Consider the following 87759-nt stretch of genomic DNA (forward strand, 5'->3'; position numbering starts at 1 on the left):
GACGGAGAAGACCGGGTTCAGCGAGGAGAGCGCGTCCTGGAAGATCATCGCCATCTTGGGGCCGCGCAGCTTGCGCCGCTCGGCCTCCGGGAGCCCTGACCTGCTGCGGTGGGTGTGGGATTTGAACCCACGGAGACATCGCTGCCTCGACGGTTTTCAAGACCGTTCCCTTAGGCCGCTCGGGCAACCCACCCACGCCCCGGCCCACCTGGGACGGAGCGGGATACAGCCTACCGGTTGGGCGCCTCCGGCAGGGAAGTCCGAGCAGAGACCGAAGGAGGGGAGCGCCGGATGTCCGGTCCCCCCTCCTGACGTTCGGGCGTGTCCGTCAGCTGTCGCCGGTGCGTTCACCGAGGACGACGGTGGCCGTGGCGGTCTTGCCGTCACGCTCGTAGGTGATCTTCACCGAGTCGCCCGGCTTGTGGGTCCAGATCTCGCTGATCAGGGTCGGGCCGCTGTCGATCTGGTGGTCGCCGAAGCCCGTGATCACGTCGCCGGCCTTCAGGCCCGCCTTCGCCGCCGGGCCGTCGGGCGTGACCGAGGGGGTGCCGCCGGAGCCCTGGCCGGCGATCGTCGCGCCCTGCCCCTTCTCGTTCATGTTCACGGTCGCGCCGATCACCGGGTACACCGGCTTGCCCGTCTTGATCAGCTGCTGCGCCACGTTCTTCGCCTGGTTGACCGGGATCGCGAAGCCGAGGCCGATCGAGCCCGCCTGGGACTGGCCGAAGCCGCCGCTGGTCGACTGGATGGCCGAGTTGATGCCGATCACCGCGCCGCTCGCGTCGAGCAGCGGGCCGCCGGAGTTGCCCGGGTTGATCGAGGCGTCCGTCTGCAGCGCGCTCATGTACGAGTTGCTGCCGCCGGAGCCGTCGCCCGAGGCGACCGGGCGGTTCTTGGCGCTGACGATGCCCGTCGTCACCGTGTTCGACAGGCCGAAGGGGGCGCCGATCGCGATCGTCGAGTCGCCGACCGCCACCTTGTCGGAGTCCCCGAGCGGCAGCGGCGTCAGCCCCTTCGGGGCGTCCTTCAGCTTGATGACCGCCACGTCGTAGCCCTCGGCCCGCCCGACGACCTCCGCGTCGTACGTCTTGCCGTCCGAGAACGTCACGGACAGCGTGCCGCCGTCAGCCGCCGACGCCACCACGTGGTTGTTGGTGACGATGTGGCCTTCCTTGTCGTAGACGAATCCCGTGCCCGTACCGCCCTCGCTCTCCTGGCCGCCGGACTTCGCCTGGATGGTGACCACGCTCGGCAGGGCCTTCGCGGCGACCGCCGCGACCGTCCCCGGGTCACGCTTGAAGGAGGCCGGGGCCTGACCGGAGGAGACCGTGGTCGAGGTGAAGCCGTTGTCGCCGCGCTCGGCCGCCCAGTAACCGATGCCGCCGCCGATGCCGCCCGCGACGAGCGACGCGACGAGCACGGCCGCCACGAGGCCGCCGGTCCGCCTGCGCGGCGCCGCAGGGGGCACGGGAGGGTGCGGGGTGCCCCAGGCCGGGACGGCCGGCGGGGGCGGCGGCCAACCACCGGCGGGCGCGGCGGGCGCGGGCGCGGGTGCGGGGGGCTGGTGCGGAGCCGCCGGGGCCGCGGCCTGGACCACTGTCGGTTCGTCCCCCTGCGGGGACGGCTGCGGGGCCGGCCGCGGGGAGGACTCCGGGGCGGGCTCCGGCGTCGCCTGCTGGGGCGTGCCGCCCGCCGGCTCGTCCAGCGACGTCGGGGGTACGGGAGGGGCGGAGGGGGCAGCCGGGTCCGCCGGAACCGGCGTGCCCTCGTTCTCGGTGCTCACAGCTCGCTCTCCTCGTTGACTGCGCGGGATGGGGGTACGTGGGTGGCTCCAGGGTGCTGCACCAGCTTTTCCCACAGGACGTCAGGCCGCTGTAAGGCGGAGCTGTGCGTTCGCACCTCATCCTTTATATACGGACAGAACGGACAGCATCCGAGGTGCCCGTGCCACCCCGCCAATGGCACCATGACGCGGTGACTCACGCACGGCAGCACTCGAACCGCGTCCCCCTCCAGGTCGTCGCCCACCGCGGAGCATCCGAGGACGCACCGGAACACACCCTCGCCGCCTATGTGAAGGCCATCGAGGACGGCGCGGACGCCCTGGAGTGCGACGTCCGGCTCACTGCCGACGGCCATCTCGTCTGCGTCCACGACCGACGGGTCGACCGCACCTCGAACGGCCGCGGCGCCGTCTCCGCGCTGGAACTCGCCGATCTCACCGCCCTCGACTTCGGCACCTGGAAGGGGCGGGACGACTCCGGCGAGAGCCCCGACTGGCGGGACCCCGGATACACCTCCGTCCTCACCCTGGAGCGGCTCCTGGAGCTGGTCTCCGACGCCGGGCGCCGGGTCGAGCTGGCCATCGAGACCAAGCACCCCACCCGCTGGCGCGGCCAGGTCGAGGAGAAGCTGCTCCAGCTCCTCAAGCGCTTCGGCCTGGACGCGCCCGCGTCCCCCGCCGAATCCCCCGTACGCGTCATGAGCTTCTCGGCCCGTTCCCTGTACCGGATCGCCGCCGCCGCGCCGACGCTGCCCACCGTCTCGCTCGCCCAGTTCGTTTCGCCCCGGCTGCGCGACGGGCGGCTGCCCGCGGGTGCGCGCATCGCGGGCCCGTCGATCCGGATCGTCCGGCACCATCCCGCCGTGATCCTGCGGCTCCAGAAGGCCGGGCACCAGGTGCACGTCTGGACGGTGGACGAAGCGGAGGACGTCGAGCTCTGCGAGCGCCTGGGCGTGGACGCGATCATCACCAACCGTCCGAAGCAGGTGATCGCCCAGCTGGGGCGTGACTGAGCGCCGCCGGACGGCCTCTCCCGTCACTCGTTTCCCATCCGTCACAGGAGACAACAGCCCTTACGGGGCGTGCCCCGGCGCGTTCCACGCGTACGCGATCGTCACGAGTGCCCCATCCCACACGGATCGGCCGGTTTCCGGTCCAGGCCATTGGGGCATCCACACGGTGGCGTGGGGCAAAGGAGGTCTCGGGGGTGGCGTTGGTGGTGGCACAGGAGGTGCCCACGTCGTCGAGCATGGCCGTACCCCATGGCCCTGCGGGCGTGGGTGAGGCGCGACACCGGATGCGGGACGAGCTGTACCGCAGCGGGGTGCCCGAATCGGTCGTCGATGACGCGGTGCTGATCCTCTCCGAACTGCTCAGCAATGCCTGTCGGTACGGCAGGCCGCTGAACCACGCGGAGCGGGGCGAAGGCGATGTACGGGCGGCTTGGCGGGTCGACCCGGGGGGCGGCCTGCGGGTCGAGGTGACCGACGGGGGTGGTCCGACACGGCCCGTTCCATCGACGCCCTCGGTCACCGCACGGGGCGGCCGCGGGCTGAACATCATCGGGGCGCTGGCCCAGGACTGGGGCGTACGGGACAGCGCGACCGGTGAGGTCACCGTCTGGGTGGTCGTCACCGAGGGACACCGCCGCGAGGACTTCGCCGCGCGCGTCGGCGGCGGCTCGGGCTTCGACTTCCTCGACGCGTACGACGATCTGGACTGAGACGCGCACGGCGGTCCGGGCCGAAACGCGTACGGCGGTCCGGGCCTAGAACCGGCGCCGGGAGGCGGTGGCGGAAGGTGACGCCGGGAAGCGGCGGCGGGCGCGGTCTTCCGGCGGCGGCCGCCCGGGCCGTCGTGCCGCCCCGCCTGAACGGCCCCGGGGCCCGGTGCGGCTAGGCTCGCGCCCGATACAGCACCGCACACAGCACAGCCGCGATCGGGAGAAAGCCACACCATGGCCAAGAAGCGCCCCCAGACGAAGGCCGGCAAGACCGGCCAGGCACAGGTCACGAGCGGAGAGATCCCGGTCGTCGGCGCCCGCGAGCCGTGCCCGTGCGGTTCGGGCCGCCGCTACAAGGCGTGTCACGGCCGGGCCGCCGCGCACGCCGTGACCGAGCTCGTCCAGCGCCCCTTCGAGGGCCTGCCCGGCGAGTGCGACTGGGTCGCGCTGCGCGAGCTGGTGCCGGCCGCCACCGTGCCGCTCACCCTGAAGGGCGGCCTGCCGGAGGGCGTGCCGTCGGTGACGCTCGCGACCGTGCTGCCGATGGCGTGGCCGGCGCTCCGTCGCGACGACGGCTCCGTCCTGCTCGCCCTGCAGAACGACTCCACCTCCGGCGACCTGGCCCGCGACCTCGCCGACACCCTCCAGCGCGCCCTGGAGGCGGAGCCGGGCACCCCGGTCCCCGCACGCCGGGTGCCGGCCGAGGGCCCGCGCCTGCAGGAGCTGCTCGACGCGGACGCCCCGTTCGTCCCGGAGGTCCACTCGGGCTTCGAGTTCTGGATCCCGCAGTCCGCGGACGGCGCGGACCCGGAGGTCGCGGCCTCCCTGGAGCGGGCCAACGCGGCGGCGATCCCGACCGTGAAGCTGGCGAGCGTCGACTCCGCGTACTGGTGCGAGGTTCCGGACAAGAACCACCTCCGCTGGGTCATGCCGCACCCGGAGGAGAAGCTCCTCGACGCGCTCGCCCGCCTCCAGGCCGGCGAGGGCACCTCGCTCGGCGCGGACACCCGGCTCGTCGGCTCCTTCCGGGCCCACGGTCTGATGGTGCCGGTGTGGGACCTGCCGTCCTCGATGACCGCCGAGGACTGCGAGAAGCCGGCGGCCGAGTTCGCCGAGCGGCTGGCCGCGGCGCTCGCCTCGGACGCCCCGCTGACGGCGGAGGAGCGCCGGGCGCGCGGCGGCCTCACGAACCGTCAGGTCACTCTCAGCTGATACCCCAGGCGGTATCGGTGACAGGCAGACCGACCGGTCGGTGACTTCCACCACAAGACGGGTCCTCGGACGGATAATTCCCTGTCCGAATAACCGAGATCGAATTTGCGAACAGCAGATCTCTTGTTACCGTTCTTGAAGCCCGGTCGCTGGTGCATCCCCCGTCGCCAGCGACCGGGCCTTTCCATGTCCGCTTCCGGCAGGGCCGGGGCGTCCGACGTTCAACTTCCTTCACTGTCCGCCGTGTTGCTTCCCGCGCGGAGCAGCAGCGGAGTGGTGTCCCCCTCGCCCGCTCCCGCGAATTCCGCGACCGCCGTATACACGGTGACCGCGCCGCGAGCGCGCTCCCTCGGCGTTTCGCAGGTCCCCGGTTCGTCCTGTGCCGGAACCGGACAGCTCACTTGCACGGTCCGCCCGCCGGGGCCCATGAGGGTCAGAAACGCGTCGAACTGTCGGCCCGTGGCGTTCCGGTAGTACGTGCGCGCCCAGACCTCGTGTTCCTCGCCCAGGACGCAGGTCTGTGCCTCGGCCCCCTCCGGAGAGGCGAGTTCCGGCCCACAACGCGTGACGCGTGCGGGAGCCGCGGGAGCCGCCGGGACCGCGGGACCGGTTGCGGGGGGAGCGGAGGCCGGTGTATGGGGTCCCAGGCCGAGTCCCTTGAGCAGGTCCCCGGGCTTCGCGTCCCCCTCGGCACTCGCGCCGGCCGGCCGTACGGGGTCCCCCGTCGGCCTCGCCGTCGCGACGAGGGGCAGCAGGACGGCGACCGTGACGGCGGTCCCGAGTCCGACCACGCGGAGGTTCACCGGGCTCATGGGACCCACCTGCTCCTGCTCGGCTGGAGATCCGGAGATCTGGAGATCTTGGACGGTGGGGTGAACATAGCGGCGGGATCCGGGCGCGCGGTCGGCCGCGCGCCCGTTTTCCCTGCAAGTCGGACCAGGACACACCCGTTCGGGTGAACGACCGCGTCCGCCCCGACCCGCCTCCGCACGAAAGCCCCCGAGCGGCCTCCGTACGAAAGTCCCCGACCGGGCTCAGTACGAAAGCCCCCGAGCGGCCCCCGTACGAACGTCCCCGACCGGGCTCAGTACGCCAGCCTGCTCCCGCCGCCCGGCGTGCTCGTGCTCGCCTCGACCAGGGCGTCGACCACCGCCTCCACGTCGGGCAGCCACGGCCGGGCCGAGCCGGCGAGCGGCGCCCGCTCCCAGCGGACCTGCCCGGTCCCCGCGACCGACGGCGGAAGCAGCAGGTAGCCGCCCTCGCCGTGGAACCGCAGCGAGCTGGGCACGCTGTCCTTCGCGTACAGCAGCTCGCCCAGCCGTTCGAGGCCGTACGGGGCGACGAGGATCGACCACCGGGTCGGGGTCGCCACCACCGGGCCGAGCCGCATGCCCGTCGCGTCGAGCGCGGCGAGGGCCCGCGCCCCCGCCACCGCCGGGAGGCTGACCGCGCAGGGCGCGGCGCCGCCGGTGGCGAGGACCACCGGGGCGTCCGGGCGCCGGGTCCACCACCAGCGGACCATGCGCTCGTCCGTGGTGGCCGCGAGCAGCCCGGGGTCGTAGGGGTGCGCGCCGGGCACCACGCAGTCGGGGTCGGGGCAGGAGCAGGCCGCTCCCGTGGCCGTACGGGTCGTCGCTCTCAGGCCCGCGCCCGGCAGGACGGGCCAGTTCCACTCGACCGCGAAGGTGACCGCGGCGTCGAGCCGGGCGGTCCTCTCCTTGCGCCGGAACCGGAGCCTGCGTCGCCTTCCGAGGATCTCGCGCATGAGCGCTCGTTCCTTTCCGTTGAACGCCGAATCCACATCACACCATGTGCAGAACTCTTCACCGTGCGTATCAGCGCGTGCCGGGTCGGCGGGGCGCCGGCCCCCTGGGGAGCGGGGCGGACCGGGCCGGTGCCGGGTGGATCCCGGGGGAACCGGGTGGAGCCAGGTCAGAGCCGGAGCGGGTCAGAACACGTTCCCCGCCACTCGGTGACGGGTTGCGGCCTGCGGCGGGAAAGACGCCGGGGTTCCGCGTCACGTTCCGGGGCGGTGTCAACTGCCCCTGCCTGTCACCGATTACGTACCCAGCACGCTTGGAATGACGCGCTTTCAAACGACGCCAGTCGACCGCAAAAGGTGCACACCGGGGGCAATTTTCGGCCAACTTCCCGCGTACTTCAACCCCCTCGCACGACCTCACGGACACCACAAGTCCCGTGGGGACAATGCTGGACATCGTTCCTCTTGTGCGTGTACATGTGGATGCATCGAGCGGCTCAGATTGACATGGGGGTTTGCGATGCTTTGGCGTCAAACGCACCGGTCGGAAAGCCGACTGCCATGAGCGCCCCACACATGCCGAAAGTGGCCGGAATCAATTCCACGGCTCCCGGGCCCCCGCACACTACGCCGCCCCTCCCCGGGGTGCCCGCGGCGGCGAGCCCCGCCGACGCGGCCCTCCCGCCCGGTGTCCTGATCCAGGACCGGCTGGCCTCCTGGGTCTCCGACCTCACCACCCTCCACGAACTCACCGAGCGCCTCATCAAGACCGCCTCCCTCGACGAGGCCCTCCGCGAGACGCTCGGCGCCGGCGCCGCCCTCGTCGGCGCCCGCCGCGGCATGGCCGTCCTCGAACCGGCCGACGGCCGCGGCCCCACCAGCACCATCGGCCTCGGCCTCGCCCACGCCGACCTCGGCACCATCGAGACCGTCCCCCGCGGCGACACCAGCTACGGCCGCCTCCTCGACGGCCTCCCCGACCCCGGGCACCCCGAGCGCGTCCCCGACCCGATCGCCATCCGCGACGTCCGTGCGGAGGAGGGCCTCGACCCGCGCCACCGCGAGGTCGCCGCCCGCCTCGGCTACGCCGCCAGCTACGCCCTGCCCCTCGCCACCGAGCAGGCCGGCCGACTCGGCGCGGTCGTCTGGCTCTACGACGAGCCCGCCGAACCCACCGACCGGCAGCGCCACCTCATCGGGCTCTACGGCCGCTTCGCCACCGAGCACCTCGCCCGGCTCCTCCAGGTCGAGCGCGCCCGCGTCCAGGTCGCCACCGTCACCGAGGAGCTGCTCCCCAGCCGTCTCCCGCGCGTCCCCGGCGTCCAGCTCGCCGCCCGCCACCGCACCGGCCCGCTGGGCGGCGGCGACTGGTACGACGCGCTGCCGCTGCCCGACGGCGCCCTCGGTCTGGCCGTCGGCTCCGTCTCCGGCACCGGGCCCAGCGCGCTGGCCGCCATGGGCCGGCTGCGCGCCTCCCTCCGGGCGTACGCCGTGATGGAGGGCGAGGACCCTGTCGCCGTCCTCTCCGACCTGGAGCTGCTGCTCCGGATCACCGAACCCGCCCGCTCGGCGACCGCCCTCTTCGCCTACGCCGAGCCCGCGCAGCGCCGGATCGTCCTCGCCGGCGCCGGTCACGCCCCGCCGCTGGTCGTCGGCGACCGCCGCACCGAGTTCGTCGAGACCTCGCTGTCGGCCCCGCTCGGGATGCTCTCCTGCTGGGAGGCGCCGAGCGTGGAGCTGTCCCTCGCGCCCGGAGAAACGGTGCTCCTCTACACGGACGGGCTGCTGCGCCGTACCGGCGACGCCATGGACCGGGCCTTCGCGCGGCTCCACGCGGCCGCCGCGAGCGTGCCGAAGGCGGACCGGGGCGACCCGGGCGCCGTCGCCGACCACGTCCTGCGGGCCCTGCTCCCCGAGGGCCTGGACCCGGCCGTGGACGGCGAGGACGTGGTCCTGCTCGCCGCCCGCTTCGAGTGAGCCGTTCCGACCGATAGGTGTAACCGGAACGCAACTCTCCGGTAATGGGTCTTCCGGCCCTGGGCCCCCTTCCGCACGACCGTACGATGGTGGGGGTTCAGTGTCGTACCAAGAGGAGGCAGACCCGTGGCCGAGGAGCTCACCCCGGAGACCCCGGAAGAGACCGAGACCGAAGAGCAGCCGATCAAGCAGCGCAAGAACGGGCTGTACGGGGGCGTGTCCGACGAGCTCGCCGAGAACATGCGGTCCGGCTGGGCCGACACCGAGCTGCACGACCTCGCGCCGATCGCGCAGGCCGACAAGACCGCCGCGCGCCGCGCCGCGCTCTCCGCCCGCTTCCCGGGCGAGCGCCTGGTGATCCCCGCCGGGAACCTGAAGACCCGGTCGAACGACACCGAGTACGCCTTCCGCGCCTCCACCGAGTACGCGTACCTCACCGGCGACCAGACGCAGGACGGCGTCCTCGTCCTGGAGCCGACCGAGGACGGCCACGAGGCCACGGTCTACCTGCTGCCGCGCTCGAACCGCGAGAACGGCGAGTTCTGGCTCGACGGCCAGGGCGAGCTGTGGGTCGGCCGCCGCCACTCCCTCGCCGAGGCCGAGCAGCTCCTCGGCATCCCGGCGAAGGACGTCCGCGAGCTCGCCGACGCCCTCAGGGAGGCCACCGGCCCCGTCCGCGCCGTCCGCGGCCACGACGCCGGCATCGAGGCCGCGCTGACCGACAAGGTCACCGCCGAGCGCGACGAAGAGCTGCGCGTGTACCTCTCCGAGGCCCGCCTCATCAAGGACTCCTTCGAGATCGCCGAGCTGGAGAAGGCCTGCGCCTCGACCGCCCGCGGCTTCGAGGACGTCGTCAAGGTCCTCGACAAGGCCGAGGCCACCAGCGAGCGCTACATCGAGGGCACGTTCTTCCTGCGCGCCCGCGTCGAGGGCAACGACATCGGCTACGGCTCCATCTGCGCCGCCGGCCCGCACGCCACCACCCTGCACTGGGTCCGCAACGACGGCGACGTCCGCTCCGGCGACCTGCTGCTGCTCGACGCCGGCGTCGAGACGAACGAGCTCTACACCGCCGACATCACCCGCACCCTGCCGATCAACGGCCGGTACACCGAGATCCAGCGCAAGATCTACGACGCCGTGTACGAGGCGCAGGAGGCCGGCATCGCCGCGGTGAAGCCCGGCGCCGCCTACCGCGACTTCCACGACGCCGCCCAGCGCGTCCTCGCCGAGAAGCTCGTCGAGTGGGGCCTCGTCGAGGGCCCGGTCGACCGCGTCCTGGAGCTCGGCCTCCAGCGCCGCTGGACCCTGCACGGCACCGGCCACATGCTCGGCATGGACGTCCACGACTGCGCCGCCGCGCGCACCGAGATGTACGTGGACACCACCCTCGAACCGGGCATGTGCCTGACCGTCGAGCCCGGTCTGTACTTCCAGGCCGACGACCTGACCGTGCCGGAGGAGTACCGCGGCATCGGCGTCCGCATCGAGGACGACATCCTCGTCACGGAGGACGGCAACCGGAACCTCTCGGACGCGCTGCCGCGCCGCGCCGACGAGGTCGAGGCGTGGATGGCCGCGCTGAAGGGCTGAACCCCGCGTACGTTGGAAGGGAAGGGCCCCCGCCGACCGACCGGCGGGGGCCCTTCCCCGTACCTCACGCCCTTACGCCGCACCTTTGCGTCACGCCTTTACGCCGCACCTTGCGTCGCGCCTTCACGTCACGCCATGAGGAGCGACGGGCTGTCCCGCCACTTCAGGATCTTGTCGAAGCTGACCACGGCGCCGCCCCGGCCCGAGCGGTTGCCGAACTGCACGTGATCGGCCAGCTCCTCGATCAGGCGCATCCCCCGGCCGTGCTCGGCCTCGTCCGCCGGGACGGCCGGCGCCCCGGCGCCGGGGAAGCCCGGGCCCGAGTCCGCCACCTCGATGCGGCACGTCTCGCCGTCCAGGTACGCCGTCACCCGGTACGCCCCGCCCGGCTCCCGCGAGCCCGCTCCGCCGCCGTGCTCGACGGCGTTGGCGCACGCCTCGGTCAGCGCGACCGACAACTCGTACGACACGTCGGGATCGACACCCGCCGTCTCCATCGTGCCCAGCAGAAGCCTTCGCGCGAGTGGCACGCTCGCGGCCTCGCGCCGCAGATGGAGTGACCACCAGATGCTCATGCTCCAGCCTCCCGGCAGCGGCTCGACATACCGATACGTATTGCCGGGGCGGGCGCTCCGTAAGCCCCCGGAGGCGTCAAGAGCGCTCGTTCGGCGGATGCACCGGGGGCGTGCGCCGGTGTATGTCACCCGAAGGCGTTCAAGAACGACCTTCCGGACCTGCCGCATGGCGGTGTGGGACGTGGTGCGATGATGGGGCCGCCATGACTGCCCCCGCGCTCGCTCCACGGCTGCTGAGGGCCGCGGTGTTCACCGCGGTCTGCGTCGTGCTGTCCGCGCTGGGACACGCCCTCGCCGCCTGCGCGGGCATCGCCCTGTGGACCCTCGTCGCCGGATTCCTCGGCGTCTTCGGCGTCACCGTCCTCCTCGCCGGCCGCGCGCGCTCCCTCGGCTTCGTCGTCGGCGCCCTCACCGGCGGGCAGCTCGGCCTGCACGTCCTCTTCGGGCTCGGACAGCGGCAGCTCGCCCTGAGCGAGCAGGCCGACGACGCCCTCGTCCGGATGGCCGCCCGGCTGGTCTGCGGGGCGGGCACCGCCTCCCTCAGCCCCGCCGACGCCACCCGGATCATCACCGACGCCGGGCTTGACCCGGCCGACGCGCACGCCCACACGGGACACCTGGCCGCCGAGGCGATCACGCCCGCCGGCGAGCTGCTGCCCGGCCTGCCCATGCTCCTCGGCCACCTCCTGGCCGCCCTGGCCGCGGGCTGGCTGCTGCGCCGCGGCGACCACGCCCTCGGCCGGCTCGTGGAACTCTCCGAGCAGGGCGCGACGGAGCTCGCCGAGTGCGCCCTCGTGCGCTCCCTGCGGGCCGCGCTCCGTCTCGTACGGGCCCTGCTCGCCGGACTGCCGTCGGCGCCGCGCACGGGGCCGCGGCGGACTCTCCGGGCCCCCTTCGACTCCTCGCCGCCGCCGGTGGCCGAGGCCCTCCAGCACACGGTGATCAGGCGCGGCCCCCCGGCCGCCGACTGCGTCCTCGCAGCCTGACACGGACCGCTCGTCGTGAGCGGGCCGTGCCCGTCCGCACGCCCGTGCGGGACTCCGGTCCCCCGGCGCGCTCTCCACATCTTCCGAGACTTTCGAGCTGGAGTGTCTTCCGCCATGAGCGTTTCCCGTACCCGTACCTCCGCCCGCGCCGTCCTCGCCGGCGGCATCGCCCTCTCCTCCGTGGTGCTGCTGTCCGGCACCGCCTTCGCGCACGTCAGCGTGCAGCCGCAGGGCGAGGCGGCCAAGGGCGGCTACGCGACCGTCAACATCAAGGTCCCGAACGAGCGCGACAACGCCTCCACCGTGAAGCTGGAGGTCAACTTCCCGCTCGACCACCCGCTGGCCTCCGTCATGCCGCAGCCCATCCCCGGCTGGAAGGCCGAGGTCACCAAGAGCAAGCTCGACAAGCCGCTGGAGCTGCACGGCAAGAAGATCAACGAGGCCGTCTCCAAGGTCACCTGGACCGCCGACGGCTCGGGGATCGGCCCCGGCCAGTTCCAGCAGTTCCCGCTCTCCCTCGGCCGGCTGCCCGAGGACGCCGACCAGCTGGTCCTCAAGTCGATCCAGACGTACTCCAACAAGGAGGTCGTGCGCTGGATCGAGGAGCAGAAGGAGGGCGCGGAGGAGCCGGAGAACCCGGCCCCCGTCCTGAAGCTCTCCGCCGCCTCCGAGGACCACCACGGCGGCGCCGCTCCGTCCGCCTCCGCCTCCGCCGGGACGGACGAGAAGGCCGGTCACGACGACAAGACGGCCGACCACCAGGAGACCGCCTCCGCGTCCTCCACCGACACCACGGCCCGCGTCCTCGGCGTCGTCGGCATCCTCGTCGGTGTCGCGGGCGTCGCCTTCGGCGTCCTCGCCGGCCGCCGCCGCTCGGCCTGACGGCCGCGTCCCCACCCGATCCGGAAGAAGCACCATGTCTGAAGAGAAGACGCCCGGGACGGCCACGGCCCGTCCCGGGCGGCGCACGCCGCTGGTCATCGCGGCCGTCGCGATCGTCGCCGCGATCGGCCTCACCGCCGCCGTCGGCCTCGGCGACGACGACAAGCCCTCGGGCTCCGGCTCGGCAGTCGCCGAGGTCTCCGGCGTCACCGGGTCCACCAAGGCCGCCACCGTCCTCGACCGGCCGTTCACCAAGCCCGCGCTCGTCCTCACCGACACCAAGGGCGAGAAGTACGACCTGCGGGAGCGGACCAAGGGCAAGCCGACGCTCATCTACTTCGGCTACACGCACTGCCCCGACGTCTGCCCCCTGACGATGAGCAACATCGCCATCGCCAAGAAGAAGCTCCCCAAGGCCGATCAGGACAGGCTCCAGGTCGTCTTCGTCACCACCGACCCCGAGCGGGACACCTCCGCCGAGCTCGCCAAGTGGCTGCCCGCCGCCGGCGACCCCTCCTTCACCGGCCTCACCGGCGACTTCTCCGCCATCCAGGCGGGGGCCCGGCAGATCGGCATCGGCATCGACCCGCCGAAGAAGGAGAAGGACGGCTCGGTCGTCTCCATGCACGGAGCCCAGGTGATCGCCTTCTCGCCCACCACCGACCAGGGCTACGTCCTGTACGGCGAGGACGCGACCGTCGACGACTACGCCAAGGACCTGCCGAAGATCATCAAGGGGGAGAACCCGTGACCCGCCGCACCACCGCCCTGTCCGCCGCCGTGGCGCTCGCCGCCGCGCTCGCGCTGACCGGGTGCTCGTCCTCCGAGAGCAAGCCCGACCTGGAGGTCAGCGGCGCGTTCATGCCCCAGCCCGTGATGGACATGGCCGGCGGCTTCCTCACGATCAAGAACGACGGCGACACGGCGGACAAGCTGACCTCCGTCACCAGCCCGCTCTCGGACGACGTCACCATCCACGAGGCGAAGAACCAGAAGATGCAGGAGGTGAAGTCCTTCGACATCCCCGCGAACGGCGAGCTGAAGCTCGAACGCGGCGGCAACCACATCATGTTCATGGAGCTGAAGTCGAAGCCCAAGCAGGGCGACAAGGTCGGCATCGAGCTGCACTTCGAGAAGTCCGACCCCATCAAGGTCGACCTTCCCGTCGAAGCGCCCAACCACAACCCGCAGCAGCACTGAGCTCGTTGACGGAGTGACACAGAGATGACAACCACCGCCCCGCGCCTCGGCAACGCCCTGGCCCGGCTGCTGATCCTCGCGGCCGCGCTGCTCGGCACGCTGCTCGCCGGCGCCGCCCCCGCCTCCGCGCACGCGGCGCTGACCGGCAGCGACCCGAAGGACGGGGCGGTGGTCGCCACCGCCCCCAAGGAGGTCAACCTGACCTTCTCCGAACAGGTCGCCATGAGCCCCGACTCCATCCGGGTCCTCGACCCGGCGGGCCGGCGGGCCGACACCGGCGAGATACGCGATCTGTGCAGCGGCTCCGTCGTCCGGTACGGGGTGGGGCTCCGCGCCGGACTGCCCGACGGCACGTACACCGTGGCCTGGCAGGCCGTCTCGGCCGACAGCCACCCCGTCGCCGGTGCCTTCACCTTCTCCGTCGGAGCCCCCTCCACGACCTCCGTCGCCCTGTCCGACCAGGCGCCCGGCGGCGGCCTCGTCGGCGCCCTCTACGGCATCGCCCGCTACCTCGCGTACGCCGGATTCGCCGTCCTCGTCGGCGGCGGCGCCTTCGTCCTGGCCTGCTGGCCGCGCGGCGCGAGCGTCCGCCCCGTCCAGCAGACCGTGGTCCGGGGCTGGCTGACCCTCACCGGCGCCACCCTGGCGATGCTGCTCCTGCGCCATCCGTACACCGGCTCCGGGAAGCTCTCCGACGCCTTCGACCTGGTCGGCCTGAGGACCGTCCTGGAGACGAAGACCGGCGCCGCGCTCACCTCCCGGCTGCTGCTGCTCGGCGCGGCCGCGCTGTTCGTGGCCGTCCTCTTCGGCGCCTACGCCCGCCGCACCGACCCGAAGGAGAAGAAGGACCTCTCCTTCGGACTCGCCCTCGGCGGCACCGTCGTCGCCGCCGGCATCGCCGGGACCTGGGCCCTGGCCGAGCACGCCTCGACCGGTATCCAGCCGGGCGTCGCCATGCCCGTCGACATCCTGCACCTCCTCGCCGTCGCCGCCTGGCTCGGCGGCCTCACCGTGCTCCTCGTCGCCCTCTACCGGGCGCCGTCCGTCGAACGCTCCGCCGTCGAGCGCTTCTCCAAGGTGGCCCTCGGCTCCGTGACCGCCCTCGCGGCCACCGGGCTCTACCAGTCCTGGCGCCAGGTCGGCTCCTGGTCCGCGCTGACCGGGACCCGGTACGGCCAGCTGCTCCTGGTCAAGATCGGCCTCATGGCGGTCCTCGTCGGCATCGCCTGGATCTCCCGCCGCTGGACCCAGCGCCTGGCTGAACCGTCACCGGGGGGAGCGGACAAGACGCTGGTCGCGGACGATGACCTGGGCTCGGGTGATGACCTGGGCGCGGGTGATGACCTGGGCTCGGACGAGGGCCCGGGCGCGGATGATGACCCGGGCACGGACGAGAGCCCGGAAGCCGAGGGGCCGGACGGTGGGTCCGAGGCCGACGGGCCCGGGGTCTCGGGCGAAGCCGCCGGATCGGTCGATCCGACGCGGGCCGCGCAGCTCGCCCGGCAGCGGGCCGCCGTCGCCACCGCCCGGCGGAAGCGGGAGCGGGACGCCGACCCCGAGCGGACCGGTCTGCGCCGCTCGGTGCTGACCGAGGCCGCAGTCGCCGTCGTCCTCCTCGCCGTGACCACCGTCCTCACCTCGACCGAGCCCGGTCGCACCGAGGAGGAGGCCGGGCGGGCCACCGCCTCCGGCCCGGCCGCCGTGCCCGACCGGCCCGTCGACATCCGGCTGCCCTTCGACACCGGCGGCGTCGACGGCAAGGGCGTCGTCCGTCTCAGCCTCGACCCCGGCCGCACCGGTGCCAACGCGCTCCACATCTTCGTCGAGCGCCCCAACGGCAAGCCGCTGGACGTCCCCGAGATCAAGGTCGCCCTCACCCTGGAGGCGAAGAACGTGGGCCCGCTGCCCGTCACCCCCGACCGGATCCAGACCGGACACTGGAGCGCGAGCGGCGTCCAGGTCCCGATGCCGGGCGACTGGAAGATCCAGGTGACCGTCCGTACCTCCGAGATCGACCAGACCACCATCGACAAGAACGTGAAGATCGGCTGAGCCTCGTGACCGACAGCGACAACCTCGATCTCTCCCGACGGCGCCTGCTCGGCGCCGTCGGCGCGGCGGGCGCGGCCGGCCTCGTCGCCGGCGCGGCCGGTGGAGCCGGGATCTCCGCGGCCCTGTCCGACGACACCGCCGGAGCCGACGGCACCCCGGCCCTGACCACCGTCGGCTCGACCGCGGTGATGTTTCACGGGAAACATCAGGCGGGCATCACCACCCCCCTCCAGTCCCGTGGCCATCTGGTCGCCTTCGACCTCGCCCCGGGCGCCGGCCGCAAGGAGGCCGCCGCCCTGCTGCGCCGCTGGTCGGCCACGGCGAAGGTGCTGATGGCGGGCAAGGCCCCGGCCGAGGACACCGGGGTCGCGCTCGACGCGGGCCCGTCCTCCCTCACGGTCACCTTCGGCTTCGGCCGGACCTTCTTCGACCGCACCGGGCTCACCTCGCGCCGCCCCGCCGAGCTGGATCCGCTGCCCGCCTTCTCCGCCGACGCCCTGGACCCCCGGCGCTCGGAGGGCGATCTGTGGGTGCAGATCGGCGCCGACGACGCGCTCGTCGCCTTCCACGCGCTGCGCGCCGTCCAGAAGGACGCGGGGGACGCGGCCCGGGTGCGCTGGCAGATGAACGGCTTCAACCGCTCGGCCGGCGCCACCGCGAAGCCGATGACCGCCCGCAACCTGATGGGTCAGGTCGACGGCACGGGCAATCCGAAGCCCACCGACCCGGACTTCGACCGGCGGATCTTCGTCCCGTCCGGATCGGGCGGCGCGCCGGAGTGGATGGCCGGCGGCTCGTACGCGGTGGTGCGCCGGATCCGGATGCTGCTCGACGACTGGGAGAAGCTGCCGCTGGACCGGCAGGAGAAGGTGATCGGGCGCCGGAAGTCCGACGGGGCCCCGCTCACCGGTGGCTCCGAGACCACCGCACTCGATCTGGACAAGCTCGGGCCGGACGGGAAGCCCGTCATCCCCGACAACGCCCACTCCCGGATCTCCGCCCCCGAACAGAACGGCGGGGCGGCGATGCTGCGCAGGCCGTTCTCCTTCCACGACGGGATCGGTCCGGACGGAACGCCGGACGCGGGGCTCCTCTTCGTCTGCTGGCAGGCGGACCCGCTCAGGGGCTTCGTCCCGGTGCAGCGCAAGCTCGATCGGGGCGACGCGCTGTCCGCGTTCATCCGCCACGAGGCGAGCGGGCTCTTCGCGGTCCCGGGCGGGCCCGCCGAGGGCGAGTACGTGGGCCAGCGCCTGCTGGAGGCCTGACCGTCCCGACCGGAGGGGCGCCCCGCCGGTGCGGCGGCCCTCTCCGGCGGCGAGCATTAGGGTGACGTCATGTCCGCCACCCGGTACACCTATCTCGGCCCCGAAGGCACCTTCACTGAGGCGGCGCTGCGCACGCTGCCCGAGGCCGCGACGCGGGAGCTCGTCCCCATGGTCTCGGTCCCGGCCGCCCTCGACGCCGTGCGGAACGGGGAGGCCGCCGCCGCGCTCGTCCCGATCGAGAACTCGGTCGAGGGCGGGGTGACCGCGACGCTGGACGAGCTGGCCTCCGGCGAGCCGCTGATGATCTACCGCGAGGTACTCCTCCCGATCGCCTTCGCGCTGCTCGTCCGGCCCGGGACCAAGCTCTCCGAGATCAAGACGGTCACGGGCCACCCGGTGGCCCAGCCGCAGGTCCGGAACTGGCTGCGGGCCCATCTGCCCGAGGCGGTGTGGGAGTCGGCGGCCTCCAACGCGGACGGCGCCCGGCTGGTGCAGGAGGGCCGGTTCGACGCCGCCTTCGCGGGGGAGTTCGCGGCGGCGACGTATGGCCTGGAGGCGCTGGTCACGGAGATCCACGACGCGGAGAACGCCGAGACGCGGTTCGTGCTCGTGGGTCGGCCGGCCCGGCCGGCGGCTCCGACGGGCGCGGACAAGACCTCGGTGGTGCTGTGGCTGGGTGACGATCATCCGGGTGCCCTCCTCGAACTGCTCCAGGAATTCGCGGTGCGCGGGGTGAACCTGATGCTGATCCAGTCCCGGCCCACGGGAGCGGGGATCGGGAACTACTGCTTCGCCGTGGACGCCGAGGGCCATATCTCGGACCGGCGGGTGGGCGAGGCGCTGATGGGCCTCAAGCGGATCTGCCCCAAGGTGCGGTTCCTCGGCTCGTACCCCCGGGCGGGCGTCTCGGTGGAGGACGTGTCGGCGCTGCGGCGCGGGACTTCGGACGTGGAGTTCATGGAGGCCTCCGACTGGCTGACGAGGGCCCAGGACGGTCGGGCCTGATCCGATGGTGGAGGAACTCCCGCGTCGGCGTGATCGGTCGTCCACAGGTACGGACCACTAGTCCTACCTGCATACTTTTCAGTTACCCACAGAAGTTATCCACAGGCGCCTTGTGGGTCCTGGGGACAAGTCGACACCTCGCCGAGACAAGGTCGACAAATCGCCCCCCTCACTCTCCGCCCATCCGTGCGCCATCCACAGCACCCTCCTGGCGTTCCCGTCAGCAACCCTCTGTTGACCCACCCGTTGGAGCGACCAATTCCCACCCAAATGAGTGTGTGAAGGGTGTTTGATCACGGAATTCCCAGGCACGATGAGCGGAATCCCCGGGCCCTTCTCTGTAGTCCACAGATTTTCCGCACAGCCTGTGGATAAGTGAAGGGGACGACTCCGCCTACCGACATTTCCCCGGGTCTCAATTCGGGCGAATCAACACGCGCCCCCTTATCCGGTGGGGGCACGCGAACGCGCACCGGTAGCCTGGTGGGGTGATTGACCTTCGCCTGCTCCGTGAGGACCCCGACCGTGTTCGCGCCTCCCAGCGCGCCCGTGGAGAGGACGTCGCGCTCGTCGACGCCCTGCTCTCCGCCGATGAGCGGCGCAGGTCGTCCGGCGTCCGCTTCGACGAGCTCCGATCCGAGCAGAAGGCGCTCGGAAAGCTGATCCCCAAGGCCACCCCGGAGGAGCGCGCCGAGCTCCTGCAGAAGGCCGAGCAGCTCAAGACCGACGTCAAGGCCGCGGAGGCCGAGCAGAACGAGGCCGACGAGACGGCCAGGCAGCTTCTGCTCCAGCTCGGGAACATCGTCCACGCGGACGTGCCCGTGGGCGGCGAGGAGGACTTCGTCGTCCTCGAGACGCACGGCACCATCCGCGACTTCGCGGCCGAGGGCTTCGAGCCCAAGGACCACCTGGAGCTGGGCGAGGCGCTCGGCGCCATCGACGTCGAGCGGGGCGCCAAGGTCTCCGGCTCGCGCTTCTACTACCTGACCGGCGTCGGCGCCCTCCTGGAGCTCGCCCTGGTCAACGCGGCGATCGCCCAGGCCACCGAGGCCGGCTTCATCCCCATGCTGACCCCGGCGCTGGTCCGTCCGCGCGCCATGGAGGGCACCGGCTTCCTCGGCCAGGCCGCGGAGAACGTGTACCACCTGGAGAAGGACGACTACTACCTCGTCGGCACGTCCGAGGTGCCCCTCGCCGCGTACCACATGGACGAGATCATCGAGGCCGACAAGCTGCCGCTGCGGTACGCGGGCTTCTCGCCCTGCTTCCGCCGCGAGGCCGGCACGTACGGCAAGGACACCCGGGGCATCTTCCGCGTCCACCAGTTCGACAAGGTCGAGATGTTCTCGTACGTCGCTCCGGAGGACGCCGAGGCCGAGCACAAGCGGCTCCTGGAGTGGGAGAAGCAGTGGCTGACCTCGCTGGAGCTGCCGTTCCAGGTCATCGACGTCGCCACCGGTGACCTCGGCGCCTCCGCCTCCCGCAAGTTCGACTGCGAGGCGTGGATCCCGACGCAGGGCAAGTACCGCGAGCTGACCTCCGCCTCGAACTGCGACAGCTTCCAGGCCCGCCGCCTCTCCGTCCGCCTGCGCGACGACAAGGACGGCAAGAAGGTCGTGCAGCCGCTGGCCACCCTGAACGGCACGCTGTGCGCCGTACCGCGCACGATCGTGGCGATCCTCGAGAACCACCAGCTGGCCGACGGCTCCGTGCGGGTGCCCGAGGTGCTCCGTCCGTACCTCGGCGGCCGCGAGGTCCTGGAGCCGATCGCCAAGTGAGCCCCTTCCCCTACCGCCTGGTCGCGACGGACCTCGACGGCACGCTGCTGCGGTCCGACGAGTCCGTCTCGGACCGCACGCGGGACGCGCTCGCCGCGGCGACGGCGGCGGGTGCCGCGCACATCGTGGTCACCGGCCGGGCGGTGCCCTGGACCCGGCACATCCTGGACGACCTCGGCTACCAGGGGATCGCGGTGTGCGGGCAGGGCGCGCAGGTCTACCACGCCGGTGAGCACCGGCTGCTGACCTCGCTGACCCTGGACCGGCAGCTCGCGGGGCTCGCGCTCTCCAAGATCGAGGCGGAGGTGGGCCCGCTGGCGCTGGCCGCCAGCCGCGACGGCCTGGAGGGCGAGGTCCTGATGGGTCCCGGCTATCGGGCCCATGAGGGACCGCTGCCGTACGTGCCGTACGAGGACCCGGCGGAGCTGTGGGCGGCGCCGCTGACCAAGCTGTACATGCAGCATCCGACGCTGTCCGACGACGAGCTGACCCGGGCCGCGCGGGAGACGGTCGGCGGGCTCGTCGACGTCGTCATGGCGGGCCCGGGCATCGTGGAGATCCTCCCGCTCGGCCTCAGCAAGGCGACCGGCCTGTCGCTCGCGGCGCGTCGGCTCGGTGTGAAGGCCGCGGAGACGATCGCCTTCGGCGACATGCCGAACGACATCCCGATGTTCGGCTGGGCGGCGCACGGCGTGGCCATGGGCAACGCCCACGAGGAGCTGCGGGCGGTGGCGGACGAGGTGACGGCCTCGAACGAGGAGGACGGCATCGCGCTCGTCCTGGAGCGCCTGCTGGCTGCCTGAACCGGCGACACCCGGACGAAGGCCCGCTCCCCTCGGGGAGCGGGCCTTCGCGGGTCGCGGCCCGCGCGGACCGGAGTCCGCACGCTCGAAGCGGCCGCACCCGGGGGATCCCCCGTGTCCCCCGCGTACAACTAGTGTGCGTCGGGCGGCCGTTCGGTGGCGACCGGTTTTCCGCCGGCCGGCGCTCCGCGGGTCAGCGGGTGGCAGGCCAGGCCGATCGCCAGCGAGATCGCGTGACCGAGGTCGGTGTACGTACGGTCGGTGGCGAGCGGCACGAGGAAGAACGCGACCACCGCGGCGAGGTAGAACAGGCGCCAGGGGTACGGCAGCCGGTAGGTGAGGATCCCGGCCGAGGCGGCGAGGCCGTAGCTGACCCCGATGTCGACGACGTGCGCCATGCTGCGCGGCACGTCGTGGAGTCGGATGGCCGCCAGGACCACCTGCTGGCTGACGAGCGTGGCCGCGATGTGGGCGGTGGCGACGGTGAGGAGCCATTTCGGGGTGCCGAGCCAGCGTTCCACGGGGGCGTGGAAGACCTCGAAGAGCACCGCGTACAGCAGGAAGTCCGACGGGTTCTCGATCCAGAACGCACTGCTCAGCAGGGCCCGCATCGGGTGGTGCGCGAGCTGGTGGAGGTTGCTGCTGTTGCGGTGGAGGAGGTAGGTGTCCAGCGCGGCGGGGGAGAGCGCGATGACGAGGCTGGTGATCGCGATGACCGCCAGCCACACATGCGTACCGGGTGACGAACGCACCCACGACCTGATCGGCCGGGACGGTTCGCCACCCGGGGAGGTTTCGCTCGGCACCTTTCAGTGCCTATCACCCGGAGCCGGGAGAAACCTCAGAAATTGATCATGTGTCCGGCAATGCCGTGGATCGCTTCCTTCACGGCCTCGCCCAGCGTCGGGTGCGCGTGCACGTTCCGGGCGACCTCGTGGACCGTGAGGTCCCACTGCTGGGCCAGCGTCAGCTCGGGCAGCAGCTCGGTGACGTCGGGGCCGATCAGGTGGGCGCCGATGATCTCGCCGTACTTCGCGTCGGCGACGATCTTCACGAAGCCGGTGGCGTCGCCGAGGCCGTGCGCCTTGCCGTTCGCGACGAACGGGAACTTGGCGACCTTGACGTCGAAGCCCTTCTCGCGGGCCTGCGCCTCGGTCCAGCCGAAGCTGGCGATCTGCGGCTGGCAGTAGGTGGCGCGCGGGATCATCGGGTAGTCGAGCTCCATCGTCTCGGCGTCCCCGATGGTCTCGGCCGCGATGACGCCCATGGCCTCGGCGGTGTGCGCGAGCATCAGCTTCGCCGTGACGTCGCCGATGGCGTAGATGTGCGGCACGGAGGTGCGGCAGCGGCCGTCGACGTCGATCGCGCCGCGCTCGGTCAGCGCGACGCCGGTGTTCTCCAGGCCGTAGCCGGTGACGTTCGGCGCGAAGCCGATGGCCTGGAGGACCTTGTCGGCCTCCAGGACCTTCTGGGCGCCGTCCTTGCCGGTGACCGTGACGCGGACCTGCGGGCCGGACTCGTCGATGGTCTCGACACGGGTGGAGGTCAGGACGTCGATGCCGAGCTTGCGGTACTGCTTCGCGAGCTCCTTGGACACCTCCTCGTCCTCCAGCGGCGCGATCCGGTCGAGGAACTCGACGATCGTGACCTTGGTGCCGTAGTTGTTCAGGACGTACGCGAACTCGATGCCGATGGCGCCGGCGCCGGCGATGACGATCGACTTGGGGGCGTCCTCGGCGAGGATCTGCTGCTCGTACGAGACGACGCGGTCGCTCAGCGAGGTGCCGGGGAGCATCCGCGGGCTGGCGCCGGTGGCGATGATGCAGTTGTCGAAGGCGATCGTCTCCGAGGTGCCGTCGGCCTTGGCCACCTGGAGGGTGTTCGCGTCGAGGAAGGTGCCCCGGCCGCTGAACTCGGTGATGCCGTTCTTCTTCATCAGGAAGTGGACGCCCTTGACGCGGCCGTCCGCGACCGAGCGGCTGCGGCGGTAGGCGTCGCCGTAGTCGAAGGTGACGGTGCCGTCGACCTTGATGCCGAAGGTCTTCGCCTCGTGGTTGAAGATGTGGGCGAGCTCGGCGTTGCGCAGCAGCGCCTTGGTGGGGATGCAGCCGACGTTCAGGCAGACACCGCCCCAGTACTTCTCCTCGACGACCGCGACCCGCTTGCCCAGCTGGGCGGCGCGGATGGCGGCGACGTAGCCGCCGGGGCCAGCTCCGAGTACGACGACGTCGAAGCGGTCTGACATGACTGACTCCCGAGGGTGGTGAGGGTGTTCGGCACACGTACGAGCCCACAGTAGTCCGGTCGCTGCGGCCTGGCCGGGGAGGCGAGGGAGCTCACTTGTAGGATGACTGGGCAACCGGGCGAATGGAGGATTTCGATGGCGCTCAGGACGGCGGGGCGGACCTCGCTGGTGGACTCCGTGGTGGAACAGCTGCGCACACAGCTCGCCGACGGGGAGTGGGCGGTCGGCGACCGCATCCCGACCGAGCACGAGCTCGCGCAGCAGCTCGGCGTCGGCCGCAACACCGTCCGCGAGGCGGTCCGGGTCCTCGTCCACGCGGGCCTCCTGGAGTCCCGCCAGGGCAACGGCACCTTCGTCAGGTCGACCGCCGACCCGTCCGCCGTGCTGCGCGGCGTCCGGCACGCGGGCGCGGCCGACGTCCTCGAACTCCGGGTCGCCCTGGAGGCCGAGGCCGCCCGGCTCGCGGCCACCCGGCGCGACGCGCACGACCTGCTGCGGCTGCGGGCCGCCCTGGCCGGTCTGCGCGAGGAGGGCGACCGGGACGCGGACGCGGACCTCGCCTTCCACCTCGCGGTCGTCGGCGCGACCCACAACGCGGCCTTCGTCGAGGTGTACCGCTTCTTCTCCGCGCAGGTGCACGAGGTCCTGGTGGAGGCCCTCGGCGACCGGGAGATGCCCCCGGTCGACATCGACGCCCACGAAGCCCTGGTGGCGGCCGTCGAGGCCGGCGACCCGGAGGCGGCGGAGCGCCAGGCCCGCGAACTGCTGCGGGTCCCGATGGAGACGGTCGCGGCACTGACGGGACAGGACCAGTGAGCTCCGGAACACGTGCGGGTACGGGAAGGGGCACGGGTACGGACTCGGGGGCGCCGCTCACGGGCCCGGGAAGGGGCACGGGCTCCGGAACGCGTACGGACTCGGAAGCCGGTCCGGGCTCCGGTACGCGTACGGGCTTCGGGAGGCGTGCGGGCTCCGGGACGCGTACGGAGGCGGAAGTCCGCGGGCTCGTCGACGCCGAGGCCGGGGTGCGGACGTCGACCGAGGGGACGGCGGCCCGGCGCGCCCTGCTCGCCCACCCGGCACTGCTCCTGGTCGGCATCGTGCTGGCCTCGCTCAACATGCGGGTGGCGCTGGCGAGCGTGGCACCGCTGGTCGGCGAGATATCCGCCGCCTTCGGGCTCTCGTCGACCGCGACCTCGCTCGTGACCTCCGTCCCGGTGCTCTTCCTCGGCCTGGGCGCCCTGGTGGCGCCGTGGCTCGGCCGCCGGTTCGGCGCCGAACGCGTGCTGTTCACGGCGCTCCTGCTGCTCGGCGTCGGCATCCTCGCGCGCGTACTGCCGTCCGTGTACGCGCTGTACGGCGGCGGGATCCTCGTCGGCACCGCGATCGCCCTGCTCAACGTGCTGATGCCGGGCCTGATCAAGCGTGACTTCCCGGACCGGGCCGCCTCGATGACCTCGGTCTACACGGGCGCGATGATCGCCGGCGCCACCGTCGCCGCGGCGGCCGCGGTCCCGCTGGAGAAGGCGTTGGGCGGCGGCTGGGAGGCCTCCCTGGGCTTCTGGTCGCTGCTCGCCGCGGTCGCGGCCCTCGCCTGGCTTCCGCAGGTACTGATCGCCCGGGGCCGCACGGGGCACGAGGTACGGGCCGTCCCGGCCGGCGGCGCCCGCCCCGTGAGCGTCTGGCGCTCGGCGCTCGCCTGGCAGGTCACCCTCTTCATGGGGCTGCAGTCGCTGTGGTCGTACGTGCTGATCGCCTGGATGCCGACGATCTTCACCGACCACGGGATGAGCCGCTCCACGGCCGGCGTGATCTTCGCCTTCAACAACCTGATCCAGGTCGCCGGTGCCTTCGTGGTGCCGCTGCTCGCCGGTCGGATGCGCAGCCAGCGCCCGCTGATCGTGCTGGTCACGACGCTGGTCGCGGCCGGTTACGCCGGACTGATGGTGGCGCCCGTGGAGGGCGCCTGGCTCTGGTCGGCGGTCCTCGGCGTCGGTCAGGGCGGCGCCGTCGGCCTCGCCCTGACCCTGATCGTGCTGCGCTCCGGGGACGCGGTGACCGCGGCCGGGCTGTCCGGCATGGCCCAGACGGTCGGCTATCTGCTGGCCGCCGCCGGGCCGCTGGCCGCCGGCGCCCTCCACCAGGCCACCGGCTCCTGGACCCTGCCGATCTGCGTGGTCCTCGGCGTCTGCGCGGCGGCCGCGGGCGTCGGACTGCTCGCCGCCCGGGACCGTACGGTCTGACGCCCCGCCCGGGGCGCCTACTCCTCGCCGGCCAGCTTGAGCGTGCGCAGCTTGTGGCCGGCGAACCAGGTGGCGCCGAGGGTGACGGCGACCAGCAGCACCGTCGCCGTCGGCAGGGCCACGTCCGACGTGACCAGGCCCTCGCCGGTGACCTTCTCGGCCAGCGCGAGCGCCCACTGCTGGACGCTGAGGGTGCGGGCGCCGGAGATCAGGGAGCCGAAGAGCGCCTCCCACACCAGGGCGTAGACCAGGCCGATCACCACGGCGTGCCGGCTGACCGTGCCGAGGAGCAGGAAGAGCGCACTGTAGGCGATGGAGGCGACCAGCGCGGCGACCATGTAGGCGACGGCGACCTGCTGCCCGTTCCCGTTGAGGATGAAGCCGGCGATCAGCGTCGGCACGGCCGAGAAGACCATGGTGACGGCTATGGCCACGATCAGCTTGGTGGTGATGATCGTCGACCGCTTCACCGGCTTGGAGAGCAGGTAGACGATGGAGCCGTCGTCGATCTCCGGGCCGATCGCGCCGGTGCCGGCGATGACGCCGATCAGCGGGACCATCGTGGCGAGCGCGAAGCCGCCGAGGAGGTCGGCCGCGACCTGGTCGTCCGCGCCGTTGAGCATGCGGACGGCCGCGGCGATGACCAGGAGCAGGGCGGGCAGGAGGAAGAGGATCGCCGCCCGGCGGCGGCCGAGGAGGGCCCGGTAGGTGAGCCGGGCGACAGTGGGGTCGTACATCGGGGTCGTACTCCTTTCAGGCCGCGACGAGATACGAGAAGACGGATTCGAGGGACTCGTCGGAGGGCGAGACCGTCAGCAGCCGGATGCCCCGCTCCCGCGCGACCTTCGGCAGCAGCTCGGTGAACCGTCCGAAGTCGACGGCCTGGATCCGCAGTCCGCCCTCCACCGCGTCGACCTCGATGCCGGCCGTGGACGGGTCGGCGATCAGGGCGGCGGCGAGCGCCCGGTCGTCGCTGGAGCGGACGAGGTAGCGGTGCGGCCGGTCCGTCATCAGCCGGCGGATCCTGCGAAAGTCGCCGGAGGCCGCGTGCCGTCCGGCCACGATCACCTCGATGTGGGAGGCGAGCTGCTCGACCTCCTCCAGGATGTGCGAGGAGAACAGGACCGTGCGGCCTTCCGCGCCCATCCGCCGCAGCAGGTCCATCAACTGCATGCGCTGGCGCGGGTCCATGCCGTTGAACGGCTCGTCGAGCAGGAGCACGGACGGCTCGTGGACGAGGGCCGAGGCCATCTTCACGCGCTGCCGCATGCCCTTGCTGTACGTGGCGATCTTCCGGTCCTGCGCGTACTCCATCTCGACGGTGGCCAGGGCCCGCTGGGCCTCCGCCGCGCCGAGGCCCTGGAGTTCCGCGTTGGCCACGACGAACTCGCGGCCGGTGAGGAAGTCGTACATCGCCTCCCGCTCGGGGACGACGCCGATGGAGCGATAGACCGACTCGTTGCGCCAGACCGGCTCGCCGTCGAGGGTCACGCTGCCGGTGGACGGGTCGAGGAAGCCGCCCATCATGTTGATGAGGGTGGACTTCCCGGCGCCGTTGGGGCCGAGGAGGCCGGTGACGCCGGGGCCGATCGACATCGTGATGTCGTTGACCGCCACCACGTTCCCGAACCAGCGCGAGACGTGGTCGATGTGCAAGGTGCTCACAGTCCGACCTTTCGGTAGCGGCGCATCAGGATGCCGTAGCAGGCGGCGACCAGGCCGAGGACGACCAGCAGGTAGACCACGCCCAGGCCGGCGCCGACCTCCGCCTCGCCGGGGAAGGAGGCGGGGGCACCGAGGAAGGCGTTCTGCAGGCCGATGACGAGGGTGAGGGGGGAGAAGAGGCCGAGGAAGGGGATGGCGTCGGTGTTGTCCGTGGCGTAGGAGACGCCCTGGAGGGTGGAGACCGCTCCGTAGGTGATGGTGAGGACGGCGATCACGGCCGCGACGCCGAAGCCGCGGCGCGGGGTGAGCGCGGCCATGACCAGGCCGACGCCGGCGAAGAGCGCCGACAGGATCGCGACGGAGACGAGGCCCTGCCCGAACAGCTTGGCCTGCTCGGCGAAGTCCATCTTGGCCAGCATCGAGCCGATCCACAGGATCAGCAGCGGGGTGGCGGTGAGGATGAAGAGCGCCGAGGCCATCGCCCCGTACTTGGCGAGCACGTAGTCGACCCGCTCGATGGGGCGGGAGAAGTACAGCGGGACCGTGCGGAACCTCAGGTCGCGGGAGACCGACTGGGGCGCCTGGGAGGCCAGGTAGACGGCGATGACGAGCTGGAGGAGGACCGCGTACTGGGTGTACTCGACGAACAGCTTGTCGGCCTTGGTGTACACCGAGATGGCGACGATGATCAGCGCCGGTACGCACATCACCGCGAAGAGCAGCATCGGCAGCACCTTGGACTTGGCGCTGCGGCCCAGTCCGTACGCGCCGCGCAGCGACTGCGAGAACAGGGACCGGCGCGCGTACGCCCGGCCGAGGCGCGGACCGTCGTAGGACCGGTAGCCGATGTTGTGGATCCGGGTCGTGTCGGGGGCCTGGGAGCTCATCGAGCAGGCACCTCCTCCTGGTCCGTCGCCTTGAAGACCTCGGCGATGTGGTGGCGGCGCTGCTCCATGCGGACGAGACCGAGGCCGAGCGCGGCGACGGTGTCCCGCACGAGGTCGTACGTCTCCTCGCCGGCCGCCTCCAGGAGCAGGATGTGACCGGCGCCCGGCAGGCCGTCCTCCACGCCCGCGTGGACCGTGACGCCGGCGGAGGCCAGGGCGTCGCGGAGCGCCGCCGTGCCGTCGGGGCACGTGTCGGAGTCGGTGACCTCGACCGCGAGCGTCGTGGTGGTCCGGGTGAAGTCGCTGGTGGAGCTGGAGCGCAGCAGCCGGCCGCCGTCGATGACGACGACGTGGTCGCAGGTGCGCTCCAGCTCGCCCAGCAGGTGCGAGGTGACGAGGACGGAGATGCCGAAGTCGGTCCAGATCCGGCGGATCAGTCCGAGCATCTCGTCCCGGCCGACCGGGTCGAGACCGTTGGTCGGCTCGTCGAGGAGGACCAGCTTGGGGTCGTGGACGAGCGCCTGGGCCAGCTTCACCCGCTGCTTCATGCCCGTCGAGTAGCCGCCTATCGGGCGGTAGCGCTCCTCGTACAGGCCGACGTGGCGCAGGGTGTCGGCGGTCCGCTCCCGGGCGGCGGTCGCGGGCAGCCCGGACATCCGCGCCATGTGGACGACGAACTCGGTGGCCGAGACGTCCGGCGGAAGGCAGTCGTGCTCGGGCATGTACCCGACGCGCTCACGGATCTCGGGGCCGTGGGTCCGGACGTCGAGGCCCAGGACCGCCGCGGTGCCCTCCGTGGCGGGGGAGAGTCCGAGCAGGATTTTGATCATCGTGGACTTGCCGGCTCCGTTGGCACCCACCAGTCCGGTCACACCGGGCCCGATGTCCAGGGAGAGCCGGTCGAGAGCGGTCACCCGGGGGAACCGCTTGCTGAGGCTTTCGGTGGCGATCACAGTCACGCTTCGACGGTAGTGGCGTGCACCACAGCAGTCGTCAGACCAACGGCTCGATCCTTCTCCCACTTCAGGAGTACAAGCCCGTAAGGGCGTCGCGACGAAAGTCTTTTTCCCGGGGTCGGTGGCCGAGGTTTTCCACAGGGCGTCGCCCGCCCCCTTGACGCAGCCGCCGGGCATTGTCACATTCATCGGTGTCAAGTTACGAACGCGTAGCGCATCCGGGCGCTCACACGGGACGGCGGGTGGCATGGCCTCAGCAGTGAAAGGCGAACTCTCCGCGGAGCTGCGGGGGTTCAGGGAAGTACAGCGGCTCTCCTACGAGTGCGCGGAAGCCGTCGCGGCCCAGCTCAAGCCGGGCGTGACCGAGCGCGAGGCCGCCCGGATGCAGCGGGAGTGGCTCTCCGAGCGGGGCGTGCGGGACTGGTTCCACCGGCCCTTCGCCTGGTTCGGCGACCGCACGGCCTTCGTGGACTTCAGGATCCCCCTGCAGTTCTTCCCCACGAACCGGCGCCTGGAGGCGGGGATGCCGTTCATCCTCGACATGGCGCCGGTCCACAAGGGATACACGGCCGACATCGGCTACAGCGGCTGCCTGGGCCTCAACCCCCTGCACGACAAGCTGCTCGCCGATCTGGAGGCCCACCGCGAGCTGATCCTGCGCGAGGTGCGCGAGCGCCGCACGCTGCGCGAGATATACGAGGACGTGGACCGGCTCATGGTCCGCCAGGGGTACGTCAACCGGCACCGGGCCTACCCCTTCGGCGTCATCGCCCACAAGATCGACCGGGTGAAGGAGCGCCGCTGGACGCCGACGCTCTTCGGCTTCGGCACCCAGTCGCTCAAGGGGCTCGCGAGCGACGCCCTGCACGGCCACCGGGACGGCTGGTCCCCGCTCTGGTCGCCGTACAAGTTCTCCGACCACCCGCCCATGCCCGGGCTGTGGGCGGTCGAGCCGCACCTCGGATTCCGGGGGACGGGCGCGAAGTTCGAGGAGATCCTGGTCGTCACCGACTCCCGGGACCCCGAGCAGAGCGCTTTCTGGCTGGACGACGATCTGCCGCACGTGCGGCGCTGGAACGAGGGAGCGGTCTGATGACGGGGCTGAACGGGGCGCGGGAGCGCTGGGTCCGGACGGGCGGGATCGAGCTGTGCGTCGCCGAGCTCGGCGACACGGACCGGCCGACCGTCCTGCTCGTGCACGGGTACCCGGACTCCAAGGAGGTGTGGTCGGAGGTCGCGGCCCGGCTGGCCGAGGAGTTCCACGTGGTGCTGTACGACGTCCGGGGCCACGGCCGGTCGACGGCACCGGTCCCGCTGCGCGGCGGCTTCACGCTGGAGAAGCTGACGGACGACTTCCTCGCGGTCGCCGACGCCGTCAGCCCGGACCGACCGGTCCACCTCGTCGGCCACGACTGGGGCTCGGTGCAGTCCTGGGAGTTCGCCACCGTGTCGCGCACGGAGGGCCGGGTCGCCTCCTTCACCTCGATGTCGGGGCCCTCGCTCGACCACTTCGGGCACTGGCTCAAGCAGCGGATGACCCGGCCCACCCCGCGGCGGGTCGGCCAGCTCCTCGGCCAGGGCGCCAAGTCCTGGTACGTGTACATGCTGCACACGCCCGTGCTGCCGGAGCTCGCCTGGCGCGGCCCACTCGGCAAGCGCTGGCCGAAGCTCCTGGAGCGGATGGAGAAGCTCCCCGCCGGCGACTACCCGACGTCCTCCCTGCCGAACGACGCGGCGCACGGCGCCTGGCTCTACCGGGACAACGTCCGGGCCCGCCTCGGCAGGCCGCGCCCCGACGCGTACGCGCACGCGCCCGTGCAGCTGATCACGCCGACCGGGGACGCGTTCCTCTCCGAGCGGCTCTACGACGACCTGGGCACCTGGGTGCCGGACCTGACCCGGCGCACCCTGCCGGCCAAGCACTGGGTGCCGCGCACCCGGCCGGACCAGCTGTCCGCCTGGATCGCCGAGTTCGTCCGGGCCAACGAGGACGCGGCGACCAAGGCGCCGGGTCTCCGTCGGCCCGTCGCGGCGAAGAGCGGCGTGAAGCCGGAGTACGCGGAGCGGTTCGGCGGCCAGCTCGTCCTGGTCACCGGGGCGGCCAGCGGCATCGGCCGGGCCACCGCCTTCGCGTTCGCGGAGGCCGGTGCCCGGGTGGTGGCCGTGGACCGGGACACCGAGGGGGCGGTCCGTACGGCCGAGATGGCGCGTCTGATCGGTGCCCCGGAGGCCTGGGGCGAGACGGTCGACGTCGCCGACGAGCAGGCGATGGAGAAGCTGGCCGCGAAGGTGGCGGCCGAGTACGGCGTCGTCGACGTCCTGGTCAACAACGCGGGCATCGGGCTCACCGGTTCCTTCTTCGAGACCTCGGGCGAGGAGTGGAAGCGGGTCCTGGACGTCAACCTGTGGGGCGTCATCCACGGCTGCCGCTTCTTCGGCGCGCAGATGACCGCGCGCGGTCAGGGCGGCCACATCGTCAACACCGCCTCGGCGGCGGCCTTCCAGCCCTCCCGGGCGCTGCCCGCGTACAGCACCTCGAAGGCGGCGGTGCTGATGCTCAGCGAGTGCCTGCGCGCCGAACTGGCCGACCAGGGCATCGGGGTGTCCGCGATATGCCCCGGCATCGTCAACACCAACATCACGGCGACCGCGCGGTTCGCCGGGATCACGGACTCGGCGGAGGAGAAGCGGCGGCAGCAGAAGGCCTCCCGGCTGTACGGCCTGCGGAACTACCCGCCGGAGAAGGTCGCGGACGCGATCCTGGGGGCGGTCCTGCACGACCGGGCCGTCGTCCCGGTGACCCCCGAGGCCCGGGGCGCCCACTTCCTGTCCCGGCTCAGCCCGGGAGCCCTGCGGACCCTGGCCCGCTGGCAGCCGCCGACGTAACCGGCGGGGCGGGGCGGGGCCGGGGCTGGGCCGGTGGTCAGGCCGTCATGATCAGCGGGGCCGGGCCGGGGCCGGGCCGGTGGTCGCGGCGGTCTGGCCGGCAGGGCCTGGTCCCGGGTCGGCGGTCGTACGATCCCTCCCAGGAGGGGCCCCGCGGCGGCGGGGCGGAGGACGCGGGTGGTGGGAGCGGGTTTGGCCGAGCAGTCAGCACAGCCGGAGTACCGGATCGAGGATCTCGCCCATCACAGCGGGGCCACGGTCCGGACGATCCGCGCCTACCAGGACCGCGGTCTGCTGCCCCGCCCCGAGCGGCGGGGCAGGTCGAACGTGTACGGGGACGCGCACCTCGCGCGGCTCCGGCAGATCGCCGACCTCCTCGACCGGGGCTACACCCTGGCCTCGATCAAGGAACTCCTGGAGGCCTGGGACACCGGCCGGGGGCTCGGCGGGGTGCTGGGCCTGGTCGCGGAGGTCCACGGGCCGTGGACGGACGAGGAGGCGGACCGGATCTCCCGCGCGGAGCTGGACGCCCGCTTCGGCGGCACGCCGGACGAGGAGGCCATCCGGGAGGCGGTCGAGCTCGGCGTACTGGAGCGGCTGCCGGGACGGGAGGGCGAGGAGTACCTCGTACCGAGCCCGCAGGAGCTGGCGGTGGCGGCCGAGTTGTACGCGGCGGGTGTGCCGTTGGCGGCGATCACCGGTCACCTGAGGGAACTTCGCGATCAGGTCGAGCACATCGCGTCCCGTTTCCTGGAGTTCACGACCGAGCACGTCTTCGCGCGCTATCTGGAGCACCGGCCGCCGACGGACGCGGACGCGACCGAGGCGGCGACGATGGTGCGGCGCCTCAGGCCGCTCGCCCAGCAGACGGTGGACGCGGAACTGGCGCGGGCCATGCGCTTGTTGGCCACCCGCCATCTCCAGATCCACCTGTCGCCGGATCCGCCCGTGGAGAGGGACGACCAGCCGCGCGCGGTGTCGCTTCCGGCCGGGACGATACGGGCCGTGCAGAGCCTGGTCGGCGCGGAGGGCGTCGAGGCCTTCATCGCGGCGGCCACGGAACGAGAGGTAAGCAAAAGGACATTGGACGCACTTGCCGCAGGACGGCACAAAGGCGAGTAAATTCAATAAATACCTTGCCCCGACGGCCCCGTTGTCCACAGAATCTCAAACTAGCTTGTGGATAACTCCACTTGCTTGTGGATCAAACCTGAACGGGGAAGAAATCGAGATGGATGAACGACGCACCGTGAAGGTGTCGAAGTACCTCTCCAAGCATCTGCGCCATCAGCCCGAGCGCATCGGGCTCGTCCTCGACGCGCACGGCTGGACCGAGATCGACGACCTCCTCCGGGCCGCCGCGGAGCACGGCTTCCCCTTCACCCGCGAGGAGCTGGACCACGTCGTCGCGACCAACGACAAGAAGCGCTTCGCCGTCGAGGGCACCCGCATCCGGGCGAGCCAGGGCCACACCGTCGCCGTCGACCTGGACCTGCCGGTCGCAGAACCGCCCGCGTACCTCTACCACGGTACGGTCGCGGGCCGGCTCCCCTCGATCCGGGCGGAGGGGCTGCGGCCCATGGCCCGCCACCACGTCCACCTCTCCCCCGACCGTGAGACGGCGAGCCGGGTCGGCGCGCGCCGGGGCCGGCCCGTCGTGCTGAGCGTCGACGCCGGCGCCATGCGGCGGGCCGGACACGTCTTCCGCGTCAGTGCCAACGGGGTCTGGCTGGCCGACGCCGTCCCGCCGGAGTTCCTCCGCTTCCCGTCCTGAGCCCGCGTCCCGGGACCGTGCGGCATGATCGCTCCCATGGCCCACCCACACCTGCCCAGCACCGAAGCCGCCGTCACCGCGATCCGAGAGATCGCCCAGGAGTTCCACCTGGAGATGACGGTGACCGACGACATCGGCGCGGACCAGACCTCCCGGCGCACCTCTTCCGGGGCGTTCGCCGTCCTCGACCCGGACGGATCGCTGCCGCACGAGGCCTACGTCGAACTGGGCGGCTCCCCCTCCGTCACGGTCCAGGTCTTCCCGGAGGACGACGCCAGGATCACCGTGGACGGGATCGAGTTCGCGGACGTGCCCCGCGACGCCGTCCCCGCCTTCCTCCGCTCCGTCCACGGCGGCCTCGCCCATGTGAAGGGACGGTTCTTCCCACCCGGCTGGTGGCTGATCGTCCCGCTGCCCGGCGACGAGACGTACAAGGAGCTCGTCCCCGGCGCCTCGCTCACCCCCTGGTTGAACAGCAGGGTCCGCTGACCCCTCCGCGGTCTCCTTCCGCGGTCTCCTTCCGCGGGCTCCTTCTGCGCCTCCTTCCGGGGCGGGCCCTGGTTCGGTGCCGTCCCCACGTTCACCCGTCACGTCCCGTGCCGCGAGAGGGGCAAAACCGCTCACTTCCGAGGGAATCGCGAGCGCCGGGAGAGGGTCGGCGGTACGCGGCCGGGAAGACGGTGGCCATGGGTGACATTCTCGTCGGCGCGTGTTCATGGACGGACAAGGAGCTGCTGTCCAGCGGCTGGTACCCGGAAGGCCACCGCGGCGCGGAGGCCAGACTGCGGTACTACACCACGAAGTTCCCGTTGGTCGAAGTGGACGCCACCTACTACGCGTTGCCCAGTACGCGTAACAGCACTCTCTGGGTCGAGCGGACGCCGGCCGGTTTCCGGTTCGACGTGAAGGCGTTCTCGTTGCTGACCGGGCATCCGACGCGACCCGGCGCGCTGCCGGCCGATCTGCGGCCGGCGGTGGCCGGGCGGCGCGGTCGAGCGGAGGTGGACCCCGGGCTGCTCGACGAGGTGTGGCTCCGCTTCAGCGGAGCCCTTGAACCCCTGCGCCGGGCGGAACGCCTGGGGACGGTTCTCTTCCAGTTCCCTCCGTGGCTTGCTCCGGGTGCGTCGGCGACGTCGGTGCTGCGCCAGTGCCGGGAGCGCACCGAGGGCTGGCCGGTGGCGGTGGAGTTCCGGCATCCCGACTGGTGGCGTCCGGACCGGTCCGACTCCACCTTCGGCCTGTTGGCGGAGCTGGACCTGGCCGCCGTGGCCGTGGACATGGTGCAGTCACTCCCCACGTCCATCCCGCCGGTCACCCCGGTCACCTCCGACCGGCTCGCGGTGGTGCGCTTCCACGGCCGCAACCGCGCCTGGGGGACCGGCACGAAGGAGGAGCGGTTCCGCCATCGGTACACGCCCGAGGAGCTCTCCTCCTGGACGCCGTCCGTCCGCGTGATGGCCGACCGGGCCCGCGAGGTCCACGTCCTCTTCAACAACTGCTGCGGCGATGCGGCCGTCCGCGCCGCCGAGACGATGAGCCGTCTGCTCGGCACGCAGTCCGACGCCGATCGGTCGGACGGCCCGGACGGCCCGGACGACGCGGGCAACGCGGACGACGCGGACGGCCCGGCGCTTCTGTTCTGAACGGCCGGGTGGGCGGGCCGTCCGTCCGGTGCCGCAGGAGCGGTCGAGCCGCGTGCGCCGAGGGCGAGGGACGCCCTCGGCGTGCGGATCGCCCGGGCTCCGCCCGAGTGGGAGCCCGCTGGAGTCGACGCCCGGCCGGAGCGGTCCCGTAGGGTCGACGGCATGCGACTGAGCACGGTGATCCTCCCCATCCACCGGTGGAGCGAGGGGCAGAAGATCTGGCGGCGGGCCGAGGACCTCGGCTTCCACGCCGCGTACACCTACGACCACCTCTCCTGGCGGAGCTTCCGCGACGGCCCGTGGTTCGGCGCGCTGCCCACGCTCACCGCGGCGGCGACGGCCACCGAGCGACTTCGCCTCGGCACCCTCGTGACCTCGCCGAACTTCCGGCATCCGGTGACGCTCGCCAAGGAGCTGATCACGCTGGACGACGTCTCCGGCGGGCGGGTCACCCTCGGCATCGGCGCGGGCGGCAACGGCTTCGACGCCACCGCGCTCGGACAGGAGGCGTGGACGCCGAAGGAGCGGGCCGACCGGTTCGGCGAGTTCGTGGCGCTCCTCGACCGGCTCCTCACCGAGGACGCGGTGACGGAGCGGGGCACGTTCTACTCGGCCGACGAGGCGCGGAACGTCCCCGGCTGCGTCCAGCGCCCGCGGCTGCCGTTCGCGGTGGCGGCGACCGGGCCGCGCGGGCTGAGGCTGACCGCGCGGTACGGGCAGGCGTGGGTGACCACCGGCGACCCGAAGCTGTACGAGGAGGGGACGCCCGAGCAGTCGGTGGCGGCCCTGCGCGGCCAGGCCGAGAAGCTCGCCAAGGCTTGCGCCGAGGCCGGGCGGGACGTCGCCGAGCTGGACAAGGTCCTGCTGACCGGTTTCACTCCGGACCGGGGCCGGCCGCTGGAGTCCGTGGACGCCTTCGTCGACTTCGCCGGGCGTCACCAGGAGCTCGGCTTCACCGAGCTCGTGATCCACTGGCCGATCGCGGACTCCGACTTCGCCGCCGACCAGACCGTCTTCGAGAAGATCGCCACCGAGGCGCCCGCCCAACTCGGCTGAGCGCCTCGGCCCGCCCAACTCGGCTGAGCCTCCCGGCCCGACCAGCTCGGCTGAGCGCCCCAGCTCGTCCAGGGGCGGCGCCCGTCAGGCCGTGCGCCTGGCGTGGCTCCGCCACAGGGCGAGCAGGACCGGAGAGTCGGCCGGTGCGGGGCGGGCCGGGCAGACGTCGAAGTGGCTGACCCGGCACCTGTCGGACGGCACGGCCGCGCCCAGGTTGACCGCGGTCCCGTCGCCGCCGACACGCCAGCGTCTGCCGGCCGGGACGAGTCGGGCCGTCAGCTCCCCGGGCTCGATCATGACCCAGCGCCCGCGCACCGTGCGGTGCCAGTCGGCGCGGGCCCCGCACCGGTCACAGGCGGCGAGTGCCGGAGCCCGCTCGTCGGGCGCTCCGCTCTCGGGCCCGACGAGGTCCTGTACGGCACCTCTCTCCCGTGACCCGCTCTCCTCCCGTACGACACCCCCGGCCCCGCACAGCGTCCGTACGCCGCTTCCCTCCCCTACGGCACTTCCCGGACGCGTCCGCTGCGCCACGACGCGGGCTCCTTGGGCCATGACGCCTTGGGCCATGACGTCTGCCAGGCCCGCCAGGACGTCGCCCACCAGCACCGGATCCCGCGTGGGGTATGCCGCTCCGGCCCGCTCGCACTCCGCGCAGAGGGCCATGCCGAGGCTCGCGACCCACGTCCCGCACGGCGCACCGCAGGAGTCGCACTCCGCGCTTCGTCGGCCCGCGACCATGCCCCGCCCCTCCCCGGAGACGTCGTCAGCTCCCGAGGGGTATTCCCCGCCACGTCGGAAACGAACGGGTGTTTACGGCCACGTCCTGGCACACACCGCAGTGCGCCGGTCCCCGCGGGTCCTCCCGCTCAGCCCGGGCGCTTCGGCAGATGGCGGTAGCCCGGGTGCACCCCGGGGGTGAGGCCCTGCTGCTCGGCGATCCGCCCCAGGAGCACCGTCAGCCGGGCCCGGTCCTCCTCGTCGAGCGCCGCGAACAGGTCGTCCTCGTGCAGGGCGGCGACCTCACGGATCCGTCCGAGCACGCGGCGCCCGTCCTCGGAGACGTACAGCTCGTGGTGGCGACGGTCCTCGGTGCTGCGGCGCCGCTCGACGAACCCCTTCTTCTCCAGGTTGTCGATGAGCGCGACGACCCGGCTCGGGACGACGCCGAGGTCGGCGGCGAGGGAGCGCTGACTCCGTCCCGGCTCCATGGCGATCATCCGCAGCAGGCCGACGTCCGGCGGGGCGAGGCCGAGCTCGCCGACGCGCTCGCCGAAGCGTCCCGCCGCGTGCGCCCCGAGCTGGGCGAGCAGGAACGCTCCGCCGCGCGGGGGCGGGGGCGCCGCCGCTCCGGGATCTTCCACTGGTTGCCGGTCACTGCTCACGGGGCTATCGTACGCGACCAGAATGATTCTCCACTGTGAACTATTCTCATGAGAGAACGGACTGGACCGGTGTCTGCAGCAGAGAGCCGAACCACCCCCTGGCCGACCGAGGCCCCCCGAGCACGCCGGGAAGCTCAGGGAGGGCCTCCGCCCGGCGTGCTCGCCGTGGTGTTCACCGGGCTGTTCCTGGCCGGGCTCGTGCTCGGCACCGTGCTCGCCGACGGCGACCCCTTCCCCTCCCCCTTCGGCGAGACCGGCGAGATCGTGGCGTATTTCCGCACCCACTCCGACGCCGTCCGGATCTCCGGCGCCCTCCAGTTCGCGGCCTCGATCCCGCTGGCCGTCTACGCCGCCACGGTCTCGGCCCGGCTGCACCGGCTCGGCGTCCGCGCCCCCGGCGCGACCATCGCCCTGGCCGACGGCCTCCTCGCCGCCGGCTTCCTGCTGCCCCGTCGCCGCACCCGGAAGGAGAACTGACATGCCCGAGAACACGACGGACACGGACAAGAAGCTCACGGACAAGCTGGTGCGCTTCCAGCAGCCCGAGAAGACCCTCCGCTACCTGGGCGAGCTGCCCGACACCCGCCTCGCCGAACTGTTCGGCCTGGACACCGAGACGTACCGGACGCTCCTGCGCGGCCTCGACGAACAGACCCGGGACACCGCCGCCGAGCTCCTCGAGGACCCCGCCTTCGCCGCCCATGCCGACCGGCTGCCCTTCCGGCCCGGGCAGCGGGTCGTGGCCCTCGGCGAGAGCACCACCGCCGACCGGCTCTCCTGGTTCTCGATCCTGCGCCACCTCCTCCCGGACGGCGTCGAGCTCGTCAACCTCGCCGTCTCCGGTTCCACCACCACGCAGGCCCTCGCCCAGCTGCCCCGGCTCGGCTTCCTGCGCCCCGACTGGATCCTGTGCATGCTCGGCGCGAACGACGCCCAGCGGCTGGGCCGCGGTGCGGGGGCCGCCGGCACCCGGCTGGTCAGCGAGGCGGAGACCGAGCGCAACCTCCTCGCCCTGCGGGACCTCGCCGGGGGCGGGCTCGCCGGCCCGGACCGCTGGATCTGGCTCACCCCGAGCGCGGTGGACCAGGAGCGGGCCGACGCCTACCCGCACTTCCGCCGCGCCGGGATCGGCTGGGCGAGCGAGGACGTCGACGGTGTCGCCGACTTCCTCCTCGGGCGCCCGGAACTCACGGTCGACACCCGGCGGGTCACCGCCGGCCTGCACCTCGACGACGGCGTCCACCTCACCCTCGACGGCCAGCGGGCCGTCGCCGTCGCCCTCGTCGACGCGCTGGCACGGCGGGCGGGGACGGCAACGTCATGAGGCTCATGCTCTTCGGCGTCAACGGCGGTACGGGCGCGCGGCCACACCGACATGGCCCGGCTGGAGAGCTTCGTACGGTCGCCCGCCGCGGACGGCACCGTGTGGACGGTGGTCCGGCCCCCGATGCCGACCGACGGCCCGCTGACCCGCGCCTACCGGACCGCGGAGAACGCCCCTCTGGTACGGCCGAAGTCCCTCTCCCGCGCCGATCTCGCGCACTACCTGCTCACCCACGTGGACGACCGCCGCGCCCACCGGGCCGTCGTGGAGGTCGCGTACCGAGAACCCCGCACGAGCAACCGCACCGCGGGCCCACCCGCTCGACCCCGCGCACGGACCCACCCACATCCGCGATCCCGCCCACGTGATTCCGCGCACTCATATGTGCAGCTCCTCGCACGCCCGTGCGTCCGGTACGGAAGAATGGTGCGGTGACCTCTCCCCGTTCCCCGCGCCCTTCCGCCCCGGTGGCCCGGCTGATCGCCACCGACCTCGACGGCACCCTGCTGCGCGACGACAAGTCCGTGTCCCCGCGCACGGTCGCCGCCCTCGCGGCCGCCGAGCAGGCCGGGATCGAGGTCTTCTTCGTCACCGGCCGCCCGGCCCGCTGGATGGACGTCGTCAGCGACCACGTCCACGGCCACGGCCTGGCGATCTGCGCCAACGGCGCCGCCGTCGTCGACCTCCACTCGGGAGGCACCTTCCTGGAGGTCCGCCCGCTGGAGCGGCCGGTCGCGCTCGACGTGGTCCGCGCCCTGCGCGCCGCCGCACCGGGGACGTCCTTCGCCGTCGAGCTCACCACCGGCATCCACTACGAGCCGCAGTACCCGCCCTTCTTCCTCGACCCCGGCGCCACCGTCGCCACCGCCGAGAAGCTCCTCTTCGAGGAGAAGCCCGGCTCGGCCGCCCCGGTGCTCAAGCTGCTCGCCCAGCATCCCGAGCTCGACCCGGACGTGTTCCTCGCGCTCGCGCGGGAGGCCGCGGGCGACCGGGCCGCCTTCACCCGCTCCAGCCCGACCGCCCTCATCGAGATCAGCGCGCTCGGCGTCTCGAAGGCCTCCACCCTGGCCCTGTGCTGCGCCGAGCGCGGCATCGCGGCCGAGGAGGTCGTCGCCTTCGGCGACATGCCGAACGACATCGAGATGCTGAGCTGGGCCGGCCGCTCGTTCGCCATGGGCAACGCCCATCCGGACGTCATCACCGCCGCTTCGGGCCGCACGGTCGGCAACAACGACGACGGTGTGGCCGTCGTCATCGAACGACTCGTCGCCGAAGCGCTCGCCGACAGGCAGGCCACCGACCGGAACGGCGACAGCGAGACGGCGGGCTGAAGCGGCACTCCCGGCCGCGAACTGAAGCGGCGCCCCGGCCACGAGCTAGAACGGCACCCCGGCCGCGAGCTGGAGCGGCGCCTCCCCGTCGCAGGGCCGCAGGCTAGAGCGGCGCCTCCCACACCACCGTCGTTCCCCCGCCGTCCTCGCCCAGGCCCGGGTCGCACCAGCTCGCGCCGCCCAGCGACTCGGCCCGGCGCGCCAGATTGCGCAGGCCGCTGCGCCGGCCACCCGCCGGGATGCCGATGCCGTCGTCGGCGACCGAGAGGCGCACCCCGGCGGAGCCGTCCGGCAGGGTGACGCCGGCGTCGACGACGACCTCGATGCGGCTCGCCTCCGCGTGCCGGAACGCGTTCGAGAGCGCTTCGCGCAGGGCGGCGACGAGGTTCTTGCCAGTGAGCTCGCCGACCGTCGAGTCGATCGCGCCGAGGAAGCGGTGCGCGGGCTTGAAGCCGAGCGGCACGGCCGCCATGTTGATCTCCCGCAGGACGCGGGTGCGCAGTCCCGACGGGGCCTCGGCGGGGCCCTGCTGGAGCGCGAAGATCGCCGTACGGATCTCCTGGATGGTCACGTCCAGCTCGTCCACGGCCTTGCCCACGCCCTCGCGCACGGCCGGCACGATCGACCTCCGCTGGGCGCTCTCCAGCATCATGCCGGTGGCGAAGAGCCGCTGGATGACCAGGTCGTGCAGGTCGCGGGCGATCCGGTCGCGGTCCTCGAAGACCGCGAGGCGCTCCCGGTCGCGCTGAGCGTCGGCCATCATCAGGGCGAGGGCGGCCTGCGAGGCGAACTGGGTGGCGAGCGTCCGCTCGGTCTCCGTGAACTGCCGGGCGCCGCGCACCCGGGGGGTGGCGAGCGCGCCGAGGACCCGTCCGCCGCTCTGCAGCGGCAGCAGCATGCTCGGCCCGTACGAGGACGTCAGCCGACTGGTCATGCGCGGGTCGTTCGAGGCGTCGGCCACGAAGACGGCCTCGCCCTCCAGGAGCTCCTTCACGACGGCGGTCTCGGGCGGGATCACCATGCCCAGCGACTTCGTGGGCCGGGGCGAGGAGACGGCGACGACCTCCAGGCCGCCCTCCTCGGCGGGCAGCAGCACGATCCCTGCGTCCGCGTCGGCAAGCCTGCGGGCCTGCTCGGCGACGACCGTGAGGGCGTCGTCCGCGTCACCGCCGGAGAGCAGGGCGGTGGTGACGGCGACCGAGCCGTCGATCCACCGTTCGCGCTGCCGGGCCGCCTCGTACAGGCGGGCGTTGCCGATCGCGATGCCGGCCTCGGTGGCGAGGACCCGGACCATGTGCACGTCGTAGTCGTTGAACTCGCCGCCGCCGCGCTTCTCCGCGAGGTAGAGATTGCCGAAGATCTCGCCCTGGACCCGGATGGGGACGCCGAGGAAGGTCCGCATCGGCGGATGTCCCGGCGGGAAGCCCGCCGCGCGCGGATCGGTGGACAGATCGGCGAGGCGGATGGTCTGCGGGTCGCGGATCAGCGCGCCGAGCAGCCCCGCGTGGCCGTCGGGGCGGTGACCGATCCGGCGGACCACGTCCTCGCCGACGCCGAAGGTGACGAAGTCGGACAGGCCCTCGCCCTCCTCGTCGACGACGCCGATGGCGGCGTACCGGGCGTCGGCGAGTTCGGCGGCGGTCTCGCAGATCCGGTCGAGGGTGGAGCGGAGTTCGAGTCCGGTGCCGACCGAGCGCATGGCCTCCAGGAGCTGCGGCACGCGGGCGGTGAGCTCCGTGGACAAGCCCTGGAGGCTGCGGGTGACCTGGGTGGCGGCTTCCAGGGGGTCCGGGGCGCCGGATGCGGCAGCGGTCATGGACGTGAGCCTAGTAAGTCCTATTTGGCAAGAAAAGTCGGCCTCCCCGTACCGGTCGCCGCGGAGATGGCGTCGCCCGTGGCGCGGGAAGTGGCGAGCAGATCGGTCTCCCGCTCCTGTTCCAGCATCCGGCGCAGCGGGCCGTCCGCCGCCGCGAGCTCGGTGTACGGGCCGCGCTGCACGGTCCGGCCCTCGTCGAGGACCACCACCTCGTCGACGGCGTCGAGACCGTGCAGCCGGTGGGTGATGAGAACGGTGGTGCGGCCCTCGGTGGCCCGGAGCAGGTCGTCGGTGAGCGCGTCGGCGGTGGCCAGGTCCAGGTGCTCGGCGGGTTCGTCGAGGACGAGGACCGGGAAGTCGGCGAGGAGCGCCCGGGCGAGCGCGAGGCGCTGCCGCTGTCCCCCGGACAGCTGCGAGCCGTGCTCGCCCACGAGCGTGTCGAGTCCGGCGGGCAGTCCGTCGACCCAGTCGAGCAGCCGGGCCTGGCGCAGCGCCTCGCGCAGTTCCTCGTCGTCCGCGCCCACCTTGGCGAGCCGCAGGTTCTCGCGGACGGAGCTGTCGAAGAGGTGGGCGTCCTGGGCGCAGAGCCCGACGAACCGCCGGACCGCGTCGCCGTCGAGTTCCCGGGCCGGTACGCCGCCGATCCGGTACGTGCCGTGCTCCACGTCCAGGAACCGCAGCAGCACCTGGGCGAGCGTGGTCTTGCCGGAGCCGGAGGCGCCGACGACCGCGACCCGGCGCCCGGCCTCCAGGGTGAGCCCGAATCCGTCGAGCGCGAGCCGCTCCTGTCCGGCGTGCCGGGCCGAGAGCCCGGCCAGCTCCAGTGGGAACGGGTCCGCCGGGGGAGCGGCGGGCGTCCGCGGCTCGTGTACGGGGACGGGGGCGTCGAGCACCTCGAAGACCCGCTCGGCGCTGCGCTTGATCCGCTGCCGGTGCTGGACGGCGAGCGGCAGGCCGGTGACGGCCTCGAAGGCGGCGAGCGGCGTCAGGACGATCACGGCGAGGGCCACCCCGTCGAGCCGGCCGTCCCGTACGGCCTGGACGCCGACGAGCGCGGCGGCCGCGACCGTCAGGCCGCAGACCAGGGCCGAGAGGCCGGCGCCGAGCGCGGTGGCGGCGGCCTGCCGGGAGGCGATGGAGGTGAGGGCGCGGTCGGCGTCCCGCGTCCGCTCGATCCGGCCCCGGAGCGCACCGGCGACGGTCAGTTCGGCGCAGCCACGCAGCAGGTCGGCCACGGCGGTCGCCAGGGTGCCGCGCGCGGGGGCGAGCCGCCGCTCGGCCCGGCGCGCGAGGGCTCCGCCGGCCGCCGGCACGGCGACTCCGGCGATCAGCAGGCCCACGGCGAGGACGGCACTGGCCTCGGGCAGCAGCCAGGCGGTGAACCCGGCGGAGGCGACGCCCACGACGAGCGCGGCGCCCACCGGGAGCAGCCAGCGCAGCCAGTAGTCCTGGAGGGCGTCGACGTCCTGGACGAGCCGCGCGAGGAGGTCGCCGCGCCGGGTGCGGCCCAGCCCGGCCGGGGCGATCCGCTCCAGGCGCCGGTAGACGGAGACCCGCAGGTCGGCGAGCATCCGCAGGACGGCGTCGTGCGAGACGAGCCGCTCGGCGTACCGGAAGACGGCCCGGCCGATGCCGAAGGCGCGCGTGGCGGTGACGGCCATCATCAGGTAGAGCACGGGCGGCTGTTCGGAAGCCCGGGAGATAAGCCACCCGGACACGGCCATGAGCCCCACGGCGGACCCGAGCGCCAGGCTACCGAGCAACAGCGCGAGCACCATCCGCCCCTTGAGCTCGCCGGCCATGCCCCGGACACGCCCCAGCACCGACCGCCGCCCTGGTGTGGGCATCTGTTCCGCATAGGGCGAGGGGGGTCCCCCCTGCTCGAGCGAAGCCGAGAGCTCGGGGGAGGGTGGGCACACCCCACCGGCAACGCCGCCGTCTCCCGGACCCGCACCCCTGGCGCCTACGGTCGCGGTACCCGCACCCTTGGCACCGCCGGTACGAGGCGCACCAACGGTCACCACCCGATCCGCGACCGCGAGCAGCGCAGGCCGATGCACGACAAGCAGCACCGTCCGCCCCGCCGCGAGCCGACGAACCGCTTCCACGACCCCCGCCTCCGTAGAACCGTCGAGCGCCGCCGTCGGCTCGTCCAGCAGCAGCAGGGGCCGGTCCGCCAGGAACGCCCGGGCGAGCGCGAGCCGCTGCCGCTGCCCCGCCGAGAGCCCCGCGCCGTCCTCGCCGAGCGGGGTGTCGAGCCCCTGCGGCAGCCCCGCGACGAACCCGTCCGCCCCGGCGTCCCGCAGGGCGTCCCGTACCGCCTCGTCGGAGGCGTCCGGACGGGCCAGCCGTACGTTCTCGGCGACCGTCCCCGCGAAGAGGTACGGGCGCTGCGGGACCCAGGCGATCCGGGACCGCCACTCCTCCGGGTCGAGCGTCGCCAGGTCGGCGCCCCCGACCCGTACGGAACCGCCCTCCTCCGGCACCGCGAACCCCAGGACGACGTCGAGCAGCGTCGACTTCCCGGCCCCGCTCGGCCCGACCAGGGCCACCGTCTCGCCCGGCTCGACCGTCAGCGTCGCCGCGTCGAGCGAGGGCTCGGCGCGCCCCGCGTGCCGGACGGTCACGCCGTCGAGCTCAAGGCGTACGGACTCCGGGGCGCCCGCCGTGCCACCGTCCCGTACCGGCTGCTCCAGGACGTCGAAGATCTCCTCCGCCGCCGCGAGCCCCTCCGCCGCCGCGTGGTACTGCGCCCCCACCTGCCGCAGCGGGAGGTACGCCTCGGGCGCCAGGATCAGAATGACGAGCCCGGTGTAGAGATCGAGTTCACCGTGGACGAGCCGCATGCCGATCGTCACGGCGACGAGCGCGACCGACAGGGTCGCCAGGAGTTCGAGGGCGAAGGAGGAGAGGAAGGCGATCCGTAGCGTGCGCATCGTCGCCCGGCGGTACTCCGAGGTGATCGCGCGGATCGACTCGGCCTGGGCCTTCGCCCGGCCGAAGATCTTGAGGGTGGGCAGGCCGGCCACCACGTCCAGGAAGTGGCCGGAGAGCCGGGAGAGCAGCCTCCACTGCCGGTCCATCCGGGCCTGGGTGTACCAGCCGATGAGGATCATGAAGACCGGGATGAGCGGCAGCGTGACCACGATGATCGCCGCCGAGATCCAGTCCTCGGTGACGATCCGGGCCAGGACCGCCACCGGCACGACCACCGCGAGGCCCAGCTGCGGCAGATAGCGGGCGAAGTAGTCGTCGAGAGCGTCCACGCCCCGCGTGGCGAGGGCGATCAGCGAACCGGCCTTCTGGCCGCTCAGCCACCCCGGTCCGAGTGCGGCCGCGCGGCCGAGGAGCCGACCGCGCAGTTCGGACTTGACCGCGGCGCTCGCCCGGTGGGCGGCGAGCTCGGTCAGCCAGGAGACGAGCCCCCGTGCCCCCGCGACTCCGGCGAGCAGCAGCAGGGGCGTGGTCAGGTCGGCGACCGACTGGGCCTTCTGGAAGGCCCCCACCACGATCTCGGCGATGAGCATCGCCTGGGCGATGACCAGCGCCGCTCCGACGAGGCCGAGCACGACCACCGCGCTCAGGAAGAGACGGGTGGCCCTGGCGTACCGGAGCAGGCGCGGGTCGATCGGTTTCACGTGAAACATGCCCTTCTGGAGAGCGTCGGCCGCCGAGTGCCGACCGGTGGGCGTCGGCGGCCGGGTGGTGACTAGTGAGCGTCGGCGATGTGCTGCGTACCGATGCGCTTGCGGAACACCCAGTAGGTCCAGCTCTGGTAAAGCAGCACCAGCGGGGTCGCGATCGCCGCGCACCAGGTCATGATCTTGAGCGTGTACGGGCTGGAGGACGCGTTCGTCACGGTAAGGCTCCACTCGGGGTCGAGTGAAGACGGCATGACGTTCGGGAACAGCGCCAGGAAGAGCATCGCCACGGCGGCGGCGATCGTCACGCCCGAGAGCGCGAACGACCAGCCCTCACGCCCCGCCTTGATGGCGGCGATGGCGCCGACCAGCGCCACCACGGCGACCAGCATCGCCGCGAGGCTCCAGCCGTCCCCCGTGTCGACCTGGGTCCAGAGCAGGAAGCCCAGGGCGAGCACCGCCGTGACCAGGCCCAGCTTGAGCGCGAGCGCCCGCGCCCGGACCCGGATGTCCCCGACCGTCTTGAGCGAGGCGAAGACCGCGCCGTGGAAGGTGAAGAGGGTGAGCGTGACCAGACCGCCGAGGATCGCGTACGGGTTGAGCAGGTCCCCGAGGGTGCCGACGTACTCCATGTCGCCGTCGATCTTCACGCCCCGGACGATGTTGCCGAAGGCCACGCCCCAGAGGAACGCGGGGATCAGCGAGGTCCAGAAGATCGCCTGCTCCCAGTTGCGCTGCCAGTTCTCCTCGGGCCGCTTCACCCGGTACTCGAAGGCGACGCCCCGGACGATCAGGCAGACCAGGATGAGCAGCAGCGGCAGGTAGAAGCCGGAGAACAGCGTCGCGTACCACTCGGGGAACGCGGCGAAGGTCGCGCCGCCGGCGGTGAGCAGCCACACCTCGTTGCCGTCCCAGACGGGCCCGATGGTGTTGATGAGGACCCGCTTCTCGGCCCGGTCACGGGCGAGCAGCTTGGTCAGGATGCCGACCCCGAAGTCGAAGCCTTCGAGGAAGAAGTAGCCGGTCCAGAGGACGGCGATGAGTACGAACCAGACGTCGTGGAGTTCCATGCCTCGATCTCCTCAGCCTCAGTACGAGAAGGCCATGGGCCGGTCGGGGTCGCGAGAGTCCCCGCCGATCTTGGTGGGCGGGTTGAGGTCGTCCTCGGTGAGCTCCGGCGGGCCCGCCTTGACGTACTTGACGAGGAGCTTGACCTCGATGACGGCGAGGATCGCGTAGAGGGTGGTGAAGACGATCATCGAGGTGATGACCTCGCCCTGGGAGACGCCGGGGGAGACCGCGTCACGGGTGCGCAGCACGCCGTAGACGACCCAGGGCTGACGGCCCATCTCGGTGAAGATCCAGCCCCAGGAGTTGGCGATCAGCGGGAACGCCATCGTCCAGAGGGCGATGATCCAGTACCACGTGCCCAGGCGGGGGCTGAGCGCCTTCCGCTTGAACAGGACCAGGTTCGGCACCTCGTCCTCACCGGTCCGCATCCCCGGTGCCAGCATGAACTTCTTCCGGGTCAGCCAGAGACCGAGCATGCCGATGCCCAGCGAGGCCATGCCGAAGCCGATCATCCAGCGGAAGCCCCAGTAGGCGACGGGGATGTTGGGCCGGTAGTCGCCGGGGCCGAACTTCTCCTGCTCGGCCTTGTTCACGTCGTTGATGCCCGGGACGTACGAGCTGAAGTCGTCGTTCGCGAGGAAGGACAGCAGGCCGGGGACCTCGACGGCGACCGTGTTGTGGCCCTTCTCGACGTCGCCGTAGGCGAAGACCGAGAAGGGCGCGGGCGCCTCGCCGTCCCAGAGCGCCTCGGCGGCGGCCATCTTCATCGGCTGCTGCTTGAACATGACCTTGCCGAGCAGGTCGCCGCTGATGGCGGTGCCGAGACCGGCGATGATCAGCGTGATCAGACCGAGCCGCAGCGAGGTCCGCATGATCGGGATGTGCTTCTTGCGCGCCAGGTGGAAGGCGGAGATGCCCACCATGAACGCGCCGCCGACCAGGAACGCCGCCGTCATCGTGTGGAAGAACTGGGTGAGCGCGGTGTTCTGGGTGAGCACCTGCCAGAAGTCGGTGAGCTCCGCCCGGCCGCGCTCCTTGTCGATGCGGTAGCCCACGGGGTGCTGCATCCAGGAGTTGGCCGCCAGGATGAAGTACGCCGAGAGGATCGTGCCGATCGACACCATCCAGATGCAGGCGAGGTGGATCTTCTTCGGCAGCTTGTCCCAGCCGAAGATCCACAGACCGATGAAGGTCGACTCGAAGAAGAAGGCGATGAGCGCCTCGAAGGCGAGCGGGGCGCCGAAGATGTCGCCGACGAAGCGAGAGTAGTCGGACCAGTTCATGCCGAACTGGAACTCCTGCACGATCCCGGTGACCACGCCCATGGCGATGTTGATCAGGAAGAGCTTGCCCCAGAACTTCGTCGCCCGGAGGTACTTCTCGTTCTCCGTCCGGACCCAGGCGGTCTGGAGCCCGGCGGTGAGCGCGGCGAGGGAGATCGTCAGGGGGACAAAGAGGAAGTGGTAGACGGTGGTGATGCCGAACTGCCAGCGCGCCAATGTCTCCGGCGCCAAAGCTAGGTTCACGTCGTCTTCTCCTTACGTCGACGTGGGTCACAGCGGGCAGTCTGCCTGGCGGGTTCCACCCAAAGAGGGAGGAAACAGGGCACGCTTGTGAACGCGTTCACATTCACAAGCATTATGACTCATACGAAATCCGTACCGTCAATCGGGGGCCCCTCTACCGAAGGTGATCTCTTCCCAGGACCTTCAACATATTGTTGAATCGGGGGCATGACCCTTCGGATACGCATCATCTGGCCGGCCGGACACACCACGGCCACCCTTGAGGAGACCCCCACGAGCAAGGCGCTCGCGGGAGCCCTCCCGTTCTCCTCCACCGCCCGCACCTGGGGCGAGGAGGTCTATTTCGACACACCGGTCTCCGCCTCGGTCGAGGACGGCGCGCGCCAGGTCGTCGAGCCCGGCACCGTGGCCTTCTGGACGGAGGGCGACGCGCTCGCCCTCCCCTACGGCCCCACCCCGATCTCGCGGGGTGACGAATGCCGGCTGGCGAGCCCCTGCAATCTGCTGGGCGCGCTCGACGGCGACCCGCGGATCCTGGCCACCGTCAGGGACGGCGACCCGATCCGCGTCGAGGCCGCCGCGGGCTGACCGGCCCGACCCGCGGGAGTCCGTCAGCGGGCCGACCGGCCCGACCCGCGGGAGTCCGTCAGCGGCTGACCGGCCCGACCCGCGGGAGTTCGTCAGCGGCTGATCAGCCCTCCTTGCGGAAGCCCTCCGCCGCCTTCAGGAACAGGTCGTTGGCCTCGCACTCACCGATCGTGACGCGCACGCCCTCGCCCGCGAACGGCCGCACCATCACGCCGTGCCGCTCGCACTCCGCCGCGAACTCCATGGTCCGCTCGCCGAGCCGCAGCCAGACGAAGTTGGCCTGGGTGTCCGGCACGGTCCACCCCTGGGCCACGAGCCCCGCGTGGACCCGCTCGCGCTCCCCCACCAGCGAGCCGACCCGGCCGAGCAGTTCGTCCTCGGCCCGCAGCGAGGCCACCGCCGCGTCCTGCGCCAGCTGGCTCACGCCGAACGGCACCGCCGTCTTGCGCAGCGCCGCCGCCACCGGCTCGTGGGCCACCGCGAAGCCGACCCGCAGCCCCGCCAGGCCGTACGCCTTGGAGAAGGTGCGCAGCACGGCGACGTTGGGCCGGTCGCGGTAGAGCTCGATGCCGTCCGGGATGTCGCTGTCGCGGACGAACTCCCGGTAGGCCTCGTCGATCACGACGAGGACGTCGGAGGGCACCCGGTCCAGGAAGCGCTCCAGCTCCGCCCGGCGCACGGCGGTGCCCGTGGGGTTGTTGGGGTTGCAGACGAAGATCAGCCGGGTCCGCTCGGTGATCGCCTCGGCCATCGCGTCGAGGTCGTGCACCTCGCCCTCGGTCAGCGGCACCTGCACGGAGGTGGCGCCGCTGATCTGCGTGATGATCGGGTACGCCTCGAAGGAGCGCCAGGCGTAGATCACCTCGTCGCCCGGGCCCGAGGTGGCCTGGAGCAGCGACTGCGCGACGCCGACCGAGCCGGTGCCGGTGGCCAGGTGGGAGACGGGCACGCCGAAGCGGTTCGCCAGTTCCTCCGTCAGACCGGTGCAGGCCATGTCGGGGTAGCGGTTGAAGCTCGCGGCGGCGGCCAGCGTGCTCTCCATGACCCCCGGCAGCGGCGGGTAGGGGTTCTCGTTGGAGGACAGCTTGAAGGCCACGGGACCGCCCGCGGCGGCCGGCTTGCCCGGCTTGTAGGTGGGGACACCGTCCAGCTCGGCGCGCAGCTTGGGGCTGCCGGTGCTCGTCCCGCTGGTCTCGCTCACAGTGTGGCCTCCTCGACCGTCCGTACCGCCAATACTCCTCACCTTAAGAGGATTCGCCGCCGCTGCGAATGGGCTGTGGACAACAGGAGGGACACGCTGTGGACACGGCCCCGCTCGTGTTCCGGGAGAGGGGGGCGCGCGACAGGGTGGCGTGCGCCGGTGGCGGGCGCCGTGGCGCGCATCCCCCGTAGAGGTGAGTTGAGACCTCTTCGAGACCTCGCCCCCTCGCCAGGCCTACACCGTTCGATGGCCATAGATCACACGCCAGAAGCCCTAACTACCTTTGATTCAGCGCATCTTGGGCTTCTTCGATCATGCAGAAACGTGCCTGTCAACGCCTGCATATGCGACCGTCCCGACCGCCCCTCATCGCCCTACTATCGGCTCGCCATGACAGCAGCAGGGAAGCACCAGGTGAGCCGGGCACAGACCCGGGGAAGCCGGCAGGGCCGGGCAGGCATCCGGGACGTGGCCGCCGCCGCCGGGGTCTCCATCACGACTGTCTCCGACGCGCTCAACGGCAAGGGCCGACTCCCGGACGCCACCCGCCGCCACGTCCGCGAGGTCGCCGACAGGCTGGGCTACCGCCCATCCGCGGCGGCCCGCACGCTCCGTACCGGCAAGTCGGGACTCATCGGCCTGACCGTGACCACGTACGGGGATGAACCTTTCACCTTCACCGAATTCGCGTACTTCGCGGAGATGGCCAGAGCAGCCACATCGGCGGCGCTCGCCCGGGGCTACGCCCTGGTCATCCTCCCCGCCACCTCCCGCCATGACGTCTGGTCGAACGTCGCCCTCGACGGCACCGTCGTCATCGACCCCTCCGACCACGACCCGGTCGTCACCGAACTGGTCCGCCAGGGCCTGCCCGTCGTCTCCGACGGACGCCCCGCCGGCACCCTTCCGGTCACCGCCTGGGTCGACAACGACCACGAAGCCGCCGTCCTCGACCTGCTCGACCACCTCGCAGCCGCCGGCGCCCGCCGGATCGGCCTCCTCACCGGAACCACCACCGACACGTACACCCGCCTGTCCACCACCGCGTACCTCAACTGGTGCGAACGGGTGGGCCAGGACCCCGTCTACGAGGCCTATCCGGCGCACGACCCGTGCGCGGGCGCCGTCGCGGCCGACCGGCTGCTCGCCCGCCCGGACCGGCCCGACGCCGTGTACGGCCTCTTCGACCCCAACGGAACCGACCTCCTCGCGGCCGCGCGCCGCTACGGACTGCGCGTCCCGGACGACCTGCTGCTGGTCTGCTGCAGCGAGTCGACCGTCTACGCCACCACCGAACCGCCCATCACCACGCTCTCGCTCAAGCCGCGCCGGATCGGCACGGCCGTCGTCCAGCTCCTCATCGACGCCATCGAAGGGATCGACACCGACGGTCCGGTCGAGCAGGTGATACCGACCGAACTCATCATCCGCACCTCCTCGCAGCGACGTTCGCCACGCACCACGGTCAGCCCGCCACGCTCGCCGGCCAAGGACTGACACCACGGGCGGCGGCGCCCGAACCCGCCGTCATCCGAACCGCCGTCCCCGCCCCTGCCCGTGGGCAGGGACGGCGAAACCGATCACCGCACCGGGCTCATCCCTGGACTAGACCTTCACAATTCGGGCGAAACAATCGGCGAACCCGGAGTGAACCCGGATTCACCACCCCTGGTGCGTCACACGGAAGGGCCCTCATTCCTATGATGGGCGGACGACACCGCGGACCACCCCGACCAGGCCGGTCCGCGATGTGCAGGGCATCGCGACGGTGGTGGAGGGGTCGATGACTCAGGGGGCCGGTCAGGAGCCCGTGGTGCGCACGGCGACATTGCGTGACTTCCGCGTACCGCCGTACGCCCGCGTGCCCGTACAGGGCCACGCCGCCGAGCCGCCGTCCCCGGCGGAGCCGCCGACGGCGCCGCCGGGCGAGCCCGCTCCGGTCGAACGCCTGTCTGCCGTCGCGTATCCGGCATCCGCCGAGCACCTCCCCCCGATCGCCCCCTCCCCGGTCGAGGCCGTCCCGGTGCCGACCCCGCCGGCCGAGACCCTCCCGGCCGAGGCCCCTCCGGCCGAGGCGCCCCCGGCCGCGCCCGCCGCACCACTCCCGGCCGCCGCGCCGCAGACCTCCGCGCCGCAGGCACCCGCGCCCGCCGCACCGCCGGTAGCCGTGCCTGCCGCGCCTCCGGCCCCCGCCCCCATGCCCGCCGATCCGACCCTCCACCTGGGGCACCGGCTCGCCCCGGCGTACGCCGCCCCGGCCGGCTCCTCCATCGTCTCCGTCGCCACCGGCCACCCGGGCAACGCCTTCCCGGAGGGCGAGCCGCCCGAGGGCTACACCCCGACCGAGCGCGACCTCCCCGTCATCAACCGCGGCGACACCGTCCAGGTCCCCGTCACCACCGAACCGGCCCCCGCCCCGGAGCCCGCGAACGGCGACGGACCCGGCCCCCTCTACGTCGTCGGCGACGTCCACGGCTACCTCGACGAGCTCCTCGCCGCCCTGCGCGCCCAGGGCCTCATCGACGAGAACGGCGGCTGGGCCGCGGGCAACGCCCGGCTCTGGTTCCTCGGCGACTTCACCGACCGCGGCCCCGACGGCATCGGCGTCATCGACCTCGTCATGCGCCTCTCCGCCGAGGCCGCCGCCGCCGGCGGCTACTGCAAGGCCCTCATGGGCAACCACGAGCTGCTGCTGATCGGCGCCAAACGCTTCGGCGACACGCCCGTCAACTCCGGCGCGGGCACCGCCACCTTCCAGGCGGCCTGGCTGCTCAACGGCGGCCAGAAGCACGACATGGACCGGCTCCAGGACGTCCACCTCCAGTGGATGTCCCGGCTCGACGCCGTGGTGCGCGAGGACGACCACCTCCTCGTGCACTCCGACACCACCGCGTACCTCGAATACGGCCAGACCATCGAGGACGTCAACGACACGGTCCACGAGATCCTCAACCGGAACGACGCCGACGAGGTCTGGGACGTCTTCCGGAAGTTCACCAAGCGCTTCGCGTTCCGCGACGACGGCGGCCCGCAGGCCGTCCAGGAGCTGCTCTCCACCTACGGCGGCCGCCGGATCGTGCACGGCCACAGCCCCATCCCGTACCTCCTCGGCCAGGTCGGCACCGAGGACGGCGAGGACAGCGCGGGCCCGGTCGTCGACGGACCGCACGTGTACGCCGACGGTCTCGCGATCGCCATGGACGGCGGAGTGACCATGGCCGGAAAGCTACTGGTCGTCCAACTCCCCCTGAACGGCTGACGCATAACGCTGCGCATCCGGGGAAGGCGATTTCCGGAAAGACCCTGTCAGGCCGTGGTGTCACCGCAATACCATCGGGTCATCCGTAGCAGGCTCTCCTCCGTTTCCGCCCGACCCACCGTTTCCCACGGCTGATCCGGGCCTACGGAGCATCGGGGGATGCACATGAACGTGGCTCCGCACCTGCTGACCGAGGATCGCGCCGAGTACGAGCGGGTCCTCGACGACGCACTGAGCACCGCCCACGCACGTCCGGATCTCGCCGGAGTCGGAACGAGGCTCACGGTCGCGCAGCTGCGCGCCATGACGATGAACGCGACAGCGCTCATCACCACCGCCGCGGCCCTCGAGTACGACCACTTCGTGAAGGTCCGCGAGCAGAACCGGGCGGCCCTCGGGACCCGGACACCCGAAGCCGAACCGGGCACGGACACCGGCGCGGGCGCCGGCGTCGTCGCCATCGTCACCGTGCTGCTGCCCGTCCTCGCGGGCACCGCCGCCGCGATATTCCTGCTGGTCGGCGGGGTCCTGCACGCCCTCGCGCCCAGCGTGGTGTTCGGCGAGACCCTGCTGACGGCAGGCCTCGTCTTCGCCGCCCTCGCCGCCGCCGGCCTGCTCTCCGCGGGCGTCGGCCTCCTCGTGACCGCCCTGCGCAACAGGCCGGCCGCGGCGGACGGGGCCGCCACGGCCGACGACGAACTCTCCCTCGCCAGGGAGGCCTGGCGCCACGCCCTCCTGGAGCGCGGCATCCTCCCCTTCCTCCGCGACGCCCTCGCCGCCGCGGCGCCCCCGGACCCGACGGCGCCCTGAGGAACGGCGGGGCCGGGGCCCACCCGGCCGACGGCAGGAGGAACGGCGGGCCGGGACCACCCGGCCGACGGCAGGTAGACGCGGTTGCCGCTCGCCACGAACTCCTACGACTTCTCCGCCGTACCGACCTCGATCTCCCGCTGCGTGCCGCCGTGCTCACGCCGGATGTGAAAGGCCTCTACACCGGCCAGGCCGACCGGGTCCGCCTGCTCACCGAGGGCGGTCGGCAGATACGGGGGAAGACGCCCTTCGTCCCCGACACGAAGATCCCCGGCTGCCCGTCCGACTGGGTCGCCCGGATGATCCCGCCGGGCGACAGCGTGACGGAGTGCAGCATCCACCTCGTGACGGACGACGGTGCCAAGCCGTTCGCGGTGGGTTTCGCGGAGGCGGGCCAGCCGGGACTGGTGACCTGGCGGGCCCCCTCCGCTGAGGCGGCCGGGTCAGCCGGCCGACCCGCCGCCCGTCTCCGCCAGCGGCAGATACACGCGGTTGCCGGAAGCCGCGAACTCCTTCGACTTCTCCAGCATCCCGGCCTCGATCTCCTCCGGGGTGGCGTCCGCCTCGCCGCCGAACTGCTCCGTGATGCTTCTGCTGATCTTCATCGAGCAGAACTTCGGACCGCACATCGAGCAGAAGTGCGCGGTCTTCGCGGGCTCCGCCGGCAGCGTCTCGTCGTGGAACTCGCGTGCGGTGTCCGGGTCGAGCGCCAGGTTGAACTGGTCCTCCCAGCGGAACTCGAACCGCGCGTCCGAGAGCGCGTCGTCCCACTCCTGCGCACCCGGGTGCCCCTTGGCGAGGTCCGCGGCGTGCGCCGCGATCTTGTACGTGATGACGCCCGTCTTCACGTCGTCCTTGTTCGGCAGGCCCAGGTGCTCCTTGGGCGTGACGTAGCAGAGCATCGCCGTGCCCCACCAGGCGATCATCGCGGCGCCGATGCCGGAGGTGATGTGGTCGTACGCGGGCGCGACGTCCGTGGTCAGCGGGCCGAGCGTGTAGAACGGCGCCTCCTCGCAGATCTCCTGCTGGAGGTCGATGTTCTCCTTGATCTTGTGCATCGGGACGTGCCCCGGGCCCTCGATCATCGTCTGCACGTCGTGCCGCTTGGCGATCGTGTTCAGCTCGCCGAGCGTGCGCAGCTCCGCGAACTGCGCCGCGTCGTTGGCGTCCGCGATCGAGCCGGGGCGCAGACCGTCGCCGAGCGAGTACGTGACGTCGTACGCCGCCAGGATCTCGCAGAGCTCCTCGAAGTTCGTGTAGAGGAAGTTCTCCTTGTGGTGCGCCAGGCACCAGGCGGCCATGATCGAGCCGCCGCGCGAGACGATGCCGGTCTTGCGGCGCGCGGTGAGCGGCACGTACGGCAGGAGCACGCCGGCGTGCACCGTCATGTAGTCGACGCCCTGCTCGGCCTGCTCGATGACCGTGTCCTTGTAGATCTCCCAGGTCAGCTCCTCGGCCTTGCCGTCGACCTTCTCCAGGGCCTGGTAGAGCGGCACGGTGCCGATCGGCACGGGGGAGTTGCGCAGCACCCACTCGCGGGTGGTGTGGATGTTGCGGCCGGTGGACAGGTCCATGACCGTGTCGGCGCCCCACTTGGTCGCCCAGGTCATCTTCTCCACCTCCTCCTCGATGGAGGAGGTGACGGCGGAGTTGCCGATGTTGGCGTTGACCTTCACCAGGAATCGCTTGCCGATGATCATCGGCTCGATCTCCGGGTGGTTCACGTTCGCCGGCAGCACGGCGCGGCCCGCGGCGATCTCCTCCCGTACGACCTCGGGGGAGACGTTCTCGCGGATCGCGACGTACTCCATCTCCGGGGTGATCTCGCCCCGGCGGGCGTACGCGAGCTGGGTCACCGCCTGCCCGGCGCGGCCGCGGCGCGGCAGGCGGGGGCGGCCGGGGAAGACGGCGTCGAGGTTCTTCAGCCCACCGCCGCGCGGGGAGGTGTGCTTGATGCCGTCGTCCTCGGGGCGGACCGGGCGGCCCGCGTACTCCTCGGTGTCGCCGCGCGCGATGATCCAGTTCTCGCGCAGCGGGGGAAGGCCCCGCCGGACATCGGTGTCGATGGCGGGGTCGGTGTACGGGCCGGACGTGTCGTACAGCGTGACGTCCTTGCCGTTGGTGAGGTGCACCTGACGGACGGGCACCCGGAGGTCGGGGCGCGAGCCCTGGACGTACCCCTTGTGCCAGCCCGGCGTGCGCTCCTGCCCGTCGGTCTGGTTCTGGTCGGAGGCAGGCGTGCGTGCATCCTGAATGGTCATGAGACCGATCTCCCTACGCCGGCATTACCCGGTAACAGGTTCGGCGGTCGGCGCAGCCTCTTCCCGTACGCGCGTACGGTGATCAGCGCCCTCTCAGCCCGGTGCTCCGAGCTCCCGCGTGTGCAAAGGTGCCACCACGCTAGCGTCATCCCTGGCGTGCTGAACAGTGGGCCCCCGCCGTTCTTGCGATGATCGGCCGGTGACTTCCCCCCAGCAGCCCCCCGAGCCCCACCGCCACGCCCACGATCCCGGACACGGACACGGTCATGGGCACGGAGCCGGAGGAGGAGGCGGCGGGCACGGCCACAGCCACAGCCATGGGCCCGCCGCCCCGGTCTCGCGGCATCTGCGCAAGGTCATCGCCGCGATCCTGATCCCCTTCGCCGCCGCCGTCGTCGTCGGGCTCGCGGTCCTGTGGCCGGGCGGCACCCCGGCGCACGAGCGCACCGGCGTGGGCTTCGACCGGCAGACCCAGCAGGGCGAGGTCGTCTCCGTCGAGCACGTCGACTGCAAGGACGTGAACGCCGCTCAGGTCCCGCCGACCGGCGACACCTCCACTCCGGAGGGGCGCGAGGCGGTCAACGCCCAGCAGGGGAAGTGCGAGAAGGCGACGGTCGAGGTCACCAGCGGTCCGGACAAGGGACGCAGGTTCGTCGAGATCGTGCAGCCGGACGCGCCGCGCCAACTGCACCAGGGGCAGGGCGTGGTGGTGGCGTACGCCCCCGACGCCCCGCACGACCTGCAGTACTCGGTGACCGATGTGAACCGCAAGCTGCCGATGGCGCTGCTCGCCGGCATCTTCGCCGTCGCGGTCGTGGTCGTCGGCCGGATGCGGGGGCTCATGGCGCTCATCGCGCTCGCCGTGAGCTTCCTCGTGCTGACGTTCTTCATCCTGCCGGCGATCCTGCAGGGCTCGAACCCGCTGGTCGTGGCGGTGGTCGGGTCGAGCGCGATCATGCTGCTCGCGCTCTACATGTGCCACGGGCTCTCGGCCCGCACCTCGGTCGCCGTGCTCGGCACGCTGATCTCGCTGCTGCTGATCGGTCTGCTGGGCTCGCTCTTCATCGGCTGGGCCTCACTCAGCGGCAACACCGACGACAACACCGGTCTGATCCACGGCCTGTACCCGGAGATCGACATGTCCGGCCTGCTGCTCGCGGGGGTCATCATCGGTTCGCTCGGTGTGCTCGACGACGTGACGGTCACCCAGACCTCGGCGGTCTGGGAGCTGCACCAGGCCGATCCGGGCATGGGGCCGCGCGGCCTGTACCGGGCAGGGATCCGGATCGGTCGCGACCACATCGCCTCGGTCGTGAACACGCTGGTGCTGGCGTACGCGGGTGCCGCCCTGCCGCTGCTGCTGCTCTTCTCCATCGCCCAGAGCAGCATGGGGACGGTGGCCAACAGCGAGCTGGTCGCCGAGGAGATCGTCCGGACCCTGGTCGGGTCGATCGGTCTGGTGGCGTCCGTCCCGGTCACCACGGCGCTCGCGGCCCTGGTGGTCTCCGCCGACCGGCCGGCGTCCGGGGGTGGGAAGCCGGCTGCGGTACGGGGAGGGCGGCGCCGTCGCGCCAAGTGAGGTGTGCGTGCTGGGGGATCGGGCCGGCCCGGCTCGGGGAGGAGGGTCCGGCTCGCCTCAGGGAGGAGGGCTCGGCTCGGAGAGGACGACCGGTTCAGGCGGGCCTGTTCAGGCGGACCGGCTCAGGCGGGCCGATTCAGGCGGACCGATTCAGGCGGACCGGCTCCCTAGGGGCCGGCTCAGGCGGGGCCGGCGTTCTCTTCGGCCAGGATCCGGCCCAGGGCGGCCTCCAGGTGGTCCTCGAAGTCGCCGAGCGTCCGTTCCTGACCGAGCGGAACCAGCTTGTCCGTCCGGTCGAGGAAGGCGACCAGCGGCGGCGCGCTGGCCCGGAACAGTGCGCGGTCACCGCCCACCTGGAGCCGGATGGAGACGTCCGAGAGCCGCTCGGGCTCCGTCGGGGCGATGTGCACGTCACCGTCCCCGCTCGGCCGGTTGATCCCGTCGAGCAGCAGCTCCCGCCCGAACGCCCAGGTCACAGGGGCGTCTCCGGGAAGGTGGAAGGTCATCCGCACCGCGTAGGGATCCCGGGTCTCATACCGGAGTTCGACCGGGATCTTGAAGGAGAGCTCCTCGGAGACGAGGAAGCTCATCAGGACCTCGGCCTGAACTGACTCTCGCATCGTGTACCCCGCAGTAGATGAAGCAGTTGTGTAAACACAGCTGCTGAAAGCTGTGACCGAAACGGCCAGGAATGATCCCCCACGGCCCTCTTGACGCAATCGTGCTGTAAGCACTAGCAGATCACAAGGAGTGATTTTTCAGATACTGATAGAGAACGCGAGTGAACCGAAGAGCTTTCCGATCTCTGTGCGTAGTCGCTCGACTGCTGGGAGCAACCGTTCTTCCTGGTGAAGAGGGAGGGAAATCGCCATTGCGGCCGCTGTGGAGCCCGCGGTGATGGGGATCGCGGCACAGACCGTGCCCAGCGCATATTCCTGGCGCTCCACCAGGGGTTCCATTCGTCCCAAACCGCCCAAACGATCCAAAAGGACACGGCGATTACGCACCGTGTACGGAGTGATGGCTTCCACCGGGTGGCGGTCGAGGTGGTCTTGACGAGATTTCAGATCGAGTTGACTCAGCAGGCACTGGCCGATCGCATGGGCGTGCGCGGTCTCGCGGAAGTCGGCCCATTCCTCCACCGCGGGGGCGGAAGGGGTGTCGGCGACGGCGACGAGTTCTACCTCGCCTTCGCGGTAGAAGGCGAGGTAGATGGGTACGCCGATCTCGTCCCGCCAGCGGGCAAGAGAGTCTTCGATCTTGATGCGACGATTCTGCACAGCTCCGCCGCCGGCCAGCCGGAAGGCGGCCTCGCCCAGGACGAACACGCCCTTGTCGCGGAGCAGATAGCCCTCGTGCGTCAGGGTGCGGAGCAGGTGGTAGGTGGTGGGCAGCGGAAGGCCCGTCTCGCGGGCGAGCTGCTTCGCGGGGGCGCCCTCCGCATGGGAGGCCACGGCCTCCAGGAGTCTCAGCGCCCGCTGCACCGATCCGATCAGGGTAGGCGCTGCCGTCTGCGTAGCCATGGCCAAAGGTCACCCCCAGGCGTGAGGACGGGTGCAGTGCACCCGCCCGCGGGGGCCGCCCCCGCGCGCCCGCCGGGCCTGGGAAACCGCTGGTCAGTATGGAGGTCTACGCCTGTAGTCCCCATCGCGGCGGAGAGATTCCACTCTAGTGGCAGCCTCGGGGCCCATACCCCGATTCGGCCCGGGCGGTCCCCCGCCCGGGCTAACGCCCTCCATCGCCTTCATGCCGATCAATAGCTTGTGCTACCAGTCCTCGCGCGACCTGGCGGAGGAGCTGAACTTCCGCACGACGTAGACCAGTCCGGCGACGAGAGCCACGAAGAGCAGCACCTTGAAGAGCAGACCGACCACGAAGGTGAGGACGCTGGTGATCAGCCCGCCGAAGACGAGCAGGGCGAGAACGGGTATGGCGACCCACTTCACCCACCAGGGCATCCCCGCGAGAATCTCCCGTACGGCCATCGTCCCTACCTCGCTCTCGAAGAACCGCGCACTCCGCGCCGAACACCCTCAAGGCTAGGGGCGGGAGGAGGCCCGTGGAGGCCCCGCGGCCCCCGCTCTCCCCTGATCCACCCCCTAGGGGCTCGGCCCCCGCGCCTGCTCGGCTCTCAGGGTCCGGGCCGGCCCCCGCGTCCGCTCAGCTCTCCGGCGGGGAGAAGACCACCATGACCCGCAGGTCCTCGCTGATGTGGTGGAACCGGTGCTCCACCCCGGCCGGCACGTAGACCACGCTGCCGCGCGCCACCTGGGTCGTCTCCGTCCCGACCGTGATCGCCGCCCGCCCGCTGACCACGAAGTACACCTCGTCCTGGCCGTGCGGCTGTTGCGGGTCGAGTTCCCCGGCGTCGAGCGCGTACAGGCCCACCGACATGTTCCGCTCGCGCAGGAACTGGAGGTAGGCGCCCTTGTTCGCGGCGCGCTCCGCCTCCAGTTCGTCCAGCCGGAATGCCTTCATCGCCGCTCGCCCCTGCCCTCGGCCCGATCATGTCTGCCACGATCAGACACATGAAGAATTTCGTAGTCAAGACGCTCGCGAACGCGGGCGCCCTGGGAGTCGCCATCTGGCTGCTCGAGGACATCACCCTGACCGGTGAGAGCACCGGGAAGAAGGCCCTGACCCTCATTCTCGTGGCCCTCGTCTTCGGGCTGGTGAACTTCCTGGTCAAGCCGGTCGTCAAGCTCCTGACGCTTCCCCTCTTCATCCTGACCCTCGGCCTGATCACCCTGGTGGTCAACGCCCTGATGCTGCTCCTCACGTCCTGGCTGGCCGACCAGCTCGACCTCAGCTTCCACGTGGAGGGCTTCTGGACCGCCGTCCTGGGCGGCCTGATCATCTCCGTCGTCTCGTGGGCGCTGAACGTCGTGCTCCCCGACGGCGACTGAGTGCGGACCATGGCCTACCGCGTGTGCTTCGTCTGCACGGGCAACACCTGCCGCTCGCCGATGGCCGAGCACGTCTTCCGCCGGTGGGTGGAGGACGCCGGCCTCGGCGAGGTGGTGAAGGTCGAGAGCGCGGGCACCCAGGGCTGGAGCGAGGGTGCCGCCGCCGACCCGCGCACGGTCGCCGTGCTCGACGAGAACGGCTACACCTCCACGCACATCGCCCGGCGGTTCAGTGCCTCGTGGTTCGCCGGCCTCGACCTGGTGATCGCCCTGGACGAGGGCCACCTGCGGCGACTGCGGGAAATGGCCCGCACCCCCGAGGAGGCGGCTCGGATACGACTGCTGCGCTCCTACGACCCCGCCGCGGGGGACGCGCTCGACGTCCCCGACCCCTACTACGGGGGCCGCGAGGAGTACGAGGAGTGCCTGGAAATGGTGGAGGCCGCGAGCGGGGGACTGCTCGCGGCCGTACGCCGTGCACTGGAGGAGCGGACACCATGACCGACCAGGAATACGGCGACGGCACCCGCGCCGTGCGGGCCGGGCTGCCCGAACCCGTGAAGTACGAGCCGACCCTGCCGGGACCGGTCTTCGCGGCCCATTTCCACCTGCCGGGCGAGCCGACCGGCCCGTACACCTACGGCCGCGACGAGAACCCCACCTGGACCCACCTGGAGCGGGCGATCGGCGAGCTGGAGGCGCCGGGGGAGGAAGGCGTGGAGACGCTGGTCTTCGCCTCCGGCATGGCCGCGATCTCCGCCGTCCTGTTCTCGCAGCTGAAGGCGGGCGACGCGGTGGTGCTGCCGGCCGACGGCTATCAGGCCCTGCCCCTGCTGCACGAGCAGCTGCGAGCGTACGGCGTCGAGGTCCGCACCGCGCCGACCGGCGGCGACGCCCAGCTGTCCGTACTGGACGGGGCCAGGCTGCTGTGGCTCGAGACCCCCTCCAACCCCGGGCTCGACGTGTGCGACATCCGCCGTCTGGTGCGGGAGGCCCATGCGGCCGGGGCGCTCGTCGCCGTCGACAACACCCTCGCCACCCCGCTCGGGCAGCGCCCGCTCGCGCTGGGCGCGGACTTCTCCGTCGCCAGCGACACCAAGGGAATGACCGGGCACGGCGACATCCTGCTCGGCCACGTGAGCTGCCGGGACCCCCGGCGGGCGGCGGAGGTGCGGCGCTGGCGCAAGATCGTCGGTGCCATCCCCGGCCCCATGGAGGCCTGGCTCGCCCATCGGTCGCTCGCCACGCTCCAGCTGCGGATCGACCGGCAGTGCTCCACCGCTCTGGCGCTGGCGCGGGCGCTCGCCGAGCGCGCGGACGTGACCGGGCTGCGCTACCCCGGACTGCCCGACGACCCCTCGCACGCGGTGGCCGCCCGGCAGATGCGGCGCTTCGGCCCGGTGGTCTCCTTCGAGCTGGCGGACCGGAAGCGGGCCGAGCGGTTCCTGGAGGGGCTGCGGCTCGTCGACGACGCCACCAGTTTCGGCGGCGTGCGCTCCACGGCGGAGCGCCGCGGGCGCTGGGGCGGGGACGCGGTGGCGGAGGGCTTCGTCCGCTTCTCGGTCGGAGCCGAGGACCCGGAGGACCTGATCGCCGATGTGCTGCGCGCCCTCGACGAGGCCGGGAGCGCCGGCTGAGACCGGTGACCCCGGTCCCGGCGCACGCGGAACGGGGCGCTCCGAGCCTCCCCCCTCGTGGCTCGGAACGCCCTCGGTCTCCGGCGCGGAAACCGCCTGCACAAGGCTAGTTGACTGAGCGTCAGTGTCCAATCACGGTAGCGACAGCGACCTATCGACTTATTTATAGTTGGACGGTCCTGAGGCGCAGTCAGTCGACCGCCTGAGTCGAACGGCCACGGGGCCGGGAGGGGGCGGACATGGATCTGGCCCTGCTGCGCACGTTCGTCACGGTGCACCGGGCCGGTTCCTTCACCCGCGCCGCCGCGCTCCTGGGCCTCTCCCAGCCCGCCGTCACCAGTCAGATCCGCACGCTGGAACGACAGCTCGGGCGGCCGCTCTTCCTCAGGCGGGCGCGCGGAGTCACCCCGACCACCATCGGCGACGAACTCGCGCACCGCGCGGCGCCCCATCTGGACGCCCTCGTGGAGATCGCCGAGGCCGGGCTCGACGAGGGGAGCGGCGTCCGCACCCTCCACATCGCCGGGCCTCCGGAGTTCACCGCGCTCCGCGTGCTGCCCGCCCTCACCCCCCTGGTCGGTCAGGGGCTCGCCGTGCGGGCCTCCTTCCTCGGCGACACGGAGGAGGTCCTCGACGGGCTCGCCGCGGGCCACCACGATCTGGCCGTCGCGACCGCCCGCCCCCGGGGAGGTCTGCTGGTCTCCACCCCGCTCTGCGACGAGGAGCACGTTCTGGTCGCGGCCCCGCGCTGGGCCGCCCGGCTCTCCCCCGAGGTGCTCCTGAGCAGGGGTGCGGTGCTCCTGGAACGGTTGCCGGTGGTCGAGGTCCACGAGTCGCTGCCCTTCGTCTCCCGCTACTGGGCGAGTGTCTTCGAGACCAAACCGGCGGCGGCCGCCACCGTCATCGCCCCCGACCTGCGGGCCGTCCGGGACTCCGCCGCCTCCGGCGCCGGGCTCGCCGTCCTGCCGCGCTACCTGTGCGAGGAGGCCCTGCGGCAGGGACGCCTCGTGGCGCTGCTCGACCCCCCGGTCCCACCGCTGCGGACCTACTTCCTGGTCGTGCGCACGGGGACGCTCGCGCTGTCCCCGCTCGCCCGGGCCCACGAGGAGCTGCTGCGGGCAGCCGGGAACTGGTGAGTTTCAGGACACCTCGGACGGGCCATTTTCTTCCCATGACCGAACGTCCCGTGATCAAGCGCACCGCACGCGCCATCCTGCTCGACGGGGACGATCTGATCCTCATCAAGCGGACCAAGCCCGGTATGGATCCCTACTGGGTCACCCCCGGCGGCGGCGTGGAGCCCACCGACGCGACCGTCGTCGAGGCCCTGCACCGCGAGGTGCTGGAAGAGCTCGGCGCCAAGATCACCGATGTGGTGCCCTGCTTCGTCGACACCGTCGAGCACATCGTCGACGGCGGGGTCTCCGGGGTGAAGGTCCAGCACTTCTTCGTGTGCCGGCTCGGTTCCATGGACTCCTCTCTGCGGCACGGCCCCGAGATCGAGGAGCCGGTCGGCGAGTACGAGATCGTCCGGGTGCCCTTCAGCCGGGTCGGCATCGCCGCCGTGCACCTCGTCCCGCTCTCCCTGCGCCACTACCTCGACGGCAACATCGAGGGCGTCCGCGCGATGCACGCCCCTGACCTGGGCTAGGTCCTGTCTTTCGGATCAGGATCTAACCGGCCGCCGCGGGGGTGAGCTCCGCGAGGAAGTCGTGGCGGATGCGGTCCGAGGGGACCCCCGCGCCGCGCAGCGCGTCGACGCCCTGGCGAACCATGTCGAGCGGTCCCGAGAGATAGGCGTCCCGTTCGTTCCACGGGCCGTAGCGGCAGACGGCGTCCGGGAGTCTTCCCTGCTCCTCGGTGACCGGGTGGACGGAGAGCCACGGGAAGGTCTTCTGGAGCCGCAGCATCGTGTCGATGTCGTAGAGGTCGTGGCCGCTGCGCGCCCCGTAGAAGACGTCGACCGGGCGCCGGTCCCCGTGCTCGGCGACGTCCTCGACCAGCGCCTTGATCGGCGCTATCCCGGTGCCGCCGCCCATGCAGAGCAGGCCGGTGTCCGTGGAGTGGTCGACCGTCATGGAACCGGCCGGCGGACCGAGCCGCAGCACGTCCCCGGGGCGGGCCCGGTGCACCAGCGCGTTGGACACCCAGCCGGCGGGGACTGCCTTGACGTGGAGGGAGAGCAGCCCGTCCGGCCGGGGTGCCGAGGCGAAGGAGTAGTGGCGCCAGACCCGGGGCCACCACGGGGTCTCCAGCGTCGTGTACTGCCCGGCGAGGAAGGGGTACGGCTGGTCGGGCCTGAGCGTGACGACGGCGATGTCAGGGGTGCGCAGGTCGTGGGAGACCACCTCGGCCTGCCACCAGGCGGGGGCGGACCGCTCGTCCTCCGCGGCCGCGTCGATCATGATCTGGGAGATCGTCGTGTACGTGCGGACCCAGGCCGCCTGGGTCTCCTCGTCCCAGCTCTTCTCCGCGTACCGCTCCAGAGCGCCCATGAGGGCCTCGCCGACGGCCGGATAGTGGGCTGCCCGAGTCCCGTACTTCCGGTGCCCCCTGCCGAGGTTCTCCAGGTACGAGGTGAGGACCGGGGTGTCGTCCAGGTGCTCGGCCGCCGTCAGCAGGGCCTTCAGGAGCCGGTCCCGCTGGGTGTCCATGGCCGCGGGGAACATCTCGCGCAGCTCGGGGTGCCGGACGAAGAGCAGGGCGTAGAAGTACGAGGTCACCCGGTCGGCGACCGGTGCGATCTCCGCCAGGGTTCGCCGGACGAGGACGGCGTCGGCGGAGGGGTCCTCAGATATCCGGGGTTCCGTCCCCTCTGCCTCCGGGGGCTCCCGCTCGTACGTCGTGGTGGTCGGAGCATCCATCATGTGCCTCGCCTCGCGCTGGCCGGCTTCCGTGACCGCAGCATGACGCTTCCGACCGGCGCTTAGGACGGAAAGCGGCGTTCTCGGGCCATAGGCCCTGGTTTCTGGCTAGGCTGCGCTGTTTCGGACCAGGGCGTAGGCCTCGCGCAGGTCCCCTCCGGAGTAGCTGTGGCGGGAGAGCCCGGCGAGATGGTGGTCCGCGTTCACGGCCACCGTCTCCGGCACGATCGCGAAGAGCTCCGCGTCGGACATCGAGTCCCCGTACGCGACGCAGTCGGCGGGGTCCACTCCGTACCCCGCGCAGAGCTCCCTCGCGATCCGCACCTTCGCGCGCGCGTCGAGAATGCCCGGCCGGTGGATCGGATCGGTGAAGGGGACCGCCGGCCAGAGCGAACCGTGGGTCGAGTCGGCGCCCCAGTCGAGAAGCCGCTCGACGAAGAAGCCGGGCGAGAGGGAGATGACCGCGCAGAGATCCCCCCTCGCCCGGATGTCCGCCCAGACCTCGCGGATGCCCGCCAGCCAGGGCGCCCCTTCGAAGGCCGCCGCGACCTGCTCCAGGGTGAGGGCGGACCACAGCTCGCGGGCCTGGACGGCGAACTCGTCCGGCGTGAGCCCCCGCAGGAACCCCTCTTCCAGGACGGCGATCTCATCCACCAGGTCCAGTTGCCGGGAGATCTCCACCGCGGCGGCCGAGCCCCTGATCAGGGTGCCGTCGAGGTCGAAGAGGTGCAGTCGTCGCGTGGGGGGTTTCACGTGAAACATCGTCCGGGTGCCACCCGACGGAATCAACGGCTCCTCGGTTATCGGCCGGAGAGGTCGGCCGGATCCGGTAAAGCGGTGGACGGAAGATCGCCGCGTCGGACAGCCTGAAAGGCATGCCTGCTTCCCCCACCTCCCTCGCACAGCTCCCGGTCCGGCGTCTCACCTCGGAGGACCTCCTCGCCTGCGCCGATCTCTCCGAGAATCGGGGTTGGCTACGCGAGGAACACAAGTGGGGCCTGCTGCTCACCGCCGGCACCGGCTACGGCATCGACGATCCCGACGGTCCGGGCCTCGCCGCCTGCTCCGTGGTCACCTCGTACGGTCCCGGGCTCGCCGCGATCGGCATGGTGCTCGTCGCCGAGCGGTACGCACGCCAGGGCGTGGGGCGCCGGCTCATGCGGCACGTCCTGGCGGAAGCCGGGGACACCCCGCTCACGCTGTACGCCACGGCGAACGGACAGCCTCTGTACGAACAGCTGGGCTTCACCGAGACGAGCCGATCCGAAATGGTGTGCGGACGCTTCACCTTCACCGCACCCGCCCCGGACGTTCCGGTCCGCCCGGCGACGGCCGAGGACCTTCCGGCGATCCTGCGCCTGGACCACGAGGTCTTCGGTCTCGACCGCACCCACCTCATCGCCCGGCTCCCCGCCTTCGCGGATCACCTCAGGGTCGCGGAGGAGGACGGCGAGATCACCGGCTTCGCGACCGCCTGGCCCAACATGGACACCCATGTCATCGGCCCCCTGATCGCCCGGGACCCGGGCACGGCGAAGGCCCTGATCGCCTCCCTGGCCGCCGCCACCGACCGGCCGCTGCGCACGGACATCGACGTGCGGCACGCCTCCCTGCTGAGCTGGGCGAAGGAGAACGGCATCGACACGATCGCCACCAACTCGGTAATGATCCGCTCCCTGCCCGATCTCCCCGGCGACTGGCGCCGCCGCTTCGCTCCCCTGACGGTCGCCGCCGGATAGATTTACTTGCAGACGCCCATTATTGCGCCTCTTCGTCTACCCTGGACCGAGAGCCGCACCGGCGCCGAGGAGACACCGAGGAGAGAAGATGACCGCGACGGACCCCGCACTCACCGCGCTCGCCCAGCGCTGGTGCGCCCTCTCCCTGCTGCACGGCAGGATCGAGTCCCACATCGAGCGCGCCCTGGAGTCCGGCCACGGTCTGAGCGTGCGGGAGTACTCACTGCTCGACGTCCTCAGCCGCCAGCACAGCGGCCCCGGCGGCCACCTCCAGATGAAGCAGGTCGCCGACGCCGTCGTGCTCAGCCAGAGCGCCACCACCCGGCTCGTCACCCGTCTCGAGGACCGCGGTCTGCTCACCCGGTACCTCTGCGCCACCGACCGGCGCGGCATCTACACCGATGTGACCGAGGCCGGCCAGAAGCTCCTCGAAGAGGCCCGCCCCACCAACGACAGCGCGCTGCGCGAAGCGCTGGACGAAGCCGCGAAGAACCCCGAGCTGGCCCCGCTGGTCCAGGTCGTGGAGGGCGTGGGCGCGCCCGCGTGAGCCTGACGCCGGGGCAGGAGCGCCTGGCACTACGCTGCGGGGCATGAGCGATCTTGAGATACGCCCCGCCACCGCGGAGGACCTCCCGGCCATCGTCGCGATGCTCGCCGACGACCCCCTGGGCGCACAGCGCGAGTCCCCCGACGACCTCGCCCCGTACCTCATCGCCTTCGAGCGCCTCGCGAACGACCCCAACCAGCACGTCGTCGTGGCCGTCCGCGAGGACAAGGTCGTCGGTACCCTCCAGCTGACGGTCATCCCGGGACTCTCCCGCCGGGGCACCACCCGCTCGATCATCGAAGGCGTCCGCGTCCACACCGACGAGCGCGGCAGCGGCCTCGGAACACAGCTCATCGAATGGGCCGTCGAGGAGTCGGGCCGCCAGGACTGCCGGCTCGTCCAGCTGACCTCCGACGTCACCCGCACCGATGCCCACCGCTTCTACGAGCGCCTGGGCTTCGAGGCCTCCCACGTGGGTTTCAAGAAGAGCCTCTGAGGCCGTGTTTCACGTGAAACGGCACGGTTTCACGTGAAACACCCCACGACCACTCAGAGACCGCGCCAGCCCGCCTCGTCCACACCGCCCGGAACCGCGTCCTTCGGCTCGTACGGCTCCCGCGTGAAGACGAACGAGCCGAGGTCGAGATGGCTCACGCTGCCGTCGGCGCGCCGCACCGCCCTGAGCGTCTCCCCCGCGTAGTAGCCGTTCAGGCCGACCCAGCCGCCCTCGGGCAGCGCCCGGAAGCGGGCCCGTCGCCCGGGACCCCGCAGCGGTTCGAGCACCACGCTCCGCTCGGGACCGAGCCGAAGCCCATAGGCGTACGTACCCCAGTACCAAGGCCCGGTGAGGGACAGCAGCTCCTCGTCGACCTCGGCCTCGGGAAGGGGCCGCCACGGCTCCGGGAGCCTGGGCTCCGCCTCCGCCACGATCCGTACGAGATCGGCGGCCACGACCCCCGCCAGTGGCCCCGAGGTGGCGTTGGAGAGTGCGATGCCCGCGAGGCCGTCCTCCACGCTCACCCACAGAGAGGCGACGAAACCCGGGAGGGAGCCGCTGTGGCCGATCAGGGTGCGGCCGTCCCTGCGCACCAGCTGGAGACCGAGCCCGTAGCTCCCCTCCCAGTCGCCTTCCCCGGCGGGAGAGGCCGGGGCGCGCATCTCCTCCACGGACGCCGCGGCGAGCACCCGCTCGTCCCCCGCCGCGAGGAAGGCGGCGAAGCGCGCGAGGTCCGCGGCCGTCGACCAGAGCTGCCCGGCCGGTGCCATCAGACCGAGGTCCTCGGACGGCTCGGACAGCATGACGTCGGCCCAGGGATGCACCGCCCAGCCACCCGCGTGCGGAGCGACGGGATCGACCGTCGTACGGCCCATCCCCAGCGGCTCCAGGATCTCGCGCCGCAGCGCCTCTTCCCAGGTCACCCCCCGGACCGCCTCGATCAGCGAACCCAGCAGCGTGTAGCCCGGGTTGGAGTAGTGATGCCGGCGCCCCGGCGCCTGGAGGAAGGGCTGCTCCCCCAGGACGTCGGAGAGTTCCGGGCGCAGGGCGGCCGAGGACCGCTCCCACCACGCGCCGGGCGTCTCCGCCGCGAGACCGCCGGTGTGACCGAGGAGTTGGGCGATCGTCACCTCACCGACGCCCGTTCCCTTCAGATGGCGTTCCAGTGGATCGTCGAGCCCGAGCAGGCCCTCGTCCCGGAGCCGCATCACCAGGACGGCGGTGAACACCTTGGTGATGGACCCGATCCTGAACTGGGTGTCGGCGTCCGGCGCGTGGCCGTCCACGCAGCTGCGCGAACCGCTCCAGACCAACGCTCCGTCACGGACCACCGCCCCCACGAAGGACGGCGTCCGCCCCTCGGACTGGGCGACCGCGACACGGTGCAGCAGAGCCCGCTCGGTACCGGGCAACAAGGCTTCGAAAGATGTCGTCATGGACCCCATCCAACGCGAATGTCACCCGGGGCACTTCCCGATTTCCCTTGCGGTGTCTCTGCTCCATGCCGGAGAGCGCCGTCGGCGCACGAGGTCAGTAGCTGTCGTAGCTGGGCTCACCGTTCGGCCGGTAGATGCCGAGGACGGTGCCGCCCTTCGTCGTCGAGACGCTGACCGGCTCCAGCGCGGTGGGGATCGCCCCGTCGGCGAACAGCCTCTTGCCGCTGCCGATGATCACCGGATGGATGGTCAGCCGGTACTCGTCGACGAGGTTGTGCCGCATGAGGGTCTGGGCGAGGTCGCCGCTACCGACGACGCTGATGTTGCCGCCGCCGGATGCCTTCAGCGTGCGCACGGCATCGACGATGTCTCCCTCCAGCAGCGTGGAGTTCTGCCACTCGACGGACGTCAGGGTCCGGGACGCCACGTATTTGCGCGTGCTGTTCATCCGGTCGGTGAACGGGTTGTCGGGATCGGCGGTCGGCCAGTACGACGCGAAAATCTCGTACGTCTTGCGGCCGAGCAGCATCGCGTCGGAGTCCTGGTACCAATCCGCGATCGCCGCGCCGACCTCGTCGTCGGCCACTGGCTTCTGCCAGCCCCCGTGCTTGAAGCCGCTCCCCGCGTCCTCGTCCGGACCGCCCGGCGCCTGCATGACGCCGTCGAGCGTCAGGAACGTGCAAACGATGATCTTGCGCATGGTGTGCTCCCTTCGTTGACGGGTAGACCGCACGCCCTCCGGAAACTCATCGGCGGAACTTCCGCGACACAGCACCACGGTGTCTCACCGCGTCGTCCATGCGCGGTCGTCCACTCTCAGGAACGGCTCGTCCGGCACGGTCGCAGGGGTCGTACCGGTGAATGCCATGACGTCCCGATGGAGATGGGACTGGTCGTAGTAGCCGCAGTCCGCTGCGACTTGAGCCGCTCCTTCGCCCGCGACCAGACGGTGCACGGCATGGTCGAAGCGGACCAGCTTCGCGGCACTTTTCGGTGGGATGCCGATGTGGGCGTGGAACCGGGACCACAGGCGCTTGCGGCTCCAACCGAGTTCGGCCGCCAGGTGGTCGACCCGGACGAGGCCCCTGCCGACGACGATCCGGTTCCAGGCCCAGGCCACCGCCGCGTCCACCGGCGACCGGGCCTCGACCCGGCGGGCGAGCAACGCGTCCGTGAACGCGAAGCGATCTTCCCACGAGGGGATTTCGCCCAGTTGTTCGCGAATCCTCGACGCCTCCCTGCCCCACACCTCATCGAGGGAGACCGGGGAACCGGCCAGATCGACCGGACGGACGCCCAGAACCGTGCCTGCGACCACCGGGGACAAGCGCACCTGTACGCACTCGACGTGTTCGCCCCACGCCCGCACCCCGCCTCCGAAGCCGAAACCGGGGCCGGCGACGAGGCTTCCCCGATGTCGCCGCCCAGCGCCGTCCTGCACGGTGGACGGACTCGCCCCGAACTCGATGATCAGCATCACGGCCGGGTGTGGAACCACCCGCAGGCCACCGACGGGCGGGCCGGGGACCCGGAATCCGGCCATTTCGACACCAGGCACCCGGCTGGGCCGCTGCGGACGTGCGACGTCCCACGCAGCCGGATCGTCACGGGCACTCGTAGTGATCCCCATCACCAAATGCTACGCGGGCCGAGGGGGGAACATTCGTCCAAGCCGCCGGTGCGCGTCGGCGGCGACGATGGACTCATGACTCCTCCCGACAGGAACCCTCGTATGAACGGCGATGTCGACGCCCCCGAAGGCTCGATCCTCCGCCTGGAGCACGGCGACATCCACGTTCGCCAGGATGGCCCTCGCGACGCCCCCGTGCTGCTGCTCATCCATGGATCCGCCGCCTCGAGCCGTTCGTGGGACGCCCTGGTTCCGCTGCTGACCACGCTCCATCGCGTCATCCGGATCGACCTGCCGGGGCACGGCCGCTCGGCCGAACCGGTCGACGGCGATTACGCGATCCCGGAGCAGGGACGCAGGATCGGCGCGGCGCTGGACCGGCTCGGCGTCGAGCACGCCGTGGTCGTCGGCCACTCCAGCGGTGGCTATGCCGCCACCGCTCTCGCCGAGCAACGACCCGGTCTGGTGACCGCGCTCGCGCTTATCAACACCGGCCCCGGCATGGATGCGTTCATCGCACCGGAGCCCCCCGCGCTCCGTCCCGCACAGTGGCCACCGACCGACGAGCAGATCCGCCAGATCGCGAGCACCGGATTCCGCGCGGGATATCAGGTCCCGCAGGAACTCGTCGACGAACTGCGCTGCATGACCTACCGCGCGGTCGCCGCAGCGATGCAGGCGTCCATCACCTATCTGAACCAGCGTGCGCTTCCGGATCGGCTGATGGTCCTCGGCAAGCCGCTGCAGGTGATCTTCGGCGACCAGGACCGCAGGTGGCGTCCCTCGTCCGCGGCCGACTACCGCGTCGTTCCGGGCGCGCAAGTCGAGTTGCTGCCCGACGCCGGACACACACCCATCCTGGAGGATCCGCCGCGGACCGCCGCACTTCTCCTGTCCTTCGCCGAGATCCACACCGTCCGAGCACCCGAGGCCACCTGAGGTGAACGTACCGACCTGCCGGTCTCACGTCCGCTTCACCAGCGCGGTCGACACGCAGTCGGGCGTGAGACCGTGCGGCAAGATCTGGGACCCCGCAAACCCCTCGGGTCAGGTCTGGGCCATGTCCACGAAACGCGAGTAGTGGCCCTGGAAGGCCACGGTGATCGTGGCCGTCGGGCCGTTACGGTGCTTGCCCACGATGATGTCCGCCTCGCCCGCGCGCGGTGACTCCTTCTCGTAGGCGTCCTCGCGGTGGAGCAGGATGACCATGTCGGCGTCCTGCTCGATCGAGCCGGACTCACGCAGGTCGGAGACCATCGGCTTCTTGTCGGTGCGCTGCTCGGGACCACGGTTCAGCTGGGAGAGCGCGATCACCGGCAGTTCCAGCTCCTTGGCGAGGAGCTTCAGGTTTCGCGACATGTCGGAGACCTCTTGCTGACGGCTCTCCTGCCGCTTGGAACCGCCCGACTGCATGAGCTGCAGATAGTCGATGATGACGAGCTTCAGGCCGTTGCGCTGCTTGAGCCGGCGACACTTCGCGCGGATCTCCATCATCGACAGGTTCGGGGAGTCGTCGATGTACAGCGGGGCCTGGGAGACGTCCGGCATCCGGCGGGCGAGGCGCGTCCAGTCCTCGTCGGTCATCGTGCCGGAGCGCATGTGGTGGAGCGCGACCCGGGCCTCGGCCGAGAGGAGGCGCATGGCGATCTCGTTGCGGCCCATTTCGAGGGAGAAGATGACGCTGGGCAGGTTGTGCTTGATGGAGGCCGCCCGGGCGAAGTCCAGGGCGAGGGTCGACTTACCCATGGCGGGACGGGCGGCGATGATGATCATCTGGCCCGGGTGCAGTCCGTTGGTGAGCGAGTCGAGGTCCGTGAAGCCGGTGGGCACACCGGTCATCTCGCCGCTGCGGGAGCCGATCGCCTCGATCTCGTCGAGCGCCCCCTCCATGATGTCGCCGAGCGGAAGGTAGTCCTCGGTGGTGCGCTGCTCGGTGACGGCGTAGATCTCGGCCTGGGCCGAGTTCACGATCTCGTCGACGTCTCCGTCGGCCGCGTACCCCATCTGCGTGATCTTGGTGCCGGCCTCCACGAGGCGGCGCAGGACAGCGCGCTCGTGGACGATCTCCGCGTAGTACGAGGCGTTGGCCGCGGTCGGGACCGACTGGACCAGGGTGTGGAGGTAGGAGGCGCCGCCGACGCGGGTGATCTCGCCGCGCTTGGTGAGCTCGGCACCGACCGTGATCGGGTCGGCCGGCTCGCCCTTGGCGTAGAGGTCGAGGATCGCCGCGTAGACGGTCTCGTGCGCGGGCTTGTAGAAGTCGTTGCCCTTGATGATCTCCACGACGTCCGCGATGGCGTCCTTGGAGAGCAGCATGCCGCCGAGGACGGACTGCTCGGCGTCGAGGTCCTGCGGGGGAACGCGCTCGAAGGCGGAGAGTCCACCGTCCCAGGGGCCCTCGCCGCCCCGCTCGTGCTGGTCGTCGCGGCCACGGCCGCGGCCGCGTCCCTCGCCACGGGTACGGGTGGGCAGCCGGTCGCTCGGTCCGCTGTCGGCCCAGGGGTCGTCCATGGGCTCGGGAACGCTCACCAAGCCACCTCCTCCCGTCCGCTCCGCGGACTTCGCCATGCCACTCTTTCTTATGCCACGCCTTGATCGACGAGTGGCTTCGCGACCGCTTTTGGCGCGTCGGGCGCCGGACCACGGTAGGCCTGTGGAGGGCCCTAGCCAATCTGGTTATCCACAGGCCCTGTGGGTTACGGGCCAGATGCTGTGGAGAACTCCCCGGATCCTGTGCACGGAGCGGGGGACAGCCATGTGGACAAACTCATAGCACCCCCGGCCTCACCCATCTGACCTGCACTTTTCCCATCCACGGGCTGTGGGGGAGAAAAAGTTATCCCCCGGGGCCAAGATCAGAACAAACGGCCCACACCCGAAGCCCCGCGCCAGCCCTAAGTAAGGATCACTTACGCATTGCATCTCTTACCTGTGGAAGATTAGATTGGGCTCATGACTCAGGCCCCCGCGACCTCCAAGGCCGTCCGCCGACAGCACGACCGCGAGATCGTCTCCCTCGCCCTGCCGGCGTTCGGCGCCCTCGTCGCCGAGCCGCTGTTCCTCATGGTCGACAGCGCCATCGTCGGGCACCTCGGCACACCTCAGCTCGCGGGTCTCGCGATCGCCGCGGCGCTGCTCTCCACCGCCGTCAGCGTCTTCGTCTTCCTGGCCTACGCCACCACGGCCGCCGTCGCCCGGCGCGTGGGCGCGGGCGATCTCCAGGCCGCCATCCGGCAGGGCATGGACGGCATCTGGCTGGCCCTCCTGCTCGGCGCCGCCGTCGTGGCCCTGACCCTGCCCACGGCACCGTGGCTCGTCGGCGTCTTCGGCGCATCGGACACCGCCGCTCCGTACGCCGTCACCTACCTCAGGATCTCCAGCCTCGGAATCCCCGCCATGCTGGTGGTCCTGGCCGCCACCGGCGTCCTGCGCGGTCTCCAGGACACCCGTACGCCGCTCCGTGTGGCCATCGCCGGCTTCGCGGCCAACGGCGCGCTCAACGCAGGCCTGGTCTACGGCGTCGGCCTGGGCATCGCCGGCTCTGCCTGGGGCACGGTCATCGCCCAGTACGGCATGGCCGCCGCCTACCTCGTCGTGGTCGTACGAGGCGCCCGACGCCACGGCGCCTCCCTCCGTCCCGACCCGGCCGGCATACGCGCCTCCGCCCAGGCCGGCGTCCCCCTCCTGGTCCGTACGCTCTCCCTGCGCGCGGTCCTGATGATCGCCACGGCCGTCGCCGCCCGGCTCGGGGACGCCGAGGTCGCCGCCCACCAGATCATCCTGTCCCTGTGGAGCCTGATGGCCTTCGCGCTCGACGCGATCGCCATCGCGGGCCAGGCCATCATCGGCCGCTACCTCGGTGCGGACGACGCCGACGGGGCACGCCAGGTCTGCCGCCGCATGGTCCAGTGGGGCGTGCTCTCGGGGGTGGTGCTCGGTGCGCTGCTCATCGCCACCCGGCCCCTGTTCGTGCCGCTCTTCACCGGCGACACCGCCGTACAGGACACCCTGCTCCCGGCCCTGCTCGTGGTCGCGCTCTCCCAGCCGGTCTCCGGGGTCGTCTTCGTCCTCGACGGCGTCCTGATGGGCGCGGGAGACGGCCCCTACCTGGCCTGGGCGATGCTGCTCACGCTGGCGGTCTTCGCCCCGGTCGCCCTCCTCGTCCCGACGCTCGGCGGCGGGCTGACGGCGCTCTGGTGGGCGATGACCCTGATGATGACGGTCCGGATGGGAACCCTCTGGTTCCGTATGCGCTCCGGCCGCTGGATCGTCACGGGCGCCACCCGCTGAGGACCGCCTGTTTCACGTGAAACCGCGGAAGGCAACAGCAGAGGGAAAGCAGGGAAAACAGCGGAAGGGCCGCATCCCGAGGGATGCGACCCTTCCTCACTGCTGAGCGCAGACTGCCGAGGGCAGCGTTACGCGGCGACGACCTCGATGCCGAGCTTCGCGGCAACCTCGGGGTGCAGACGCACGGACACCTGGTGCGAGCCCAGGGTCTTGATCGGCGAACCGAGCTCGACGCGACGCTTGTCGACGTCGGGGCCACCCGCGGTCTTGATCGCCGAGGCGATGTCGGCCGGGGTCACGGAGCCGAAGAGACGGCCGGCGTCGCCGGAGCGAACGGCCAGGCGCACCTTCGTGCCCTCGAGCTGGGCCTTGATCTCGTTGGCCTGCTCGATGGTCGCGATCTCGTGGATCTTGCGGGCGCGGCGGATCTGCGCCACGTCCTTCTCGCCACCCTTGGTCCAGCGGATCGCGAAACCGCGCGGGACCAGGTAGTTGCGAGCGTAGCCGTCCTTGACGTCGACGACGTCGCCAGCGGCACCGAGGCCGGAGACCTCGTGGGTGAGGATGATCTTCATTTTTCGGTCACCCTTCCCTTATCGCGCGGTGGACGTGTAGGGCAGCAGCGCCATCTCACGGCTGTTCTTGACGGCCGTGGCGACGTCACGCTGGTGCTGCGTGCAGTTGCCGGTCACGCGGCGGGCACGGATCTTGCCGCGGTCGGAAATGAACTTCCGCAGCATGTTCGTGTCCTTGTAGTCCACGTACGCGGTCTTGTCCTTGCAGAACGCGCAGACCTTCTTCTTAGGCTTGCGCACAGGCGGCTTCGCCATGGTGTTTCTCCTGTGTGATCAAGAAGTGGGGGTACGAGCTGCTTCGAGGGCGTGCCCTAGAAGGGGGGCTCGTCCGAGTAGCCGCCGCCGGAGTTTCCACCCCAGCCGCCACCGCCGCCGCCCTGCTGGCCGCCGCCGGAGGAGGGGCTGCCGGTCGCCCACGGGTCGTCGGCGGGAGCACCGCCACCACCCTGCTGGCCACCGCCGCCGGAGTTTCCACCCCAGCCGCCACCGCCGCCGCCCTGCTGGCCGCCGCCGTATCCACCCTGGCCGCCGCGACCGGTGGTCTTGGTGACCTTGGCCGTGGCGTTCTTGAGGCTGGGGCCGACTTCCTCGACGTCCAGCTCGTAGACCGTGCGCTTGACGCCCTCACGGTCCTCGTAGGACCGCTGCTTCAGCCGGCCCTGCACGACGACGCGCATGCCTCGCTGGAGCGATTCGGCGACGTTCTCCGCCGCCTGACGCCAGACCGAGCAGGTCAGGAAGAGGCTTTCGCCGTCCTTCCACTCGTTGGTCTGACGGTCGAAGGTGCGGGGAGTGGACGCGATACGGAACTTCGCGACCGCCGCACCGGACGGGGTGAAGCGCAGCTCGGGGTCGTCGACAAGATTGCCGACGACCGTGATGACGGTCTCGCCTGCCATGGGGGAACCTCTCGGCGGGTTTGCTTCTGGCTGCTTTGTTGCTACTCGAACCCGATGACCTCTGAGCTAGGTGCTCAGTGGGTCTCGGGACGGAGGACCTTGGTCCGGAGGACCGACTCGTTCAGGTTGAGCTGGCGGTCGAGCTCCTTGACGACCGCAGGCTCGGCCTGCAGGTCGATGACCGAGTAGATGCCCTCGGGCTTCTTCTTGATCTCGTAGGCAAGACGACGACGGCCCCAGGTGTCGACCTTCTCGACCTTTCCGTTGCCCTCACGGACGACGGAGAGGAAGTTCTCGATCAGCGGGGAGACAGCGCGCTCCTCGAGATCGGGGTCGAGGATGACCATCACCTCGTAGTGACGCATGTGGAACCCACCTCCTTTGGACTCAGCGGCCACGGTCGTTCCGTGGCAGGAGGGTCGTGATGCGTAAGCAACGGTATCCGCCACCACTGACAGTCCCCCTCGGCGAGCGAGGAGCGCTGTCGGGGATCCCGGAGGGACCTGGGCAGACACCGGCGCAGCTGTACAGAGTACCCGCACATCGCCTTGCGGTTGAAATTCCCCCGGGAGGGGACGCAATCTGTACACAACGGATGTGGGCGGCGCTAGGATGCGCCGCCTTCCGGTAGCCACGCCAGGAGGTGCCCCATGGCACAGGCAATGCGACCCGACCCCGGCCACTCCCTCTTCGCGACCGACGGCAAACCCCACCCGCTCCAGGACACCCTGGTCGGCGTGACCCTGGTCCTCGGGATCCTCGCCTTCGTCACCGCGCAGTTCCACAATCTGCACCTGCTCAGTTCGTGGTCGGGCCTGATCGGCATCCTGACCGGCGCGTACGGACAGTTCGTCTCCGTGACGACACGCGAGCGCTTCCTGATGATCCTCGGACTCGGCGCCTCGGCGGTCGGCTTCTACCTCGGAATGGCGCACGGAGGCCTCTTCGGCGGCGTCATCAGCTGACATCGGCCGCGCGTCGGCGCACACGCACCCATTCGGGGCGCTCCCGGGTCACAGTAGGCTTCGGCGCGAGAGCCGGAGCCCCTGACCGATGGGGACACACCTGCCGAGGAGCGCCCCGCATGAGCCTGACCCTGAGGACCATCAGCCGTGAGCAGCATCTGGCATTCATCCAGAGCCAGCCCGCCGCGAGTCACTGCCAGGTCCCGGCGTGGGCTGATGTGAAGACCGAGTGGCGCTCGGAGAACCTCGGCTGGTTCGACAAGTCCGGCGAGCTCGTCGGCGCCGGTCTGGTGCTCTACCGCCAGCTGCCGAAGATCAAGCGCTACCTCGCCTACCTGCCCGAGGGGCCGGTCATCAACTGGTACGCGCCCAACCTCGACGACTGGCTGCAGCCGATGCTGGCGCACCTCAAGCAGCAGGGCGCCTTCTCGGTGAAGATGGGCCCGCCGGTGGTCATCCGCCGCTGGGACTCGGCCGCCATCAAGGCCGGCATCCAGGACCCGGACGTCAAGCGCCTCAAGGACGTCGAGGCCACCCACATCGAGCCGCGCGCCTTCGAGGTCGCGGACCGGCTGCGGAAGATGGGCTGGCAGCAGGGCGAGGACGGCGGCGCCGGCTTCGGCGACGTGCAGCCCCGCTACGTCTTCCAGGTCCCGCTCGCGAACCGCTCGCTCGACGACGTCCTCAAGGGCTTCAACCAGCTGTGGCGCCGCAACATCAAGAAGGCCGAGAAGGCCGGTGTCGAGGTCGTCCAGGGCGGCTACGAGGACCTGGCCGAGTGGCAGCGGCTGTACGAGATCACGGCCGTCCGCGACCACTTCCGGCCGCGCCCGCTCTCGTACTTCCAGCGCATGTGGACCGTCCTCAACAACGAGGACCCCAACCGCATGCGGCTCTACTTCGCCCGCCACAACGGGGTGAACCTCTCCGCCGCGACCATGCTCGTCGTCGGCGGGCACGTCTGGTACTCCTACGGCGCCTCCGACAACATCGGCCGTGAGGTCCGGCCCTCGAACGCGATGCAGTGGCGGATGCTGCGCGACGCGTACGCCATGGGCGCGACCGTCTACGACCTGCGGGGCATCTCGGACTCGCTCGACGAGACCGACCACCTCTTCGGACTCATCCAGTTCAAGGTGGGCACGGGCGGCGAGGCCGTCGAGTACGTCGGCGAGTGGGACTTCCCGCTGAACAAGCTGCTGCACAAGGCGCTCGACATCTACATGTCGCGCCGCTGACCGTTCCGTAGGCTTCCTAGTCTCGTACACACCTCTGACCCACCGCTGCCATCAGAAAGGTTCCGGGCCGGCCATGGCGCTCTCCCTCTACGTCGACACCGCTCGCTGGCGGGCGCACCAGAAGACCGTCATCGACCAGTTCCCGGGACTCATTCCGGTGTGCAAGGGCAACGGGTACGGCTTCGGGCACGAGCGGCTCGCGGACGAGGCGGCCCGGTTCGGCGCCGACATGCTCGCCGTGGGCACCACGTACGAAGCCGCGAAGATCAAGGACTGGTTCGGTGGCGACCTGCTGGTCCTCACCCCCTTCCGCCGGGGTGAGGAACCGGTTCCGCTGCCCGACCGGGTAATCCGTTCCGTGTCGTCCGTGGACGGCGTCCACGCCCTGGTGGGCGCCCGGGTCGTGATCGAGTGCATGAGCTCGATGAAGCGGCACGGCGTGCGCGAGGAGGAGCTCCCGCAGCTCCACGCCGCCATCGAGGACGTCCGTCTGGAGGGCTTCGCCCTCCACCTGCCCCTGGACCGCCCGGACGGCACCGACGCGGTCGAGGAGGTCATCGCCTGGATGGACCGGCTGCGGGCCGCCCGGCTGCCGCTGCACACCATGTTCGTGAGCCACCTGCGGGCCGAGGAGCAGGCCCGGCTGCAGCAGCAGTTCCCGCAGACCCGGTTCCGTGCCCGGATCGGCACCCGGCTGTGGCTGGGCGACCACGAGGCCACGGAGTACCGGGGCGCCGTCCTCGACGTGACCCGGGTCGCCAAGGGCGACCGGTTCGGCTACCGCCAGCAGAAGGCCGCGTCGGACGGCTGGCTGGTCGTCGTCGCCGGCGGCACCTCCCACGGCGTGGGGCTGGAGGCCCCGAAGGCCATGCACGGCGTCATGCCGCGCGCCAAGGGCGTCGCCCGGGCGGGCCTCGCCACCGTCAACCGGAACCTTTCGCCCTTCGTCTGGGCCGGGAAGCAGCGCTGGTTCGCCGAGCCGCCGCACATGCAGGTGTCGATCCTGTTCGTGCCGGCCGACGCCCAGGAGCCCCGGGTGGGCGACGAGCTCGTGGCGCATCTGCGCCACACCACGACGCAGTTCGACCGTCTCGTCGAGCGCTGAGCCGGCCGGAAGGCACCACCGGCCGAGCCCGCCGAAACGAATCACCCCCGGAAGCCCTGCTCCCGGGGGTGATCGCCGTGCCTATTCGGGGGCGCCCCAGGGGTCGTCGGCGGTGCCCCAGCGCACCCGCTGCCCCTCCTCCACGGCCGGGGCGGCGTGCCGGGCCGGGTGTGCCGCCCTGCCCGCCACGACGACGTCCTCGGCACCGTCCAGGACACCCCCCGAGGGGTCGTCCGCGCCGTCCTGCCGGACCGGGTCCTTCTCGGGCGTCAGGACGTCCCGTACGACCATCGCGCACAGGTACAGCGTGCCGAGCAGGTGCAGGACGATCGCGAACTGGTAGCCGTCCACCGGCAGGCCCTGCTTGTTGCCGCTGCCCGTGAACGCCAGGTACATCCAGATGCCGACGAAGTACATGACCTCGCAGGCCTGCCAGACCAGGAAGTCCCGCCAGCGGGGCCGGGCGAGCACGGCCAGCGGGACCAGCCACAGGACGTACTGCGGCGAGTAGACCTTGTTCGTCAGCACGAAGGCGGCGACGATCAGGAAGGCCAGCTGGACGAAGCGCGGCCTGCGGGGCGCCGTGAACGCCAGGAACACGAGGCCCGCCACCGCCGCCGCCATCAGCAGCAGCGCGTACAGATTGGCCCGGCCCGGCGTGATCACGTCGCCCGTCCGCTGACTGACCAGCAGCCAGATCGAGCCGAAGTCGACGTTCCGGTCCCGGCTGAAGAGGTAGAACTGCTTCCACCCCTCCGGCGCGAGCAGCATCACGGGCAGGTTCACGACCAGCCAGGAACCCAGGAAGCCGAGCACCGCGGTCCCGTACGCCCGCCACTTCCCGGCCCGCCAGCAGAGCAGCAGCAGCGGGCAGAGGAGCAGTATCGGGTAGAACTTGGCGGCGGTGGCCAGGCCCAGCAGGATCCCGAAGGCCAGCGGCCGGCTCCGCGACCACATCAGGACGGCGGCGGCGGTCAGCGCGACGGCCAGCATGTCCCAGTTGATCGTGGCGGTGAGCGCGACCGAGGGCGCGAGGGCGACCAGCAGACCGTCCCAGGGGCGCAGGCGGTGCGTCCGGGCCACACAGACCGCCAGGACGGCCGCGCACACCATCAGCATGCCGGCGTTGACCAGCCAGTACGACTGCTCCTGCCGGCTCGTGTCGCCGCCGCCGGGCGTCAGCCAGGCCGCTACCTCCATGAAGAGACCCGTCAGGACGGGGTACTCCAGGAACGGTATGTCGCCGCCCAGCCGGTCGAAGTACGGGACCAGGCCCTCCGCGAAGCCCCGCCCGACGAAGAGGTGCGGGATGTCCGAGTAGCAGGCGTGGGTGTACTGGGAGGTCGTTCCGCGGAACCAGGCCCAGTTGTAGCAGGGAAGCTTCTGCACCATGCCGAGGGCGTACATGCCGAGGGCCACGAGCGCGATCACCCGCACCGGCGTCAGCTGCCCGGTGCCGGGCGCCGCCCGGCGCCCGTAGGGGCCGCCGATCAGTTCGCTGCCCGCTGCGGCCACCTTGTCCCGGTGGGTGGGGATGACCGTCTGCGAGCGGTCCTGCGGCGCGCTCGACTTCTGGAGGCTCGGCATGGGGGACATCCTGCCGTACGCCTCCGGGAAAACGGCGAGAGCCGCCGCGGCCGGTCCGTACGGAAGGTACGGAGCGGACGCGGCGGCTCTCAGGACGTGCCCGGGTCTTCACCGGGGGGGGCGGAGGGATCAGGGGAAGGTCCCGCCGGGCCTCCCGTTCCCGCCGCCACCGGAGGTGTCCGTCGGCGAGTCCGTCGGCGTCGGTGTCTCGGTGGTGGGCGTCGCGGTGGGTTGCCCGGTGTTGCCGCCCGCGCCTCCCGGGTTGTTGCAGTTCCAGTCCAAGACGTCACAGGTCGTCTTGCCCGGCTTCGGCGTCTTGGTCGGCGTCGGCGGGGGAGTCGTCGTCGGGGTGGCCGGGGGAGTCGTCGTCGGCGTCGACGACTCGGTGGGCGTCTGGGTGGCCGTCGGGGTCGGCTTCGGGCTCGGGGCACCGCCGCCGTAGACGGGCTTGGCGCCCTCCAGCTTCTCCGGCTTCGGGAAGTCCTCGACGGGCATGTCCTCCACGGCGTCCGCCATGTAGGCCTGCCAGATCCGCGAGGGGAACGACGAACCGTGGATGACCGGCTGGTCACCCGTGCCGTACATCTTCTCGAACTTACGGCCCTGCTTCGTCTCGTCGTCGTCGAAGCGGTACATGTCGATCGCGGTCGCCAGCTGCTTCGTGTAGCCCACGAACCAGGCCGACATGTTGTCGTCGGTCGTACCGGTCTTGCCGGCCACCGGGCGGCCCGGGATGCGCGCCTTGGTTCCGGTGCCCCGGTCGTCGTCCACGACGGACCGCAGCACGTCGGTGACGTTGTTGGCGATGGCCGGGCTGAAGGCCCTCGTGGGCTTGGCCTCGTGCTTGTTGATGACGACGCCGCTCCGCTTGACCATCTCGACGGAGTACGGGTCGTTCTGCTCGCCCTCGTTGGCGAAGGTGGCGTACGCACCGGCCATGCGGATGGCGCTCGGGCTGGAGACACCGAGGGAGAAGGAGGGGAATTCGCCCTTGACGAGGGACTCGTCGCGGAGACCGGCCTTCATGGCCGCGTCGCGGACCTTGTCGATGCCCACGTCCATGCCGAGCTGCACGTACGGCGAGTTGGCGGACTTGATCATGGCGTAGCGCAGGGAGATGGGGCCGTAGCTGGCGTCCTCATCGTTGCTCTGCTTCCACTCGTCCCCGTTGTCGTCGCGCCAGATGTCCCCGTTGTACTTGCGGATCGTCAGGTCGTCCTTGCCGTTGTAGAGGCTCTTGTCCGGGTCCACGATCGTGCGCTCGGACTCGTCCTGAATCGGCCCGCCGTCCTTGTCCCGGACGCCGTCCTTCATCGCGGCGGCGAGCACGAAGGGCTTGAAGGTCGATCCGACCTGGGCACCGGTGCTGTCGGCGTTGCTCCGGAAGTGCTTGGTGGCGTCGACACCACCGTAGATGGCGACGATCTTCCCGGTCTCCGTGTCGACCGAAGCGCCGCCGAACTGGACGTGCGTGTCCGTCTTCGGGCGCTTCTTCGGGTCGATGTTCTCCTCGATGACCTTCTTGATCGTGGCTTCCATCTTGTCCACCTTCTCCTTCTCGAAGGTGGTGTAGATCTCGTATCCGCCGCGCTGCAGCTGCTCCTCGGTGATCCCGAACTGGTTCTTCATGTTCTGGTCGGCGGTGCTGACCAGGTAGCCGATCTGACCGCTCAGGTTGGCGCTCTTCCGGGGCGGCTGAACCTTGGGGAAGGTGGTGTACTTCGCGCGCTCCGCGGCCGAGATGTGCCCGTCCTTCTCCATCTCGTCGAGGATCCACTTCCACCGCTTGGTGGCCCGCGCGGTGTTCGCCTCGCGCGTGGCCTGGGGATCGATCTCGGGGTAACCGGCGGGGTCGTAGTACGTCGCGCCCTTCAGCACTGCGGCGAGCAGCGCCGACTCGCTGGGGTTGAGCTTCCCGACGTCCTTGTTGAAGTAGGCGCGGGACGCGGCCTGGATACCGTACGCACCACGCCCGTAGTACGAGGTGTTCAGGTAGCCGGCCATGACCACGTCCTTGTCGACCTCGTTGCCGACCTTCATGGAGATGAAGAGTTCCTTCACCTTCCTCGTGATGGTCTGCGACTGGTCGTCCAGGCGGTTGTTCTTCACGTACTGCTGGGTGATGGTCGAACCACCCTGGGTCTCACCGCCCTTGGCCATGTTCCACACGGCGCGGGCGATACCCATGGGGTCGACACCGGAGTCGTCCCAGAAGGTCTTGTTCTCCGCCGAGATCACCGCGTTCTGCATGGACTTCGGGATGTCCGCGAACTGGACGATCTGGCGGTTGGTGCCACTGCCCGTCGCGACCATGCGGGACTTGTCGGCCCAGTAGTAGATGTTGTTCTGCGATTTCGCGGTGTCGGCCTCGTTGGGGATGTCCACCTGCGAGTACGCGATCGTCGCGGCGCCCATCAGACTCGCCACGAAGAACAGGAACGTGCCCGTCACGAGCTTCCACGACGGCACCCAGCGACGCCAGCCGTACTTGTTGTGGCGCGGGTAGTCGATGATCCGCTTCTTGCCCGGCGGGCGACCGCCGGAGCCGCCGCGCCCCGGACCGCCGCCGCGACCGCCGCCACCGCCACCGCGCCGCCCCCCACCGGGACCACCGGGTCCGGAATCGGCACCCCTGCGGCGGCTGCCGCGCTGGGCGGCCCGTCGGGCCTCCGCGCGCCCGCCGTAGGGCCGCTGCTCCTCTCCGTAGGAGGAGGGAGGTCCGTACGAGGCCGAAGGGGCCTCCGTACCGACGTCATGGGCCGGGGCCGACCTGCGGCCCATCGGCTGCTGGGCAGCGCGCCGTGCCGCCGCGCGACCGCCCGTCGGCGGCTGCTGCGGCGGCATTTTGCGACGATGCTCGCTCATCGAACGACTACTCCTCGGGCAGGCGCGTACGCCTGGAAGCGGCAGTTGAGTTCCGGTCCCCCCGAAATGCGCACGCGGGAACCCCATCGGAGGTCCCCCCGTACCGCAGCCGGTCACCCGCAGCACTGACGCCCCACGGCGTCGCTCGGTTCCCGGTGATCTGCATGCCGCACAGACTACGCACGGCCAAAACCCTCCTAGAGCCGGAGTTCACCCCAAATCGGACAAGGCGATCGCTGTGAATTGAGGATGTGACGCCGGTCACGGCGGTCCCGCTTGTCGAGACAGGGAGCCCGTTCTATCGTGCTGATGTATCGAGCCGATACATCAGCACGGCATAAGGGCCCCGATGGCGGAGGAGGAGGCGACGGATGAGCAGGCGCTCAGGCATCCTCGAGTTCGCCGTCCTCGGCCTGCTGCGCGAGGCCCCCATGCACGGGTACGAGCTGCGGAAGCGCCTCAACACCTCGCTGGGCGTCTTCCGGGCCTTCAGCTACGGAACGCTGTATCCCTGCCTCAAGACGCTGGTCGCCAACGGCTGGTTGATCGAGGAGCCGGGCAGCGCCCCCGAGGAGGCCCTCGCCGCGTCACTCGCAGGGCGCCGGGCCAAGATCGTCTACCGTTTGACGCCGGCAGGTAAGGAGCACTTCGAGGAGCTCCTCTCCCACACCGGCCCGGACGCCTGGGAGGACGAGCACTTCGCGGCGCGCTTCGCCTTCTTCGGACAGACCGAGCGCGAGGTGCGGATGCGCGTGCTCGAGGGCCGCCGCAGCCGGCTGGAAGAGCGCCTGGAGAAGATGCGCGCCTCCCTGGCCCGCACCCGCGAGCGCCTGGACGACTACACGCTTGAGCTGCAGCGCCACGGCATGGAGTCCGTGGAGCGCGAAGTGCGCTGGCTGAACGAGCTCATCGAGAGCGAGCGGGCAGGGCGGGATCAGCGATCCGGCCCCGACGCCCCCGCTCGGCACGACAACGATTCTGGAGAAACGGGCGGCCTGCCCCGGCACGGGGGCAGTACCCGGCCGGATCCGTCCGACGACACCGCCAAGTGAAACCCTGCACACAGCAGGGCTTCCACGATCACACAGGGAGCAACCGGAATGGGTTCGGTTCGCGTAGCCATCGTCGGCGTGGGCAACTGCGCCGCCTCGCTGGTACAGGGCGTCGAGTACTACAAGGACGCCGACCCGGCGGCCAAGGTGCCCGGCCTGATGCACGTCCAGTTCGGCGACTACCACGTCGGTGACGTCGAGTTCGTCGCCGCCTTCGACGTCGACGCGAAGAAGGTCGGCCTCGACCTCTCCGACGCCATCGGCGCCAGCGAGAACAACACCATCAAGATCTGCGACGTCCCGAACAAGGGCGTCACGGTCCAGCGCGGTCACACGCTCGACGGTCTCGGCAAGTACTACCGCCTGACCATCGAGGAGTCCGCCGAGGAGCCCGTCGACGTCGTCCAGATCCTCAAGGACCGCCAGGTCGACGTCCTCGTCTGCTACCTGCCCGTCGGTTCCGAGGACGCGGCGAAGTTCTACGCCCAGTGCGCCATCGACGCCAAGGTCGCCTTCGTCAACGCCCTCCCGGTCTTCATCGCCGGCACCAAGGAGTGGGCCGACAAGTTCACCGAGGCGGGCGTCCCGATCGTCGGCGACGACATCAAGTCGCAGGTCGGCGCGACCATCACGCACCGCGTGATGGCGAAGCTGTTCGAGGACCGCGGTGTCCGTCTTGAGCGCACGATGCAGCTCAACGTCGGCGGCAACATGGACTTCAAGAACATGCTCGAGCGCGACCGCCTCGAGTCCAAGAAGATCTCGAAGACGCAGGCCGTCACCTCGCAGATCCCGGACCGCGAGCTGGGCGAGAAGAACGTCCACATCGGCCCCTCGGACTACGTGGCCTGGCTGGACGACCGCAAGTGGGCGTACGTCCGCCTCGAGGGCCGCGCGTTCGGCGACGTCCCGCTGAACCTGGAGTACAAGCTCGAGGTGTGGGACTCCCCGAACTCGGCGGGTGTCATCATCGACGCCCTGCGCGCCGCGAAGATCGCCAAGGACCGCGGCATCGGCGGCCCGATCCTCTCCGCCTCCTCGTACTTCATGAAGTCCCCGCCGGTGCAGTACTTCGACGACGAGGCCCTGGCCAACGTCGAGAAGTTCATCAAGGGTGAGGTCGAGCGCTAAAGCGCCGCACGCTTGTCGATCGAGGGTCCCCGAGGCGCTGCCCGGGGGCCCTCGTCATATGTGAGTCTTGCTGCCATGTCCGTCGTACGTGATCTGCGCGTACTCATGCGCCTGCGGAACTTCCGCCGCCTGCTCGCCGTCCGGTTGCTCTCCCAGTGCGCCGACGGCACCTACCAGGTGGCCCTGGCCACGTACGTCGTCTTCTCCCCCGAGAAACAGACCTCGCCCGGTGCGATCGCCTCCGCCATGGCGGTGCTCCTGCTCCCGTACTCGCTCGTCGGGCCCTTCGCCGGAGTGCTCCTCGACCGCTGGCAGCGCCGCCAGGTCTTCCTGTACGGCAACCTCCTGCGCGCCCTGCTGGCCTGCGGGACCGCCCTCCTCGTCCTCGCCTCCGTACCGGACTGGCTCTTCTACGCCTCCGCCCTCTCCGTCACCGCCGTCAACCGGTTCGTCCTGGCAGGGCTCTCGGCCTCCCTCCCCCGTGTCGTCGACGAAGAGCGGCTCGTGATGGCGAACTCGCTCTCGCCCACCGCGGGCACCCTCGCCGCGACCATCGGCGGCGGCCTCGCGTTCGGTGTCCGGCTCCTCGCCGACAACTCCGACGCGGTCGTCGTGGCCTTCGGTGCCGTCCTCTACCTCTGTGCCGCCCTCGCCTCCCTGCGGATGTCCCGGGAACTCCTCGGCCCCGATGCCGACCTCAGACCGCAGTCCCTCGCCTCGGCTCTGAGATCCACGGCCCACGGTCTGGCCGCAGGGCTGCGGCACCTCGCCGAACGACGCCCCGCCGTCCGGGCACTCATCGCGGTGGCCCTCATGCGCTTCTGTTACGGCGCCCTGTTCGTCACCGTGCTCATGCTCTGCCGCTACGCCTGGAGCTCCACGGACTCCGACGGCCTCGCTCTTCTCGGGCTCGCCGTCGCCTCGTCCGGTGCCGGCTTCTTCGCGGCCGCCGTCCTCTCGCCCGGGGAGAGCACCCGTCCCGCCATGGCGTAGCCGAAGGCGAAGGCGATGATGCTCAGGCCGAGCAGGGCGAAGAGCGAGCGGCGCAGGAGGTCGT

Annotated in this window: 81 protein-coding genes, 1 tRNA gene, 2 pseudogenes and 1 riboswitch; of the genes and pseudogenes, 48 read left to right on the top strand and 36 right to left on the bottom strand. The window is 71.2% G+C overall.

The features are described 5' to 3' along the window. Nucleotides 1–106: 106 nt before the first annotated feature. Together ABZ318_RS06615 and ABZ318_RS06620 are read right to left on the bottom strand one after the other, a co-directional pair. A tRNA-Ser gene (locus ABZ318_RS06615) sits at nt 107–193 on the bottom strand. A 135-nt stretch (nt 194–328) separates the two neighbouring features. Beyond that, nucleotides 329–1783 carry a trypsin-like peptidase domain-containing protein gene (locus ABZ318_RS06620; protein WP_356901399.1) on the bottom strand — a complete coding sequence of 485 codons (1455 nt, stop codon included), beginning with the start codon at nt 1781–1783 and terminating at the stop codon, nt 329–331. A 191-nt stretch (nt 1784–1974) separates the two neighbouring features. On the opposite strand from ABZ318_RS06620, the gene ABZ318_RS06625 reads away from it, so the two are divergent. From ABZ318_RS06625 to ABZ318_RS06635, 3 genes are all read left to right on the top strand, one after another. Beyond that, nucleotides 1975–2796 carry a glycerophosphodiester phosphodiesterase gene (locus ABZ318_RS06625; RefSeq protein WP_356901400.1) on the top strand — a complete coding sequence of 274 codons (822 nt, stop codon included), beginning with the start codon at nt 1975–1977 and terminating at the stop codon, nt 2794–2796. A gap of 107 nt (nt 2797–2903) precedes the next feature. Next, nucleotides 2904–3506, top strand: a complete 603-nt coding sequence (locus ABZ318_RS06630; protein WP_356901401.1) for an ATP-binding protein — start codon at nt 2904–2906, stop codon at nt 3504–3506. 234 nt (nt 3507–3740) lie between these two features. Further along, the gene (locus ABZ318_RS06635) at nt 3741–4718 is read left to right on the top strand and encodes a DUF5926 family protein (RefSeq protein ID WP_030685553.1); all 978 of its coding nucleotides are present in this window, start codon (nt 3741–3743) and stop codon (nt 4716–4718) included. A gap of 221 nt (nt 4719–4939) precedes the next feature. Here the strand turns inward: ABZ318_RS06635 and ABZ318_RS06640 are convergent, their stop codons facing one another. Both ABZ318_RS06640 and ABZ318_RS06645 read right to left on the bottom strand, forming a co-directional pair. Beyond that, nucleotides 4940–5530 carry a hypothetical protein gene (locus tag ABZ318_RS06640; protein WP_356901402.1) on the bottom strand — a complete coding sequence of 197 codons (591 nt, stop codon included), beginning with the start codon at nt 5528–5530 and terminating at the stop codon, nt 4940–4942. A gap of 272 nt (nt 5531–5802) precedes the next feature. Beyond that, complete coding sequence (locus ABZ318_RS06645; protein WP_356901403.1) at nt 5803–6483, bottom strand: bifunctional DNA primase/polymerase; 681 nt, start codon at nt 6481–6483, stop codon at nt 5803–5805. A 504-nt stretch (nt 6484–6987) separates the two neighbouring features. Between ABZ318_RS06645 and ABZ318_RS06650 the strand changes: the two genes are divergently transcribed. Continuing rightward, nucleotides 6988–8457, top strand: coding sequence for a PP2C family protein-serine/threonine phosphatase (locus ABZ318_RS06650; protein WP_356901404.1), 1470 nt, complete (start codon nt 6988–6990; stop codon nt 8455–8457). A gap of 126 nt (nt 8458–8583) precedes the next feature. Continuing rightward, the gene (locus tag ABZ318_RS06655) at nt 8584–10050 is read left to right on the top strand and encodes an aminopeptidase P family protein (RefSeq protein ID WP_356901405.1); all 1467 of its coding nucleotides are present in this window, start codon (nt 8584–8586) and stop codon (nt 10048–10050) included. Nucleotides 10051–10178: 128 nt separating this feature from the next. Here the strand turns inward: ABZ318_RS06655 and ABZ318_RS06660 are convergent, their stop codons facing one another. After that, nucleotides 10179–10625: an ATP-binding protein gene (locus ABZ318_RS06660; RefSeq protein ID WP_356901406.1), complete on the bottom strand. Its 447-nt coding sequence runs from the start codon at nt 10623–10625 to the stop codon at nt 10179–10181. Between the two features lie 203 nt (nt 10626–10828). On the opposite strand from ABZ318_RS06660, the gene ABZ318_RS06665 reads away from it, so the two are divergent. From ABZ318_RS06665 to ABZ318_RS06705, 9 genes are all read left to right on the top strand, one after another. After that, entirely contained in the window at nt 10829–11611 is a 783-nt protein-coding gene (locus ABZ318_RS06665; protein WP_356901407.1) for a hypothetical protein, read from the top strand. Nucleotides 11612–11725: 114 nt separating this feature from the next. Then, complete coding sequence (locus ABZ318_RS06670; RefSeq protein ID WP_356901408.1) at nt 11726–12493, top strand: YcnI family protein; 768 nt, start codon at nt 11726–11728, stop codon at nt 12491–12493. Nucleotides 12494–12527: 34 nt separating this feature from the next. Beyond that, entirely contained in the window at nt 12528–13244 is a 717-nt protein-coding gene (locus ABZ318_RS06675; RefSeq protein ID WP_356901409.1) for an SCO family protein, read from the top strand. Further along, nucleotides 13241–13693: a copper chaperone PCu(A)C gene (locus tag ABZ318_RS06680; RefSeq protein WP_356901410.1), complete on the top strand. Its 453-nt coding sequence runs from the start codon at nt 13241–13243 to the stop codon at nt 13691–13693. Before ABZ318_RS06675 ends, ABZ318_RS06680 begins: the two co-directional genes overlap by 4 nt. Nucleotides 13694–13717: 24 nt before the next feature. Then, complete coding sequence (locus ABZ318_RS06685; protein WP_356901411.1) at nt 13718–15745, top strand: copper resistance protein CopC; 2028 nt, start codon at nt 13718–13720, stop codon at nt 15743–15745. 5 nt (nt 15746–15750) lie between these two features. Continuing rightward, the gene (gene efeB, locus ABZ318_RS06690) at nt 15751–17010 is read left to right on the top strand and encodes an iron uptake transporter deferrochelatase/peroxidase subunit (protein ID WP_356901412.1); all 1260 of its coding nucleotides are present in this window, start codon (nt 15751–15753) and stop codon (nt 17008–17010) included. A 69-nt stretch (nt 17011–17079) separates the two neighbouring features. Then, the gene (pheA, locus tag ABZ318_RS06695) at nt 17080–18015 is read left to right on the top strand and encodes a prephenate dehydratase (protein WP_356901413.1); all 936 of its coding nucleotides are present in this window, start codon (nt 17080–17082) and stop codon (nt 18013–18015) included. Between the two features lie 488 nt (nt 18016–18503). Then, on the top strand, nt 18504–19793 hold the full coding sequence (serS, locus tag ABZ318_RS06700) for a serine--tRNA ligase (RefSeq protein ID WP_356901414.1): 1290 nt from the start codon (nt 18504–18506) through the stop codon (nt 19791–19793). Continuing rightward, nucleotides 19790–20596, top strand: coding sequence for an HAD family hydrolase (locus ABZ318_RS06705; protein WP_356901415.1), 807 nt, complete (start codon nt 19790–19792; stop codon nt 20594–20596). The genes serS and ABZ318_RS06705 overlap by 4 nt, the downstream gene beginning before the upstream one ends. 131 nt (nt 20597–20727) lie before the next feature. Here ABZ318_RS06705 and ABZ318_RS06710 read toward each other — a convergent pair whose 3' ends face one another. After that, entirely contained in the window at nt 20728–21348 is a 621-nt protein-coding gene (locus ABZ318_RS06710) for a rhomboid-like protein (RefSeq protein ID WP_356901416.1), read from the bottom strand. A gap of 89 nt (nt 21349–21437) precedes the next feature. Beyond that, a complete protein-coding gene (gene lpdA, locus ABZ318_RS06715; protein WP_356901417.1) occupies nt 21438–22841 on the bottom strand; it encodes a dihydrolipoyl dehydrogenase in 1404 nt (467 codons plus the stop codon). Nucleotides 22842–22976: 135 nt separating this feature from the next. Here lpdA and ABZ318_RS06720 point away from each other — a divergent pair, with 135 nt between their 5' ends. Beyond that, nucleotides 22977–23657, top strand: coding sequence for an FCD domain-containing protein (locus ABZ318_RS06720; RefSeq protein ID WP_356901418.1), 681 nt, complete (start codon nt 22977–22979; stop codon nt 23655–23657). Nucleotides 23658–23866: 209 nt separating this feature from the next. Further along, nucleotides 23867–25084 (top strand): MFS transporter, encoded by a 1218-nt coding sequence (locus tag ABZ318_RS06725; protein ID WP_356901419.1) that lies wholly within the window; start codon nt 23867–23869, stop codon nt 25082–25084. Between the two features lie 17 nt (nt 25085–25101). Here the strand turns inward: ABZ318_RS06725 and ABZ318_RS06730 are convergent, their stop codons facing one another. The 4 genes from ABZ318_RS06730 to ABZ318_RS06745 are packed head-to-tail and all read right to left on the bottom strand — an operon-like array spanning nt 25102 to nt 28589. Further along, nucleotides 25102–25821, bottom strand: a complete 720-nt coding sequence (locus ABZ318_RS06730; RefSeq protein ID WP_356901420.1) for an ABC transporter permease — start codon at nt 25819–25821, stop codon at nt 25102–25104. 16 nt (nt 25822–25837) lie between these two features. Then, a complete protein-coding gene (locus ABZ318_RS06735) occupies nt 25838–26749 on the bottom strand; it encodes an ABC transporter ATP-binding protein (RefSeq protein ID WP_030685599.1) in 912 nt (303 codons plus the stop codon). Continuing rightward, complete coding sequence (locus ABZ318_RS06740; protein WP_356901421.1) at nt 26746–27636, bottom strand: ABC transporter permease; 891 nt, start codon at nt 27634–27636, stop codon at nt 26746–26748. The genes ABZ318_RS06735 and ABZ318_RS06740 overlap by 4 nt, the downstream gene beginning before the upstream one ends. After that, complete coding sequence (locus ABZ318_RS06745; protein WP_356901463.1) at nt 27633–28589, bottom strand: ABC transporter ATP-binding protein; 957 nt, start codon at nt 28587–28589, stop codon at nt 27633–27635. The genes ABZ318_RS06740 and ABZ318_RS06745 overlap by 4 nt, the downstream gene beginning before the upstream one ends. 250 nt (nt 28590–28839) lie before the next feature. Between ABZ318_RS06745 and ABZ318_RS06750 the strand changes: the two genes are divergently transcribed. The 7 genes from ABZ318_RS06750 (at nt 28840) to ABZ318_RS06780 (ending at nt 35951) form a co-directional block, all read left to right on the top strand. After that, complete coding sequence (locus ABZ318_RS06750) at nt 28840–29685, top strand: M24 family metallopeptidase (protein ID WP_356901422.1); 846 nt, start codon at nt 28840–28842, stop codon at nt 29683–29685. Continuing rightward, on the top strand, nt 29685–31478 hold the full coding sequence (locus ABZ318_RS06755; protein ID WP_356901423.1) for an SDR family oxidoreductase: 1794 nt from the start codon (nt 29685–29687) through the stop codon (nt 31476–31478). The genes ABZ318_RS06750 and ABZ318_RS06755 overlap by 1 nt, the downstream gene beginning before the upstream one ends. 192 nt (nt 31479–31670) lie before the next feature. Continuing rightward, nucleotides 31671–32600, top strand: coding sequence for a MerR family transcriptional regulator (locus ABZ318_RS06760; protein WP_356901424.1), 930 nt, complete (start codon nt 31671–31673; stop codon nt 32598–32600). 109 nt (nt 32601–32709) lie between these two features. Beyond that, nucleotides 32710–33252, top strand: coding sequence for an RNA 2'-phosphotransferase (locus tag ABZ318_RS06765; protein WP_356901425.1), 543 nt, complete (start codon nt 32710–32712; stop codon nt 33250–33252). Between the two features lie 36 nt (nt 33253–33288). Then, entirely contained in the window at nt 33289–33741 is a 453-nt protein-coding gene (locus ABZ318_RS06770) for a hypothetical protein (RefSeq protein WP_356901426.1), read from the top strand. 197 nt (nt 33742–33938) lie between these two features. Further along, on the top strand, nt 33939–34895 hold the full coding sequence (locus ABZ318_RS06775; RefSeq protein ID WP_356901427.1) for a DUF72 domain-containing protein: 957 nt from the start codon (nt 33939–33941) through the stop codon (nt 34893–34895). Nucleotides 34896–35057: 162 nt separating this feature from the next. Continuing rightward, a complete protein-coding gene (locus ABZ318_RS06780; RefSeq protein WP_356901428.1) occupies nt 35058–35951 on the top strand; it encodes an LLM class flavin-dependent oxidoreductase in 894 nt (297 codons plus the stop codon). Nucleotides 35952–36035: 84 nt separating this feature from the next. Here the strand turns inward: ABZ318_RS06780 and ABZ318_RS06785 are convergent, their stop codons facing one another. Both ABZ318_RS06785 and ABZ318_RS06790 read right to left on the bottom strand, forming a co-directional pair. Next, nucleotides 36036–36689, bottom strand: coding sequence for a DUF6083 domain-containing protein (locus ABZ318_RS06785; protein WP_356901429.1), 654 nt, complete (start codon nt 36687–36689; stop codon nt 36036–36038). 128 nt (nt 36690–36817) lie between these two features. Beyond that, nucleotides 36818–37333 (bottom strand): MarR family transcriptional regulator, encoded by a 516-nt coding sequence (locus ABZ318_RS06790; RefSeq protein ID WP_356901430.1) that lies wholly within the window; start codon nt 37331–37333, stop codon nt 36818–36820. A gap of 156 nt (nt 37334–37489) precedes the next feature. On the opposite strand from ABZ318_RS06790, the gene ABZ318_RS06795 reads away from it, so the two are divergent. Genes ABZ318_RS06795 through ABZ318_RS06810 form a run of 4 tightly spaced genes read left to right on the top strand, consistent with a single transcriptional unit; the run spans nt 37490 to nt 39988 of the window. Further along, nucleotides 37490–37810, top strand: a complete 321-nt coding sequence (locus ABZ318_RS06795) for a hypothetical protein (RefSeq protein WP_356901431.1) — start codon at nt 37490–37492, stop codon at nt 37808–37810. 1 nt (nt 37811) lies between these two features. After that, the gene (locus ABZ318_RS06800) at nt 37812–38657 is read left to right on the top strand and encodes an SGNH/GDSL hydrolase family protein (RefSeq protein WP_356901432.1); all 846 of its coding nucleotides are present in this window, start codon (nt 37812–37814) and stop codon (nt 38655–38657) included. A gap of 51 nt (nt 38658–38708) precedes the next feature. Beyond that, entirely contained in the window at nt 38709–39092 is a 384-nt protein-coding gene (locus ABZ318_RS06805; protein WP_356901433.1) for an NAD(P)H-binding protein, read from the top strand. Then, nucleotides 39089–39988: a Cof-type HAD-IIB family hydrolase gene (locus ABZ318_RS06810; protein ID WP_356901434.1), complete on the top strand. Its 900-nt coding sequence runs from the start codon at nt 39089–39091 to the stop codon at nt 39986–39988. Before ABZ318_RS06805 ends, ABZ318_RS06810 begins: the two co-directional genes overlap by 4 nt. Before the next feature lie 103 nt (nt 39989–40091). Here the strand turns inward: ABZ318_RS06810 and ABZ318_RS06815 are convergent, their stop codons facing one another. From ABZ318_RS06815 to ABZ318_RS06830, 4 genes are all read right to left on the bottom strand, one after another. Continuing rightward, nucleotides 40092–41804 (bottom strand): GAF domain-containing protein, encoded by a 1713-nt coding sequence (locus tag ABZ318_RS06815; RefSeq protein WP_356901435.1) that lies wholly within the window; start codon nt 41802–41804, stop codon nt 40092–40094. Nucleotides 41805–41824: 20 nt separating this feature from the next. Beyond that, a complete protein-coding gene (gene cydD, locus ABZ318_RS06820) occupies nt 41825–45442 on the bottom strand; it encodes a thiol reductant ABC exporter subunit CydD (RefSeq protein ID WP_356901436.1) in 3618 nt (1205 codons plus the stop codon). Between the two features lie 71 nt (nt 45443–45513). Continuing rightward, entirely contained in the window at nt 45514–46515 is a 1002-nt protein-coding gene (gene cydB, locus ABZ318_RS06825; RefSeq protein ID WP_356901437.1) for a cytochrome d ubiquinol oxidase subunit II, read from the bottom strand. Nucleotides 46516–46533: 18 nt separating this feature from the next. Next, on the bottom strand, nt 46534–48042 hold the full coding sequence (locus ABZ318_RS06830) for a cytochrome ubiquinol oxidase subunit I (protein ID WP_356901438.1): 1509 nt from the start codon (nt 48040–48042) through the stop codon (nt 46534–46536). Between the two features lie 207 nt (nt 48043–48249). On the opposite strand from ABZ318_RS06830, the gene ABZ318_RS06835 reads away from it, so the two are divergent. After that, on the top strand, nt 48250–48630 hold the full coding sequence (locus ABZ318_RS06835; protein ID WP_356901439.1) for a cyclophilin-like fold protein: 381 nt from the start codon (nt 48250–48252) through the stop codon (nt 48628–48630). Between the two features lie 103 nt (nt 48631–48733). On the opposite strand, the gene hisC is transcribed toward ABZ318_RS06835, so the two are convergent. Next, complete coding sequence (gene hisC, locus ABZ318_RS06840) at nt 48734–49831, bottom strand: histidinol-phosphate transaminase (RefSeq protein WP_356901440.1); 1098 nt, start codon at nt 49829–49831, stop codon at nt 48734–48736. A 390-nt stretch (nt 49832–50221) separates the two neighbouring features. On the opposite strand from hisC, the gene ABZ318_RS06845 reads away from it, so the two are divergent. The 3 genes from ABZ318_RS06845 to ABZ318_RS06855 all read left to right on the top strand — a co-directional run bounded on the left by ABZ318_RS06845 (nt 50222) and on the right by ABZ318_RS06855 (nt 53900). Further along, complete coding sequence (locus tag ABZ318_RS06845) at nt 50222–51328, top strand: LacI family DNA-binding transcriptional regulator (RefSeq protein WP_356901441.1); 1107 nt, start codon at nt 50222–50224, stop codon at nt 51326–51328. Between the two features lie 670 nt (nt 51329–51998). Continuing rightward, a complete protein-coding gene (locus ABZ318_RS06850) occupies nt 51999–53090 on the top strand; it encodes a metallophosphoesterase (RefSeq protein ID WP_356901464.1) in 1092 nt (363 codons plus the stop codon). 159 nt (nt 53091–53249) lie between these two features. Further along, nucleotides 53250–53900: a hypothetical protein gene (locus ABZ318_RS06855; protein ID WP_356901442.1), complete on the top strand. Its 651-nt coding sequence runs from the start codon at nt 53250–53252 to the stop codon at nt 53898–53900. 443 nt (nt 53901–54343) lie between these two features. Here the strand turns inward: ABZ318_RS06855 and thiC are convergent, their stop codons facing one another. Next, nucleotides 54344–56161, bottom strand: a complete 1818-nt coding sequence (gene thiC, locus ABZ318_RS06860) for a phosphomethylpyrimidine synthase ThiC (RefSeq protein ID WP_356901443.1) — start codon at nt 56159–56161, stop codon at nt 54344–54346. After that, a riboswitch (TPP riboswitch) is annotated at nt 56155–56289 on the bottom strand. Its footprint overlaps the gene before it by 7 nt. 38 nt (nt 56290–56327) lie before the next feature. Between thiC and ABZ318_RS06865 the strand changes: the two genes are divergently transcribed. Further along, complete coding sequence (locus tag ABZ318_RS06865; protein WP_356901444.1) at nt 56328–57740, top strand: YibE/F family protein; 1413 nt, start codon at nt 56328–56330, stop codon at nt 57738–57740. A gap of 179 nt (nt 57741–57919) precedes the next feature. On the opposite strand, the gene ABZ318_RS06870 is transcribed toward ABZ318_RS06865, so the two are convergent. The 4 genes from ABZ318_RS06870 to ABZ318_RS06885 all read right to left on the bottom strand — a co-directional run bounded on the left by ABZ318_RS06870 (nt 57920) and on the right by ABZ318_RS06885 (nt 60218). Then, the gene (locus ABZ318_RS06870; protein WP_086823848.1) at nt 57920–58360 is read right to left on the bottom strand and encodes an SsgA family sporulation/cell division regulator; all 441 of its coding nucleotides are present in this window, start codon (nt 58358–58360) and stop codon (nt 57920–57922) included. Between the two features lie 138 nt (nt 58361–58498). Further along, complete coding sequence (locus tag ABZ318_RS06875; RefSeq protein WP_356901445.1) at nt 58499–59263, bottom strand: helix-turn-helix domain-containing protein; 765 nt, start codon at nt 59261–59263, stop codon at nt 58499–58501. Between the two features lie 243 nt (nt 59264–59506). Further along, nucleotides 59507–59725 (bottom strand): DUF5326 family protein, encoded by a 219-nt coding sequence (locus ABZ318_RS06880; protein WP_123453633.1) that lies wholly within the window; start codon nt 59723–59725, stop codon nt 59507–59509. A gap of 175 nt (nt 59726–59900) precedes the next feature. After that, the gene (locus ABZ318_RS06885; RefSeq protein ID WP_030685701.1) at nt 59901–60218 is read right to left on the bottom strand and encodes a cupin domain-containing protein; all 318 of its coding nucleotides are present in this window, start codon (nt 60216–60218) and stop codon (nt 59901–59903) included. A 50-nt stretch (nt 60219–60268) separates the two neighbouring features. Between ABZ318_RS06885 and ABZ318_RS06890 the strand changes: the two genes are divergently transcribed. The 5 genes from ABZ318_RS06890 to ABZ318_RS06910 all read left to right on the top strand — a co-directional run bounded on the left by ABZ318_RS06890 (nt 60269) and on the right by ABZ318_RS06910 (nt 63934). Beyond that, on the top strand, nt 60269–60646 hold the full coding sequence (locus ABZ318_RS06890) for a phage holin family protein (protein ID WP_356901446.1): 378 nt from the start codon (nt 60269–60271) through the stop codon (nt 60644–60646). A gap of 9 nt (nt 60647–60655) precedes the next feature. Continuing rightward, complete coding sequence (locus tag ABZ318_RS06895; RefSeq protein WP_356901447.1) at nt 60656–61147, top strand: low molecular weight protein-tyrosine-phosphatase; 492 nt, start codon at nt 60656–60658, stop codon at nt 61145–61147. Further along, nucleotides 61144–62283 carry a cystathionine gamma-lyase gene (locus ABZ318_RS06900; protein WP_356901448.1) on the top strand — a complete coding sequence of 380 codons (1140 nt, stop codon included), beginning with the start codon at nt 61144–61146 and terminating at the stop codon, nt 62281–62283. Before ABZ318_RS06895 ends, ABZ318_RS06900 begins: the two co-directional genes overlap by 4 nt. Before the next feature lie 239 nt (nt 62284–62522). Next, complete coding sequence (locus tag ABZ318_RS06905) at nt 62523–63419, top strand: LysR family transcriptional regulator (RefSeq protein ID WP_356901449.1); 897 nt, start codon at nt 62523–62525, stop codon at nt 63417–63419. Nucleotides 63420–63454: 35 nt separating this feature from the next. Continuing rightward, a complete protein-coding gene (locus tag ABZ318_RS06910) occupies nt 63455–63934 on the top strand; it encodes an NUDIX hydrolase (protein WP_356901450.1) in 480 nt (159 codons plus the stop codon). 22 nt (nt 63935–63956) lie between these two features. Here ABZ318_RS06910 and ABZ318_RS06915 read toward each other — a convergent pair whose 3' ends face one another. After that, nucleotides 63957–65147: a globin domain-containing protein gene (locus ABZ318_RS06915; protein ID WP_356901465.1), complete on the bottom strand. Its 1191-nt coding sequence runs from the start codon at nt 65145–65147 to the stop codon at nt 63957–63959. Nucleotides 65148–65255: 108 nt separating this feature from the next. Then, entirely contained in the window at nt 65256–65909 is a 654-nt protein-coding gene (locus ABZ318_RS06920) for a haloacid dehalogenase-like hydrolase (RefSeq protein WP_356901451.1), read from the bottom strand. A gap of 113 nt (nt 65910–66022) precedes the next feature. Here ABZ318_RS06920 and ABZ318_RS06925 point away from each other — a divergent pair, with 113 nt between their 5' ends. The 3 genes from ABZ318_RS06925 to ABZ318_RS06935 all read left to right on the top strand — a co-directional run bounded on the left by ABZ318_RS06925 (nt 66023) and on the right by ABZ318_RS06935 (nt 67929). Then, on the top strand, nt 66023–66886 hold the full coding sequence (locus tag ABZ318_RS06925; RefSeq protein WP_356901452.1) for a GNAT family N-acetyltransferase: 864 nt from the start codon (nt 66023–66025) through the stop codon (nt 66884–66886). An 88-nt stretch (nt 66887–66974) separates the two neighbouring features. Continuing rightward, the gene (locus tag ABZ318_RS06930) at nt 66975–67433 is read left to right on the top strand and encodes a MarR family transcriptional regulator (protein ID WP_356901453.1); all 459 of its coding nucleotides are present in this window, start codon (nt 66975–66977) and stop codon (nt 67431–67433) included. Between the two features lie 43 nt (nt 67434–67476). Further along, a complete protein-coding gene (locus ABZ318_RS06935) occupies nt 67477–67929 on the top strand; it encodes a GNAT family N-acetyltransferase (RefSeq protein WP_356901454.1) in 453 nt (150 codons plus the stop codon). 53 nt (nt 67930–67982) lie between these two features. Here ABZ318_RS06935 and ABZ318_RS06940 read toward each other — a convergent pair whose 3' ends face one another. The 3 genes from ABZ318_RS06940 to ABZ318_RS06950 all read right to left on the bottom strand — a co-directional run bounded on the left by ABZ318_RS06940 (nt 67983) and on the right by ABZ318_RS06950 (nt 70908). Beyond that, the gene (locus ABZ318_RS06940) at nt 67983–69365 is read right to left on the bottom strand and encodes a serine hydrolase domain-containing protein (protein WP_356901455.1); all 1383 of its coding nucleotides are present in this window, start codon (nt 69363–69365) and stop codon (nt 67983–67985) included. 94 nt (nt 69366–69459) lie between these two features. After that, entirely contained in the window at nt 69460–70065 is a 606-nt protein-coding gene (locus tag ABZ318_RS06945; RefSeq protein ID WP_356901456.1) for a dihydrofolate reductase family protein, read from the bottom strand. A gap of 84 nt (nt 70066–70149) precedes the next feature. Next, the gene (locus tag ABZ318_RS06950) at nt 70150–70908 is read right to left on the bottom strand and encodes a helix-turn-helix domain-containing protein (RefSeq protein ID WP_356901466.1); all 759 of its coding nucleotides are present in this window, start codon (nt 70906–70908) and stop codon (nt 70150–70152) included. A gap of 189 nt (nt 70909–71097) precedes the next feature. On the opposite strand from ABZ318_RS06950, the gene ABZ318_RS06955 reads away from it, so the two are divergent. Further along, nucleotides 71098–71934 (top strand): alpha/beta fold hydrolase, encoded by an 837-nt coding sequence (locus tag ABZ318_RS06955; protein WP_356901457.1) that lies wholly within the window; start codon nt 71098–71100, stop codon nt 71932–71934. Nucleotides 71935–72042: 108 nt separating this feature from the next. Here the strand turns inward: ABZ318_RS06955 and dnaB are convergent, their stop codons facing one another. Then, nucleotides 72043–73506 (bottom strand): replicative DNA helicase, encoded by a 1464-nt coding sequence (gene dnaB, locus ABZ318_RS06960; protein WP_177181944.1) that lies wholly within the window; start codon nt 73504–73506, stop codon nt 72043–72045. Between the two features lie 441 nt (nt 73507–73947). On the opposite strand from dnaB, the gene ABZ318_RS06965 reads away from it, so the two are divergent. After that, entirely contained in the window at nt 73948–75285 is a 1338-nt protein-coding gene (locus ABZ318_RS06965; RefSeq protein WP_356901458.1) for an MATE family efflux transporter, read from the top strand. Between the two features lie 128 nt (nt 75286–75413). Here ABZ318_RS06965 and rplI read toward each other — a convergent pair whose 3' ends face one another. The 4 genes from rplI to rpsF all read right to left on the bottom strand — a co-directional run bounded on the left by rplI (nt 75414) and on the right by rpsF (nt 77124). Continuing rightward, nucleotides 75414–75860: a 50S ribosomal protein L9 gene (rplI, locus tag ABZ318_RS06970; RefSeq protein ID WP_030685731.1), complete on the bottom strand. Its 447-nt coding sequence runs from the start codon at nt 75858–75860 to the stop codon at nt 75414–75416. Between the two features lie 18 nt (nt 75861–75878). Beyond that, on the bottom strand, nt 75879–76115 hold the full coding sequence (gene rpsR, locus ABZ318_RS06975) for a 30S ribosomal protein S18 (protein ID WP_005315025.1): 237 nt from the start codon (nt 76113–76115) through the stop codon (nt 75879–75881). A 56-nt stretch (nt 76116–76171) separates the two neighbouring features. After that, nucleotides 76172–76759 carry a single-stranded DNA-binding protein gene (locus ABZ318_RS06980; RefSeq protein ID WP_356901459.1) on the bottom strand — a complete coding sequence of 196 codons (588 nt, stop codon included), beginning with the start codon at nt 76757–76759 and terminating at the stop codon, nt 76172–76174. A gap of 74 nt (nt 76760–76833) precedes the next feature. After that, complete coding sequence (gene rpsF / locus ABZ318_RS06985) at nt 76834–77124, bottom strand: 30S ribosomal protein S6 (protein ID WP_015034882.1); 291 nt, start codon at nt 77122–77124, stop codon at nt 76834–76836. 285 nt (nt 77125–77409) lie between these two features. Between rpsF and ABZ318_RS06990 the strand changes: the two genes are divergently transcribed. The 3 genes from ABZ318_RS06990 to ABZ318_RS07000 all read left to right on the top strand — a co-directional run bounded on the left by ABZ318_RS06990 (nt 77410) and on the right by ABZ318_RS07000 (nt 80067). Beyond that, nucleotides 77410–77724 (top strand): hypothetical protein, encoded by a 315-nt coding sequence (locus ABZ318_RS06990; RefSeq protein WP_356901460.1) that lies wholly within the window; start codon nt 77410–77412, stop codon nt 77722–77724. Between the two features lie 119 nt (nt 77725–77843). After that, entirely contained in the window at nt 77844–78962 is a 1119-nt protein-coding gene (locus ABZ318_RS06995) for a peptidoglycan bridge formation glycyltransferase FemA/FemB family protein (RefSeq protein WP_030685738.1), read from the top strand. A gap of 73 nt (nt 78963–79035) precedes the next feature. Next, complete coding sequence (locus ABZ318_RS07000; RefSeq protein WP_123453604.1) at nt 79036–80067, top strand: alanine racemase; 1032 nt, start codon at nt 79036–79038, stop codon at nt 80065–80067. A gap of 81 nt (nt 80068–80148) precedes the next feature. Here ABZ318_RS07000 and ABZ318_RS07005 read toward each other — a convergent pair whose 3' ends face one another. Then, nucleotides 80149–81654, bottom strand: coding sequence for a glycosyltransferase 87 family protein (locus ABZ318_RS07005; protein ID WP_356901461.1), 1506 nt, complete (start codon nt 81652–81654; stop codon nt 80149–80151). Between the two features lie 129 nt (nt 81655–81783). Beyond that, the gene (locus ABZ318_RS07010; protein ID WP_356901462.1) at nt 81784–84519 is read right to left on the bottom strand and encodes a transglycosylase domain-containing protein; all 2736 of its coding nucleotides are present in this window, start codon (nt 84517–84519) and stop codon (nt 81784–81786) included. Nucleotides 84520–84890: 371 nt separating this feature from the next. Between ABZ318_RS07010 and ABZ318_RS07015 the strand changes: the two genes are divergently transcribed. The 3 genes and pseudogenes from ABZ318_RS07015 to ABZ318_RS07025 form a co-directional block, all read left to right on the top strand. After that, nucleotides 84891–85571 (top strand): PadR family transcriptional regulator, encoded by a 681-nt coding sequence (locus tag ABZ318_RS07015; RefSeq protein WP_086823889.1) that lies wholly within the window; start codon nt 84891–84893, stop codon nt 85569–85571. Between the two features lie 48 nt (nt 85572–85619). Beyond that, complete coding sequence (locus ABZ318_RS07020) at nt 85620–86702, top strand: inositol-3-phosphate synthase (RefSeq protein ID WP_015034875.1); 1083 nt, start codon at nt 85620–85622, stop codon at nt 86700–86702. Nucleotides 86703–86777: 75 nt separating this feature from the next. Continuing rightward, nucleotides 86778–87665, top strand: a pseudogene (locus tag ABZ318_RS07025) (MFS transporter); the annotation flags it as partial. On the opposite strand, the pseudogene ABZ318_RS07030 reads toward ABZ318_RS07025, so the two are convergent. Further along, nucleotides 87632–87759: pseudogene (locus ABZ318_RS07030) on the bottom strand (two-component sensor histidine kinase); the annotation flags it as partial. The pseudogenes ABZ318_RS07025 and ABZ318_RS07030 sit on opposite strands and share 34 nt — an antisense overlap.

The organism is Streptomyces sp. NPDC006197, from assembly GCF_040613865.1.
Lineage (GTDB): Bacteria > Actinomycetota > Actinomycetes > Streptomycetales > Streptomycetaceae > Streptomyces.

Excerpts from the sequence above, each read along its gene's own strand:
- ABZ318_RS06635 (WP_030685553.1), top strand. The coding sequence starts at position 3,741 with ATGGCCAAGAAGCGCCCCCAGACGAAGGCCGGCAAGACCGGCCAGGCA.
- ABZ318_RS06640 (WP_356901402.1), bottom strand. The coding sequence starts at position 5,530 with ATGAGCCCGGTGAACCTCCGCGTGGTCGGACTCGGGACCGCCGTCACG.
- ABZ318_RS06645 (WP_356901403.1), bottom strand. The coding sequence starts at position 6,483 with ATGCGCGAGATCCTCGGAAGGCGACGCAGGCTCCGGTTCCGGCGCAAG.
- ABZ318_RS06650 (WP_356901404.1), top strand. The coding sequence starts at position 6,988 with ATGGGGGTTTGCGATGCTTTGGCGTCAAACGCACCGGTCGGAAAGCCG.
- ABZ318_RS06660 (WP_356901406.1), bottom strand. The coding sequence starts at position 10,625 with ATGAGCATCTGGTGGTCACTCCATCTGCGGCGCGAGGCCGCGAGCGTG.
- ABZ318_RS06665 (WP_356901407.1), top strand. The coding sequence starts at position 10,829 with ATGACTGCCCCCGCGCTCGCTCCACGGCTGCTGAGGGCCGCGGTGTTC.
- ABZ318_RS06670 (WP_356901408.1), top strand. The coding sequence starts at position 11,726 with ATGAGCGTTTCCCGTACCCGTACCTCCGCCCGCGCCGTCCTCGCCGGC.
- ABZ318_RS06675 (WP_356901409.1), top strand. The coding sequence starts at position 12,528 with ATGTCTGAAGAGAAGACGCCCGGGACGGCCACGGCCCGTCCCGGGCGG.
- ABZ318_RS06685 (WP_356901411.1), top strand. The coding sequence starts at position 13,718 with ATGACAACCACCGCCCCGCGCCTCGGCAACGCCCTGGCCCGGCTGCTG.
- pheA (WP_356901413.1), top strand. The coding sequence starts at position 17,080 with ATGTCCGCCACCCGGTACACCTATCTCGGCCCCGAAGGCACCTTCACT.
- lpdA (WP_356901417.1), bottom strand. The coding sequence starts at position 22,841 with ATGTCAGACCGCTTCGACGTCGTCGTACTCGGAGCTGGCCCCGGCGGC.
- ABZ318_RS06720 (WP_356901418.1), top strand. The coding sequence starts at position 22,977 with ATGGCGCTCAGGACGGCGGGGCGGACCTCGCTGGTGGACTCCGTGGTG.
- ABZ318_RS06730 (WP_356901420.1), bottom strand. The coding sequence starts at position 25,821 with ATGTACGACCCCACTGTCGCCCGGCTCACCTACCGGGCCCTCCTCGGC.
- ABZ318_RS06740 (WP_356901421.1), bottom strand. The coding sequence starts at position 27,636 with ATGAGCTCCCAGGCCCCCGACACGACCCGGATCCACAACATCGGCTAC.
- ABZ318_RS06750 (WP_356901422.1), top strand. The coding sequence starts at position 28,840 with ATGGCCTCAGCAGTGAAAGGCGAACTCTCCGCGGAGCTGCGGGGGTTC.
- ABZ318_RS06755 (WP_356901423.1), top strand. The coding sequence starts at position 29,685 with ATGACGGGGCTGAACGGGGCGCGGGAGCGCTGGGTCCGGACGGGCGGG.
- ABZ318_RS06765 (WP_356901425.1), top strand. The coding sequence starts at position 32,710 with ATGGATGAACGACGCACCGTGAAGGTGTCGAAGTACCTCTCCAAGCAT.
- ABZ318_RS06770 (WP_356901426.1), top strand. The coding sequence starts at position 33,289 with ATGGCCCACCCACACCTGCCCAGCACCGAAGCCGCCGTCACCGCGATC.
- ABZ318_RS06775 (WP_356901427.1), top strand. The coding sequence starts at position 33,939 with ATGGGTGACATTCTCGTCGGCGCGTGTTCATGGACGGACAAGGAGCTG.
- ABZ318_RS06780 (WP_356901428.1), top strand. The coding sequence starts at position 35,058 with ATGCGACTGAGCACGGTGATCCTCCCCATCCACCGGTGGAGCGAGGGG.
- ABZ318_RS06785 (WP_356901429.1), bottom strand. The coding sequence starts at position 36,689 with ATGGTCGCGGGCCGACGAAGCGCGGAGTGCGACTCCTGCGGTGCGCCG.
- ABZ318_RS06800 (WP_356901432.1), top strand. The coding sequence starts at position 37,812 with ATGCCCGAGAACACGACGGACACGGACAAGAAGCTCACGGACAAGCTG.
- ABZ318_RS06805 (WP_356901433.1), top strand. The coding sequence starts at position 38,709 with ATGGCCCGGCTGGAGAGCTTCGTACGGTCGCCCGCCGCGGACGGCACC.
- ABZ318_RS06815 (WP_356901435.1), bottom strand. The coding sequence starts at position 41,804 with ATGACCGCTGCCGCATCCGGCGCCCCGGACCCCCTGGAAGCCGCCACC.
- cydB (WP_356901437.1), bottom strand. The coding sequence starts at position 46,515 with ATGGAACTCCACGACGTCTGGTTCGTACTCATCGCCGTCCTCTGGACC.
- ABZ318_RS06835 (WP_356901439.1), top strand. The coding sequence starts at position 48,250 with ATGACCCTTCGGATACGCATCATCTGGCCGGCCGGACACACCACGGCC.
- ABZ318_RS06845 (WP_356901441.1), top strand. The coding sequence starts at position 50,222 with ATGACAGCAGCAGGGAAGCACCAGGTGAGCCGGGCACAGACCCGGGGA.
- ABZ318_RS06855 (WP_356901442.1), top strand. The coding sequence starts at position 53,250 with ATGCACATGAACGTGGCTCCGCACCTGCTGACCGAGGATCGCGCCGAG.
- thiC (WP_356901443.1), bottom strand. The coding sequence starts at position 56,161 with ATGACCATTCAGGATGCACGCACGCCTGCCTCCGACCAGAACCAGACC.
- ABZ318_RS06870 (WP_086823848.1), bottom strand. The coding sequence starts at position 58,360 with ATGCGAGAGTCAGTTCAGGCCGAGGTCCTGATGAGCTTCCTCGTCTCC.
- ABZ318_RS06875 (WP_356901445.1), bottom strand. The coding sequence starts at position 59,263 with ATGGCTACGCAGACGGCAGCGCCTACCCTGATCGGATCGGTGCAGCGG.
- ABZ318_RS06880 (WP_123453633.1), bottom strand. The coding sequence starts at position 59,725 with ATGGCCGTACGGGAGATTCTCGCGGGGATGCCCTGGTGGGTGAAGTGG.
- ABZ318_RS06885 (WP_030685701.1), bottom strand. The coding sequence starts at position 60,218 with ATGAAGGCATTCCGGCTGGACGAACTGGAGGCGGAGCGCGCCGCGAAC.
- ABZ318_RS06890 (WP_356901446.1), top strand. The coding sequence starts at position 60,269 with ATGAAGAATTTCGTAGTCAAGACGCTCGCGAACGCGGGCGCCCTGGGA.
- ABZ318_RS06895 (WP_356901447.1), top strand. The coding sequence starts at position 60,656 with ATGGCCTACCGCGTGTGCTTCGTCTGCACGGGCAACACCTGCCGCTCG.
- ABZ318_RS06900 (WP_356901448.1), top strand. The coding sequence starts at position 61,144 with ATGACCGACCAGGAATACGGCGACGGCACCCGCGCCGTGCGGGCCGGG.
- ABZ318_RS06905 (WP_356901449.1), top strand. The coding sequence starts at position 62,523 with ATGGATCTGGCCCTGCTGCGCACGTTCGTCACGGTGCACCGGGCCGGT.
- ABZ318_RS06910 (WP_356901450.1), top strand. The coding sequence starts at position 63,455 with ATGACCGAACGTCCCGTGATCAAGCGCACCGCACGCGCCATCCTGCTC.
- ABZ318_RS06915 (WP_356901465.1), bottom strand. The coding sequence starts at position 65,147 with ATGGATGCTCCGACCACCACGACGTACGAGCGGGAGCCCCCGGAGGCA.
- ABZ318_RS06920 (WP_356901451.1), bottom strand. The coding sequence starts at position 65,909 with ATGTTTCACGTGAAACCCCCCACGCGACGACTGCACCTCTTCGACCTC.
- ABZ318_RS06925 (WP_356901452.1), top strand. The coding sequence starts at position 66,023 with ATGCCTGCTTCCCCCACCTCCCTCGCACAGCTCCCGGTCCGGCGTCTC.
- ABZ318_RS06930 (WP_356901453.1), top strand. The coding sequence starts at position 66,975 with ATGACCGCGACGGACCCCGCACTCACCGCGCTCGCCCAGCGCTGGTGC.
- ABZ318_RS06935 (WP_356901454.1), top strand. The coding sequence starts at position 67,477 with ATGAGCGATCTTGAGATACGCCCCGCCACCGCGGAGGACCTCCCGGCC.
- ABZ318_RS06940 (WP_356901455.1), bottom strand. The coding sequence starts at position 69,365 with ATGACGACATCTTTCGAAGCCTTGTTGCCCGGTACCGAGCGGGCTCTG.
- ABZ318_RS06945 (WP_356901456.1), bottom strand. The coding sequence starts at position 70,065 with ATGCGCAAGATCATCGTTTGCACGTTCCTGACGCTCGACGGCGTCATG.
- ABZ318_RS06950 (WP_356901466.1), bottom strand. The coding sequence starts at position 70,908 with ATGGCCGGATTCCGGGTCCCCGGCCCGCCCGTCGGTGGCCTGCGGGTG.
- ABZ318_RS06955 (WP_356901457.1), top strand. The coding sequence starts at position 71,098 with ATGAACGGCGATGTCGACGCCCCCGAAGGCTCGATCCTCCGCCTGGAG.
- dnaB (WP_177181944.1), bottom strand. The coding sequence starts at position 73,506 with ATGGACGACCCCTGGGCCGACAGCGGACCGAGCGACCGGCTGCCCACC.
- ABZ318_RS06965 (WP_356901458.1), top strand. The coding sequence starts at position 73,948 with ATGACTCAGGCCCCCGCGACCTCCAAGGCCGTCCGCCGACAGCACGAC.
- rplI (WP_030685731.1), bottom strand. The coding sequence starts at position 75,860 with ATGAAGATCATCCTCACCCACGAGGTCTCCGGCCTCGGTGCCGCTGGC.
- rpsR (WP_005315025.1), bottom strand. The coding sequence starts at position 76,115 with ATGGCGAAGCCGCCTGTGCGCAAGCCTAAGAAGAAGGTCTGCGCGTTC.
- ABZ318_RS06980 (WP_356901459.1), bottom strand. The coding sequence starts at position 76,759 with ATGGCAGGCGAGACCGTCATCACGGTCGTCGGCAATCTTGTCGACGAC.
- rpsF (WP_015034882.1), bottom strand. The coding sequence starts at position 77,124 with ATGCGTCACTACGAGGTGATGGTCATCCTCGACCCCGATCTCGAGGAG.
- ABZ318_RS06990 (WP_356901460.1), top strand. The coding sequence starts at position 77,410 with ATGGCACAGGCAATGCGACCCGACCCCGGCCACTCCCTCTTCGCGACC.
- ABZ318_RS06995 (WP_030685738.1), top strand. The coding sequence starts at position 77,844 with ATGAGCCTGACCCTGAGGACCATCAGCCGTGAGCAGCATCTGGCATTC.
- ABZ318_RS07000 (WP_123453604.1), top strand. The coding sequence starts at position 79,036 with ATGGCGCTCTCCCTCTACGTCGACACCGCTCGCTGGCGGGCGCACCAG.
- ABZ318_RS07005 (WP_356901461.1), bottom strand. The coding sequence starts at position 81,654 with ATGCCGAGCCTCCAGAAGTCGAGCGCGCCGCAGGACCGCTCGCAGACG.
- ABZ318_RS07010 (WP_356901462.1), bottom strand. The coding sequence starts at position 84,519 with ATGAGCGAGCATCGTCGCAAAATGCCGCCGCAGCAGCCGCCGACGGGC.
- ABZ318_RS07015 (WP_086823889.1), top strand. The coding sequence starts at position 84,891 with ATGAGCAGGCGCTCAGGCATCCTCGAGTTCGCCGTCCTCGGCCTGCTG.
- ABZ318_RS07020 (WP_015034875.1), top strand. The coding sequence starts at position 85,620 with ATGGGTTCGGTTCGCGTAGCCATCGTCGGCGTGGGCAACTGCGCCGCC.